This window comes from Carnobacterium iners, assembly GCF_900177385.1.
Lineage (GTDB): Bacteria > Bacillota > Bacilli > Lactobacillales > Carnobacteriaceae > Carnobacterium_A > Carnobacterium_A iners.
Window position 1 is genome coordinate 846,029 of the sequence record NZ_FXBJ01000002.1, and the last position, 115,343, is coordinate 961,371.

Annotated in this window: 93 protein-coding genes, 6 pseudogenes and 1 CRISPR repeat array (2 of these 100 running past the window's edge); of the genes and pseudogenes, 75 read left to right on the top strand and 24 right to left on the bottom strand. The window is 33.1% G+C overall.

What is annotated here, in order from left to right:
- On the top strand, positions 1 to 354 hold the 3' end of the coding sequence (gtfA, locus tag B9Y54_RS04285) for a sucrose phosphorylase (RefSeq protein WP_085559116.1). 1,092 nt of this gene lie to the left of the window's left edge; only the last 354 of its 1,446 coding nucleotides appear in the window; its start codon lies beyond the left edge, outside the window; it ends in the stop codon at positions 352 to 354.
- Positions 355 to 1,129: 775 nt separating this feature from the next.
- On the opposite strand, the gene B9Y54_RS04290 is transcribed toward gtfA, so the two are convergent.
- A complete protein-coding gene (locus B9Y54_RS04290) occupies positions 1,130 to 1,885 on the bottom strand; it encodes a MurR/RpiR family transcriptional regulator (protein ID WP_085559117.1) in 756 nt (251 codons plus the stop codon).
- A 175-nt stretch (positions 1,886 to 2,060) separates the two neighbouring features.
- Between B9Y54_RS04290 and B9Y54_RS04295 the strand changes: the two genes are divergently transcribed.
- Genes B9Y54_RS04295 through B9Y54_RS04305 form a run of 3 tightly spaced genes read left to right on the top strand, consistent with a single transcriptional unit; the run spans position 2,061 to position 5,424 of the window.
- On the top strand, positions 2,061 to 3,383 hold the full coding sequence (locus B9Y54_RS04295; protein ID WP_085559118.1) for a 6-phospho-beta-glucosidase: 1,323 nt from the start codon (positions 2,061 to 2,063) through the stop codon (positions 3,381 to 3,383).
- 15 nt (positions 3,384 to 3,398) lie between these two features.
- Entirely contained in the window at positions 3,399 to 4,130 is a 732-nt protein-coding gene (locus B9Y54_RS04300) for a glucosamine-6-phosphate deaminase (RefSeq protein WP_085559119.1), read from the top strand.
- 34 nt (positions 4,131 to 4,164) lie between these two features.
- Entirely contained in the window at positions 4,165 to 5,424 is a 1,260-nt protein-coding gene (locus tag B9Y54_RS04305) for a PTS sugar transporter subunit IIC (RefSeq protein WP_085559120.1), read from the top strand.
- Between the two features lie 536 nt (positions 5,425 to 5,960).
- On the opposite strand, the gene B9Y54_RS04310 is transcribed toward B9Y54_RS04305, so the two are convergent.
- Positions 5,961 to 6,485 carry a hypothetical protein gene (locus B9Y54_RS04310; RefSeq protein ID WP_085559121.1) on the bottom strand — a complete coding sequence of 175 codons (525 nt, stop codon included), beginning with the start codon at positions 6,483 to 6,485 and terminating at the stop codon, positions 5,961 to 5,963.
- Positions 6,486 to 6,767: 282 nt separating this feature from the next.
- On the opposite strand from B9Y54_RS04310, the gene B9Y54_RS04315 reads away from it, so the two are divergent.
- From B9Y54_RS04315 to B9Y54_RS04345, 8 genes are all read left to right on the top strand, one after another.
- Positions 6,768 to 7,349 carry a fasciclin domain-containing protein gene (locus tag B9Y54_RS04315; RefSeq protein ID WP_200805355.1) on the top strand — a complete coding sequence of 194 codons (582 nt, stop codon included), beginning with the start codon at positions 6,768 to 6,770 and terminating at the stop codon, positions 7,347 to 7,349.
- Positions 7,350 to 7,769: 420 nt separating this feature from the next.
- On the top strand, positions 7,770 to 8,474 hold the full coding sequence (locus B9Y54_RS04320; RefSeq protein ID WP_200805373.1) for a response regulator transcription factor: 705 nt from the start codon (positions 7,770 to 7,772) through the stop codon (positions 8,472 to 8,474).
- Complete coding sequence (locus B9Y54_RS04325) at positions 8,458 to 9,825, top strand: sensor histidine kinase (protein WP_085559123.1); 1,368 nt, start codon at positions 8,458 to 8,460, stop codon at positions 9,823 to 9,825. Before B9Y54_RS04320 ends, B9Y54_RS04325 begins: the two co-directional genes overlap by 17 nt.
- A 316-nt stretch (positions 9,826 to 10,141) precedes the next feature.
- Entirely contained in the window at positions 10,142 to 10,312 is a 171-nt protein-coding gene (locus B9Y54_RS12160; protein ID WP_143062479.1) for an SHOCT domain-containing protein, read from the top strand.
- A gap of 42 nt (positions 10,313 to 10,354) precedes the next feature.
- Positions 10,355 to 10,738 (top strand): hypothetical protein, encoded by a 384-nt coding sequence (locus B9Y54_RS04330; protein ID WP_085559124.1) that lies wholly within the window; start codon positions 10,355 to 10,357, stop codon positions 10,736 to 10,738.
- Position 10,739: 1 nt separating this feature from the next.
- Positions 10,740 to 11,033: an SHOCT domain-containing protein gene (locus B9Y54_RS04335; protein ID WP_085559125.1), complete on the top strand. Its 294-nt coding sequence runs from the start codon at positions 10,740 to 10,742 to the stop codon at positions 11,031 to 11,033.
- Positions 11,034 to 11,125: 92 nt separating this feature from the next.
- The gene (locus tag B9Y54_RS04340; RefSeq protein WP_085559126.1) at positions 11,126 to 11,752 is read left to right on the top strand and encodes a class I SAM-dependent methyltransferase; all 627 of its coding nucleotides are present in this window, start codon (positions 11,126 to 11,128) and stop codon (positions 11,750 to 11,752) included.
- A gap of 431 nt (positions 11,753 to 12,183) precedes the next feature.
- Positions 12,184 to 12,525 (top strand): zinc ribbon domain-containing protein YjdM, encoded by a 342-nt coding sequence (locus B9Y54_RS04345; RefSeq protein ID WP_085559127.1) that lies wholly within the window; start codon positions 12,184 to 12,186, stop codon positions 12,523 to 12,525.
- Between the two features lie 287 nt (positions 12,526 to 12,812).
- Here the strand turns inward: B9Y54_RS04345 and B9Y54_RS13040 are convergent.
- Positions 12,813 to 13,913: pseudogene (locus B9Y54_RS13040) on the bottom strand (IS4 family transposase).
- 619 nt (positions 13,914 to 14,532) lie between these two features.
- Here B9Y54_RS13040 and B9Y54_RS04355 point away from each other — a divergent pair.
- Complete coding sequence (locus tag B9Y54_RS04355; protein ID WP_085559128.1) at positions 14,533 to 14,733, top strand: hypothetical protein; 201 nt, start codon at positions 14,533 to 14,535, stop codon at positions 14,731 to 14,733.
- A 917-nt stretch (positions 14,734 to 15,650) separates the two neighbouring features.
- Here B9Y54_RS04355 and B9Y54_RS04360 read toward each other — a convergent pair.
- Entirely contained in the window at positions 15,651 to 16,928 is a 1,278-nt protein-coding gene (locus tag B9Y54_RS04360; protein WP_085559129.1) for a DEAD/DEAH box helicase, read from the bottom strand.
- A 383-nt stretch (positions 16,929 to 17,311) separates the two neighbouring features.
- Here B9Y54_RS04360 and B9Y54_RS04365 point away from each other — a divergent pair.
- Positions 17,312 to 18,628, top strand: a pseudogene (locus tag B9Y54_RS04365) (IS1380 family transposase).
- Between the two features lie 414 nt (positions 18,629 to 19,042).
- On the opposite strand, the gene B9Y54_RS12295 reads toward B9Y54_RS04365, so the two are convergent.
- Positions 19,043 to 19,210, bottom strand: a complete 168-nt coding sequence (locus tag B9Y54_RS12295; RefSeq protein ID WP_159446051.1) for a hypothetical protein — start codon at positions 19,208 to 19,210, stop codon at positions 19,043 to 19,045.
- A 398-nt stretch (positions 19,211 to 19,608) separates the two neighbouring features.
- Here B9Y54_RS12295 and licT point away from each other — a divergent pair, with 398 nt between their 5' ends.
- The 16 genes and pseudogenes from licT (at position 19,609) to B9Y54_RS12505 (ending at position 32,243) form a co-directional block, all read left to right on the top strand.
- Complete coding sequence (licT, locus tag B9Y54_RS04370) at positions 19,609 to 20,454, top strand: BglG family transcription antiterminator LicT (RefSeq protein WP_085559130.1); 846 nt, start codon at positions 19,609 to 19,611, stop codon at positions 20,452 to 20,454.
- Positions 20,455 to 20,591: 137 nt separating this feature from the next.
- A complete protein-coding gene (locus tag B9Y54_RS04375) occupies positions 20,592 to 22,508 on the top strand; it encodes a beta-glucoside-specific PTS transporter subunit IIABC (protein ID WP_085559131.1) in 1,917 nt (638 codons plus the stop codon).
- 14 nt (positions 22,509 to 22,522) lie between these two features.
- The gene (locus tag B9Y54_RS04380; RefSeq protein ID WP_085559132.1) at positions 22,523 to 23,983 is read left to right on the top strand and encodes a glycoside hydrolase family 1 protein; all 1,461 of its coding nucleotides are present in this window, start codon (positions 22,523 to 22,525) and stop codon (positions 23,981 to 23,983) included.
- A gap of 35 nt (positions 23,984 to 24,018) precedes the next feature.
- On the top strand, positions 24,019 to 25,452 hold the full coding sequence (locus B9Y54_RS04385; protein ID WP_085559133.1) for a 6-phospho-beta-glucosidase: 1,434 nt from the start codon (positions 24,019 to 24,021) through the stop codon (positions 25,450 to 25,452).
- A gap of 176 nt (positions 25,453 to 25,628) precedes the next feature.
- Positions 25,629 to 25,958 (top strand): annotated as a pseudogene (locus B9Y54_RS12720) (recombinase family protein).
- Positions 25,959 to 26,099: 141 nt separating this feature from the next.
- Positions 26,100 to 26,339, top strand: coding sequence for a helix-turn-helix domain-containing protein (locus B9Y54_RS12725; protein WP_234987808.1), 240 nt, complete (start codon positions 26,100 to 26,102; stop codon positions 26,337 to 26,339).
- Positions 26,340 to 26,772: 433 nt separating this feature from the next.
- Complete coding sequence (locus tag B9Y54_RS04395; RefSeq protein WP_143062502.1) at positions 26,773 to 27,024, top strand: hypothetical protein; 252 nt, start codon at positions 26,773 to 26,775, stop codon at positions 27,022 to 27,024.
- Positions 27,025 to 27,655: 631 nt separating this feature from the next.
- A complete protein-coding gene (locus B9Y54_RS12490; RefSeq protein WP_177173747.1) occupies positions 27,656 to 27,892 on the top strand; it encodes a hypothetical protein in 237 nt (78 codons plus the stop codon).
- A 65-nt stretch (positions 27,893 to 27,957) separates the two neighbouring features.
- A complete protein-coding gene (locus B9Y54_RS12495; RefSeq protein WP_177173748.1) occupies positions 27,958 to 28,152 on the top strand; it encodes a hypothetical protein in 195 nt (64 codons plus the stop codon).
- A complete protein-coding gene (locus B9Y54_RS04405; protein WP_085559135.1) occupies positions 28,149 to 29,324 on the top strand; it encodes a glycosyltransferase family 4 protein in 1,176 nt (391 codons plus the stop codon). Before B9Y54_RS12495 ends, B9Y54_RS04405 begins: the two co-directional genes overlap by 4 nt.
- Before the next feature lie 400 nt (positions 29,325 to 29,724).
- Positions 29,725 to 30,084: a YfhO family protein gene (locus B9Y54_RS13135; RefSeq protein WP_143062503.1), complete on the top strand. Its 360-nt coding sequence runs from the start codon at positions 29,725 to 29,727 to the stop codon at positions 30,082 to 30,084.
- 175 nt (positions 30,085 to 30,259) lie between these two features.
- Positions 30,260 to 30,553 carry a hypothetical protein gene (locus tag B9Y54_RS13140; protein ID WP_090005132.1) on the top strand — a complete coding sequence of 98 codons (294 nt, stop codon included), beginning with the start codon at positions 30,260 to 30,262 and terminating at the stop codon, positions 30,551 to 30,553.
- A 219-nt stretch (positions 30,554 to 30,772) separates the two neighbouring features.
- Entirely contained in the window at positions 30,773 to 30,934 is a 162-nt protein-coding gene (locus B9Y54_RS13145) for a hypothetical protein (protein WP_159446052.1), read from the top strand.
- A 42-nt stretch (positions 30,935 to 30,976) separates the two neighbouring features.
- Positions 30,977 to 31,207: pseudogene (locus B9Y54_RS13150) on the top strand (transposase); the annotation flags it as partial.
- A 14-nt stretch (positions 31,208 to 31,221) separates the two neighbouring features.
- Positions 31,222 to 31,656 carry a glycosyltransferase gene (locus tag B9Y54_RS12500; protein ID WP_200805356.1) on the top strand — a complete coding sequence of 145 codons (435 nt, stop codon included), beginning with the start codon at positions 31,222 to 31,224 and terminating at the stop codon, positions 31,654 to 31,656.
- Between the two features lie 2 nt (positions 31,657 to 31,658).
- On the top strand, positions 31,659 to 32,243 hold the full coding sequence (locus B9Y54_RS12505; RefSeq protein ID WP_200805357.1) for a glycosyltransferase family 4 protein: 585 nt from the start codon (positions 31,659 to 31,661) through the stop codon (positions 32,241 to 32,243).
- Positions 32,244 to 32,787: 544 nt separating this feature from the next.
- Here B9Y54_RS12505 and B9Y54_RS04425 read toward each other — a convergent pair.
- Positions 32,788 to 33,204, bottom strand: a pseudogene (locus B9Y54_RS04425) (4Fe-4S cluster-binding domain-containing protein); the annotation flags it as partial.
- 185 nt (positions 33,205 to 33,389) lie between these two features.
- On the bottom strand, positions 33,390 to 35,561 hold the full coding sequence (gene nrdD / locus B9Y54_RS04430; protein WP_159446053.1) for an anaerobic ribonucleoside-triphosphate reductase: 2,172 nt from the start codon (positions 35,559 to 35,561) through the stop codon (positions 33,390 to 33,392).
- 909 nt (positions 35,562 to 36,470) lie between these two features.
- On the opposite strand from nrdD, the gene rpsN reads away from it, so the two are divergent.
- From rpsN to B9Y54_RS04440, 3 genes are all read left to right on the top strand, one after another.
- Positions 36,471 to 36,740 (top strand): 30S ribosomal protein S14, encoded by a 270-nt coding sequence (gene rpsN, locus B9Y54_RS04435; protein ID WP_085559139.1) that lies wholly within the window; start codon positions 36,471 to 36,473, stop codon positions 36,738 to 36,740.
- 1,051 nt (positions 36,741 to 37,791) lie between these two features.
- A complete protein-coding gene (locus B9Y54_RS12305) occupies positions 37,792 to 37,914 on the top strand; it encodes a putative metal homeostasis protein (RefSeq protein WP_159446054.1) in 123 nt (40 codons plus the stop codon).
- Positions 37,915 to 38,539: 625 nt separating this feature from the next.
- Positions 38,540 to 39,520 carry a metal ABC transporter substrate-binding protein gene (locus B9Y54_RS04440; RefSeq protein ID WP_085559140.1) on the top strand — a complete coding sequence of 327 codons (981 nt, stop codon included), beginning with the start codon at positions 38,540 to 38,542 and terminating at the stop codon, positions 39,518 to 39,520.
- A 131-nt stretch (positions 39,521 to 39,651) separates the two neighbouring features.
- Here B9Y54_RS04440 and B9Y54_RS13155 read toward each other — a convergent pair.
- A pseudogene (locus B9Y54_RS13155) lies at positions 39,652 to 39,780 on the bottom strand (transposase); the annotation flags it as partial.
- 297 nt (positions 39,781 to 40,077) lie between these two features.
- On the opposite strand from B9Y54_RS13155, the gene B9Y54_RS04445 reads away from it, so the two are divergent.
- Positions 40,078 to 41,184, top strand: a complete 1,107-nt coding sequence (locus tag B9Y54_RS04445) for a putative manganese transporter (protein ID WP_085559141.1) — start codon at positions 40,078 to 40,080, stop codon at positions 41,182 to 41,184.
- Positions 41,185 to 42,071: 887 nt separating this feature from the next.
- Here the strand turns inward: B9Y54_RS04445 and B9Y54_RS04450 are convergent.
- On the bottom strand, positions 42,072 to 43,010 hold the full coding sequence (locus tag B9Y54_RS04450) for an FAD:protein FMN transferase (protein WP_234987809.1): 939 nt from the start codon (positions 43,008 to 43,010) through the stop codon (positions 42,072 to 42,074).
- A 206-nt stretch (positions 43,011 to 43,216) separates the two neighbouring features.
- On the opposite strand from B9Y54_RS04450, the gene B9Y54_RS04455 reads away from it, so the two are divergent.
- The 3 genes from B9Y54_RS04455 to B9Y54_RS04465 are packed head-to-tail and all read left to right on the top strand — an operon-like array spanning position 43,217 to position 46,258.
- Complete coding sequence (locus tag B9Y54_RS04455) at positions 43,217 to 44,302, top strand: FMN-binding protein (RefSeq protein WP_085559142.1); 1,086 nt, start codon at positions 43,217 to 43,219, stop codon at positions 44,300 to 44,302.
- A 54-nt stretch (positions 44,303 to 44,356) separates the two neighbouring features.
- Positions 44,357 to 44,758 (top strand): YbaN family protein, encoded by a 402-nt coding sequence (locus tag B9Y54_RS04460; RefSeq protein ID WP_085559143.1) that lies wholly within the window; start codon positions 44,357 to 44,359, stop codon positions 44,756 to 44,758.
- A 21-nt stretch (positions 44,759 to 44,779) separates the two neighbouring features.
- Positions 44,780 to 46,258, top strand: coding sequence for an oxidoreductase (locus tag B9Y54_RS04465; protein WP_085559144.1), 1,479 nt, complete (start codon positions 44,780 to 44,782; stop codon positions 46,256 to 46,258).
- 235 nt (positions 46,259 to 46,493) lie between these two features.
- Here the strand turns inward: B9Y54_RS04465 and B9Y54_RS04470 are convergent, their stop codons facing one another.
- Positions 46,494 to 46,871: a pyridoxamine 5'-phosphate oxidase family protein gene (locus B9Y54_RS04470; RefSeq protein ID WP_085559145.1), complete on the bottom strand. Its 378-nt coding sequence runs from the start codon at positions 46,869 to 46,871 to the stop codon at positions 46,494 to 46,496.
- Positions 46,872 to 47,588: 717 nt separating this feature from the next.
- Here B9Y54_RS04470 and B9Y54_RS13160 point away from each other — a divergent pair.
- Positions 47,589 to 47,690, top strand: a complete 102-nt coding sequence (locus B9Y54_RS13160; RefSeq protein ID WP_420836104.1) for a DUF6440 family protein — start codon at positions 47,589 to 47,591, stop codon at positions 47,688 to 47,690.
- A gap of 393 nt (positions 47,691 to 48,083) precedes the next feature.
- Positions 48,084 to 48,833, top strand: a complete 750-nt coding sequence (locus B9Y54_RS04475; protein ID WP_085559146.1) for a sulfite exporter TauE/SafE family protein — start codon at positions 48,084 to 48,086, stop codon at positions 48,831 to 48,833.
- On the opposite strand, the gene B9Y54_RS04480 is transcribed toward B9Y54_RS04475, so the two are convergent.
- Entirely contained in the window at positions 48,830 to 49,261 is a 432-nt protein-coding gene (locus tag B9Y54_RS04480; RefSeq protein ID WP_085559147.1) for a transposase, read from the bottom strand. The two genes, B9Y54_RS04475 and B9Y54_RS04480, sit on opposite strands and share 4 nt — an antisense overlap.
- A gap of 440 nt (positions 49,262 to 49,701) precedes the next feature.
- Between B9Y54_RS04480 and nth the strand changes: the two genes are divergently transcribed.
- A complete protein-coding gene (gene nth / locus B9Y54_RS04485) occupies positions 49,702 to 50,304 on the top strand; it encodes an endonuclease III (protein ID WP_085559148.1) in 603 nt (200 codons plus the stop codon).
- Between the two features lie 327 nt (positions 50,305 to 50,631).
- Positions 50,632 to 51,285, top strand: a complete 654-nt coding sequence (locus B9Y54_RS04490) for a group II intron maturase-specific domain-containing protein (protein WP_200805358.1) — start codon at positions 50,632 to 50,634, stop codon at positions 51,283 to 51,285.
- Here the strand turns inward: B9Y54_RS04490 and B9Y54_RS04495 are convergent.
- Positions 51,244 to 52,329 carry a transposase gene (locus B9Y54_RS04495; RefSeq protein ID WP_159446055.1) on the bottom strand — a complete coding sequence of 362 codons (1,086 nt, stop codon included), beginning with the start codon at positions 52,327 to 52,329 and terminating at the stop codon, positions 51,244 to 51,246. The two genes, B9Y54_RS04490 and B9Y54_RS04495, sit on opposite strands and share 42 nt — an antisense overlap.
- Before the next feature lie 134 nt (positions 52,330 to 52,463).
- The gene (locus B9Y54_RS04500; protein WP_085559150.1) at positions 52,464 to 53,720 is read right to left on the bottom strand and encodes an HlyC/CorC family transporter; all 1,257 of its coding nucleotides are present in this window, start codon (positions 53,718 to 53,720) and stop codon (positions 52,464 to 52,466) included.
- 587 nt (positions 53,721 to 54,307) lie between these two features.
- Here B9Y54_RS04500 and B9Y54_RS04505 point away from each other — a divergent pair.
- Positions 54,308 to 55,738, top strand: a complete 1,431-nt coding sequence (locus B9Y54_RS04505; protein WP_085559151.1) for an NAD-dependent succinate-semialdehyde dehydrogenase — start codon at positions 54,308 to 54,310, stop codon at positions 55,736 to 55,738.
- A 239-nt stretch (positions 55,739 to 55,977) separates the two neighbouring features.
- Here B9Y54_RS04505 and B9Y54_RS04510 read toward each other — a convergent pair whose 3' ends face one another.
- Positions 55,978 to 56,715 (bottom strand): chloride channel protein, encoded by a 738-nt coding sequence (locus tag B9Y54_RS04510; protein ID WP_234987813.1) that lies wholly within the window; start codon positions 56,713 to 56,715, stop codon positions 55,978 to 55,980.
- A gap of 432 nt (positions 56,716 to 57,147) precedes the next feature.
- Between B9Y54_RS04510 and B9Y54_RS04515 the strand changes: the two genes are divergently transcribed.
- A complete protein-coding gene (locus tag B9Y54_RS04515; protein ID WP_085558730.1) occupies positions 57,148 to 58,467 on the top strand; it encodes an IS1380 family transposase in 1,320 nt (439 codons plus the stop codon).
- 438 nt (positions 58,468 to 58,905) lie between these two features.
- Here B9Y54_RS04515 and B9Y54_RS04520 read toward each other — a convergent pair whose 3' ends face one another.
- Both B9Y54_RS04520 and arcD read right to left on the bottom strand, forming a co-directional pair.
- The gene (locus tag B9Y54_RS04520) at positions 58,906 to 60,027 is read right to left on the bottom strand and encodes an aminotransferase (protein ID WP_085559152.1); all 1,122 of its coding nucleotides are present in this window, start codon (positions 60,025 to 60,027) and stop codon (positions 58,906 to 58,908) included.
- A gap of 13 nt (positions 60,028 to 60,040) precedes the next feature.
- On the bottom strand, positions 60,041 to 61,462 hold the full coding sequence (gene arcD, locus B9Y54_RS04525) for an arginine-ornithine antiporter (protein ID WP_085559153.1): 1,422 nt from the start codon (positions 61,460 to 61,462) through the stop codon (positions 60,041 to 60,043).
- Positions 61,463 to 62,357: 895 nt separating this feature from the next.
- Here arcD and B9Y54_RS04535 point away from each other — a divergent pair.
- The 13 genes from B9Y54_RS04535 (at position 62,358) to B9Y54_RS04600 (ending at position 73,440) form a co-directional block, all read left to right on the top strand.
- On the top strand, positions 62,358 to 62,702 hold the full coding sequence (locus tag B9Y54_RS04535) for a hypothetical protein (protein ID WP_085559154.1): 345 nt from the start codon (positions 62,358 to 62,360) through the stop codon (positions 62,700 to 62,702).
- Positions 62,703 to 63,044: 342 nt separating this feature from the next.
- Positions 63,045 to 63,836, top strand: a complete 792-nt coding sequence (locus B9Y54_RS04545) for a TspO/MBR family protein (protein WP_085559156.1) — start codon at positions 63,045 to 63,047, stop codon at positions 63,834 to 63,836.
- Between the two features lie 290 nt (positions 63,837 to 64,126).
- Positions 64,127 to 65,029: an N-acetylmuramic acid 6-phosphate etherase gene (gene murQ / locus B9Y54_RS04550; protein WP_085559157.1), complete on the top strand. Its 903-nt coding sequence runs from the start codon at positions 64,127 to 64,129 to the stop codon at positions 65,027 to 65,029.
- 102 nt (positions 65,030 to 65,131) lie between these two features.
- A complete protein-coding gene (locus B9Y54_RS04555) occupies positions 65,132 to 65,440 on the top strand; it encodes a PTS sugar transporter subunit IIB (protein WP_085559158.1) in 309 nt (102 codons plus the stop codon).
- Positions 65,441 to 65,545: 105 nt separating this feature from the next.
- On the top strand, positions 65,546 to 66,850 hold the full coding sequence (locus tag B9Y54_RS04560) for a PTS sugar transporter subunit IIC (RefSeq protein ID WP_085559159.1): 1,305 nt from the start codon (positions 65,546 to 65,548) through the stop codon (positions 66,848 to 66,850).
- Positions 66,851 to 66,937: 87 nt separating this feature from the next.
- Entirely contained in the window at positions 66,938 to 67,243 is a 306-nt protein-coding gene (locus B9Y54_RS04565; RefSeq protein WP_085559160.1) for a hypothetical protein, read from the top strand.
- Positions 67,244 to 67,247: 4 nt separating this feature from the next.
- On the top strand, positions 67,248 to 68,156 hold the full coding sequence (locus tag B9Y54_RS04570) for a BadF/BadG/BcrA/BcrD ATPase family protein (protein ID WP_085559161.1): 909 nt from the start codon (positions 67,248 to 67,250) through the stop codon (positions 68,154 to 68,156).
- Between the two features lies 1 nt (position 68,157).
- A complete protein-coding gene (locus tag B9Y54_RS04575; protein ID WP_085559162.1) occupies positions 68,158 to 69,246 on the top strand; it encodes a DUF871 domain-containing protein in 1,089 nt (362 codons plus the stop codon).
- A gap of 24 nt (positions 69,247 to 69,270) precedes the next feature.
- The gene (locus B9Y54_RS04580) at positions 69,271 to 69,582 is read left to right on the top strand and encodes a PTS lactose/cellobiose transporter subunit IIA (protein ID WP_085559163.1); all 312 of its coding nucleotides are present in this window, start codon (positions 69,271 to 69,273) and stop codon (positions 69,580 to 69,582) included.
- 16 nt (positions 69,583 to 69,598) lie between these two features.
- Entirely contained in the window at positions 69,599 to 70,729 is a 1,131-nt protein-coding gene (gene anmK, locus B9Y54_RS04585; RefSeq protein WP_085559164.1) for an anhydro-N-acetylmuramic acid kinase AnmK, read from the top strand.
- 96 nt (positions 70,730 to 70,825) lie between these two features.
- The gene (locus tag B9Y54_RS04590; RefSeq protein WP_085559165.1) at positions 70,826 to 71,677 is read left to right on the top strand and encodes a MurR/RpiR family transcriptional regulator; all 852 of its coding nucleotides are present in this window, start codon (positions 70,826 to 70,828) and stop codon (positions 71,675 to 71,677) included.
- Positions 71,678 to 71,754: 77 nt separating this feature from the next.
- Positions 71,755 to 72,348 carry an HAD-IA family hydrolase gene (locus B9Y54_RS04595; RefSeq protein WP_085559166.1) on the top strand — a complete coding sequence of 198 codons (594 nt, stop codon included), beginning with the start codon at positions 71,755 to 71,757 and terminating at the stop codon, positions 72,346 to 72,348.
- 153 nt (positions 72,349 to 72,501) lie between these two features.
- On the top strand, positions 72,502 to 73,440 hold the full coding sequence (locus B9Y54_RS04600; RefSeq protein ID WP_085559167.1) for an alpha/beta hydrolase: 939 nt from the start codon (positions 72,502 to 72,504) through the stop codon (positions 73,438 to 73,440).
- 134 nt (positions 73,441 to 73,574) lie between these two features.
- Here B9Y54_RS04600 and B9Y54_RS04605 read toward each other — a convergent pair whose 3' ends face one another.
- Positions 73,575 to 75,353: a DUF2207 domain-containing protein gene (locus B9Y54_RS04605; RefSeq protein WP_085559168.1), complete on the bottom strand. Its 1,779-nt coding sequence runs from the start codon at positions 75,351 to 75,353 to the stop codon at positions 73,575 to 73,577.
- Between the two features lie 431 nt (positions 75,354 to 75,784).
- Here B9Y54_RS04605 and B9Y54_RS04610 point away from each other — a divergent pair, with 431 nt between their 5' ends.
- Complete coding sequence (locus B9Y54_RS04610) at positions 75,785 to 76,891, top strand: IS4 family transposase (RefSeq protein ID WP_085559169.1); 1,107 nt, start codon at positions 75,785 to 75,787, stop codon at positions 76,889 to 76,891.
- Positions 76,892 to 76,964: 73 nt separating this feature from the next.
- Complete coding sequence (locus tag B9Y54_RS04615) at positions 76,965 to 77,231, top strand: hypothetical protein (RefSeq protein WP_234987815.1); 267 nt, start codon at positions 76,965 to 76,967, stop codon at positions 77,229 to 77,231.
- 96 nt (positions 77,232 to 77,327) lie between these two features.
- On the opposite strand, the gene B9Y54_RS04620 is transcribed toward B9Y54_RS04615, so the two are convergent.
- A complete protein-coding gene (locus B9Y54_RS04620; RefSeq protein ID WP_085559171.1) occupies positions 77,328 to 78,710 on the bottom strand; it encodes an aldehyde dehydrogenase in 1,383 nt (460 codons plus the stop codon).
- Between the two features lie 47 nt (positions 78,711 to 78,757).
- Complete coding sequence (msrA, locus tag B9Y54_RS04625; RefSeq protein WP_085559172.1) at positions 78,758 to 79,588, bottom strand: peptide-methionine (S)-S-oxide reductase MsrA; 831 nt, start codon at positions 79,586 to 79,588, stop codon at positions 78,758 to 78,760.
- Between the two features lie 261 nt (positions 79,589 to 79,849).
- Between msrA and B9Y54_RS04630 the strand changes: the two genes are divergently transcribed.
- A complete protein-coding gene (locus tag B9Y54_RS04630) occupies positions 79,850 to 82,132 on the top strand; it encodes a hypothetical protein (protein ID WP_085559173.1) in 2,283 nt (760 codons plus the stop codon).
- Positions 82,133 to 82,290: 158 nt separating this feature from the next.
- Positions 82,291 to 83,610 (top strand): IS1380 family transposase, encoded by a 1,320-nt coding sequence (locus tag B9Y54_RS04635; protein ID WP_085559174.1) that lies wholly within the window; start codon positions 82,291 to 82,293, stop codon positions 83,608 to 83,610.
- 344 nt (positions 83,611 to 83,954) lie between these two features.
- On the opposite strand, the gene B9Y54_RS04640 is transcribed toward B9Y54_RS04635, so the two are convergent.
- From B9Y54_RS04640 to B9Y54_RS04650, 3 genes are all read right to left on the bottom strand, one after another.
- On the bottom strand, positions 83,955 to 84,956 hold the full coding sequence (locus B9Y54_RS04640) for a nucleoid-associated protein (RefSeq protein ID WP_085559175.1): 1,002 nt from the start codon (positions 84,954 to 84,956) through the stop codon (positions 83,955 to 83,957).
- A gap of 163 nt (positions 84,957 to 85,119) precedes the next feature.
- On the bottom strand, positions 85,120 to 85,395 hold the full coding sequence (locus B9Y54_RS04645; protein ID WP_085559176.1) for a metal-sensitive transcriptional regulator: 276 nt from the start codon (positions 85,393 to 85,395) through the stop codon (positions 85,120 to 85,122).
- Between the two features lie 64 nt (positions 85,396 to 85,459).
- Positions 85,460 to 87,907, bottom strand: a complete 2,448-nt coding sequence (locus B9Y54_RS04650) for an FAD-dependent oxidoreductase (RefSeq protein WP_085559177.1) — start codon at positions 87,905 to 87,907, stop codon at positions 85,460 to 85,462.
- A 322-nt stretch (positions 87,908 to 88,229) separates the two neighbouring features.
- Between B9Y54_RS04650 and dapF the strand changes: the two genes are divergently transcribed.
- Both dapF and B9Y54_RS04660 read left to right on the top strand, forming a co-directional pair.
- Complete coding sequence (gene dapF, locus B9Y54_RS04655; RefSeq protein WP_085559178.1) at positions 88,230 to 89,078, top strand: diaminopimelate epimerase; 849 nt, start codon at positions 88,230 to 88,232, stop codon at positions 89,076 to 89,078.
- A complete protein-coding gene (locus tag B9Y54_RS04660) occupies positions 89,079 to 90,290 on the top strand; it encodes an LL-diaminopimelate aminotransferase (RefSeq protein WP_085559179.1) in 1,212 nt (403 codons plus the stop codon).
- A gap of 286 nt (positions 90,291 to 90,576) precedes the next feature.
- On the opposite strand, the gene B9Y54_RS04665 is transcribed toward B9Y54_RS04660, so the two are convergent.
- Positions 90,577 to 91,017: a GNAT family N-acetyltransferase gene (locus B9Y54_RS04665; protein WP_085559180.1), complete on the bottom strand. Its 441-nt coding sequence runs from the start codon at positions 91,015 to 91,017 to the stop codon at positions 90,577 to 90,579.
- Positions 91,018 to 91,411: 394 nt separating this feature from the next.
- On the opposite strand from B9Y54_RS04665, the gene B9Y54_RS04670 reads away from it, so the two are divergent.
- The 4 genes from B9Y54_RS04670 to B9Y54_RS04680 all read left to right on the top strand — a co-directional run bounded on the left by B9Y54_RS04670 (position 91,412) and on the right by B9Y54_RS04680 (position 94,737).
- The gene (locus B9Y54_RS04670; protein ID WP_085559181.1) at positions 91,412 to 91,657 is read left to right on the top strand and encodes a FeoA family protein; all 246 of its coding nucleotides are present in this window, start codon (positions 91,412 to 91,414) and stop codon (positions 91,655 to 91,657) included.
- Positions 91,647 to 92,174 carry a FeoB small GTPase domain-containing protein gene (locus B9Y54_RS12730; protein ID WP_218140968.1) on the top strand — a complete coding sequence of 176 codons (528 nt, stop codon included), beginning with the start codon at positions 91,647 to 91,649 and terminating at the stop codon, positions 92,172 to 92,174. The genes B9Y54_RS04670 and B9Y54_RS12730 overlap by 11 nt, the downstream gene beginning before the upstream one ends.
- An 18-nt stretch (positions 92,175 to 92,192) precedes the next feature.
- Positions 92,193 to 93,545, top strand: a complete 1,353-nt coding sequence (locus B9Y54_RS04675) for a nucleoside recognition domain-containing protein (protein WP_218140967.1) — start codon at positions 92,193 to 92,195, stop codon at positions 93,543 to 93,545.
- A 64-nt stretch (positions 93,546 to 93,609) separates the two neighbouring features.
- Positions 93,610 to 94,737, top strand: a complete 1,128-nt coding sequence (locus B9Y54_RS04680) for a glycerate kinase (RefSeq protein WP_085559182.1) — start codon at positions 93,610 to 93,612, stop codon at positions 94,735 to 94,737.
- 275 nt (positions 94,738 to 95,012) lie between these two features.
- On the opposite strand, the gene B9Y54_RS12310 is transcribed toward B9Y54_RS04680, so the two are convergent.
- Positions 95,013 to 95,156 carry a hypothetical protein gene (locus B9Y54_RS12310; protein ID WP_156954938.1) on the bottom strand — a complete coding sequence of 48 codons (144 nt, stop codon included), beginning with the start codon at positions 95,154 to 95,156 and terminating at the stop codon, positions 95,013 to 95,015.
- Positions 95,157 to 95,519: 363 nt separating this feature from the next.
- On the opposite strand from B9Y54_RS12310, the gene B9Y54_RS04685 reads away from it, so the two are divergent.
- The 9 genes from B9Y54_RS04685 to cas2 all read left to right on the top strand — a co-directional run bounded on the left by B9Y54_RS04685 (position 95,520) and on the right by cas2 (position 112,177).
- A complete protein-coding gene (locus B9Y54_RS04685) occupies positions 95,520 to 96,131 on the top strand; it encodes a DUF1819 family protein (RefSeq protein ID WP_085559183.1) in 612 nt (203 codons plus the stop codon).
- A complete protein-coding gene (locus tag B9Y54_RS04690; protein ID WP_085559184.1) occupies positions 96,128 to 96,709 on the top strand; it encodes a DUF1788 domain-containing protein in 582 nt (193 codons plus the stop codon). Before B9Y54_RS04685 ends, B9Y54_RS04690 begins: the two co-directional genes overlap by 4 nt.
- A gap of 11 nt (positions 96,710 to 96,720) precedes the next feature.
- Positions 96,721 to 100,332: a BREX system P-loop protein BrxC gene (gene brxC, locus B9Y54_RS04695; protein WP_085559185.1), complete on the top strand. Its 3,612-nt coding sequence runs from the start codon at positions 96,721 to 96,723 to the stop codon at positions 100,330 to 100,332.
- Positions 100,333 to 100,387: 55 nt separating this feature from the next.
- Positions 100,388 to 103,915 carry a BREX-1 system adenine-specific DNA-methyltransferase PglX gene (gene pglX / locus B9Y54_RS04700; protein WP_085559186.1) on the top strand — a complete coding sequence of 1,176 codons (3,528 nt, stop codon included), beginning with the start codon at positions 100,388 to 100,390 and terminating at the stop codon, positions 103,913 to 103,915.
- A gap of 347 nt (positions 103,916 to 104,262) precedes the next feature.
- Entirely contained in the window at positions 104,263 to 104,628 is a 366-nt protein-coding gene (locus B9Y54_RS04710) for a type II toxin-antitoxin system PemK/MazF family toxin (protein WP_085559187.1), read from the top strand.
- A gap of 275 nt (positions 104,629 to 104,903) precedes the next feature.
- Positions 104,904 to 107,423 (top strand): BREX-1 system phosphatase PglZ type A, encoded by a 2,520-nt coding sequence (gene pglZ / locus B9Y54_RS04715; RefSeq protein ID WP_159446056.1) that lies wholly within the window; start codon positions 104,904 to 104,906, stop codon positions 107,421 to 107,423.
- Between the two features lie 230 nt (positions 107,424 to 107,653).
- Positions 107,654 to 110,959: a type II CRISPR RNA-guided endonuclease Cas9 gene (gene cas9 / locus B9Y54_RS04720; RefSeq protein ID WP_085559189.1), complete on the top strand. Its 3,306-nt coding sequence runs from the start codon at positions 107,654 to 107,656 to the stop codon at positions 110,957 to 110,959.
- A gap of 2 nt (positions 110,960 to 110,961) precedes the next feature.
- Positions 110,962 to 111,864, top strand: a complete 903-nt coding sequence (cas1, locus tag B9Y54_RS04725) for a type II CRISPR-associated endonuclease Cas1 (RefSeq protein WP_085559190.1) — start codon at positions 110,962 to 110,964, stop codon at positions 111,862 to 111,864.
- 4 nt (positions 111,865 to 111,868) lie between these two features.
- Positions 111,869 to 112,177 (top strand): CRISPR-associated endonuclease Cas2, encoded by a 309-nt coding sequence (cas2, locus tag B9Y54_RS04730; protein ID WP_034551891.1) that lies wholly within the window; start codon positions 111,869 to 111,871, stop codon positions 112,175 to 112,177.
- 53 nt (positions 112,178 to 112,230) lie between these two features.
- Positions 112,231 to 115,343: direct repeats of the CRISPR family, unit length 36 nt; unit sequence ATTTTATTTTAGCCGATTTTGTAAGGAACGTATAGC; it runs 749 nt beyond the window's last position.

Consider the following 115,343-nt stretch of genomic DNA (forward strand, 5'->3'; position numbering starts at 1 on the left):
CCAGGAATCCCACAAATTTATTATGTAGGTTTACTAGCAGGAAAAAATGATATTGAGCTGTTGGAAAAAACTAAAGAAGGCCGAAATATTAACAGACATTATTATACAATAGAAGAAATAGATAAACAGGTTCAAAGACCAGTCGTCAGTAAGTTATTCCGTTTGTTAGCTTTCAGAAATACCTCAGATGCATTTGATTTAGAAGGAAGTATTGAAATCGAAACACCTTCAGATTCAGAAATTATTATTTATAGAAAAAGTCGAGATAAAACTGTTGTAGCAGTATTTACAGCTGATTTAAAAACAAAAGAATTTTCTGTTTACGAGAATGATAACCAGATACTTTCTCAATAATACTTTCTGAGCGTAGTTGCTACTTTAACTATTAATACCTAAAATAAAGACCGTAAGGTAAATAAAAAGTCACTCATGAAATATGGAGTGACTTTTTATTTATCTTATAAATTAAGAGATAATACAATGAATTATAAGAAAATCACTATTATTTCTAATTTGTAAGTCTTTATAGTTAGTGGTGTGTAGTTCCAAAATAGATTTGATTGAAGCAACAGAACATTTTCCAAGATGATAATACAGAACTAATTAGATTTAACGAGGGTATATTATGATTAAGCTATAGTTCTATATGTTTAAAATTCAAGCTTGATGAAAGTCTTTTGATTTCAGACTCTTTAGGTGGGGAATCTAACTCCTACAATATTGCTCTGCAAGATAGTATACTAAATTGGTATGGCGATTAATTATACGAAACGAAATATTCGCTAAGCAGGTTATGCACCCAACTTTGAGGTGCTTATTACTTATCACGGTATTTCTATTGCGTAACAAGAAAAATCTAGTAGATTTTTCTTCAGTTGATACAAATAATGATGAAATCGTTGAAAAATAAAAAGATCTATAGACTAGACTTTTTTTAATAAATAGAGATTATTATAATGAAAAAAATAGAAATATCTTTATAGGCAGACCTTATCTAATTGCCAAGGGACAAAAAGATTTTTATTATATATATATAGTTTGAGAGTATTATTTTGTATATTACAAGGTTATCAAAAAAGTGTTAATAATTTTTCTAATACAAGCACCATAAATGATAAAAGTTATTATTTTAATTATTCATTATTTTACTGTGAGTCTTCCTAACTTCTTTGGCTAAATATTCGATAGTATATAATGCTGGAATTTGAGAGGTAATATCTGCGTGCTTGGTATATTCCTTAGAAATATAATATGGGATATTTACATCAGAAAGCTGAGCAATTGTAGACTTAGAACTATTTGTAATTGAGATAATAGAACTATTAGTAAAATTCAGATGATTTAAACAATTTATAATTTCGCTAGTTTCTCCAGAAACAGATAAAGCAATGATACAAATTTTTTCAGACAACTCTTTTGACAAGTAGTCAATTGGCAGGTTCATAGGATCTTCAATCCTTAAAGCGATATTAAAAATAGAAGAAAAATATAGAGAACCGTATGCAGCTATGATATTTGAAGAACCTAATCCTAAAAATAGAATCAATTCTTTATCCTGTAATAATTCAACAGCCTTTTTTATTCTCTCTTGATATAAAGGTTGGGTTGTTCTGTTAATGAAGTCAATCATAGCCATTTCATCTATTCCTTCAATAGGGACTTCTTTTTCACTTTTCAAATAGATATTTAATTTAATACGAAACTCTGAAAAACCTTCACATTCAAACTTTCTACAAAAACGTAAGACACTAGTAGGACTGGTGTGTGTATTATTAGCTAAATCGCGTATTCTCATGTATGTGACCTTTTCTAAATTTGCAGAGATATACCGATAAATGTCTCTATCAAGGGAAGTTAGTTCAGGAGTATAGTCTAAAAATAACAATTTATTCAGTCCTTTCATTTTTTTATAATCTATCAGTGGAACACCCTGTTACTTTAATGTAACAACTTCCAAAAGTCAAGATGACATCCTAAATAGCCAACAATTGAATTAACAATGATTTTTTGTAATATAATAAATATGTACAAATGAAAGCGTTACAATTCAGGGAGGTTATATTATGAAAGGGTTAAAAATCGTTACTATTGGTGGAGGATCTAGTTATACTCCGGAATTAATTGAAGGATTCATCAATCGCTATGATGAATTACCAATTGATGAGATTTGGTTAGTGGATATTGAAGAAGGACGTGGAAAATTAGAAATTATTGGGGAACTTTCTAAAAGGATGATTGAAAAAGCAAATGTTCCTATTAAAGTTTATCTAACTCTTGATAGAGAAGAAGCGTTGAAAGATGCTGACTTTGTTACCACTCAATTTCGCGTAGGTCAATTAGAAGCTAGAGCCAAAGACGAAAAAATACCTCTAAAATATAATACTATTGGACAAGAAACTAACGGTCCAGGAGGATTATTTAAAGGGCTAAGAACTGTTCCTGTTATTTTAGAAATTTGTTCTGATATAGAGCGACTTTGTCCTAATGCATGGCTAATTAACTTTACTAATCCTGCAGGGATGATTACAGAAGCGGTATTGAGATATAGTAATATAAAAAAAGTTGTAGGGTTATGCAATGGACCTATTGGGATTGAAAAGGGAATAGCTGAATTATTAAATGTTTCTCGAAGAAATATTTATGTTGAATTCACTGGGTTAAATCATATGTTATTCGCAAAAAATATATATTTGAATGGACAAAATGTAACTAAAGAAGTTATGGAAAAAATGATAGATCAAGAAGATTCTATAGGATTGAAGAATATTGAAGAAATTGGCTGGGAGCCTAGCTTTATAAAAAGACTTGGAATGGTACCCATTGGCTATTTAAGATATTATTATCAGACATCAAGGATGTTAGAAGAACAAAAGAAATCTTTTGAAAATGAGGGAACTCGAGCAGAGGTAGTAAAAAAAGTAGAAAAAGAATTATTTGAGCTATATAAAAACCCGAATTTAACTAACAAGCCTAAAGAATTAGAACAAAGAGGAGGGGCCTATTATAGTGAAGCAGCATGTAATTTGATAAATTCTATTTACAATGATAAAAGAGATATTCAAACAGTCAATACTCGAAATAATGGAGCTATTTTAGATGTTGATCCTGATTCAGCTGTAGAAGTAAATTGTGTCATAACAAACCATGGACCGATTCCTTTAACTACTGGAGAACTACCTATTGCGATTAAAGGTTTAGTACAACAAATCAAATCATTCGAAAGAACAGCTATTGAAGCTTCTGTGACAGGAAATTACGATACAGCTTTGCTTGCTATGACAATTAACCCACTAGTTTCAAGCGATAGGGACGCAAAAAAAATGTTGGATGATTTGTTAGAAGCTCATAAAGAGTTTTTACCACAGTTTAAATTGAAACAATAAAAAAGGAGAATGTGTATGCAACCGTTCAATTTAATTAATACCGAAAATTATGAAGAATTAAGTAAAGTAGCAAGCGAGAAAATCATTGAAGTTATGAAATTACATCCTAGCTCTTTGTTCTGTTTTGCGGGTGGAGACACACCTGTAAGAACACTAGAGTTGCTTGTACAAGCCCATCGTGAAAAAAGAATTAATTTATGTGAAGCATATTATATTGGGTTAGATGAATGGGTTGGACTTGATGAGCTTCATAAAGGTAGCTGTTTAGCATATATGAAAACAAACTTATTTGATCCTGTAAATGTGCCCAAAGAACAAATTCACTTCTTCAATGCTAAATCTTCAGATTTAGAAAAGGAATGTGAGTTATCAAATAATTATATTAAAAACCACCAAGGAATAACACTCTCTTTGTTGGGAGTTGGAGTAAATGGGCATTTAGGATTTAATGAACCAGGTACTAGTTTTGAAAGTCTTGCTCATGTCGTAGACTTAAACGAGATAACCAAAAAAGTAGGAGAAAAATATTTTGAAAACGATGTGAATTTAAGTAAAGGAATTACATTAGGAATCAAACAACTGTTAGAATCCGACTATCTGATTCTTGAAGCAAGCGGAGAAACAAAAAGAGATTCTATAAAGAAACTAATGGAAAATAACGTAACTTCAGAATGGCCTATAACAGCCTTAAGGCTTCATAAAAATTGTGCGGTAATAGTAACCGAGATATTAGAGACTGAGATTTAAATTTTATAATCAATAATCAAGGGGGAGAAACTATATGTCAAAAATATTTGAAAATAAAATTATTCCTGTATTATTTAAAATTGGTCAAAACAAGCGATTAATTGCTATTCGTAATGGGCTCTCAATTACTGTTCCTTTTACAATTATTGGTAGTTTTTTCTTAATTATTGGTAATCTTCCAGTACAAGCCTGGATGGATTTTATTTCTCCTTATTCTGAAATATTAAATGCACCGGTAAATGTAACTTTTGGTATGCTAGGGTTAATTTCAGCAATTGGAATTGGTTATTATATGGGGAAAGAATTAGAGGTAGAACCAATTTCTAATGCACTAATTACATTAGTAGCGTTTTTGTTAGCTACTCTCTCAGAAGAAAATACGCTTAATATTGAATCCTTAGGCGCGGTAGGGATGTTTACAGCTATAATTGTTTCTTTATTCACTGTAGAAGTGTATCGGTTTTTCATACGAAATAATATTACTATAAAAATGCCAGACGGTGTTCCACCAGCTGTTGCTCAATCTTTTATCAGTTTGATTCCAGCATTTGTGATAATCACTGCCATATGGATTATTAGAGTAATTCTAGGTGTTGATTTGAATGCGGTTATTCAGATAGTTTTCCAACCATTAGTATTTGGGATAGACAGTTTACCAGGTCTAATTATTACTTCCTTGATAGTATGTTTATTATGGTCAGCCGGAATTCACGGCGATCACGCTTTAGCAGGAATTGTTACTCCGATTGTTTTAAGTAATTTAGCTGCTAATATGGCTGCTTTCCAGGCCGGAACTCCTTTACCCCATATTGTCGTTGAGGGTTTTGGACTTGTATTTATGTCCATCGGAGGTACTGGAGCAACCATCGGTTTAGTTTTAAATATGATGAGATCAAAAGTAAAATCTTATAAATCGTTGGGTAGATTGTCTTTACCGTCAGCTGTATTTAATATAAACGAACCTGTCATTTTCGGGTTCCCAATAGTAATGAATCCTATCATGATGATACCTTTTATTATAACTCCTGTGATAATAGGCTCTTTTGCATACGTATTAACAAAATTAGAAATTATTGGTGCCGTTGTCTTTCTAGTTCCTTGGACCACCCCACCAGTTATCGGGGCTTATCTAGCTACAAACGGAAATATACCTGCGGCTATTTTTTCAGCATTATCTGTCGTAGCATCTTATTTTATCTATTTACCATTTTTCAAGGTAGCAGAGAAAAAACAATTGTTGTTGGAGCAAGGTGAAACTGAAGAAGAAGTAATAGCAGAAGTAAGTAATATCTAATTTCAATATAAAAAATTAGTTCATTCCTAATTTATTAGTGGCGCGTAGACGTAATTGAAAGTAAGCTTTCATATAAAGAAAGAGACCGTTTAGCAACTTTATATGCTATCTTTTGTATTGCAAATGGCGGAGTTGCTGTTCCAGCGTTTGATGATCCTAGTGACAAAAAATCTGTTGAACACTTTAGCAGGTAGTTCCTGGTCGTAAGGTAGTAAGTGTATATGCCAAAAAAATTCTTTTAGTTGGAAGAAATACCCATTGAGTTATACAATAGCAACCTAACTTATCACAAAGATAATCTGGACTTGCTAGTAACACAATAGGACAAAGCATTGATTACTAGTTAAGAATAAGAAAAAGATTGTATTTATCAGGAGGTGTATTGAACCCCCGAAAGTTAGAGTTTATATTAAGCAGCTAATTGGCTTGTGTGGATACGGTGTTGAACCGGACCCATGCCTGCCAATTATTGCTTTATGGGTTCAGTGTTATGATGAAAAATATAATTTTCGATTTTATTTTTTAGTTTTTCAAACTTAAGTTCTATTTCTCTCCATAGAACAGAGTTTTAAGTGAAGCTTAACTCCTGACTTTATTTTACAAAAATCATTCCATTGATAAAGATTTTGGTTAAGTGAAAACGTCGAAGAATCAATTAGATAGAGACTATTTCCTTTCGTTACGGACCTTTTATTTTTAGTCTGACTGACCAACTGACTAAAAATAGCCAAAAGAATCTCTGAATCTATTTTTGAGAGAGTTCTAGAGAGTTGGGAATAACTGATACTAGTCATGCCCATTTCTTTTTGACGTTCTTTCGAAACAAAGGCCTCATCCATCTCTCTAAGACTTTCTTTTTCGTCATTGATTCCATGAAGAAAAAGTTGAAGGGATTGAAAGAAACTAAGTTTCTTATGGTATTTATCAAAGGCAACAATCTTTTTTTTAATAGAACTTGGTAAACAATCTAACTTAATGAAAGAAAACCATTTATTAAAAGCAGAATTTGTTTTATACTTGTCGATGAGTTTGGTCCTTTTTATTGGTCTTGGATGAGTCATCTGAGTTCAGTATAAAGAATTTTTTTGTCTATTGGAATAATATAAACAAATTCAGGAAACATATAATGTTTCATGCAACACTAGTGTAAAATATACTATTTCTACGTATCGTCTTGATAGCGTCAACTTATTTTTTCCCAACAATAAGTTGACACTACCTTTTGATACCTATTAATTGACTTATAATATTCTTTCAATTAGAGTAGATTTATAGAGAGAGAGTAAGCTTATTCTCTATTGTTTGAGAGTTCTTTTTATACTATAGGAGAGGGTGAATTTATTATGAATAAAGCATTATTGAAGAAGTTACGATTGGGCCTAATTTCGTTTGCAGCCATTGGATTATTAGCAGCATGTGGAACAGATGATAACATGGACCAGAATTCAATGAGTGAAGATTCAGCTGTAGAAGAATCCGTCAAAGTTAAAGAAGATGTTGTCGGTATTGCACAAGGTAATCCTGATTTCAGTATTTTAGTATCTGCTCTTCAAGAAGCTGAACTTGTTGAAACTCTTCAAGGTGAAGGTCCTTTTACAGTATTTGCACCAACTAACGCTGCATTTGAAAAACTGTTAGGTGAATTAGACATTACAGCTGAAGAATTACTTGCACAACCTGATTTAGATAAAGTTCTTACGTATCATGTTGTTCCTGGAAAAGTTTTAGCTGCTGATTTAACAGACGGAATGAAAGCAGAAACAGTTAATGGAGAAGAATTAACATTTGATTTAATGGGAGATCCTATGGTAAATGAATCAGCAATAAGCACAACGGATATTGAAGCAACAAACGGCGTTGTGCATGTGATTGATACCGTTTTAGTTCCTGCTGATTTTGAATTACAAGAAGTAGCTGCAAAGTAATTAACTCTAAATTTTTTTAAGTTTGATAAAATCAGATTATACCAATAAAAAGGCTCTCAAACAGTTGAAAAAAATAAAATAGTACGAAATTAGTTGAAAAAAAACCACTAATTAAGTTGTAGATATCCGTGTTCGTTAATATAGCGTATTTTAAAAAAACTAGAGTTAAAGATAATAATATATAGCAAATTGAGTGGTTTACTTCCGGTAATTAACTGGAGATAAGCCACTCAATTTTTATGTTTTCTTTTTTGAAATTTTGAAAATATGCGTCTCTTTCCTTTAATTCCTACTTATTTTTGGAATAAACGCTGTTTAATTAATTTTCCATAATTTTATAGTATAGTTATGTAGAAATTATGGGGATTCCCCTTTTTGATGAATAAAATGATAAAATAAGTCATACGAGGTGAGTTTTTGATAAAAGTTCTTATTATTGATGATGAAAAGGTAATATGCGAAGTATTAGAAGCGTATTTTATAAAAGAAGACTGGAAAGTTCTCATTGCTTCGAATGGAGTAGAAGGACTTAAAAAAGCAAAAGATCAAAGTCCTGATCTGATTGTGTTAGATTTAATGTTGCCTGATATATCTGGTGAAGAAGTCTGTAGATTAGTAAGAAAGGACAGCAACATACCGATATTAATGCTAACGGCTAAATCTGCAGAGGATGATTTAATTAACGGACTTGTAATCGGTGCGGATGACTATGTAACAAAACCGTTTAGTCCAAGAGAGATTGTCATGAGAGTAAAAGCTCTGATAAGAAGAACGCAACAAACAATAAATGAGAGCAAGCTAAGTTTCAATAATGACAAGTTAATTATTGATTTCGTAAAAAAAGAAGTAAAACTAGATAATGGCATCCTTACTTTGACTCCAAATGAGTATAAACTTTTAACAGCGATAGCCAGTTATCCTGGAAAAGTATACAGTAGAGCAGATTTACTAGAAAAATTACAGGAAAATGATAGTTATTTTGAAGGGTACGAAAGAAATATTGATACACATATAAAAAATTTACGTAAAAAAATAGAAGCTGATACGCGTCATCCTATTTTTATCATTACGGTATTTGGTATGGGTTACAAATTTGGAGGAATTAAAGATGAATCTGACACTTAGGTCAAGAGTTCTGTTATACCTTTTGGTAGTCTCTTTAAGTGGTATTTTAATTGCTAGCATTACTATTTTTTCTGGCGTTGAAAATCAATTCACGGATTATGTTACTACAAATAGAGTGAAAAGTATCGAAACGATTAAAGAGGAAGCAATTCAACAATACAATGATACGGGTCAGTTAACTAACGAACAATTGAAAAATATGGTGCATCAGCAGGCGATGGCAGAGAGTTTATATTATAAAATTCACACTAATAACGGGGACTTAGTAGTTGATTCAACATCAATGGGATCGATGATGAAAATGATGAATGGGCATCAATCTTCACTAAATTCCAACGAGTACCAATCAGAGTCTTATCCATTAAAGAGTGGAAATAAAGTCATTGGAAACCTAACTGTTTACTATTCAGGGCAATTAATTGGTGATGAATTTGCCTTTTTGAAATCAATTAAACGCAACATCATACTTGCCGTATTGTTTACGGTTATTTTATCAATAGTAGCTAGTTTGTTATTTTCAAAACGCTTAACGTCAGGAGTTGATAAACTCGTAATAGGAGTTGCAGAGTTACGTAATCATCAATGGAAAACTCAAATCCCACTTAACGATTTGACAGGAGAGATGAAGCCATTAGGTGAGTCATTTAATCAGCTTGCAGATTCCTTAGTAAAAGAAGAGATATTAAGAAAACAGTTTACAGCTGATTTTGCACATGAGCTTAGAACGCCACTTGCAACTTTAAGAAGTCAGATTGAGGCTTTTCAAGATGGCATATGGGAACCTAATGAAATGAGACTAGAACAATTTCATGCAGAACTCATGCGTCTAGTTAGATTAGTAAATGATTTAGAAAAACTAATTGCAGCCGAAAATCCTCAAATCAAATTAAATAAAAAAAAATTAGAAACAGGGGAAATATTGTCTTTTGTAGAAGATCAGTTTAGTCCGTTATTTATTGAAAAAGGTGTAGCGTTAGAGATACAAGGTAAAAAAGAATCTCCATGGTTTTTAGGTGATCAGGATAAAATCATCCAGATTTTAATAAACGTTGTGAACAATGCTTTACAATATACACCAGCAGGAAGCAAAGTTTCTATTTGTGTAGAAGAGAAAGATAATCAAATTATTTTTATCGTAAAAGACGAAGGTGTAGGAATAAGCGAAGATGATCTGCCTTTATTGTTTCAAAGATTTTACAGAGGCGATAAATCACGTGATAGAAAAACAGGTGGTGTTGGAATAGGATTATCTATTGTAAAAGCATTTGTAGAAGCACATCGAGGAGAAATAAAAATCCGGAGTCAATTAAATGTTGGGACAATAATAGAATTATACTTCCCTAAAAAGTAGAAATAAAGCGACTAAACTAACTTTATTTTAATGCGGCTATTTTATAAGCTTACTCACAAAGATTAAGTTAGCAACTTGTCCTTAGCGGGGATTAGGTTGCTTTTTAATGTATCAATATGAATAAAGGGGGATAGTAAAATAGAAGTTCTAGATGATAAAGTATGGAAATCGACAAGTAATCGTTAGGTTGGTGCTATCCACACAAATTCCCCATAGCTTGCCCATACCATCTCCATGAGTAAGATGTAGTATTAAGAATAACAACAGACGGCAAACTAGACCAAAATTAATAGATGAATTAGGAGGTGAATGAGTTATGATGCTATTACCATTTGTACTCATTGGATATTTAGTTTATGTAGGAATAAACCGTAAGCATTCAGTTGAGCATTCAAAACCATTAGAGATAGCGAAGGTTAGACTTGCAAAAGGTGAACTATCCTTTGAAGAGTTCGAACAAATCAAGAAAAATATACTAGAAGAATAACGGCTATTGCATAAAAAACAATTAAAAGGAGATTGAATCAATATGACTATAATTAATGGACTGTTAGTTGCAACTATGGCTCTTGTAAGTGGAATCGGATTATCTTTTCATTCGGGGATGGAGACATTGAATCAAAAACCGATCAATCAAGAGCAAGAAATTAGAGGTAACAATGCGACCACTATGATGGAAACAAATGATTTAGAACGGATGGAAATAGTTATGGAAAATGAGGGCATTAAATTCAACGAGATGCAGAAGTTCATGGAAGAAGATAACTCAAATTTTGAACAGATCAAATCGTATATGAATGAAATGCACGCCAACTTAACAAATTCAGAACGGAAAGAATTTTACAAGGGAATGCATGAAACAGATGATTTATCTCGAAATAGTCATTTTAGGATGAGAGAAGGGAGAAATTAAGATGATGAACGGAGGGCACATGGGGAACTTTTCGTACGGTAGATATGGCGGGCTACAACAAGAATTTCATTCGCTTAATACGATGTTTGGTAATAATCTCAAACAGGTGATTATTGTTGGACTTATTGTATTAGTCATTTATCTATTTTTTAAGAGGCAAAAAAGACAAGGATCAGAACAAACTAAAGAGACGTCTGCAGTTACTACGGCTAAAGAAGCAGCGAAACTACGTTATGCTTGTGGCGAAATTACCTATGAAGAATTTCAGTCTATATTGAAGGCAATAGAAGTATAATGAGATAAAGAAGAGGCAGTGAAAAGTATTCCTTAACTAGTTGGTGCTTCGTTTTATGTATACTATACCTTTTGATAAAGGGGGAAATCTAAATGAGCAATGAAACTAAAAAAATTAAAAATCGTTACAATTGTATTTCTAAAATTTACGATGTTTTAGAAGGACCGATGGAAGCTATGACAAAAAGTGCCTGGAATGAAAAATTAATTGATGCCATTGAAGGAAAGAAAGTTTTAGAAGTCGGAGTTGGTACCGGGAAAAACTTGCTTTTTTATCCAGATAACGTGGAAATAATTGGGATAGATTTTAGTGAACAGATGTTAAAAAAAGCCATTCAAAAGACAAAAGGAAAAGAAACAATCACATTAATTGAAATGGATGCTCAAAAAATGAGCTTTGCTGATGACACATTTGATACAGTTGTGACTTCTTGTGTATTTTGCTCAGTACCGGATCCTGTAGAAGGACTCAAAGAAATAAGAAGAGTCTGTAAACCCAACGGAAAAATTGTGATGCTAGAGCATATGAGAAGCCAACATCGTCTAGTTGGTAAAGTTATGGATGCGGTAAATTTTATTCCCTTACATACTTGGGGAGCCAATATTAATAGAAAGACACTTGAAAATATAGTGAAAGCTGGATTTAAAGAAGAGCAAATAGAGACTCAAGATTTATGGAGCGATATTGTAAAGTTAATAGAAATAAGAAATAAGAAATAAGAAATAAAAAGTAACTATGTAGAGTTTATTGTGAAATTACTGGATATATAACTTAAAAATGAATGGCGGACTAAAGTTAGTTTAAATTATGATATTAGATACAAGAAAATAGAAAATAGATTAAATAAGAATACGTAATAGCAAAAAAATAGAAAAAATCTAAAATAGTTTATTAATCCCATTGAAGTTCAGCAGATATCCTACGTCCGAAAATGAATGCGAAGAGATATAAACCTAGATGATTCATATAATACTAGTGAATGATTATAACGAATAGATTGCTTTGTATCTTCTTGGGATATAGTTAAATTTTATTAAAAAATGAATGAGAATTTATTTAAATAGGCGTGATTTGTGAAAAAATATGCATTGCCAATCCAGCAGGAGTATGCCATTATGTAACTAACAATAGTCATTGGAGGAAATAACGCATGTCTAACTTACCAAATTGTCCAAAATGTCATTCAGAATATACTTATGAAGATGGCAGCCTGTTCGTTTGCCCAGAATGTGGTCATGAATGGGGAATCGATTCAATTATTGAAACAGATAAAAGCAAAAAAGAGTTCAAAGATGCACATGGAAATAAATTAAACGATGGAGATTCAGTGATTGTTATTAAAAATCTAAAGGTAAAAGGGACTTCCCTTGTTGTAAAAAAAGGAACTAAAGTAAAAAATATTCATTTGGTTGACGGTGACCACGATATTGATTGTAAAATCGAAGGTATTGGTGCTATGCAATTAAAAACAGAATTCGTAAAAAAAGCTTAGTGTCCGTGAAGCAAAATAAACTAAGGCCGTTTTACTTAACTTAAATGGCTTTTTTTTAAAAAAATTTAATAAGGATTTTAAAATACTAGTGATTTTTTTGTAATATGAGAAAAATTTCTTTTTACTTTAACTCACTAATGTTGCGTAAACATCGTTTGATTGACCTAATTTCTTATTTTTCTGGATAAAGGCAAAAAAGGGAGTGCTTACGCAAAAGATGATTATTTCCAGAAAATTTTGCTTGTTCAACGGATTCTATTGCTGACTGACACCCTTACTTCAAGGATCTAAGTCGGTATCAAAAGGGTAAACCATTCTTCTGCTGGTTGGAATAACAAATCACGAAAAAGTCGTTTGATTTGAAAAATAGACTGTTTACTTTTTGTTTTTAACTTAATTAAATAGGTTAATAAACTGGCAATCATGGCTAAAATTAATTGACAACATCTTTTTCACTTCTCGAAAAAAACTTTTTGATGGTCATATGTTGCTTAATAGGCTTGAAGAACAGCTCTATTTGCCAACGTGTTTGATACATTTCTGCACTGTCAGTAGAGGAGCAGTCAAAACGATTTGTAATAAATTGAAGCGTTCTTCCATTTTCATCTTGAACGGTTACTAAACGAAATCTGGACGTTAGAGAGTTCTGAGCACCTAATGCGACCATTTGGTCGCTGAGAATAGACTCGCTTTTGCAAGCTACTACTGTTTCTAAAATACGAACTTGTGTATTCTTTTTGATACTTGCCACAAAGAAGTAGCCCTGCCAGTGCATCGTGTCTAACCGTTTAAAATCAAGGTATCCACGATTAAATACATCAGTCGCTTCAGGTTGATTAGCCAATACTTCTAATTGATTTGTATCGTGTTCGACGTCGTTAGTCAGCGTAAACTCATCTGGATAAAGATGCTTATTGTCCATAACAGAGTTTTAAGTGAAGCTTAACTCCTGATTTTGTTTTACGAAAATCAGCCCATTGATAAAGGTTTTGGTTAAGTGAAAACGTCGAAGAATCAATTAGGTAGAGACTATTTCGTTTCGTTACGGGCCTTTTATTTTTAGCCTGACTAACTAGCTGACTAAAAATGGCTAAAAGAATCTCTGAATCTATTTTTGAGAGAGTTCTAGAGAGCTGAGAATAACTGATACTAGTCATACCCATTTCTTTTTGAAGTTCTTTCGAAACAAAAGCCGCATCCATCTCTCTAAGACTTTCTTTTTCGTCATTGATTCCATGAAGAAAAAGTTGAAGAGCTTGGAAGAAACTAAGTTTCTTATGGTATTTATCAAAGTCAACAATCTTTTTTTGAATAGGGCTTGGTAAAAGATTTAGCTTAATGGAAGAAAACCATTTATTAAAAGCAGAATTTGTTTTATACTTATCCATGTGTTGGGTCCTTTTTATTGGTCTTGGATGAGTCATCTGAGTTCAGTATAAAGGACTTTTTTGCATATTGGAATAATATAAACAAATTTGTGAAACACATAATGTTTCATGCAACACTAGTGATGATACATGAAACGTTATAGAATCAAGTATCTGAAATCCTTTAATAAGAGATTCTTTTTTGTCTAAAATATTTAGTGTATTTATTTTGTTAATTTAATAAACGATGGGGATGTACAGGGAGTCCTCCTGATCGTGTTACTTTTTTTACGTTTATGGAGATAAATTTACTAAGTCCAATACATGAAATTAGAAAAAAATGGCCGTAAAGAAAGAATAATTTTAAAGAGGTTTTCTTTCTTTACTAGCCTTGCAGCCTTGAAAAAATGTCAAGAGATACCGTATTTATTTTTTAGAAGGTATTTAAAAATAAAAAAGCAGAAAAGATAAGAAAATCTAATAACTTAAATGGATTTTGTAATCCGAATTATAAAAAATAGTATTTCTGCACTTTAAAAGAAAAGTAGGACGGTAATGAAATCTGTGTTTTTATTATTAATATTGTTACACTAGTAGTGTAGAAGAATCTTACTGTCCACTAGGAAGAGGTGTTCAGGAAATGAAAGATAACTTTCAAGAATATAAAGCTGATTTTTCAGCTATCATGGAATCTAAAAAAATGTCTGAGTACCAGAAGTTATATTTACTTGAAGGTCTGTTAAAAGATACAAAGTATATTTTTCAATATACGGTTAAGACTAAGAATTGCAGTGATAAAAAGCTGTTTTACAGGATAGATCGTTACCCGCTAATGGGTTAGTTCCGGAAAGCTTATCTAAGAATCCATCAACTGACGAAGATTACCGTAAAGAAAATAGAAGGTAAATAATAAACAGGTATGAAATCAAAGATATTGGGACAGAATTACCTGTGAATAAAAAAAGAAACCTTTATTCCCAGACGTATGTGGATAATACTTCTTTTTTCATGATAAAATAAAATAAACAAAAAGGATACCATTTATTTTATTTTGGTTACTGTAACAAAATCTATACATAAATTTTTTCTTTCCGCATATTTTTATCGTAATGAATTAAGTCATAAGAGTCTTCTTCGTTATTCAGAATTTTCTGTTTTTTGAAACATTAAAATATTATCTGTTTAGAGTGTACCTAAAATCGACATAACAGATTGATTGATTTTTCAACGTTTGTATTGTTGATTATAAGAATCTAATAAATGGATCAGGTATAAGAGAAAAAATGAAGGGAGGTAATGTATATGTATCGACTATGATCAAAAACTAGACCGACAACTTGAATGGATTATCTACACTAAATTATACAACATTTATATGGTCTGCAATCGGAAGTTCAACGGAATTTTGTATCCAAGGGTTCTGTGAATCTTAAATTAATTGAAACAGTTGATATCATCATGAAGTTCTACTGTCAGGTGATCAAGACTCATAAAGTATTTTTGATAAATGAATGCTATCTGGATTATTTTAAAGGTATCTTCCAAATAACTTTACAAGACCGTAATTTTATTCTCCAACTTCTTCAACTATTAAAATTATGCATATAATAATTTGAAAATAGGAAGAGATCAATTTATTTTTAAGAATAAATTGATCTCCCTATTAAGTGAAGTTATGTTCTTTGATTGTAAATCGATGATTTTCTCTACTTTACCTAAGTCATTACCGATGTAAAAGCGGGTGACTTTGTTAACCGGTTACTTTACGTATTTTTTCGTTTGTACACGAGGTCTTTGTGCGGATTTTTGACCGCCTCTTCGACCTTGCTTCTTTTTTGATTGCGTTCCATTATTGCGCGTGGAAACTGTTTTTTTCGCCTTCTGTGAGGGTGCTTGAGTGCCTTCTTTTAACAGATAAGGTTGATCTTTTATGACTGGAACTTTCCTCTGAATAAGTTTTTCAATGTCACGCAACAAGTCTGATTCTGTTTCATCACAGAAAGAGATGGCTTTTCCGCCTAGCCCTGCACGTCCTGTACGGCCGATACGGTGAATGTAGGTTTCTGGAACTTCAGGCAAGTCGTATAGGATAACTTGCGAAAGCTCAGGTACATCAATACCACGGGCTGCGATATCTGTCGCAACGAGAACGCTAATTTTCATGGTCTTGAAGTTTTCTAAAGCTCGCTGACGCGCATTCTGGGACTTGTTGCCGTGAATCGCCTCGGCTGAAAGACCCGCTTGCAGAAGTTTTTTGACGATTTTGTTGGCGCCATGCTTGGTTCTGGAGAAGACTAGGGAGCGCTCAACCCGCTTATTCTTCAAGAGATAGATAAGTAGGTTAGTTTTGTCGGTCTTGGCTACGGGATAAATGCTTTGGTTGATAACTTCAACAGTTGATGAAACTGGATTGACTACCACTTTTATCGGGTTTGATAAAATGGTTCCCGCAAGTTTCTCGATTTCATTCGGCATCGTTGCTGAAAAGAACATGCTTTGACGTTTCTTCGGCAATTCGCGGATAATATGGCGTACATCACGTAGCATCCCCATGTCCAACATCATATCGGCTTCGTCCAAGACGAAGAAATCAACTTGGTTCAGTTTGACAAATCCTTGTCTGATAAGGTCCAATAGTCTGCCTGGCGTCGCGACTAGGATATCAGTTCCGCGTTTCAGCTCGGCTGTCTGAGGATTCTGGGAAACGCCGCCAAAAATTACTTGGATATTCAATGGAAGGTATTTAGCGTATGTTTGGAAGCTTTCACTGATTTGTATGGCAAGTTCACGGGTAGGAGCAAGGATTAAGGCTTTGATGGCACCTTTTCCAACTGTTCTTTCTTCCATAATATTTTGAAGGATGGGTAAGGCAAAGGCAGCTGTCTTACCAGTACCAGTCTGGGCACAACCCAATAAGTCCTTATTGTTCATCAGATGCGGAATGGCATCCTCTTGGATAGGCGTTGCTTTCCTATAGCCTGCCTCTTTCAGTGCGTGCAATAGGTGTTGGTTCAAATCTAATTCATTAAATAACAAGTGGTTCTCCCTCGGCATGTTATACATGCATTTGATTTTTGTGAATGTGTTTCGGATTAGGTTGGTTTAGCATACAAGAGTCTGATAATCTTTCAAAAATCGACCTGCTCTGAACAGGTATATAGTTTTTCTGAGAAATAGCATGACTGGTCTATTGTATCAGAAATGGAAGTTAGAGTCATATTATTTTATTTTTGAGAAAGAATATGAGATATCCGATATATACAAGTCCTGAATAATTCATAGATTTTTTCAAAAGCTACTTAATGTGTGTTGCAGCGCCAATTTTTATTTGATTTTCTTGCACCCTTTGAGTGTGAAAAAAGAACCCCAATCTATTATGGTTAAAGCGCCTAAACTAAACCATGAAAGGGGTTCTCTCAATGACTACATTGCACGAAAATCACTTGCTTTTCAATTCTAAAATGTCAATTTCACATAATGTTGGGAATCTTTCAACCGATTCTGGATTAATATTGGCTAAAGAGTTTATGCACAAAATCAATTTCACAAAAATTTTGAAAGAAAAACTCACTATCAAAGATAGTCGCCTGTATTATAAGCACGACAACTATTCAATTATCGAATAATGACTATTCCAGTTAATTGCAGGATATAAGACAGATTCTTCAGCTGATATTTTATCGAAAGATCCAATCTTCCAAAGTATTTTAGGCAAAGAAAGACTCGCTTCTCAGCCTTCAATATCTCGTTTGTGGGATCGATTAAGCCAAGAAAATATTAATCAATTACAAGAAGTAAACCAAGTTTTAATTGATAAAGTTCGAACAACTCGGAATACAAATGAACTAATTTTCGATTTAGACTCAACACATTCAGATACATTTGGTTATCAAGAAAACACAAATTATAATACACACTATCAAACGAATGGTTATCATCCGCTGGTTGCTTTGGATGGCTTAACAGGAGATTTTTTGAAAGCAGAACTGCGTTCTGATAATATTTATACCTCTAACGGTGTGGGAGGTTTTGTTCGTCCACTTTTCGAACATTATCAAGAAACAACACCTGTAAATACAATTCTAGTTCGAGCAGATAGTGGTTTTGCAACTCCTGATCTTTATGAAATATGTGAAGAATTCCAAAGTTTCTATGTTATTCGTTGAAAATCAAATCGTAACTTAGGAAATATTGCTCAGCAATTTGTATTCATAGATGGTAACCATGACTGGACTAAAAAAGAAGTTCGTTATATTTCTACAATCTATCAAGCAAAGAGTTGGAAAAAACCAAGAAGGCTTTGTATCAAATCGACACGTGAAACTAATGAACTGATCGCTCGACATGAGTTCGTCCTAACTAATCTATCAGAAAATACCTCTGCAGAAATAGTCTTTGGAACTTACTCTAAAAGAGGAATGATGGAGAACTATATCAAGGAAGCTAAGAATGGATTCTATTTCGACAAAACGGATAGTCCAAGATTTTTAGAAAATCATGCCCGTATGATGATAAGCTTACTAGCTTATACTATTATTAATTTCATGGGAACACTCTGTTTTACAAAAGAAACCAAAGGTTTCCAAGTTTCAACTATTCGGTTGTTCTTGTTTAAAATAGCAGGCAAATTTGTTCGTTCAGGAAGAAAAACAATCATAAAGTTTAGTTCGTATCATGTTTACCAAGAACTCTTCTATAAAATTCTACAGAACATTCACTATTTAAGGTGGCGATGATAGTCAAACTAGTAAAATTTTTAAATACAGAAAAATTTCACGGGATCAGTCTGTCCAAAAAGCTACAATTTTCAGTTAAAAGATAATGATTTATAAAAAAAGAAGTAAAGAACAAAAAATAGCAAGATAATTTCGAAAGAAATAACAAAGCACGAAATATACTAAGCTTTTGAAAAGTATGAATCATTTAGGCTAATATTGAAGATTTAAATATTGCCAATTAAAGGTATTCAACTAATCGATTATATTTTAATTACAATTACCTATCAATAGAAGGATTTTATCCTCCTAAAAATTGAAGATTAGTCTTCGAATGTGTTCTTATAAAAAGAAGTCTTCCATTATACCAGAAGATATTTATCTCCATTCACCAAATATGGCCACAATTTTAAAATTTGAAGCTACCACCAGACATCAAAATCCATCTGGATCATGTTCCCAAGGTGTTTTTACGATTATATCAATCGGTTGGTTTATCTTAACACTTATAAGCTCTAATATTTCAACGATTAAATCTGTGATATTAGTTTCCCATTCCATTGCACATTTACTATCTTCTTGTTTAGAAATAAGTCTAGTCATGTTAATCATCTACTGATTAGTGATAGTCATATAAAAAGCGTTATTTTTTAGTTGTAATGTAAGTGCCCTTTATCTTCTTAATAAATTAATTCTTCAAGTAAATCACCTACTCTAACAAATATAGATTCAGATGATAGTGGTATTTTATTTTTTAACCATTAGTCTAAAATTGACGTTATCTAAGGAGGTCAAATATATTTTATAGGTGGAAATATATATAAAAACGCTTGCACTCATTTCAGCGCTATGTTATATTAGTCGTAACAAAAGGATTGTTACTGCTTAGGCAGGCAAAACCTAAATTGATTCGAATTGTTCTATTGAAGATAAATAGAGCCTTTGGGATGAGTTTAGGTTTTTTATTTTCTATAGATGAAAGTAGGTGAACTAAGCGATAAATGAGAATAGAGAAAGTGTTGAATAATAATGTCATTATTACTTTGACCGATAAGAATGAAGAGATGGTAGTAATGGGACGAGGTATTGCGTTTCAACGTAAAGTCGGAGAAAAAATAGAAATAGAGAAAATAGAAAAAACGTTTGTTCCCGAGAGCGGAGAAAGTATTGAAACAATCTCTACTTTATTTAAAAAAATTGAACCAGAAATTATTGAAATTTCGGTAAATATTATTAAATACGCTCATGATATTTTAAAAACTAAATTAAGTAATAATATTTATTTAACGTTAACAGATCATCTTAATTATGCAATACAAAGAACTCAAGAAGGAATTGAAATGAAAAACCCTTTAACTTGGGAAATCAAAAAATTTTATAAAAAAGAATATGGAATTGGTTTAAAAGCACTAGAGAGTATTAAAACTAAACTCGGTATTATAATGAATGAAGATGAAGCAGCATCTATTGCATTGCATATAGTGAATGCCGAACAAGATGGTCAAGAACTTGGAACAACAATCAAAATGACTGAGATTGTTCAAGATATTTTAACTATTGTCAGGTTGCAATTTGGAACTGTTTTTGATGAAGACTCCTTTAACTACACGCGTTTTATCACTCATTTGCAGTATTTTGTACGTAGGATGTTAGAATATGTAGAAGCATCCCCCAGTGATGATTTCTTATTTGATCAGGTAAAGATAAAATATCCAAAAGCTTTTGAATGTACAAATAGAATAAATGACTATTTGGTAAGTAAGTATCAAACGACATTATCAACAGATGAACAAGTTTACTTAACTATTCATATTCAGCGAGTAACAAGTGAACAGAAAACTAAATAAATCATCAATGATGGATTGTTACTGGATAAACAGGCAAAACCTAAATTGATAGCTAGTGTATTTCCTATTTGGGAGAGAACTGTGCTATTGATTTGGGTTTTTCTTTTTTTAAAAACTAATTGGAAGAAGGACTTAGGATGAAATACGAAGCATTAGCTAAATCAATAATTGAAAATGTAGGTGGAACAAAAAATATAAATGATGTAACTCATTGTGTAACAAGATTACGGTTTAAGTTAAAAGATGACAGTAAAGCGAATACAAATTTTCTGAAAAAGATGGACGGTATCGTGACCGTTATCAAGAGTGGTGGGCAATACCAAGTCGTTATTGGAAACCATGTTCCAGACGTATACGATGAGATTGTCAAAATAGGTAACTTTCAGACATCTAATCAAGAATTAGATAACGATACGAATATATTTAATAAATTTATTGATTTAATTTCAGGAATTTTTGCTCCAACTTTAGGTACGTTAGCAGCAACAGGAATGATTAAAGGATTTAACGCATTATTTGTAGCATTAGGTCTTTTAACAATAGAATCAGGAACCTATCAATTATTGAATGCTATTGGAGACTCACTATTTTACTTTTTCCCAATCTTTTTAGCTCTTACTGCTAGTAAAAAAATGAAAGTAAATCAGTTTACGGCAATGGCGATTGGAGCTTCATTAGTTTATCCAACATTATCCGGGCTAACAGCTGGAGAACCACTTTATACGTTGTTTGTAGGAACGATTATTGAATCACCTGTGTTTATTGAGTTTTTAGGTGTGCCAGTCATCTTAATGTCTTATGCGTCATCAGTTATTCCAATTATTTTATCCATTTTATTTGCCTCAAAAGTAGAAAAAGGTTTGAAAAAATTGATTCCTGATGTAGTTAAAACTTTCCTTATTCCTTTCTTTACTTTATTAGTCGTTGTGCCTTTAACATTTATTATCATTGGACCAGTTGCAATATGGGCAGGGAATTTAGTAGGAGCAGGTACTTTAGTTATCTATAATCTAAGCCCAGTTCTTGCTGGGTTAATTATTGGTGGATATTGGCAAGTGTTTGTTATATTTGGTCTACATTGGGGCTTAGTTCCAATTGCCCTTAATAACTTAGCACTTTATGGATTCGATCCAGTATTAGCCATGTCTTTTGCAGCTTCGTTTGCACAAACAGGTGCAGTGATTGCAGTATTTATGAAAACTAAAGAGAAAAAACTTAAATCATTAAGTATTCCCTCTATTATCTCTGGTCTATTCGGAGTAACAGAACCAGCAATTTATGGGATAACTTTACCGTTAAAAAAACCATTTATTATGAGTTGTGTTGCTGGTGGGATTGGTGGAGCTGCAATTGGCTTAATTGGCGGAAAATTCTATATGGTTGGTGGGTTAGGGATTTTTGGTATCACAAACTTTTTAAATCCAGTTGGTGGTAATAATGCGACAGTTTTAGGTATAGCTACCATTGTTACAGGTTCATTGATTCTAGGATTTATCTTAACGTATCTTGTAGGATTTGGAAAATTGTATGAAGATGAAACAATTATTGCAAAATCAATTAATGAAGGAATTGTTGGATTGGGCGATGAAGTATACATTGTTAAAGATACCATTGAAAGTCCTTTGAAAGGCTCTGTTGTAACTTTATCGGATGTTCAAGATGAGGCTTTTTCTTCAGGCGCTATGGGAAAAGGAATCGCAATCGATCCTGTTGAAGGGAAACTTGTATCACCAGTTAGTGGAGAAATTACCATGATTTTTCCTACTTCACATGCAGTGGGAATTACTTCAGATGAAGGAACAGAAATATTGATACACATAGGAATGGATACGGTTAAAATGAATGAAGAAGGCTTTATACCACATGTTAAGCAAGGAGATCGTGTTATTAAAGGACAACTTTTAATTGAGTTTGATATCTTTAAAATTCAAGATGCGGGTTATAGTGTAATTACACCAATAGTAATTACAAATTCAAAAGATTACCTTGATGTAATCACAACTGATAAAGAATTAATTGACCCAAAAGATCAACTGATGACAATCGTTATATAAAAAGGAGGATAAACATGAAAAAAATTGAAGGGTTTCCAGAAGGATTCTTATGGGGTGGCGCAACTGCCGCTAACCAATTTGAAGGTGCGTACAATCTTGGAGGAAAAGGTTTGTCTACGGCAGATATGGTTAAATTTGTTCCTAAAAAAGAACGAGGAGAAGGTTTTTCATTAGATGTTTCGCGCACTGAAATCGAAGTTATTCTGAATGGAAAAGTAGAGGCTGTTTTCCCTAAGCGTTTTGGTGTTGATTTTTATCATCATTATAAAGAAGATATTGCTTTGTTAGCAGAAATGGGATTTAAAATCTTTCGTTTATCGATTAACTGGGCTCGTATCTTTCCCAATGGAGATGATGCAAAACCGAATGAAGAAGGATTAGTATTTTATGATAAAGTTTTTGATGAATGCCTAAAATATGATATGGAACCTTTGGTAACCTTGTCTCACTATGAAACACCACTTAATTTGACAATGAAATACAATGGTTGGGCTGATCGTCGAGTGATTGATTTCTTTATTAACTATGCCGACACTGTCTTCAGACGTTATAAAAATAAGGTCAAATACTGGCTTACATTTAATGAAATCAATATTATAACGCTAAGTCCTTATACAGGGGGTGGAGTGTTAGTAGAAGATGCAGAAAATCCATTAGAGTTATCTTATCAAGCTGGACACCATCAATTTGTAGCCAGTTCACTAGTAACAAAACTCGGACATGAAATTAATCCTGAATTCAAAATAGGATGTATGTTAGCGCGTATGACAACTTATCCAGAAACAAATAATCCTGAAGATGTATTAAAAGCGCAAAAAGAAAATCAAATAAACTTATTCTTTACGGATGTACAAGCTCGTGGTGAGTACCCTTCATATATGAATCGCTATTTTTATGAAAATAATATTACTATTCAAAAAGAACGGGGTGATGAAGAAATTTTGAAAACTTATCCAGTTGACTTTATTTCTTTTAGTTACTATATGACCGCTACAGCCAGCTCAAAATCGTCTGATAATCAAGTTAACGGAAACTTTATAAGTGGAATGAAAAATACCTATCTAGAAACATCTGACTGGGGTTGGCAAATTGATCCAATTGGTTTGAGATGGACCTTAAAAGATTTTTATGATCGTTATCAATTACCGCTATTTATTGTTGAAAATGGATTAGGAGCTTATGATAAAGTAGAAGAAGATGGCAGTATTCATGATGCTTATCGAATTGATTACTTACAAAAACATATTGAGCAAATGAAAGAAGCCGTTATAGATGGTGTGGATTTAATGGGCTATACTAGTTGGGGTTGTATTGATTTAGTTAGTGCCTCCACTTCTGAAATGTCTAAACGATATGGATATATCTACGTTGATCAAGATGATGAAGGAAACGGTACGTTGAAACGATTAAAAAAGGATTCTTTTTATTGGTATAAAAAAGTTATCAGTACAAATGGTAATGAATTGAGTAAATAAAAAATATGAGAAATAATAATTTAGGGGAGAAAAAAATGGGCTTTAAAAAAGGGTTTCTATGGGGTGGAGCTACAGCTGCTAATCAAGTCGAAGGTGGGTATAATACAGCTGGACGTGGATTAGCTAATGTAGATGTAGTTCCTATAGGAGTAGATCGATTTCCAATTATAACTGGACAAATGAAGCACTTCAATTTTGATAGTCAACATTTCTATCCAGCGAAAGAAGCAATTGATATGTATCATCGTTATAAAGAAGATATTGCATTATTTGCTGAAATGGGTTTTACAACTTACCGATTATCTATTGCTTGGAGTCGTATTTTTCCAATGGGAGATGAGAAAGAACCAAATGAAGAAGGGTTACAATATTATGAAGATCTATTCAAAGAATGCCATAAATATGGAATTGAACCTTTAGTTACCATTACACATTTTGATTGTCCAATGCATTTAGTTGAAAAATATGGGGCATGGCGTAGTCGTGAAATGATCGGTTTCTATGAAAAATTTTGTGATGTTATCTTTCGCCGGTATAAAGGGCTAGTTAAATATTGGTTAACATTTAACGAAATTAACATGATTTTGCATGCACCATTTATGGGAGCAGGATTGTTTTTTGAAGAATGGGAAAATCAAGAGCAAGTAAAATACCAAGCGGCTCATCATGAACTAATAGCGAGTGCGGTTGCTACAAGGATCGCTCATAAAGTTGATCCGGAAAATCAAATAGGTTGCATGTTGGCTGCAGGACAGTATTATGCTTATACATGTAAACCCGAAGATGTTTTCAAAGCATTAGAAGCTGATCGTGAGAACTATTTCTTTATTGATGTTCAATCACGTGGAGAGTATCCCGCTTATGCTTTGAAAAAATTAGAGCGTGAGGGTGTTACAATTCAAATGGAAGATAGTGATTTAGAGTTATTGAAAGAACATACAGTAGATTTTATCTCTTTTTCTTATTATTCTTCACGTGTTGCTTCATCTGATTCTAAAATAAATGAAACTACAGCTGAAAACATTTTTGCTTCGGTAAAAAATCCTTATTTAGAAGAAAGTGAATGGGGATGGCAAATTGATCCATTGGGACTAAGAATTACGATGAATTCATTGAATGATCGCTATCAAAAGCCCTTGTTCATTGTTGAAAATGGACTAGGAGCCATTGATGAACCAGATGAGAATGGTTATGTAGTTGATGACTACCGCATTGAGTATTTATCAGCCCATCTAAAAGCAATGAAAGATGCTGTTAATTTAGATGGAGTTGATTTAATGGGTTACACAAGTTGGGGTTGTATTGATTTGGTTAGTGCAGGAACAGGAGAAATGACTAAGCGGTATGGTTTTATATATGTGGATAGAGATGATCAAGGAAATGGGACATTAACTCGTTCTAAGAAAAAATCCTTTAACTGGTATAAAAAAGTAATTAAAACAAATGGAGAAGACTTAACTAATAAATAAATAAGTAAAAGAGGTTAGGATTTTTTATCCTAACCTCTTTTACTTATTTCAAAGAAATCTGTTGTATTGTCTGATTTGAGTGTGCCTATAAGCGCCATATACTAGGTGTTGATTTCATTGAGTTTACAGTGTCGATTGTAAAGTGTTTATTAAATGATTTGGGAACGAGGGATACTATGAAGGTTGGTTATGCACGTGTGTCTATAATGGAACAAAATTTAAACCGACAATTAGAAGCATTAGAAAACGCTGGAGCAGAAAAAATATTGGGGAAAAATACAAATGATTGAGTAGAGCTAAAAGAAGCTCTGTAATTTCTGCGAGAACAAGATATACTAATAGTAGAGTCATTGGATCGTTTAGGACGAAACTATGATCATATTATTCAAATTGTTCAAGAACTTGATCAAAAAGAAATAGGACTAATGGTTTTAAACCTCCCTATTTTAAATCAAGAATTGGGGAATCCTAATTTACAAAAGTTGATTCGCGACATGATTGTTTAATTACTTTCTTGGACAGCTGAAAATAAACAAGAAGAAATTAAACATAAATAACAACAAGGGATCGAAATTGCAAGGAAAAAAGGATATTATAAAGGGAGGCCTTTATAATATTCCGAGAACACAAGTAGTCCTAAAGATCGAATGACTTATCAAGTGATTGTAAGTAAATTAAAGCTTGAAGGGCCTGTTAAAAAGATTGCTGAAGAAACTGGAGTAACAAGAGATACTGTTTATAGAATAAAAAAAGAAAAAAGAAATCGATACCTGTATCAAGGACTTAAAAAGAACAAATCCAAAACTTGCGGAGTGAAGGAGCAACTATGGAACGATATTAAAAATGAGTCGGAGATCTACCGAGGCAAACAAGTTTCTAGTTTATGACTTAGGACTAGTAATAAATCAATACAAAAATCTGCTATTTAATTAAGGAACTACTGAAGATCGAAGGACAAAAAGATTAGTAACAATGAAATGAAAGTTAAAAAACACATGCTTTTATTTTTAATTGCCTATACTCCATTGCTAGGAGCGTGAAGTCCCTCAGCAGATGAGAATAGAGTAACGGAAAATTATTTAGGTGCAGAAACAACAGCAGAGAGTGCTCACACGATTGAGAGTACAGAATTTAAAGATCAAGATAGTTCTAAAGTATCCTCTTCAAACCAAACTGAAGATACAAAAGAATAAACAGATGAGGTTAGTCAGTCTGAAGAAGTAGAATCAGAGAAACTGATAGTTGGGTACAAAAAACTTATTGTTGACGTGGGTAGTCTGTCTGGACATAGAAAACCTAACGTACATGTAAATATTGGTTTTGGAAATCGAGTATGGGAAATTTACTAATGAATATGAACAACTTGTTCGTGTCACAGCAGACGTTATTATCTTTCAAGATGATATGATGGAACCCATTAAATCTAATCGAAGATATTATCATGATGAAGCGAAAATTTCAGGTGTTGAGCATTCAAACCTTGATAAAGTTCATGTGATTGTAGACTCTTTAGGTGGGGTATCTAACGCCTACAATATTACTCTGCAAGATAGCAGACTAAGCCGACTATAGGCACTAAGAAATATTTTTTTAAAGAGTTTCAAAATAGACGATTATTTTGTAAAAGGTTAGACTGAGCGTAACCCTAATAAGTTAATGGGTTCCATTATAGAGATGAAAGATTGGAAGATATAAAAGCTATTACAGTATCAACTCCTCCCTATAATAAGGAGGCTGTTATTGGGCAGCTGCACAAAAAACTGGATTTAGTTTGTGGAAAACTTACCAAGTAGGAATTTGTTTTTTCATTTGTTAATGATGGAAGTACAGATGAGACTCTTGAAAAGATTAAGAAACTGAGAAAGTCTGATTTGCGCATTCACTAAATTGATTTATCTAGAAATTTTGGAAAAGTAATTGCAATGTTAGCAGGTTTCGATAATGCAGTCGACGATGCAACAGTTATAACCGATGCGTATTTACAGCAGCCCCTTGGGTTAATTTAAGAAATGTTAAAATGGTGGGAATTGGGATATGATGATGTTTATACTATTCAAAAAGATTGTGATGGTAAATATTGGTTTAAAAAAAGCTGTTAAAATGGTATTATCAACTATTGTAAAAATTAGCTAAAGAAAAAGTTTATCCACTAGCTGGAAATTTTCAGTTACTAGATAAAAAATGCATATATGTCTTAGCAAAAATGCGTGAAAAAGAGCGATACACAAAAGGCATGTACGGATGGATTGGCTTCAAAAAGAAAGGAATTACTTACATCGCTGAAACACAATTAGCTGGGGAAACCAAATGGAAATTTTCATTATTAGTAAAATTAGGTTTAAATGATATTACTTCTTATAGTACGATTCCATTAAAAGTTTGGTCCGCTGTTGGTTTTGTTATTTCTTTTTTTCTTTTTCATATTTACTGGTCGCATTAGCTAAAAAGCTAATGCATGGAAAAGACGTTCCAGGTTATGCTTCCACTATTGCGGGGGGGTTATTTATGGGAGATATCCAGTCAATTTCTTTAGGCGTTATAGGAGAGTATCTAAGTCGAGTATTCATTAAAATCAAAAATCGGCCAATATATTTTATTCAAGAACATTCAGAGAAAGAGCAGGCAAAAGAGCTGCTGAATAATCAAGACGAAGTGTTGCATAGGTCTATGTATAAACAAAAAAGGAGCGAAAACGAATGAGAGTTGGAATATTTACTGATACTTACTTTCCTCAAATAAGCGGAGTCGCAAGTTCGATAGAAACGCTAAAAAGAGAACTTGAACGACAGGGGCATACTGTTGTAATTTTCACTACTACAGATCCTAAAGTAAAAGATAATGAAAAAGGGATTATTCGGTTACCAAGTCTACCTTTCTTTTCATTTAAAGATCGTCGAATTGCTATCAAAGGTATGCATAGGGCGGTGAAGGTAGCTAAAGAACAATGCTTAGATATCATTCATACCCAAACAGAATTCAGTCTAGGATTAACAGGTAAATATATTGCATACCAATTAAAAATTCCTTGTGTACATACTTATCACACGATGTATGAGGATTACCTTCACTACATTGGAAAAGGAAAAATTCTCCGTCCAAATCACGTTAAAATAGTCTCAAAGTTATTTTGTAATAAATCTGCTGGTATTATAGCTCCAAGTGAAAAAGCTAAACTTCAATTATTAAATTATGGTATTACTTCAAAGATAGTGGTTATTCCTACTGGTATTGTGCTAAATAATTTTTTTAAAAGAACAGCACGAAATATACGTGTAGAGTTAGCTATAAAAAACGAAACACCTTTGCTTTTATCTTTAGGTAGAGTGGCTAAAGAAAAAAGTATTGATGTCCTTATTAATTCTATGACTGATATTATATCTAAAGAACCCGAAACGAAACTTCTCATTGCTGGAGATGGTCCGGAAAGAGTAGAATTAGAAAATTTAGTGAAATTTTTGAATTTGACGAAGTCAATTTTCTTCGTAGGAGAAGTAGAAAGATCACAAGTACAAGCCTATTACCAAGCTGCTGATTTATTCGTAAGCGCTTCTGATTCAGAGTCACAGGGGTTAACTTATATTGAGTCAATTGCATCCGGAACAAATATTGTAGCAAGGCATAATGACTATACGGAGATGCTGATATGTAAAGGGGAATTTGGAGCAACATTCATAAAAGATGAACAGCTAGCTAGCATAATTTACAATTGTTTGATAAGAAAAAAACAGGATTTAGATACACAAAATACAATAAGAAATCAGAAAGAGTTGCTTGATTTATTATCATCAGAATTATTTGGAGAAAGAGTTCTGCAATTTTACGAAGAAATAATTAAGCAATATAATAATGAAAAACTAGTCGTTTCCGATTAATTCCAACTAACTTTAGTATACTCAAGATGTGTGGTCTAATCTCTCTAGGTTAGTAATGCAAAAAAATAGTTGCATTGTTAAATTATTTTTTTAGTAGTGGTTTATTTTTAACTAGAAAAGAATGGATTTAATGATTATGACATAAAAAGGACTTAGTTCACCATATTTATAGTTATACTTTTTTGTATATTTCTATGGTGTTAGTTATTTATAGTTCCTTTTTTTGAATCATCAGTCTTTCATTTGGGAAAGCGACGGATTTAGTCAATATTACTTAGTTTTTAAAGAATTTTTAGGGATTATTCGTCAATTTTCACACCAGCCTTCTTTAGGGATAGACCAGGGGGATTGGAATATAAGTCTTGGGGCAGATGTGATAGCTTAGTATGAGTATTATGTTATTGGAGATCCATTTGCTTATTTAGGTTTACTATTCCCTGCAAGTAAAAAAGAGTTAGCCTTTCACATTATAATTTTAGTGCGAATGTTTTCAATTGGTGCTTCTTTTATACTATTTTGTTGGGAAATGAAAATAGATTTGCCTAGTTCTTTAATAGGATCCTTAATTTATCTGTTTACTTATTTTGTTATTTTAAACGCTACTTGTCATCCCTTCTTCCTATTGCCAATGATTATTTTTTTATTAATGTGTATAGAAATAGAGTGTATCTTACGAAATAAGTCGCCTATCTTTTTTATAGGAAGTGTTTTTTTTGGTGCGGTCAGCAATTTTTTATTTTTTTACATACTGACTTACTAGTGTTGCATGAAATATTATATGCTTTATAAATTTATTTATATTATTTCAATAGACAAAAAAGTCCTTTATACTGAACTCAGATGACTCATCCAAGACCAATAAAAAGGACCTAACACATGGATAAGTATAAAATAAATTCTGTTTTTAATAAATGGTTTTCTTCCATTAAGTTAGCTTGTTTATTAAGCCCTATTCAAAAAAGATTTTTGCCTTTGATAAATACCATCAGAAACTTAGTTTCTTTCAAGCTCTTCAACTTTTTCTTCATGGAATCAATAATGAAAAAGAAAGCCTCGAAGAGATGGATGCGGCCTTCGTTTCGAGAGAACGTCAAAAAGAAATAGGCAGGACTAGTATCCGTTATTCCCAGCTCTCTAAAACTCTCTTAAAAATAGATTCAGAGATTCTTTTAGCTATTTTTAGTCAGCTGGTCAATCAGATTAAAAATAAAAGGCCTGTAACGAGATAAAATAGCCTTTACCTAATGGATTCTTCGACGTTTTCACTTAACCAAAATCTTTATCGATAGGCTGATTTTCGTAAAACAACATCAGGAGTTAAGCTTCACTTAAAACTCTGCTTTATGGATAATGAGCATCTTTATCCAGATGAGTTTACGTTGACTAATGTCGTCTAGCACGATACAAATCAGTTAGAAGTATTGGTTAACTAACCCGAAGCGACTGATGTGCTTGATCGTGAATACCTTGATTTTAAACGGTCAGACACGATGTACTGGCAGGGCTACTTCTTTGTGAAAAGAATCAAAAAGCATACAAAAGTTCGTGTTTTAGAAACAGTAGTGGCTTCTAAATGTGATTCCATTCTCAGCGCCCAAATGGTCGCATGAAGTGCTCAGAACTATCTAACGTCCAGATTTCGTTTAGTAACCGTTCAAGATAAAAATGGAAGAACGCTTCAATTTATTACAAATCGTTTTGACTGCTCCTCTACTGACATCGCAGAAATGTACAAAGCACGTTGGCAAATAGAGCTGTTCTTCAAGCATATTAAACAACATATGACGATTAAAAAGTTTTTTTCGAGAAGTGAAAAAGGGGTTGTCAATCAATTGTTTTTAGCCATGATTGCCAGTTTATTACCTTATTTGATTAAAAAATAAATTAGGAGGTTACCATGAAAATATTACTCTATAAAGGATTCTTTCGAATAGTTTCAAAAAGTGGTATAGGCGAGGCAATACGACATCAAGAAAAATTATTTAAACTACTAAATCTCACATATACTAAAAAAGTAAATGATTCATTCGATATTCTTCAATTAAATACCGTTTTTCCCGATTCATTAATAATAAGTCGGTGGTCAAAATGGAAAAAGAAAAAAATAATTTATTATGCTCATTCAACTATGGAAGATTTTAAGAATTCTTTTCGTGGTTCAAATTGGTTAGCACCATTATTTAAAAAATGGATTATCCATTGTTATAACAGCGGAGATATTATTATTACTCCAACAGACTATTCAAAAAAAATATTGAAATCCTATGGTTTAAAAAACCCGTTTTTAGTTTATCTAATGGCATTGATACAGACTTCTTTTGTCCAGATATAAAAATGGGCCAATCGTTTCGGATTAAGTATCAGATTGATCCATCGCAAAAAGTTATTATATCTGTTGGCCATTATATTGAAAGAAAAGGTATATTAGATTTTATAACATTAGCTAAAAGAATGCCCAATTATCAATTTTTATGGTTTGGTTACACTAATTTGAATATTGTACCTAATAATATTAAAAAGTCTATCCAGTCTGCAAGTACTAATCTTCGATTTCCTGGTTATATTGATAGAGATGAATTAAAGTCAGCTTATAGTGGTGCAGACTTATTTCTATTTGTGACTTATGAAGAAACAGAAGGCATTGTTTTGTTAGAAGCATTATCTTCAAAAATACCCGTTCTTATAAGAGATATCTCTATTTATAGAAATTTGTTAACAGAAGGAAGAAATGTCTATAAGGCTCAAAATCTTACTGAGTTTAAGGATAAAATTGAAAAAATCTTAAATAATCAACTACCTAATTTAACTTCTGCAGCACATGAAATTGCTGCAGAAAGAGATTTAAATGAGGTTAGTAAACAGCTCTTAAATATATATACTAGTCAATTCAATAATGAAAATATGCAGGAGACAGATTAATAGTAATTATCTAAAGATCTATGTAAAGCTAAATTGTTGAGGATAAAGAATATTAAATATACAGGCTATAGTAAACAAATTTATTTGAAAATATTTATAAAATAGAATTAAAAATTTAACTCTTATTGGATGCTTTTAATTTATTAAACTATCATATTAATCTAAGGATTTCAACAAATAAATTAAATTTTTCTGTTCTACATTTGCTACAATATTATTATCTGATAGTAAAATATATAATTTTAAAAAAATAATTTTCGATACACTACAAAATATAGAAATACTTCCTATTTTTGAATATATTTATATTGGTTCGATGTACGATTTATTTAGCTTTTAACTCAACTAAACTATTGAAACAAGGTTTAGTGGCACGTTAAAAATATTTTTTATAGAACTAGAATTTATTCAATCTAAGACATCAAGTTCTTGATTATTCTACTTTCTACAAAAAAAGGTTCCCAAAAACAACTGTTTTTGGGAACGAGTAAATAAAAATTGTTTTTTTTAAGATTTAAAAACTAAACAGATACTATTTACTTGATTATTCACCTTTATAATTTTCTGGTGCCAGTATTTTCTCGCCTGATTCTAAACTTTTTTGTACATCAATAACCAATTGATTAGAGCTACCAAATTTGTGACCTTCAATATGAAGGTCTTTTTCGTATTTCCCATCAATTAAAATATCCATATAGGGTAGAGCGGATCCTAGTAACTTATTGTTGACTAATTGTTCCCACTTATAGCCCGTCCAGCAAAGGACTCGTGTTTTAGGTCTTGCTTCTTTCACGCCTACTAGTATTTCGACAAGATCTTTTATATTGAAGGGTGAAAGGGGATCGCCACCGAGAAGCGTTAAGTCCTTTTCCATTCCAAATTCATCAAGCGCAAAAAGAACTTCTTCGATAATCTCTTGATTAGGTCTTTCTAATGCTTCATCTTTGCCCCACGTTTCTGCATTCCAGCAGCCTAGTTAAAGGCAATGATGAGGACAGTGATTGAACCATAAAGATGTTGAAATACCCCAATAACAGTTATCCAAATCTATGTGCTTTAAATCGTGTAATCTCGCCATTGCTAAAAATCGCCTCCTATAGTTAAAAGGAGTACCCAGATTAAAGACCTAAGTACTGATTTCACTACTTATTTACTTGTTAATTCTTTATTTTTTTCTGCTAGTGCTTCGCCGTAACCAACGGTATGTTTCACACGGTCACGAATCTCAGCTTGTTTGCCTAAATTATAGCGGCTATCACCTTTTACTTTACCAAAGGATAAGTAGCCACAAACACGGGTAACACTCGTAATATCTTCACTATCACACTTAGGACAGTAATCGTCAAAATCGCCATGATGTAAACATTTATTACAAGTAGCAGATACAACGTTTACGCCATAATACATGCCTTTACTCATAGCAAAATCAATTGCGTGTTTCAATACATTGCTGTCTACACCATAGGCAAACTCACAATAAGAAATACGTCCGCCGGTAGCAATAGCATGGAAGGGTGCTTCAAAGTTAATTTTTTCAGGGACCGAAACATCTTCCGTAACATGCAAATGGAACGAATTTGTAGCGTAGTCTCTAGAAGTAACGTTTTCAATCAGACCGTATTGTTCGCGATTGATTTCGTTAAATCGATAAATCAAACTTTCAGCAGGTGAGCTGTATAAGGCAAAAAGATAGCCTGTTTCTTCTCTTGCGTCATCAACCAATTTTTTCAAAAAAGAAACAATCTCTAAAGCAAACTCTTGTTGATGTATTAAGCTTCCTCCAAATAAAGATTGGCAAACTTCTTCTAAACCAACGTAGCCCAGTGATGCTGTTGATGCTTTTAATATTGGTGCGATAGGTTCATCATAGCCAACAGACATCCATGATCCGCCTTCGCAAAAATTTAGTGGATTACTAGAGCCTTTTATTTTACCAGCTCTTTCATAATAATCTTCATGAATGGCAAAAACCATCTCGCTATATTCAGCGATTAAATCGGTAAATTTTTTAACATTGCCAGCAGCTTCAATCGCCATTTTAGGCAAATTCAAGGTTACAGCTCCAACGTTGTTTCTCCCCACATAAACTTCTTCACCTGTATCTGGTTTATAAAAAGGACTCAAATAGGCTCTACAGCCCATAGGTGAGACTGGTTTGCCACAACGTTCGTAGACTTCACCTAGATTGCCAGCGTCTAAAGATAAATAATCGGGATACAATCTCGTCCGGCTGCATTCAATAGCAGCTAAATATAAATCATAGTTAGGTGAATGTGGTGCGCCGTTGACATCTTTTCTTGAAAGAAAAACTAATTTAGGAAAGATAGCCGTTAATCCGTTTTCTCCCATCCCGTTTTCCCTTATTTTAAGAATCGTTTTAGAAATCTTTTTAGCCCAGAAATCTGTTTTTAATCCAAACGTTACTGTAACAAAGGGGACTTGCGCTAAACTATTTGAAATCGTATTTAATTTCGTTTCAAATCCTTGATAGCCTTGTTCGATTTCGCGCATGGTATTTTTATAAGCCATTTCTTCTATAGTAGAATGAGGAACATCAAAATCTTTTAATTGTTCACTAATGGTTTCTATCTGTTTATTGTATGTCTTTTCTGCGTAAGGAGCTAAGATACCGTCAATTTCTGCAAGTGTGAATCCACCATATTGATTACTAGAAGCGCTTAACGTAACATCACCAGCAACGGCCCAAGCAGCTTGAACACTTTTTGGCTCGATGTAACGAGAACCATTTAATTCAAATCCACCAGCTAAAACATTTCCCATATCGAATAAACAACAGTTGGTTTGTGAGCTGTACCGTTGTGCTAGATCATGAATGTGTATCCAGCCTTCTTGATGAGCTTTCGCCCATTCAGGTTCTAGTTCAAATTTGAGCATGAGCTCTCTCATCAATCCTTCTGCGATTAAAGTTTGTTTAGTAGAGTTAAGGGTTGAATCGCGGTTAGCGTTTTCTTTATCGCCGTTATAAACGACTTTTTCTGCAAAATCTTTTGCGCTGTCAAAAGCTTCAATATATTTCTCTTTATATTTACGATAAGCTTTGTATTCCATATAAACAGCTAGATTAACTTTTTGCAAAGCATCTAGAACTAAATCATGGATTTCTAAAGTAGAGATAACTTCTCTGTTAGGTAAACGATCTACCTCTTTATCGATAAAATAAATCAAGTCTTCTGTTTGAGTGTCTGTTAAGCGATTGTTCTTATCTGAAACTCTCCTACTGGCTTTATTGGCTGCTGCAATAATTCTTTCTTGAGACCAAGGCACTTGTTCGCCGTTTTTTTTGCTAACTGTTAACAAATCGTTTCCTCCTAACATTAAATTAATTTGAACCATTAAAATAGATAGAGCTTATTTAGCTGTTTATAACTAATAGAATACAAAATAGGAGCTACCAATAGATAAAACATAAAGTTTCTAAATATATATAGTAGATTGTAAAGGATACTAGAAAAATAACTAATAAAAAAAAGAGCTCTATCTACTAATTTATATTGATTTACTTGTCATTTCTAGTATAAACTTATCTACTTTTTCACGTCCATATTTTCTTTTACTATTATGTATTTGTATGGTCGATTCTAATTACGTAGATTTTCATAATAACCTCCTGATTTGTTTCACATTACACCATATATTGTATCATATTATGAGGGAGACACAATATATAGTTTTTATTTTTTTCATTAAGCTTATTAAACTAGCTATTTACTACAAGAATTATGTAGAAATAGCTGATTTATTTATAATAAGCTATATGTTTATATTAAATAACTGAATATAAGAAATCAAAAGTGCTTAAAATAGAATATGCTAGAAAGAAAAGTTTTCCAGATTTATTGAGTTTACAATCTGGTTTAATGGGCTACGTCCATTGCTATAAATAAAATAATTCGCATACACGGAACTCTCGGTTATCTAAAACCGTATGATTATAAAACTAGACACCTTATAAAACTGTCTAATAAAGTGTTGCCAATCTATATTTTAAAAAGCAAGCATATTTTTCTTCTGTTGACGTTTACTTTTATTTTCACTACCAGTTTGTGCTGAAAGAAGCTCAAGCTTTATTTAACTATAAGACTTATTGGTATCAATTTTTTTCTCAAAAATAAATTGACAAGTTTCAAAATTGGTGTTAAGTTAAATAAGCTTTATCGCAAAACGTAATCGTTACGTTTTAATAAGTATGAAATGAGGAATTTAATTATGGCAAAAAAAAGTAAAATTGAAAAACATAAACGCCAACAAGCAACTGTTGCGAAATATGCTGCTGTTCGAAAAGAACTAAAAGAAGCTGGTGATTATGCTGCTTTACGAAAACTGCCTCGTGATGCTTCTCCAACCCGTTTACATCATCGTGATGTTATAGATGGGCGACCAAGAGGATATATGCGTAAGTTTGGTGTGTCAAGAATTACATTTAGAAATTTAGCTCATGCCGGACTTATTCCTGGTGTAAAAAAAGCTAGTTGGTAAGTTGTTAATTTTTTTAGGAAGTTATTAAATAAATACGAAAGATCTAGTAGCCACTATTACTGAATTTTTAGGTACAGTAAAACGATTATCATGAACAGCCTTTTACACAAACAATACAATGAAAATATTCCTATTTTTATCAATTAATTTGGGGATATAAGTATGGACTATAAATTTATTTCGGGCATAAAAGAAGAAATATTCCAGATGAATAACGATTTTTTGCGTTGTAGTATGGGGACTGATTTAGCTGATAGGTTGCATGAAATTTTAATCGTAAAGTAGGAACATAATCTTGCTGTTGATAGAACTGTTATTAAAATAATCGGTTTAGCCAATACTACTTCTATTGCTGAAAGTTTTACACCAATTTCTTTTTATAAGAGTATTTTTATTTAAATAGTATACTCTCGATGGTCGGTAGTAAAAATACTTTACATCAACTCTCATAATATGAAGAAGCATTAGGTCAAGTAACTCTGTCAGATAAATTACCAGTTTCTAAAACTAAATTAGTTGATGAAATACTTTTAAATAATTTGAAAAAAACTCGATATATTGAATCTCTCTTTGCATTTAATGTATTAATCTAGCAAATCTTAAATTAACGAATATATTTAATTAAAACTTGTTTAATCATATTAACAATGAAAACATCGGATTTCTTTAAGAAAATAGAGATAAGTACCGCTACTATTTAAAGGAAACAACTATGTTCATCTTATCAGAAATTGAGCCTCTTGATAAAGTGAAATTAGACTTAGAAAATAGATTTATCGAGCTATAAAGGAATCCTTCCAATATCTGTGGAGTTGAAAAGCAAGTTATCTTTCAAGTTGTGTGTATAGCTTTAAAAACTATACTTAATTCACCCTAGGATGATAAACAAAAAAGTTCTGCTTTAGTCTTTATTGGTAAGCATTCACCTGATAAAACTTTAATTGATTCATTCAAAGGATGTATTACCTCATAAGAACTATCAGAAAAATGATTATTAAGTTATTCAAAATGGTAGCTAATAAAATTAAGAATAAGATTAGGAGGATATATGATGGCTGAAAAGCAAGATTTATCAAGCGCTAGACGAAGGATGAAAAGTCCAAATATAAAAACAAAAAAACGTGCTTTAAAATTTATTTTAGATGTAAAAAGAAGAAAAAAAGGAATCAGATAAAGAGTTCACACTAAACTAAAAAATGCTGAACAAAATTGAATGCTATCAATTTTATTCCTACTAACTACTTAGAGCAATTGGAAAATAATTTTTAAAAGGTAATAAAAATTTTTTGAAAAATAAAAAAAGATGAATTAAAGAATAAACGGTTTCGCTGGATTGTAGAATGAAGTTAGCCGTTGCTAACTAAAAAAAGTGCCACTTGAAATTCATGTTCTATTGAAGTTACCACTAACTCTCAATAGATAAGGATGAATATACATGGCGCAAACCAAAAATAACATAAATCCACATAAGGGAAAATATCTTTCATGCGCAGAATGCTGCCAAATTACTACTTTAAAAAAGAAAAGTACTCTAACCGTCAGAGTGCCAACATTCTAAATTGAGTCCCACAAACGATTATTCAATTAAAACACCAGATAAAGAATGGGAAATATACAATCAATGTATTTCAGTTTATGAAGCAGATAATGGTCAGACTTTCTATGGAAAACAGCGAATGAACTGTGGGAGCCGGTCAAAATGAAAAGAGACAGATGTTTTTATTGAATGGGCTGACGAATAAAATTTTTCTATGTTTTATTAAAATCTATATATAAAAAACTAGGAGTTGAAGAATACGATGAAAAAAAGTAAACGATTATTCTTACCGGTATTAGGAATAGTAATGTTCCTTTTACTAAGCGCTTGTGGAAATACAGATTCTGAAGTAGAAGAAAATAATAGTAATGAAGAAAAAACAAAATTAAAAGTTGTGACAACTTTCTATCCAATGTATGATTTTACAAAAAACATTGTAAAAGATAATGCAGAAGTTTCGATGTTAATCCCAGCGGGGACAGAACCGCATGGTTTTGAACCGAGTGCAAAAATTGTCGCTGCTATTCAAGAAGCAGATGTTTTTATTTATAATAGTGAAGAAATGGAAACCTGGGTACCTGATACACTTGAAGCGATTGATACAACTAAAGTAACAGTCATAAATGCAAGTGAAGGAATAGAATTTATCGAAAAAACAGAAATTGAAGGACACGAACATGCTGAAGAAGGACACGAACATGCTGAAGAAGGACACGAGCATGCTATCGATCCTCATGTATGGTTGGATCCGGTCTTAGCGCAAGCTGAAGTAGACAATATCCAATCAGGATTGGCAAAAGCAGATAAAGAGAATGCCGACATCTACAAAGAAAATGCTTCAAAGTATAATCAAAAATTAATGAAGCTAGATCAAGAGTTTAAAGCAACCTTTGAAAATGCTGAAAATAGAACGTTTATTACACAACATGCTGCTTTTGCTTATTTGGCTGAACGGTATAATTTAACTCAAATATCAATATCTGGTTTATCGCCTGAGTTAGAGCCAAGTCCAGCTAAATTAGCTGAATTATCAAAATATGCTGAAAAAAATAACGTTCGCTACATTTATTTTGAAAATAATGCTTCTTCAAAAATAGCAGAAACGTTAGCAAGAGAAGCCAACCTAGAGTTAGCCGTTTTAAATCCAATCGAAGGGGTCACACAAAAAGAACAAGATGCTGGAGTTGACTATATTCAAGTGATGAAAAATAATCTTGAATCATTGAAAAAAAGTATCCAATAGAATTGGAATTTAGCCTTTTTCTTCTGTGGGTTGAAATAACAGATAATGAAAAAATCGTTTGATTTAGAAAATAGACTGTTTACTTTTTATTTTCAACTTAATCAAATAGGGTAATAACTTAGTAATCATGGCTAAAATAAATTGATTGACAATCCTTTTTTCACTTCTTGAAAAAATTTTTTGAGGGTCATATGTTGTTTAATAGGCTTAAAGAACCGTTCTATTTGCCAACGTGCTTGATATATTTCTGCACTGTCAGTAGAGGAGCAGTCAAAAAAATTGTACTAAACTGGGGAGTTTTCCCTTTTTATCTTGAATGGTTACTAAACGAAATCTGGACAAATGAAAGAAAGCCATTTATTAAAAGCTGAATTTGTTTTATACTTATTCTATGAATTAGGTCCTTTTTATTGGTTTTGGATGAGTTATCTGAGCTCAGTATGAAGGACTTTTTTGCTTATTGGAATAATATAAATAAATTTGTAAAACATAATGATGTTTCATGCAACACTAGTGAAAATAGTTAGCGACTGAAAAATGAAAGGAAGAGACATTTTATGGATTTTAATTTATGGAGCTTCGTACTGGATAATCTTGAAGCTACCGGTGTTATAGGTGGGTATGTCTCCATCTCAATTATCGGCGTTTACCTAATTACGTATGCATCAAGAGGCAAACTCTCAGGAAATAATCAAATAGGACCGAGTTGGTCTCACCCTATCATAGGAGCATTATTGGGGATAATACCTGGATGCGGCGCGACAATTGTGGTTTCATCAATGTATAAAAATCGGAAAATATCATTTGGGGGGCTATTTGCTGCATTTATAGCAACATTAGGAGAAGGATCATTTGTGTTATTGGGGGCTTCTGACGAGGCGAGTGTTGCTGCAAATCTAAAAGCATTTTTAATAGTCAATTTAGTAGGCGCTATTGTCGCTATTATTTTTGGTTATCTAGTTGATATGATTGGAATAAATATCAACTCGCATGAGATTCCAGAAAAAATAGTAGAACAAAGCTACCACTCAAGTAAAGTAACAAAAATACCATATGTAATTGTTGAGTACGTCGGATTTTATCTTATTCTAACTTTTAGTGCTTTTTTGCTACCTGGATCAATAATGGCTTTATGGGGTGGTGGTATTACAGGTTATGATGACTTATCCGTTTGGGCAGCCATTTTATTTACAATTTTTTCGATTATTTTTTATCTCGTGTATAAATTTAATTACAAAGGACACGACTGTTCTTACGACAACAATATGAGGACAACTTTATTACATGCCGTATTCGATATTTCTACTGTCATTGTTTATGTATTTGCTGGACTATTAATTGCTAATTACAGTATTGATATTTTAGTAGGACCAGAGACTTTTGATGCGTGGATGACTTCATCAGCTTTTGTTGTGGTAGTCATTGCTGCCATCATAGGAGCAACACCGGGTTGTGGCGGGATGATTTCTGTTGCGGTTGCCTTTATAACTATTCCAAATTTCCCGATAGCGGCTTTAATTGCAGCTGGTATCGCAACTAGCGGAGATGGAATTTTCCCATTACTAGTATCTAACAAAAAAGCTGCGTTAATCGTTACAGTATTTGGCTTTATAATTGCCTTGATGGTGGGATATACTGTCTTACTCTTAGGTATTGAAATCTAAAGCTATATTTTCTTGTGAAGTTCTTGTAAGTTTAGCTAACTAAAGAAGAACAACAGACTTCTTTTTAAATATTGAGATGGCTGCGGTCGGTTTAATTTGAACCATATACGTATTTTATGAAACGATTCGAGCCAGATTAAGTGTAGTCCTCTCAAATCGTTGTGGATAAAACCGAATAATATTAAATTTTTCTAGAAAAAATCATCCTCTGTGCTAACAATTAACTTTTTGTAAAATTTAAGAAAGAAACTTGTGATTAAATTAACAAATTGTAAATCTGCCTCTATTATTTTTTATGCAACACTAGTGAGTTATTGGATAAATCATTTTTTAAAGTTATTATGCATTTTCGATAATATCTTGCCGAGTAGCCTGAATTTGTAATTTAAACTGTAGATAATTTTGAATCTATTTAACCACAAATAGAATAACATTATCAATTGGAATCTCTACATCTATCGGCAACATATTTTTCATGATAATGCGACCGTACGATTGGAAAAATAAAAAGTATTACCTTAATTCAGAAAAAACAGAAGAATAGTATCTCAAAAAGCGAATAGTTATATAGAGGGTAAAGTACTCTATAATAACTATTCGCTTTATCTATGTAGAGAGTAGGAGTAAAAATAGAAATAATTTTAGAAATCAATACAATAAAGAAAATTCGTCTTAAAAAAGTAGCTGGAAAACTATAATGCGAATATAAAACTAAATGAGGGAGGGTAGTCAAGTTTTATGCCTTTTGGGAAATAAATAAGATAAAAGAATTTTAGCAGCAACATTTCCTAACAAATAGATCTTGTTTTATATTCTCAACTAGCTATCCAAGCCTCGTTTCCTACAATTTGTCAAGTGACTTGTTTTAGCTTTGTCATGATACTTTCTTAAAGTAAGATAACATATGGTGAAAGACCACTCGTCATTTTTATATCATTGTCTTTCGTGATAACAAAAGCTTCGATACCTGCGATGTTTTCAGCATGTTGGATGACAGCGGTGGGACTAAGCCCAAACGCCATAGTGGTCCACAATTCTCCATCAATTGAGTTATTCGAAACTATAGTTATACTGGTTAATTCGTTTTCAATTGGGTAGCCTGTTTTTGAATCGAAAATATGATGGTAATCTTTTCCATTTACCTTGAGCGATCGTTCATAAATACCAGATGTTACGACTGACTTATCTTTAACTAATATAGCTCCCACTAAAGCTCCACGTACCGGTGAAGGTTTTTGGATTCCTACGCGCCAGTAGCCGTCTTCATGTTTTGAATTCTCACCTATAGTCAGCACATTTCCACCTAAATCTACTAAACCACTTTGCACCCCTTCTTTTTGGAAAAAACTTTTAAGTTGATCGGCAAAATATCCTTTTGCTAAGGCGCCAAGATCTATTTCCATTCCTTTTTTTATTAAGTACACAGTTCCTTTCTCAGCATCCATTTCAATATCTGCTGGATCAATCAGCTTTAACCGTTCTTCAATTTCTCTTTTTTCAGGCACATGAGCGCCAGTAAATCCAATTTTCCATAACTTGATTAGCGGTCCAATTGTGATATTAAGTGCAAGTCTAGAAGACAAACTATATTCCTTACCAATTTGGATTAATTCATACAAATCTGGATCAACACAAACGGGCTTCAGTCCTGCTTGCTGATTCACTGCCATTAAATCGCTTTCAAGATTGTTCGCGCTGAACCGCGCTTCGTAGTCTGCCAACATGTGATCAGCTTCTTCCAACAATTTTTCCGCCTCCGGATGTACTATAGAAAGACTGATTCGTGTACCCATTCGCTCAATAATTTTTTGTTTGATTTTCCTCATCCACCTGTCTACAACTTCAAAAAGTTACTGCATCATTTACATTTGAATTTTAGCATACTCTAATAACTATTTGAATAACTATTTGAGATTCTTTCTATAAATTTAAAAAATTGATTTAAATCAATTTTTTAAATTCTTTTTTTGTTTATACTAAATACGCAAACAAAATATATTGTGAAATTGATAACAATAAATAGGAGGCCAATATGAATAATCTTAAACCAGGAACGTATAAAGGAAGATCAACGGGGTATCATGACTATATTACCGTTGACGTAAAAGTCGATGAGGAAAAGATTTTAGAAATCAACTACTCTGAGAATGAAACACCTAACAAAGGTGGATTAGCGGTAGCAAAAATGGTAGAAGAAATTATTAAACAACAATCGATAGAAATCGATACGGTTTCTGGCGCGACATATGCTTCAGAAGGCACTTTGCGGGCTGTCGCTTATGCATTAGGCGTAGCACGTGGTGAAAGAGCACCTATTGATGGTGAATTTAATGAAGAAACAGGGAGAATCGAACATAATTTCACACCTGGAACATACAGCGGAAACGGTGATGGGTATAAAGGTGAAATCAATCTGAATGTAACAGTAAGTGAAAAAAAAATTGAAAAAATTGAATACCAGGGAAAAGAAACGCCTGATATTGGTGGCAAAGCGATAGAGGAAATTATTGCAGGTGTTTTACGTAAACAATCTTCTCAAATTGACACGATTTCGGGAGCAACTTTTTCTTCTCGTGGATCACAAGAAGCGTTGGATTATGCTTTAGGTATAGCTACAGGTGAAATCGATCCAGATGCTGAACCACAGTTAGAAGACTTAGAGCCGCGTATCCAATTTAAAGGTGGATCACTGACAATTGAACAAATTGAGGCTGTTTTAAATGCGTTACCAGTTGAAATTACGTTTGTTGGACCAGACCTACGCTTTCAATATTTTAATGAAGAGCACCATGAGTTTCACCGCTCTCAAGCAAGTCTAGGGAGTCACTTTATTGATTGCCACCCACCTCATGTGCGTGAGTTTGTAGGTAAACTAGCTGGAGAACTGGCAGATGGCACACGTAAGAGCGAAACGCATTGGTTCACACGAAAAAGTGGAGATCGTAAAATTTTCGTTTCCTATGTTCCTCTTTTCAATCGCAAAGGTAAAAGTGTCGGATTCATGGAATATGTACAAAACGGAACACCATTTATTGAGTCAATCAGTGAACCGAACCGTCGCGGTGAATTAAGTGATCCAAATGAACCAAATCCGTTTGCCCGCGAAAAATGGGATTGAAATCATAGATATAAGAATTTATTAATAGTTATATAAAGAAGGGGAATAATACAGATGAAACACCATTTTTTAGTTAGTATTGGAGTTTTTTCATTTCTTTTGGGTTCAGTAGGTGTAATTCTGCCCATCTTGCCGACTACACCATTTCTATTGTTATCTGGGTATTGTTTTGCACACAGTTCCAGTAAGTTTAATGATTGGCTAAAAAATACCAAGGTTTATCAAATATATGTATCAGATTATGCTGAAACAAAATCTATTCCGAAAAACAAAAAATGGAAAATACTGATAAATATTTACATTCTGATGGGTATTTCAATTTTACTTGCCCCGTTTCAACCGGTTAAAATACTGTTGGTGTTGCTGACAATCGGTTTATCTGTTGGAGTATTATTCGTTATCCCAAATCGTAAAGACCATCTTGAAAAAAAAGAAAAAAAAACAGAGATACATTAATTGTTGGGAAGGAATACACACATGTCAAATAAACTATTCGAAGAAATAAAACTAGAATCAGGATCAATACTTAAAAACCGCATTATGATGGCTCCAATGACTATTCAAGCAGCATATTTTGATGGTACTGTTACACAAAAGATGATCGATTATTATGCCCATCGTTCTGGAGAAGCGGGTGCAATCATTGTGGAGAGTTCATTTGTGGAAGATAAAGGCCGAGGATTTGCTGGGGCTTTAGGTAATACGAAAGACTCTCAAGTGAAAGAATTACGAAAATTGGCTAGTGCAATTAAAGAAAAAGGCTCCAAAGCAATCTTACAAATTTATCACGCTGGGAGAATGGCGGCTCCAGAGTTCAATGGCGGAGCTGCGCCAATCTCGGCTAGTCCTGTGGCAGCGTTGCGACCAGATGCTGTTACACCGCGTCAAATGATGCCAGTGGACATTGATAATATGATTCAATGTTTTACAGATGCTACTCGTCGTGCGATTGAAGCTGGATTTGACGGAGTTGAAATCCATGGAGCTAATACGTACTTGATTCAGCAGTTTTTCTCTCCTCATTCGAACCGTCGCGAAGATAAATGGGGCGGCAACCTCGAAGCACGCGCTAAATTTCCGGAAGCAGTTATGAGAGCTGTACAGGAGGAAGCAAAGAAACAGCAAGCAGAGCAATTTATTGTGGGTTACCGATTCTCTCCAGAAGAAATTGAAGAACCGGGTATCACCTTTGAAGATACGATGTACTTATTGAACCGCTTAGCTAAATTAAAGCCGGATTACTTCCATATTTCAATGGGTAACTGGAATCGAACATCGATCAGAGATAAAGAAGATAGTCAGACTTTGCTCAAGAAGTACACCGAACAGCAATCGGAAGAGTTAGCTCAGATTGCTCTTATCGGTGTAGGGGGAATTGGTCAGCGTAGCGATGCAGAAGCTGCGCTTGAAGCAGGGTATGATTTAGTCGCTGTCGGGAAAGCATTTTTGGTCGAACCGAATTGGGTTGGAAAAGCAGCGGCGGGCAAAGAAATTAAAAATTTTGCAGATATCAACGAGCAAGACCTGCTACATGTTCCTGAACCATTATGGGATGTGATGGATTTTATGATTAGAGATGTACAAGCAGACGAAGAAAAATACGAATATTTGAAAGCATTGCAAAACGTAAAAATCACTTTCAATCCTGGAACCTATGAAGCTTCTGCTGAAGGTCATGACGGAAGCGATATCCCAATAAAAGTGACTTTCTCGGATACTAAAATTGTAGCAATAGAATTGGACAAGCAAGAGCAAACAGATGCTGTTGCGACTTCAGTTTTCAAGCGGTTACCAGAGGAAATTATTGATGGGCAGACATTGCAAGTGGATATCATCTCAGGTGCAACGGTGACCTCAAGAAGCCTTATTGATGGCGTGGCAGATGCAGTTGAAAAAGCAGGTGGAAACTCTGATGCCTTACGCGTACGTCCAAAAGCTGCTGTTCAGTGGAGTTAGTAAGTAAGAGAGATATTTTTTCATTAAGTAATTAAAAAAAAGCCAAGGGGTGGTACCCGACCTTGGCTTTTTTTGCTTTTTGCGCTGATAAGAAAAAAGCTACTAAATAGTATGAAAAGTGATGTTACTAAAAGTTATCCGTCACATTTTTTCTATAAGTAAGTAATTAATTATGATAAGACGTTATATCAGTTACGATACAGTAATCCATAATAATCAAACTAGCAATAAGAAATTAAAGCAATTGTCTTTGAGATTCCACGGTAACTTCAAGTAGTTTATTCATAAAGGAATAACGCTCTTTCATTTGTCCAAACTCTTCGCCGGCATCAAGGAAACGTGCCTGTCCTTCAATTAAGAATCCTGTTCCTTGATAGCCGTTGAAACCTTCAATTTCTCGACTACCTAGAGTTAAGATAACTTTATCATTCTTTATCACATCTTTTTGAACGCTTGTGAATCCAGCTATTGGCACTAAGATACGTTCATCTTCAGTTATACGTAAAAATGAGTTCCATGTACAACGAACATTTGGAGACTCACCACTTCCCCAGGACGTAATAGAAACGACACCTTCGTGTTTGATAACTTCAAAAAATTTTTTACTTAACATATTTACCCTCCTACATTAAATTATTATGTTTCGTAATGATTGTAACACTTGACGAACATATGTTCAAACGAGTTTAATTTAATTTATAGCCCTATTTTTATAAGGGGATTTTAAAAAACTTACATCAAACATTATGCTTAATGTGAGATGAAAGATATTTCTAACTAGGAGGATCTAAACCAAGAACCATACAAGATATTGTAGTTGTATGCTAATAACTAGCTGTTATCTTCAATAGTTGAATAGATATCCATTGTCATTTCATAGATCATAGATTTTTTTATCTTGTATCTTCAATGAATTCGTCCAACTATTTATTGAAATGTTAATTAAACTTGTTCTTATCCTATTAACTAAGAACTCTTTTATAAAATTCTACAGAATAGTCATTATTAAGGTGGTGATAATGCTGAAATTAGTCTAAAATAGTAACCTTTTGCATGAGCACTACTTTTTTAAAGTTTTTTCCAGAAAAATAAAAAATTAGACTAGCCAACTATATTTATGTAACGTTAGTGATATTAAATAGTTAACAATAGAAATATCCTTTTGTTGTTTCTGTTGTTTTGATGGGTAACCTAATTACCCTTATAGTTAAAAGGACCTGTTTGAATATTTTATAAAATAAGTACATGTTTGAAACTAGATTATTAAAATTTAGGGAGAGTGAAATGATGAGTAACGAACGTTTTACAGTTATTGAAAAAGTAAGGGAAGATAGAGACTTTTAAAGTGATTCGCGATAATCAAACGGGTGTTTTGTATATGGCCCATACTCTAGGTGCTGGTACAGGCTTAGCAGCTCTAATTGATCAATAAGGAAAGCCTTTAGTAGACGAAGATTATTCAAATTCTAATCTTACTAAGAAATAAAATTGGTTGAAACAGAAGGGTAGCATATTCTGTTTTTTTTGGACTTCCAAGAAGTACACATATTTTACAAATTATAATTTGATTTTAGTTCTTTATGCATAAGTGTGTGAGTACAAAAGACTAAAAAAGAACCCTATTTTGATAGTACTCTCGATACATACTTTTATGTCATTTTATATATCTCTATTTTCTTCTGCGCGTATTCAGTCGTTTCGTCTTAATCAGAGATAGGTATAAAAATTCTATCATCATAAAACTAGATCAGATGAAATATGATAAGCTAGAAGAGATAATTAGGAAATTAACCTATTTAATTTCACTCTAAGAAAGAAGGATTTTATGGAGAAAGAACTTATTTTATTAGTAGTAGCTATTGTATTTATAGGCTCGCTGATGCGAACAGTTTTTGGTTTTGGGGATTCCATTGTCAGTATGCCTTTATTAGCTTTATTGCCAATAGATTTATCGACTTCGATTGCCTTAATTGGCTTAGGTGGCTTCACAGTTGCTCTGTTAACAATTCTTTCTGGATGGCGAGAGGTTAACCGTCCAGTTTTGAAGTATCTTTCTATTGGAACATTTATTGGAATTCCGGCCGGTCTGCTATTGGTTAAATTTGCATCTAATACGTTAATTACCTTTATTTTAGGAGTTTTTCTCATTATTTACGGTATTTATTCTTTAGTAAAACCTAAAAAAGGGAAATCTAAATCACTATTATGGCTAAATAAGCCTAGTTGGTCATTACCTTTTGGTTTTGCAGCTGGAATGTTCGGTAGTGCGTATAACATGAATGGAGTTCCTATTGTAATTTATGGCACAATGCGCGAATGGAGACCAAAGGTTTTTAGAGAGACACTACAAGCACATTTTATGATTTCTAGTTCTTTAATTATTATCGGTCAATTTATGGGTGGCTTTTGGTCTAAAGAATTGTTTATTTTATATGGCTTTTCACTACCAGCAATCGGAATAGCGAATTTACTGGGTAAGCTTATCTATGGACGAATTCCAACTTATAATTTTGAACGTTATGTTTTCGTTCTTGTTATTTTATTAGGCATTATGTTACTAATCAATAATACTTAAAAAAAGACGTTATCATCTACGAATATAAATCGCTTAGTAATTTTCCCTAAGTTACGATTTGATTTTAAAGGATTAACATAAAGGCTTTGAAAATCTTCACATACGCTATAAAGCTTATGAGTTGTAAAACCACTGTCTGCTCGGACCAGAATGGCATTTACAGGTATTGTTTCTTGATAATGTTCGAAAAGTGGACGAACAAAATCTCCCACACCATTAGAGGTATAAACATTACCATAACGCAGTTCTGCTTTTAAAAAATCTCTTGCTAAGCTGTCAAAAGCAACCAATGGATGATAACCATTCGTTTGATAGTGCGCAGTATAATTTGCGTTTTCTTGGCTTAGTCGGTCCCATAAACGAGATAGTGAAGGTTGAGGAGCTAGTCTTTCTTTCCCTAAAATACTTTTGGGATTGGATTTTTTGATAAGATATCAGCTGGAGAATCTGTCTTATGCCCTGCAAACAAATGGAATAGTCATTATTCGATAATTGACTAATTGTTATGCTTATAATACAGGCGACTATCTTTGATAGTGAGTTTTTCTTCCCATACTTTCGTAACAGTCATTTTGTGCATAAACTCTTTAGTCAATATTAATCCAGAATCAGTTGAAATGGATACGTTAGAATTGAAAAGCAAGCGATTTTCGTGTAATGTTCCTATTGAGAGAACCCCTTTCATGGTTTAGTTTCGTCGCTTTAACCATAACAGATTAGGGTTCTTTTTTCACACCCAAAGGATACAAGGATCAAATGAAAAGTAATGTTGCGACACATATGAAGTAGCTTTTGAAAAAATCTATGAATTATTTAAGTTAATAAAATAAGATAGACTTTAAAAATTAGATAAAAGAAAGGAATATCTATGTTAACAAAAGAGGCCGCTCAACACGTTATCTATGAAATCATGAAACTTTATCCTAATTCCGTTCTGACAATGCGTTATCAAAATCCCTTCCAATTGATGTTGGCTGTTATATTAAGTGCACAGGCAACAGATGAATCAGTCGCTAAGGTAAGCCGCCAGTTATTCGAACGCTATCCAAATCCTCAAGCTGTCATTGAGTCTTCACCCGAAGAAATCGAATCGTACATAAGAACAGTTGGACTCTTCCGGAATAAGGCGAAGTATATTTATAAAAGTAGCTATCAATTACTTGAAGAATTTGAAGGGCAAGTTCCCAGCACACGTAAAGAACTACAATCATTAACCGGAATTGGACCTAAATCAGCTAATATTTTATTGAGTGTTGCCTTTAATCAAGACGCCTTTGCAGTAGACACGCATGTTACACGAGTCTGTAAACACCACAAAATAGTAGAAGAAAATGCTACCCCTAAACAAATCGAAGAACGTATAACAGAAATTATTCCAGCAAAATATTGGGGAAGAGTACATCAATCTATGTTCTCATTTGGAAAAGAAATATGTACACCTAGAAATCCGAAGTGTCATGAGTATCTATAGTTTGATGAGAATTTAGAAGTAGTAAATCTAGTTGCTAGTGCGGACTAATTGTTGGAGACACTTAAAAAGTAAGAACACTTTACGAAATTATCAAAAATAATGAAATAATAAATTTGGATAGGACTGCAAAACGAGAAAAGTATTTTAAATAAGATTTGTGATGGAGTAGGAACACAAGAATTTTATCTGAAAAGTAGTACTAACTTTATTAATCATTTAGCTACCAACGTACAAGAAATAGATAAAAATAGTTCTATTAAAACTCACGTTAAAGAAATAAAAAGTAAAGAGCAACAGATTTAGTATGAAAACTAGAACTGTTGTTTTTTGCTTACTATCAAAAATATAAGATTAATAGAGCAGTATTCTAAAATTATTTCAAAACAAATGGTTAAGAGTGAAATGTCAGCGAGAAGAGTGATGCGTTCCGTTACAAAATTTATCGAAGAAAAGTTAGGATTGATTGTCAATAGTACAAAATCTAAGATTACGAAGCCAAATAATCCAGAAATGAAATTTTTAGGATTCGGTTTTTACCGAGATTTTAATAAGAAAACCTATCAAGCGAAACCACATAAAATCTCAGTAGAAAACTTTCGATATAAACTTAAAGTACTTACACGTAAGAATTGGAGTATTGATGCGAAATATCAAGTGGAACGACTGAATCAAGTGATTCGAGGGTGGATAAACTACTATAAAATAGGTTCAATGAAAAGCATTTTAAAGAAAATTGACTCTCATTTGAGAGTCCGTCTTAGAATGTGTATTTGGCATAAATGGAAAACAGCTAAGAATCGGCGAAAGAACTTAATAAAATTAGGGATGGACAAATACAGTGCCTATAAAAATAGTCACACTAGTAAGGGTGTCGTACGTATTGCCTATTCTTGGATTTTAACAACGACTATCACAAACAAGAGACTTGCCCAATTTGGCTTAGTCTCTTGTGTAGAGCATTACAATAAAATACATGTTTAGTATAAAATGGAACCGCCGTATACCGAACGGTACGTACGGTGGTGTGAGAGGTCGGAGCCGTGAGGCTCCTCCTACTCGATTCAATCTTGAATAGTTAATGTTTTCTTTTCCCGAGTATGCAATATCACCGATGATAGCTTCAACTTTCATTCCATTTGCAACTGATTGTTCATACAATTTTTTAAAGTATACACCATTAGATTTCTCTCCAGTTGTAATAAGTGCTGCTGTAATAATGCGTTCGTCACTCATAGCGATATGTGTTTTGTATCCTAAAAAGGCACTGTCTGAAGATTTATGCCCAATAGTTGCCTCGTCATTCCCAAAGGAATGCAACTGGTTCAAATCGTCTTCAATTGTTTCTTTTAGTAAATTCACTTTTTCTTTTACCTTTGGATAGAGCATAACTTTATTTGCTGACTCCACACAATTAATCAATGATTCGCAATAAGAAAGTTCTTTATTGAGATCATCTTCATCATTTCTTTCGGGAAAGGTTTCTTTTATTGTTTCATCAATTTGATAAATAGTTTTTCGTAGCTGTTTAACACGAGCATGTAAGACCTCTTGGGGTTTACGAGCACTAAATTTTGAACGGGTATGAGTAGCATCTACAATTAAGTCATGAGTCTTAATAACGTTATTTTTCAGCGCAATTTCAACTGTTTTAGAAATAAGTAAATCTAGTAATTGGCCATCCCTAAGGCGTAATGTTCTAAATTTTGTAAGTGTGTTTGGGTTAATAACTTTAGATTCTGGAGCTATCCCTAGAAAGTACTTAAATGATAAATCAAATTTTGCACGCTCAACCAAGTCACGATCTGAAAGATTATAGATAGACTTCAATAAGAGATACTTGAGTAGTTGGATAGGGTCTATTGCCATGCGACCATTATCTAAGCAATATTTTGATGCTAATTCTTCATGAACAAAACTGAAATCAACTAATTCATTCATTTCTCGTAAAAAATGATCCTTAGGGATCAACTGATCATATAAACTCAAATATGGACTGACAGTAAGTGATTCCTGAAAGTTAAGCATACCCATTCCTCCATGGCTTTATTTTATTTGTTATACCAAAAAAAGCAGACATAATACCGAATAACGGTAACATGTCTACTTTTTCAGCAGCCTCCAAAAAGTGCTCTAACCTCTCTTAAATTATTTTGGTTAAATTAATTTATTTTTTCTACTATTATTTCTAGTACTCTGATATTTTTTATTTTAACTACTTTAAGTAACATATTTTTATAAATTACTTTATCGCCTTCTTTAGGAAAATGACCTAAAATTTCTGAAACAAATCCACTGATTGTACTTGAAAAAAACTTTTCACTATTTTGAAGTTGGAATAAGGCAAAAACTTTTTCAAGGCTAGCCTCACCACGGACTAAATATTTATCTTCGGAAATGAATGTAATTTCTTCTTCGATATAATCAGTTTCATCCCATATTTCTCCAACGAGTTCTTCTAAGGCATCTTCCATTGTCACAATCCCTATCGTTCCACCGTATTCATCAACAACCACAGCCATGTGCACTTTACTTTGTTGCATGATCTTCAGCAATCTAGATAATTTCATCATAGCTGGAATATGAAGGACTTCTTTCATCATTTCAGTGAGTGATAAGGTTTCTTCGCCTTTTGCTTTTCTACGTATGTAGTAGTTAAAGTCTCTCTCATGTAAAACACCCCGGACTTCATCAATGGAATCGTCATATAATAAAATACGTGAGTAGACATGTTCGTCAAATATTTTTTGTATTTCCTCATCGCTATCTTGTAAATCTGCTGCGACCACATCAACACGTGGTGTAAGAATAGTATCTACTTCTAAATCATGAAACTTGATAGCTGATCGAATCAACTGATGTTCATCAACTTCCAATGAGCCTCCGATTTCTGCTTCATCAATAATGGATAAGAGTTCCTCTTCACTGATGCTAGTTTCTTCAGAGCGTAGACGTTTAGCTAACGAATTGTTCCACTTTGCAAACATCCAATTAATAGGCATTAAAAATTTCATTAATATGCTTAAAAATGGTGTAGCAAACATGGCAACTTTTTCTGGTCGATCTTTTGCGATAGCTTTTGGAGTGATTTCACCAAAAATTAGTACAAGTATCGTCATGACGATTGTGGAAATCGTTACTCCGTATTGTGGAAAGTGCTTAATAAAAAGGATGGTGGCTAAGGAAGAAGACGCAATATTAACAATATTATTCCCTACCAATATTGTAGAAAGAACATTATTGTAATCTTCTGCTAGTCTTAATGTCCATTCTGCACGTTTATCTCCTTTTTTTGCACTATTTCTCAAACGGATTTGATTAATAGATGTAAAAGCCGTTTCCGAGGAAGAAAAATACCCCGATAATAAAATTAATCCTAATAAAATCACAATCGTCATTACATTACTATCACTGTCCATTAGACAGAATTCCCCCTTATGATAAACACATATTTATATAATTATACAACAAGCGAGGGGCAATAAGATAGGGATTAATGAGTATTTATAATTGGTTTATTTAAATACTCATGAAATTCGATTTAATGCAATAATAATTTGGACAAGCATATCATTTTATGGGATAGACGGTTAGTGTTATGATTTAGGAAGATGGGATTAGGTAAGATAAGAAATGAGATGATTTTTAGTCGCAGTAAAAGTGACTATCTTTTTATTAATCAAAAATGACCGGATACTATACGACAGCATAGTGGTAATTCATAGACGTTTTACTGTGCCAGAAACAACTATCAATCCCATAGTTAGGTGGCGCGTCACGAGTAACGGCCTGTTACTTAATAAAGCGATTGAGTTAGGAGGAGAGAGAATAAATGACGAAATAAAAGTGACTAAATTAGTAGGGTAAATTGATTTGAGTTTATCTGTCGCACACTATTTTGTAAGGGCTTTCTTTAACGCTTGATTTTTTATTAAACAGAAATGAGACAATTCATTTTATTGAACTGAAGATAATCGGAAGCTAAAAATTTGAGGAGGTTTTTTGAATGGCATATAAAACAATTAATCCATATACAAATGAACTGGTAAAAGAATATCCAGGGGCAACAGGCCAACAGGTAGAGGATGCATTACAAAGAGGCCATGAGTTGTATCATACTTTTAAAACACAAGCGATTAAAGAACGAGCAAAGTTATTGCATCAAGTAGCTGCAAAAATACGTGAACGATCAGATGAATTAGCACGTACGTGTACAATTGATATGGGGAAATTACTAGCTGAAGCAAAAAGCGAGGTTGAGTTATGTGCAATTATCGTCGACTATTTTGCAGATCATGCAGAAGAGATGCTCAAGCCGGAAGAAATTGAAACAATGGCAAACGGTAAGGCGCAAATTCATCATCAAGCTACAGGCGTTATTATGATGGTTGAACCCTGGAACTTCCCTTACTATCAAATCATCCGGGTTTTCGCACCTAACTTTATGGTAGGCAATCCAATGATCTTAAAACACGCATCGAATACACCCTCTTCTGCCCAATTAATGGCAGATGTCATAGAGGATGCAGGTGTCCCTAAAGGTTCTTTAACGAATTTATTCTTAAATTACGATCAGGTATCAGAAATTATCGCTGATCCTAGAGTTCAAGGAGTGGCATTAACCGGTTCTGAGCGTGGTGGCGCATCAGTTGCGAAAATGGCAGGAGAGCACTTAAAGAAAACGACACTAGAACTTGGTGGAATGGATCCGTTTATTGTTATGGAGGATGCAAATATGGACGAAGTTACAGAGATTGCTTGGCGTTCACGTCTTTATAATGCGGGGCAAGAATGTACTTCATCTAAACGCTTTATTGTGATGGAGAAAGTCTATGATGAGTTTGTAGAAAAGTTGAAGGATAATTTTAGTAAAGTAAAACCAGGTGATCCATTAGACTCTGAGACAACAATTGCTCCAATGAATAGTAAGAAAGCGAAAGAAGAATTGCAAAAACAAGTCGATGATGCAATTAGCGCAGGTGCTAAAGTTGTGTATGGAAATAAACCAATCAATTTACCAGGACAGTTCTTTATGCCGACTATTTTAACGGATATAGACCGAGATAACCCAGCTCATACAGCCGAAATGTTCGGGCCAGTTGCAGTTGTCTACAAAGTATCAACAGAAGAAGAAGCCATTGATTTAGCGAATGATTCATCTTATGGTTTAGGTGGGATAGTATTTGCTGGTGATGGCGACCACGGTACAGAAATTGCTGCTAAAATAGAAACAGGAATGGTCTTTGTTAATAATTTCCGTTATTCTTTACCTGAATTGCCATTTGGTGGCGTTAAACGCTCAGGTTATGGTAGAGAGATGAGTCATATCGGACTAATGGCTTTTGTTAATGACAAATTGATTCTCAAAGCAGATAAACCAGATATGGATAATCTTGCAAGTGGATTAGTTGCATCAACAACTCTTGCTAAAAAATAAAAATTAATTAAAGAAGCAGTAAGTGTTAAAAATTCTTAATTTAGATCTTATAGAGCGAACTCTAAAAAGAGACTTCTCTATGAGGTCTTTTTATTTTATTCAAAAATAGATATGGTTTATTAGTAAGCTAAATGAAAGTTCCTTCAATTACTTAGCCTTAGCTTATCATTTAGTTATTAAGTCACTTTTTTTATATCCAATCAATTTCTTTTTGTCCACCATAGATATTCTGGTTGCCATTAAAAACATGGGCTATAATAACGACTATAAAGAAAAACGCCAGGTATTAGCAACCAAAAACTTCTGCTCCGATAAATAATGGTCTCATAAAGGTATATGTAGCAACATTTTAATACCCAGTCATAATTGTAAATCGTTCCTGTTTCAAAGCTTTTACCAATTAAACTCGTTCCTAAACCTGAGTAACGCCCAGTATGTAAAAGCAATGATAAAAGACTAGTAGCAGTTCTAATAAAAAAGATACGTTTATAAGGATCTGGAAAACGAAAAGCAGCTAATTGTTTTGCCTTTTTAAGACCAAAAGCAAAAATACCATCAACAATTCCAAAAGCTAAGCCAAGTGGAATGATTTTCCGTGCAGAAGAGAAAACAAAGGCTCCTGGACTATCAATTTTAGCAGTGAATTTTTCTAACCCCAATAAATGAGAAGTTGTACTAGCACTAAAAGCAGCAATAGCAGTAGGAATAACTGCACGGCTTTTAATTTCCCTAATCATTAATACTTCCATGGCAAAAAAGATACCAGCTATTGGAGTTTGAAATAATCCACCGAATCCAGCAGCCATACTAGCAACTAAAAGGATTTTACCGGCTTCTTTATAAGGTAACTTTCGGCTGACAGAATGCCCAACTACAGCTCCTATTTGAACGGCAACATCTTCACGACTAGCGCTTCCACCAAATAAATGGGTCAGCCAAGTACCGAAGATAACTAAAGGAATCATGCGTTTAGACATACCTTTTTCTTCGTTATTTCCAACTGAAAAGACCAGCCCTGTGACTTTAGCTGTATTTTTTCCATGTTTTTAATAGCTATAAACAATGATTAACCCAATAAAAGCTAAAAAGGGTAGTAGGTAAAAAGTATGCATTTTCTCTATAATTAGTAATAGCATTTAAAACATGTCCAAATAGCGCTGTACTAGCACCAACAACTAATCCAATCACAACAGCTGAGGCTGAAAAGACTAATAATTTTGTATAGTAATCTTTTCCTTTAAAATATTATTTGTACCTGAATAATTCATAGCTTTTCTAAAAATACTAATCGATGTTGATTTTACAGCGTTTAAACTAATTTGCTTTATCACCCATTAGGTGATGAAAAAAGAACCCCTTTCTGCTATGGTTATATCATCACAACCAACCAATAGAAAGGGGTTCTCTCAATGATTACTTTACAAGAAAAAGCAATGAAATTCAATAACCATTTATATGTCTCTCATACAGGTGGTCGTTTATCGAGTGATTCAGGATTAATTTTAGTTGATGAATTAATGGATACTTTTCATTTTGAAGAATTGTCAAAAAAACTCACTTCATATAATGAAAATCGTCGTTATTGGAAACACACTAACCATAAAATTTTAAAACAACTAATTCTTCAACTAATTGCTGGCTATAAAGCTGATTCGTCTGCGACTATCTTACAGTATGATCCAGTATTACAAACTCTGTCACAAGAAGAGTGTTTGGCTTCTCAACCGACTATCTCTCGGTTTCTTGATCGCATTACAGACCAAACGATTAATGATTTACAAACCTTTAATCAAACATTAATTGACCAAGCGAGATTTGTTCGCAATGATATGAATATGATTATTGATTTGGATTCTACACACTCTGATACCTTCGGTATTCAGGAACAAACAGATTATAATGCCCACTATCGAACAAACGGTTATCATCCATTAGTCGCATTCGATGGATTAACGGGCGATTTTTTAAAAGCTAAACTTCGTTCAGGAAATCAATACACGTCTAAAGGAGTTAAAGAGTTTCTTGAACCGTTATTAGATCATTATAATCAAGCAGTCCCTACGACAGATATTTTAGTGCGTGGAGATAGTGGATTTGCAACACCTGATATTTATGAGTTATGCGAAGAATATGGGTCAAACTTTGTCATTCGCCTAAAACATAATAATAATTTATACCGATTAGCAGAAGAGTTTGTGTATTACGACGATAATTATCCTTGGAATGAAAAAGAAGAATACTATTATTCCGTTTCCTATCAAGCAGCGTCTTGGTCTAAACCGCGTAGAGTATGCATTCAATCCATTCGAGAAATGGGTGAATTACTTTTCAAGCATACGTTTATTGTCACAAATTTTTCAGAAAATATTTCATCAAAACAAGTTTTTAAGACGTATAAAAAGCGTGGTGCTATGGAAAACTACATTAAAGAAGCAAAAAATGGTTTCTATTTTGATAAGACAGATAGCCCTAAATTTATTGAAAATCATGCACGTATGATGATAAGTGTCCTTGCATACAACCTAATCAATTTTTTGCGTACAACTTGTTTTGATAAAAATTATAAAGGACTTCAAATTAATACGATTCGTCTTCGCTTATTCAAAGTAGCTGGCAAACTAGTGAGTACTGCGAGAGAAATGTATCTAAAAATTTCTAGTTCGCATGTTTATCAAGCGGAGTTTTATGCCGTCTTTAATCGAATCCAAAGGATTCGGCATTACATTTAAAAACTCCTTAATTTTTTTAAAAAAAACCAATCAAAACCAAGGACCAACTATGCCCAAAATTCGTACTTTCTTAATGAGAAACCAATAAATAAATGAATTAAGTACCAAAAAGTAAAACTATTAAACGTTAATTTGAAAAAAATTTAAAAAAAGTGTGTTAATTGATTAAAAACAACAAAAAATTAAAGGTATGAATTATTCAGGTTGTATTTAGTTTAAACTGTCGAAAGATAGATTATAACATTTTGAGCTAGTATGAATAGATAATTAGATTTAAAGCTATACGAATTCTTACTTAATTTAAAACATAAATTTAAAATGGCTTTACTAGCACATAAAGTAAAATTATTTCTAAAAAAATGGTACCCTCCATAAGTAGGGTACCAAAGAATATTTTTACTAATTATCATCATAATTGATAGAGTTTAGCCTATCGATTTACTTATCAAATTTTCTTAAAAAACCCGAAAGCAATTCCAGTGCTTTTGTTAAGGTTTCTTGCTTGCAACAATAGCCTAAACGAGCATATCTTGGAAAATCAAAAGCTGTTCCGGGAACAAGTAGTACGCCAGTTTCTTCTAATAAATCAATACAGAATGCCTCATCTTCTTGAGAAATATCTAATTTAATAAAGGCTGTCGATACGTAGTTAGGAGGAACTAAACTTACGAGTGGTTCTTTTTCAACCCATTGATTTAAAATGAATAGGTTTTCTTTAATGATTTTACGATTTCGCTCTATAATTTTATCTTTACTTTTTAAAGCATGAACAGCTAATTCATCTGAAAGGACGCCGCCACAAATCATGGTATAGTCACGGTATTTTCTGAAAATATCTGCTATTTCTTTACTGGATGCTGTCCATCCGATTCTCACACCGGGAAGAGAATAAGTTTTTGATAATGAGTTAGTCGCAATGTCTTTTTCGTATAAATCGACAATGGACATAAATTCCCCTTTTCCTGTTAAAGGAGCGTAGACCTCATCTATAAGAATATAAGCGTCTACTTTTCTTGCCATTTCTACAATGGCTTTTAAAGTAGGTATGTCAAGAAGAGTTCCAGTAGGATTGTTGGCACTATTAAGGCAAATCATTTTTGTTTTAGCCGTTAATTTCGACTGTAAGGCATCTAAATCTAATTGCCAATGGTCTTTTTCTTTTAACTCAACAAAGTCTACTGCCGCTCCCAAAGATAAAGGGATATCATAAAGTGGCTGGTAGGTAGGGAGCATTGAAACAACATGATCTCCTGGTTCAATCAATGCATATAGAACTAAAAAGTTTGCTCCTGTTGCATCGTTTGTTTGTAAAATAGTATTGGGTTCGACATGTTTGTAAAGTGAAGCGACTAATGATTTGAACTCATCCGAACCTTCAATCCAGCCATAATCTAACGATTCTTTGCTTAGGTTTTCGAAAAAGTCTGCAACAGTTGTTCCGTCTAATCCAATTAATTCTTCTAGTGTTAATGCTTCAATTGAGCTTTGTGAGATATCGTAAGTTGCTTTCTTTTCCCATTTATTCAACCATTCTTCGACACCAAAATGTGCAATATCCATTTGATCCTCTCCTTTATACTTGAATCGAACCTGTTGCAATCAATCCAATGGCTAAAACAGCTACTGAACTGATAATGCTCATTGTTATTTTTTCTTTTATACTGATAGTATGTCCATTTTCTTTGCGCGCCTTCATGTAAAAATAAAAACCAGGTATATAGGCAATACTACACATTAAAACATAAGAAAAACCGGCTAAGATAATAGCGGCTAATTGGAAAATAGTCGCAATAGACCCAATAATGAATTGCTTCGTATCTTTTTGTTCATACGAATATTTCATTTGATAAATCCCAACAAGCAAATAGCAGATCAAAATAGCTGCAGTAGCAAGAGAATAAGCAAGTTGATAGGCATAATCTGTCACTAAAAGAGTTAACAAGAAAATATTTGCTAGGGCAGCTGTAAGGACTAAGGAATAAATGGGCGCTTTTTTAGCATTCAAGTTTCCCCAGTGTTTTGGCAATAATCCGTCACGGGCCATTAAAAGAACCGTTTCTGCGGGTAACATCGTCCAAGAAAGCCAACTACCGAGAATAGAAATAATTAGTCCGATATTAATAAATGCGGCTCCCCAATTGCCTACAATAGACTTTAAGACATTTGCCATAGCTGGTTGAGAGAGATTAGCTAGTTCACTTTGAGAAAGAACGCCATATGGCAGTAATGAAGCGAAGATATAGATAAATAATAATCCAACTAATCCTATAATAGTTGCTTGTTGAGCATCTGAACGCTTTTCAGCACGGTTAGCTAGAACACTAGCACCTTCTATGCCTACGAATACCCACATCATAACAATTAGACACCCTTTTATTTGTTCCATAATATTGGCGGTGTTAGAAGTGTTCTGTAAAAGATTAGTAGAGATATTGCCCCAAAAGTTTGCTGTAAATATTCCAGCTTTAAATGAAACGCCGGTAATAATCAAGAATAAAAACAGAGGAACAAGTTTACAAATAGTAACAACAATATTGATGAAACTGGCACTTTCCATCCCGTTACTTACTAAGAGCGTTAATGTCCAGATAACGATACTCCCCATAATAATAGAAGGGATATTTTGTCCTCCTTCAAAAATTGGGAAAAAGCTTCCAAGTGCAATCATTAAGATTGTAGCAAAAGCGACATTTCCTAACCAAGCACCTAACCAGTATCCCCAGCCACTAATAAATCCTCCTAACTTCCCAAATGTAGCTTCTGCATAACCAAATATTCCACTATCTAGATCAGCACGCTTAGCTCCAAGATTATTCAATGATAAAACGAGTGTTAGTATTCCAATACCGACGATAATCCAGGCTAGTATTGCTGGCCCAGGAGCTGAGGCACGAGATAAATCACTTGTAATACCAAATATGCCACCACCAATAGACGAACTGATAACTAAAGCAATTAAACCGATTTTACTAATTCCTTTTTGCTGTTTTTCCATGTTCTTTTCCTCAATTCTAGGTGTGTGAAAGTCAGATATTTTTATTTCAATGACACCTTTTTCAGATTTGTACTAATACTAATCAAATAGTTATTTCCTAGTATAAAATTGGTCTAACTTGATACTTTGAATTCAAAAGTTCGATATTTATTTTAAATGTAAATAATAATATTGTATAACGTAAACATAGATATGTAAACGTTCTATTTAATGTTTATTGTGACTGTTTAAAACTATTTTTGTACATAAGCGCTTTAGCCAATGGTTAATCCAGGATAAGTTAGAAAATTTTTATCAACAGTTAAAATTAAAGAATATCAATAGTTGAAATTGAAAGATTAGAATTGAAAAGCAAGTAATTTCCGTGTAATGTAGTTAATGTAGTTATTGAGATAACTCTTTCCATGGTTTAGTTTCGTCACTTCAACCGTAATAGGATTGGGGTCTTTTTTTATGCCAAAAGGGTACAGGGAAACAAAATGAAAAGTAGTGCTATAATACAGGTAGAGTAGTTTTTGAAAAATCGATAAATGATTCAGACTAGAAGTTAAAAAATGATTTTTGAAAAAAGGAGTGTTAAAATGATAAAAATATTTGGGAAAAAATACACATTAAATAATTTACTTTATTTTTATATTTTTCTATGTAGTATAGTCATTATTTTTTTGAATGGCCTGTATTTCATTTTATTTAAGGAAAGTCTTATAAATTGGAATATGGTATGGGTATTATCTTATTTATTTCTTCGGCAACGCGTTTATTCTTTAAAAAAGGCTAGAATAAAAATCAATAAAGTGACTTTCTATTAAGTAGAAAAGTTTTTTAGTATAGGCTAATCTTGAAATAAGGTTTAATTTAGTAGCTATTTTATTGCATATTTGAAAGGAGATTTTTTATGAGAAATGATATAGCTACTATTATTTTATCAATCATTATATTGGGAAAATCAATTGGTATAATCAATATCTTGTTGGGTAAATATACCTCTAATTTCGTAAGTTATTTTACAGTAGCACCGATAGATTCATACCAACTCAAGGATTTATCTAAAGAAGAACAGAAGAAATTCAACTATTTAGCTAGTTTGAGTAGTGTAATAGATATAATAATCTCTTTCGTTATTATTATTTTTTTATCAAAGGTAACAATAGAAGTAATCTTATTTTTATCTTTTCTTTTATACGCTAACTCTTTATTCTTTAGCAAGTATATGAGTAAGGTATTCAAACTAATTTACTAAAAAAGCTAGGAGGATTGGAATGAACAAAAAAACTTTTTGGATACTAACTATTACATATGCGGCACTAACTTTTCTTTTTCATACGATTTTGCAAACAGCTTTTGGTGCATTCTTGATGACTTTGAGTTATTTTGCGTTAGTTTTTGCGTTTATATTTATTTTATATAGTTCTATCAAATTCTCAATAAGATTATTTTTTTATAAGCAAAAGAACGATAGCTGAAAATCCATCGTTGCTTTAATTTGAAAATAATCGTTCTATTAGACCTTTTTTATCTTTATCTTTATACTTTGGATGAGGTGAAGTGAGGTTGTATTAAATGATAAGAAGGAGGATGTACGATGAGTATGTCAAAAAAAGCTTGGATAAATGGTTTATTTTTTATTGTAACGTTAGTAGTTAATGCATTAGGAGCCTTTGGGTTTATCAATGGTTTATCACAGAATGAAATTTCAGATAAGTACCAAACTTTAATTACACCAGATCCGTCCGCATTTAGTATATGGAGTGCCATCTATATTTTACTAGGGATTTCTATTATTACTATGATTGTAAAAAAAGATGATTCTTATTATCAAAAGGCGCTAAATAAAATTTCACTAGTATTTGTTTTTTCATCACTATTAAATATCGCTTGGATTATTGCTTTTTCATATTTGCAACTGGTCTTGTCAACCGTTTTCATCCTAGCATTTTCAGTAACATTAGCTTTAATCTGTATAAAATTACTCGAAATTAATGATGGGAGACATTTTCTCTTACCGTTATCTTTTGGACTTTATGCAGGTTGGTTGTTTATCGCTTCGGTTGTTAATGTAGCCGCTACGCTTGTAAAAGCGAATTGGGATGGTTTTGGAATTGAACTTGAAATTTTAGCATCTGGGACACTTATTGTAGCTGTATTGTTGGTTTTCATCGTTATGCTAAAGATACAAAATGTCATATTTCCACTACCTATTGCCTGGGCTTATTTTGGTATACACAAGTTTTTGACTTCTCCAGAGGGATTCAACGGAGATTTTACAACTCTTCAAACAGTATCACTTGTGGGTTTAGTTGCATTGGTATTAATAAGCGTGTTCCAACTATATAAAAACCATTTCGTGTTGATTCCAAGAAAAGGAAATGTATAAATATAAAAAATAGCTATCGTTAAATCAAAGATCAGTGAGGATAATTCACTGATTTTTTTTTGTATCTTAATTGGAATCTTACAAAGTTTTAATTAAACTAATTCATTAAGCGTAATCTAATCCGCTGACCATCTGAAGTTAAATAAAGAGGTTAATTTGATTGAAATTTAAATTGAATTATAGATTAAATGAACTTATATTTCATTTATTTCATATTTAACTTGAAATAAAATTTCATTAGGGCTATAATAAATTTTGTAAGTGCTTCCAAAAAAAGGGGGGATAAAAATATGTTAGAAGCTTTAACTACCGAAAAAAGAAACACTAGTACTACAGAGCTTGATACGTTTTCGGTTGAAGAAATTATAAAAAAAATGAACCAAGAAGATGAAAAGGTAGCTAAAATAGTTAAAGAAGAAATAGAGAATATTGCTAAATTGGTTGAAGCTGTCATTACATCCCTAAAAAAAGGCGGACGATTATTTTATATTGGAGCTGGAACAAGTGGGAGACTAGGTGTTTTAGATGCTGCTGAATGTATTCCAACATTCAATACGTCACCAGAGATGGTACAAGGAGTTATTGCTGGAGGGATGAAAGCAATGACTGTAGCTGTTGAAGGTGCAGAAGATTCGTTGGAATTATGTGAAGCAGATTTACGAGAACGTGGTTTAAATAAAAATGATTTTATTCTGGGTATTGCTGCTAGTGGTCGAACGCCTTATGTTATTGGTGGATTGAAATATGCTAATAAGATAGGAGCTACAACAGGTGCCTTATCGTGTAATAAAGCATCGGCTATTAGCCAATATGCAGATTTTCCAATTGAGGTCGATGTAGGTCCAGAAATTTTAACCGGTTCAACGAGGTTAAAATCTGGAACAGCTCAAAAATTTATATTAAATATGGTTTCAACAACAGCAATGATTCGTCTTGGTAAAGTTTATCAAAATTTAATGGTTGATGTTCAACCAACAAATGAAAAATTAGTTGAGCGATCTAAGCGAATTATTATGGATGCAACCGGTTGTACTTATGAAGATGCTAGTTTTTATTTTAATGATTCAAACAAGCAGCCAAAGTTAGCGATTGTTCGATTATTGACAGGTATAAATAAAGAAAAAGCTCAAAAACTATTAACAGAGAACGCTGGATTTGTTAGGAAAGCAGTTGAAGCAAGTAAAAAAAACTAGCTAAGTAATTATAATAAATTACAGATATCTTTTTAGGATTATTTATGTTTTAGTTGGTTCTATAAATATAATTTCAAGTACTAATAAAAGGAGGAAATAAAAATGAAAGTTGTAATGGTTTGTTCAGGTGGAATGTCAAGTGCAATAGTCGTAAAATCTATTTTAAAAGAGGCTGATAAGCAAAATTTTGATTTAGAAATGATTGCAGTGGGATCAGGAGAGATTGAAGATATTCTAAAAACTAGCGAGTATGATTTACTTTTAGTTGCACCTCAAGTGAAGCATCAATTTGCTACGTTTGAAGGATATGCGAATGAGGCTGGTGTACCAATTGATAAAGTCGAACCAATGGGATACACACCATTAGGAGCACCAAAAACGTTGTTGCAAATAAAAAAATACATTAAATAGTAACTATTTGATTTTCGTTTTATTTATATAGAAATACTTCTTCTAGAGACAGAATAGATTATTCATTTTAGATATGACAATACAGTTTAAAAAGGAGAAAGAAAAATGACGAAATTTTTAGTTTGGATTGAAACAAAATTTATGCCTCCTATGGCTAGGCTAGCTGAACAAAAACATTTAAAAGCAATCCGTGACGGAGTTATTTCTACGCTATCATTAATTCTTGTTGGAAGTTTCTTTTTAATTATTGCTAATCCTCCAATTGTATCATGGGCAGAAGCCATCGCACCGTATACAGCGGATATTGTTATTCCTTTCAGAATTACTATGGGATTAATGAGTATCTATGCTTCTTACGGAATGGGATATAGTTTAGCTAAATCTTATAAATTAGATGGTATTACTGGTGGTGTTTTATCGCTAGCAACTTTCTTGATGTTGACAGTGCCTGTAAACGTAGATGCTTTATTACCAGAAGGTCAAGGTATTGGTTGGGTTTTACCAATGGGAAACCTTGGTGGGGCTGGAATGTTCTCAGCAATTTTAGCAATGATTTTTGCAGTTGAATCATTACGATTCTTCAAAAATAGAAACCTAATGATAAAAATGCCAGAACAAGTACCAGATTCAGTTGCAAGAAGTTTTGAAGCGCTGATCCCAGGAGCATTTGTTATTACGATTGTTTGGATTATTCGCGTATTACTTGATTTTGACTTAAATAATTTTATTCTTTCTATTTTTACTCCGATTAATGATATATTAGGAAATAATTTAATCGGTGTTTTAGTACCGGTTATCTTTATTACTCTATTATGGGCAGCAGGTGTCCATGGTATGAGCGTAATCGGCTCAGTTGCGCGCCCAATGTGGTTAGTTATGTTGGATGCGAATGGTCAAGCATTAGCAGATGGAGCAGCTCCTAATCAATTACCTTATATCGCACCGGAACAGTTTTACCAGTGGACAGTTTGGATTGGTGGCGCTGGTTCGACACTAGCCCTATGTATCTTACTATTATTTGCAAAATCCGTTTACTTAAAACAAGTAGGCCGTTTCTCAATTATCCCTTCACTTTTTAATATTAATGAGCCATTAATATTTGGAGTGCCTTTAGTTATGAATCCAATTTTAGCAATTCCCTTCATTTTAGCACCAGTTGTTACAACAACGATTAGTTATTTCGCCGTTAAATTTGGTATAATTAATGGTTTTGTTAGTAATGTTCCATGGACTTTGCCAGCTCCAATAGGTGCCTTTCTATCGGCCAGTAACGATTGGAAAGCAGCAGTATTGGTACTAATTAATATTGCTATTGCCGGTGCTATTTACTATCCATTCTTTAAAGTTTACGATAAAAAATTACGTGAAGAAGAGTTGGGTCAAGTAAGTGAAGAACATACTATTCTATAAAATTTGAAATGTATAAAGTACAAGAAGGGAAGGGTATGATATTCTCTTCTTGTTACCATTTAAAAATAAGAAAGGACTGAGAGTGAAATGTTACGAATTGTTGTGTTAATAGTTTTCTTTGTTGCGTTAATTTTAGCTAGTGTATCTTTAGTCCACGGATTACATAAAAAAAATATGTATATTAATCGGTGGTATTTTGGTTTTGGAGCTTTTTTCATTATTCTGATTCCTAATTTTTTGTTTCAAAACATTCCACTAATTCTTACAAATATTTTTTATTTAATTTCAGCTATTTTTACAATCATGTACTTTGAAACAACCCGTTTAAAATTAGAAAAAAATCAATTTAGAGGCATTGTTAGAAGTGAACAATACCCTAGTAAAAAGGATTAAAAAGATGGAATATATGATTGGAATGGATAGTGGAGGGACAAAGACAGAGGCTATTGCTTATACCTTAAAAGGAAAAGAACTAGCACGCTGCCAGACCGGTTTTGGAAATCTACTAATGGATAAGGAGAAAGGTTTATCTAATATTGAAGAAGCGATAACAATTCTATTTGATCGATTAGGTGAAAGGAACTGTCAATCTGTTGTTATTGGTTTAGCAGGTTTAGATAGTGGAAATTTTAAAAAAGAATTGGATACCTATTTTAGTCGTTATCAGCCATTAATTGTTTTTATAAACGATGCTTGGTTATCTTATTATGCCTTAGTTAAAGAAAAAGACGGATGCCTCGTCATTTCAGGTACGGGCTCCATTTTTATTGGAAAGTATCATGAAGAAACTGCTCGAGTAGGTGGGTGGGGCAACATTTTAGGTGATGAAGGTTCAGGTTATTGGATTGCGAAAAGGATGATTCATCATTTACTGTTACAAGAAGATACTAACAAAAATTACTGTTATTTATCAAAAAAACTAATAAATACCTTGCAGGCTAAAACTGTTTTTGATGTGGTTCATTATTTCTATACACATGAAAAGGATGAAATTGCTGAGTTAGCAAAGATTGTTGCCGAAAGTGCAAATTTAGGTGATGAAGTTTCTATCGAAATACTGAAAGAAGCAGGTTACGTTTTAGCTAAACAAGCAAAATTATTAATCTCAAAGCTAGGATTTAATAAAGAAGTAACAATTGGAATAACGGGTAGTGTTTTGAAGAAAAACTCGATAGTGTATCATGCTTTTTTTGAAAATCTAGTTCAACACCCTCTAAAAATCACATTTATAAAAGATTTAGAATCAAATACTATTGGTGGGTACTATTATTATAAAAACAATATACTGAGAAATGAGGAATGTTAAGGTGAGAAGATTAGGAATTTCAGTCTATCCAAATCATAGTAAATTAGAGGAAATCAAAGAATACATTGCATTAGCGGCAAAATATAAATTTAAGCGTATTTTTACATGCTTATTATCTGTTGAAGAAGGAAAAGAAAAAATAGTTGCTGAATTTACAGAAGTTATTAAATGTGCTAAAGAAAACGGTATGGAAGTTATAGCAGATGTTAGTCCAAAAGTTTTCGGTGAATTAGGAATTAGTTACAAAGATTTATCTTTTTTCAAGGAAATTGGCGCTGATGGAATTCGTTTAGATATGGGATTTACAGGCAATGAAGAATCAATTATGACATTTAATCCTCAAGACTTAAAAATAGAGTTAAACATTAGCAGTGGGACAAAGTATTTAGAAAATATTTTGAGCTATCAAGCTAATGCAGATAAATTATTAGGGTGTCACAATTTTTACCCTCATCGCTATACTGGATTGAGTTTCAATCATTTTATTGAAACAACAAAACAATATAAGGATAAAGGATTAATAACAGCAGCCTTTATTAGTTCACCAACGGCTAATGTAGGACCGTGGCCGGTAAATGAAGGTCTATGTACTCTTGAAATGCACCGAGAGTTGCCAATTGTTGTTCAAGCTAAGCATCTGTGGGCAACCGAACTAATCGACGATGTCATCATTGCGAACTCATTTGCATCGCAAGAAGAATTGAAAGCTTTAAGTGAAATTGATCCCTATCAGTTAACATTAAATTGTGAATTAGTAGAGTCAATTCCAGAAATAGAAAAGAAAATTGTTTTGGAAGAGTTTCATTTTAATCGAGGAGATGTATCGGATTATGTTATTCGTTCCACTCAAAGTAGAGTGAAATACAAAGGACATGAATTTCCGCCATTCCATACGCCAAATATGAATCGTGGAGATATTATTGTGGAAACCTCTCTTTATGCTCATTACGCTGGAGAATTACAACTGGCTCTTTTAGCAATGGAGAATTCAGGTAAGACGAATGTTGTAGGACATGTTGTTGAAGAAGAATGGTTATTGCTTGATTATATTAAGCCTTGGCAAAAATTCAAATTTAATCAAGTGAAATAAACTAACTAGGTGGGGTGTTTAAGCATGGAAGAACGTATTTTTGAAATTATTATACATGGTGGAAATGCTCGTGGAATGGCTTATGAGGCATTAGAAAAAGCGCGAGCAGGAGAATATGATGAAATGGAGCGCTTGCTAGGTGAGTGTAAAGCTGAAATGACGTTAGCGCATAATACACAAACAAAATTAGTTCAAGATGAGATTCGTGGAGATGAGATTAAAATTAGTCTTTTATTAGTTCATGCTCAGGACCAATTAATGACTGCAATGGCAGAACAGACATTAATATTGCAAATGATTGAAATGCAAAAAGAAATAAATAGTTTAAAAAAATAAGTAAGGGATTGGTTGTATGAGCTACGCGGTTGGACTAATGTCAGGGACATCGCTAGATGGAATAGATGCCGCTTTAGTAGAAATTTCAGGCGAGGATGAAGAAACAAATGTTCAATTACTTGCATTTGAGACTTATCCAATTCAAGAAGAAACAATTAAACGAATTAAGAAAGTGCTATCGATTGAAGAATCTAATGTAGCATTGATTTGCAGCTTAAATGTTGAGTTAGGATACGCATTTGCTGAGGCCGTGAAAGATATTTGTGAAAAAAAAGGCATTCAAGTAGAGCAACTAGATTTTGTTGCAAGCCATGGGCAAACCGTTTATCATTTGCCAATTCCAAAATCGAATCAATTTTCTTCTACTTTACAAATCGGTGAATCAGCTATTATTTGTGAAGAGACTAAGACGACTGTAGTATCAAATTTTAGAGAAAGAGATATGGCTCTCGGCGGTCAAGGTGCACCAATTGTTCCTTATTCAGAATATATCCTATATAAGGATAAAAAAAGAACGAGATTGCTACAAAATATTGGTGGAATTGGAAATGTAACGGTTATTCCTAAAAATGCAGATCTCAATCAGTTAGTAGCTTTCGATACAGGTCCGGGGAATATGATTATTGATGAATTGTGTCGTCATTTTTATCAAGTACAATATGATAAAGGTGGAGCATATGCAGCAGCTGGAAAAGTAAACCAAGAATTATTCATTCAGCTAATGACTCATCCCTTTATTGCTAAGAGTTACCCAAAAACAACGGGACGAGAAGAATTCGGGGAAGACTTCACACAGCGACTTGTTGAAGAATGGCCAATAAAACCAAATGATTTAATTGCTACTGCAACCCAATTTACAGCCTCATCAATCGCTGAAAATCTGAAACAATTTATCGATGAGAATACCGATTTGATTGTAGCAGGAGGGGGCAGTTACAACGAGACTTTAATTAAGATGCTTAAAGCACAGTTGCCGACGGTCAATGTTCAAATACAAGAAGAAATAGGGCATTCTTCAGAAGCTAAAGAAGCAATAGCGATGACTATTTTAGGAAATCAAACCCTTCACCATAAACCAAGTAATGTTCCTAGTGCAACTGGAGCAAGTAGCAGGGCTATTCTAGGTAAAATTACGTATTATAGTTAAATTAAAGGTAATCAATCATCTTTAAAAGGATGATTGTTTTTTTATTTCATGAGATAATAAAAAAGCAATAGCAGTTAGGGCTAAGGAGGTAAAAAAATGATTGGTGAAAATATACAAGGACGAATTCGAAGTATTATTAATGAATTATCAAATTCTGAAAAGAAAATTGGTGAGCTGATTTTAAAAATACCGTCTGAAGCAATTAATATGACAGCGTTAGAACTGGCTACTCGCGCAGGCACGAGCCCAGCAACAGTTATACGTTTTTGCAAAAGTATTGATATACCGAGTTTTACTCAATTAAAAGTAAAATTATCTTCAGAAATTGAAAGTCCAACTTTTGAAGGGTACTTTGATATCAAAGCAAATGAGCCTGTTCATGAAATAAAAGCTAAGTTACTAGGCAATGCCTATCAATCAATGAAAGAAACCATTGAGCAGCTAAATGATCAAAGAATTGATGAGGTCGTAGATGTACTTTTACATGCACCAATTATTTATGTGTATGGTATAGGAGCTTCTCATCTAGTAGCTGAAAATATATCGCAAAAATGGAATCGGATAGGAAAGCCGACTACATGCGCGACGGATCCGCATATACTAATATCTATTTTAGTTACCGCACCTAAAGAAGCAATTTTTATAGGAATATCTAATTCTGGTGAAACAAAAGAAGTTATAAGACTGGTAGAAATTGCAAAAAGTTACAAAATTAGAACAATTGGTTTGACTCAATTTGGTGCCAATTCTGTAGCCGGAAAAGTTGATTATTCCATTCAGACTGTTCGATCAAAAGAGGCAGAGTTGAGAAGTGCTGCGACGAGTTCGTTACATGCACAATTTATTGCAGTAGATGCGCTGTTTTACACGTATGCATCTAAACAATATGACTCAAGCATCTCGATGATACGTAATTCAAAAGAAGAAATAAAAAAATATATGCGATAAATTTTATGCATATAAGAATGGATAAATTGGAAAGAGGTTAATAAAAGTGATATACGAGGCAATCATATATGATTTAGATGGAACCCGTTGTCAATGCTTTTGATATGACTATTTATCCTTTAATGCAAATTATAAAAGAAGAGATGGATAGTCAAGTGACTTATGATGAATTAAGGCATTATAGGTTATTTTCTGGTCTTAAAGTTTTAGAACTTTTAGGTATAAAAGATGTTCCTGTTGTTTATGAACGGTGGGTTAGATACGTAAATGAATACGAGACTAAAGCAAGTATTTATTATAACTTTGAGGACATTATTCGCAGTTTTGATAATAAAGTTATCCAAACGGTTGTTTCTTCTAAGAATAGAGAGCAATATGCGATTGATAAAGAATACAAAAAAATACATGACTGTTTTTCTGAGGTGGTCTTGCTTGAAGATACCCAAAAACATAAATCAAACGCCCAACCGCTTTTACAATGTACAACTCTATTGGGTATTGATCCTAAAAAGTGTTTGTACATTGGAGATTCTTTATCTGATTTTGAATCAGCTAAAAATGCGGAAATGAATTTTGCTGTTGCATCATGGGGAAGTCTAAAGGTAGTACAATTTAAGAATCCAACCTATATTCTTAAATATCCTAAGAATTTATTAGCGATTATTTCGTAGCATAATTTTTTTGGAAAAAGAAAAATAATAAATAGGCAGATAACTATGATAAAAAAAGCATCTTATTTTATTCGAATAACCTGAATATTTTATAGGTCAAAAAATAAAAGCAAAAGAAATCTAATTGGTAAAATGATAATTGGAGTGAGGATGATGACTAATTCAATAAGTGAGAACTTTACATTTCTATCTAGCGACAAAACTGGAATAATGGTATATAAATGGATACCAGTTGATCAAGAACCAAAAGGAGTAGTCCAAATTTCTCATGGGATGGCTGAAACAGCAGCGAGGTATGAAAGATTTGCTAAAGTGTTAAATGGAAAAGGCTTTATTGTTTATGCCAATGATCACAGAGGACATGGTAAAACAGCTGCAAGTATCGATGAGTTAGGTTACTTAGGAGAAAAAGGTAGCTTTAAGTTATTAGTAGAGGATCTAGCAACAGTATCAGATAGGATAAAAAAAGAAAATCCAGGTTTACCTATCTACTTATTTAGCCATAGTATGGGCTCGTTTGCTGCTCAACGCTATATCATGAACTACCCAGATAAAATTAATGGACTTATTCTTTCTGGTTCTAACGGGGAACAAGGTTTGCCTTTAAAGGCAGGGAAATGGTTAGTCAAGTTAGCGATGTTAGTCAAAGGTAGAAAGGCTAAATCTGAATTTGTAGACTCTTTAATTTTCGGTGGTTTTAATAAGAAATTCTATCCTAAGAAAACGGGGTATGAATGGTTAACAAGAGATGCAGATGAATTAGCTAAGTATGTTAATGATCTGTACTGTGGAACATTATTTCCAATCAGTTTCTACGACGAGTTGATAGAGAACTTAGAGCATATTGAAGATAAAGAAACTAACAAAAAGATACCCCAAAATTTACCAATAGTTATTCTGTCAGGAGCACAAGATCCGGTTGGTGATTTTGGTGAAGGTGTAAAAAAACTGTATAAGAGATATGAAGTATGTGGGGTTAAAGATTTAGAGATGAAACTATACGAAGGAGCTAGACACGAGATTTTGAATGAAACGAATAGAGATGAGGTTATGAAAGACATTATTGAGTGGTTAGAAAAGAGAATAGGTTAAAGCAAAAAAGTTCTACTATAACTATTATTTCTTATCTTTAATAAAAAAATTTTAAAATTGAAAATCAAAAACACACACAAACTAGTTTTATCTAGTTCGTGTGTGTTTTTCTACTACCAGTTAAAAAGATTAGATTAGCGAGCTCCTCCGCCGCCACCTCCACCAGCACCGCCACCGCCGCCAGATGAAGTCGAACCGCCCATTCCAGCTGCAGCAGATGAAGCGGTTGAATGGAATCCACCACTTTCTAATCCACTAGACCAGTCATTTCTGAAGCCGGTCATGCCGTGCCAATACAATGGTTGATACATATAATTACTGTCATCGTAGTCATAATATTGACCGGGAGTAATTCCTTTGAACTCTTTTGTTATTTCTTCACTCCTAAAGTATAAGATATTCCAGAATAAAAGCTCTCTGAAAGTGAACGGAGTATGTTTACCTTTAAATTCTTTTAGTTTAATTTTTTCTAAATAATTGTCAAATTGGATTAAACGATCAACTAACTTATCCCCCTCAGAACTAACAACAGCTACTTCATGAGTGGTACTCCAGACGCTAATTTCTTTAAATGAAAGGAGTCCTTCTTTTTCTAAATACATTTTCGAATACTCAATTAAATAATTAGCTAGTTTTTCTACTTCCTTAGCGTGTTTTTTTGCCCAAGTAGTCATATCCTTATCTTTGATGAAGCCATCACGATTAGCCGCATCGACTAACATTAACCATAGACCAGTCTCATAAGATTCGCCAGAGCCACTTTCTAATTCATTAATAAAATGACCAAAAGACTGAGGGTAACGAGCAAGTTCTTCTTCATAGTGGAAGATTTCTATTTCTGTATTAAACGTATCACCAAAAAAGGAGTTTTTTTGGTCTACGTGAATGGCAATCTTTTCTTGTGCAGACCATTCTAATAGATACGCTGAGAAGTAATCTTCAAAATAACCTTTATTAAAATCTTGCAACAAATAAGCAAGTCCAGCAAAATCTTTGCCTTTATATGGAATCTCTTTTAAAATAATACCTTTACTAGCTTTTATTCTTTGTGCTCCAGAACGCATTTCTCCGATTTCTTTTTTAGCTTTTTTCATCTTTTTATAATAGATTATACTTAAAATAATTCCTCCAAGAATAACGGTTAGTATTAATAGCGAAACGATAAAAAATACTGTATCCGAAGTCGTCTCGTCATTGTAAGCAGAGCCTTCAGTCGCCATTTCTAACTGCTCTTCTAACGTTTGATCGACAGTAACTTGCGTATTAAACTGTTTTTGTGGGAATTGAAGCAAAACCGTTACTTTGTTACTGCTATCAACATCTTCATCTGCCCGCCAAACAACAGTCTGACCTCTTAGTTGGAGATTGCCTTCAAAGCCAAAGCCCCATAAGCGCACCGACTCCTTTGTAAAAGGTTCAAATCCAGTAAGTTTAACCGTTAAATTTTCTGCTGGAATATCAGAAAAAGTATCAAAATTCCATAATAAGGCTTGTCCGTCTTCCAGTTCACGAACCAAGTTTGATAAGGTATAAGAGATGATATAATCATTTTTACCGTATTCACCAATACCCCAAATGAGTTCTAATCCAGTACCCGTTTCTACAGTCCCATAGCGGTTAGCTTTTTCTGCTAATGAGGCATCGCCATCCCATGTTTTCGACTCTTGAAAGCCGGCTACTGAAAAATCAAGCATGGCTGAGTTCTGTAAATCATCTAACACAATATAGAGTTCTGTACCCTCATCCATTATCATTGTCCGATATTCTGTAACCTTAGCAGATCCATCTTTTTGCAACTCAATTTCAATCGTGATATCTGAAAGTTTATTTTCTGCAAAAACGGTTTCACCAAAAGTCAGACTAAATAAAAAAGCTGCTCCAATAATCATGATTCTTCTTATTGTTCTATTCATGTTTTTATCCCCGCTCTCTTTTTATTTAGTAGAAAGTATTAGAAAAGGTTTGTTCTGTTGCTCTTTCTTTTATTATAACACTAAGCATTTTTATAAGGATACTATATAATGAGAGCATTTTTTTAATAGTTCTATAAAAAAGTGCTTCAAACTGTAGCTAATCTAGCTGCAGGGGAAAGTAGTCATCTGTTTAATTGTATCTACTCATGTTACAATAAGGAGTTGATAAGAGAAGATTTCATCAGCTGATAAATATGGAGGAATAAAAGAATGAATAAACAATGGACAATAGGTAAAATTAAAGAATATCACTAGTGTTGCATGAAACATTATGTGTTTCACAAATTTGTTTATATTATTCCAATATGCAAAAAAGTCCTTTATACTGAACTCAGATGACTCATCCAAGACCAATAAAAAGGACCTAACACATGGATAAGTATAAAACAAATTCTGCTTTTAATAAATGGTTTTCTTCCATTAAGCTAAATCTTTTACCAAGCTCTATTCAAAAAAAGATTGTTGACTTTGATAAATACCATAAGAAACTTAGTTTCTTCCAAGCTCTTCAACTTTTTCTTCATGGAATCAATGACGAAAAAGAAAGTCTTAGAGAGATGGATGCGGCTTTTGTTTCGAAAGAACTTCAAAAAGAAATGTGTATGACTAGTATCAGTTATTCTCAGCTCTCTAGAACTCTCTCAAAAATAGATTCAGAGATTCTTTTAGCCATTTTTAGTCAGCTAGTTAGTCAGGCTAAAAATAAAAGGCCCGTAACGAAACGAAATAGTCTCTACCTAATTGATTCTTCGACGTTTTCACTTAACCAAAACCTTTATCAATGGGCTGATTTTCGTAAAACAAAATCAGGAGTTAAGCTTCACTTAAAACTTTGCTTTATGGATAATGAACATCTTTACCCAGATGAATTCACACTGACTAACGCCGTCGAGCACGATACAAATCAGTTAGAAGTATTGGTTAATCAACCTGAAGCGACTTATGTGTTTGATCGCGGTTACCTTGATTTTGAACGATTAGATACGATGCACTCGCAGGGCTACTTCTTTGTGACAAGAATCAAAAAGAATACAAAAGTTCATGTTTTAGAACCATTAGTAGCTTCCAAGAGTGAGTCCGTTATCAGCGACCAAATGGTCGCATTAGGTGCTCAGAACCATCTAACGTCCAGATTTCGTTTAGTAACCGTTCAAGACAAAAAGGGGAAAACTCTCCAGTTTATTACCAATCGTTTTGACTGCTCCTCTACTGACATTGCAGAAATGTACAAAGCACGTTGGCAAATAGAGCTGTTCTTCAAGCATATTAAACAACATATGACGATTAAAAAGTTTTTTTCGAGAAGTGAAAAAGGGGTTGTCAATCAGCTGATTTTAGCCATGATTGCCAGTTTATTAACCTATTTGATTAAGTTAAAAACAAAAAGTAAACAGTCTGTTTTCCAAATCAAACGATTTTTTCGTTATCTGTTATTTCAACCGGCAGAAGAATGGTTTAATCTTTTGATACCGACTTAGACCCTTAAAGAAAGGGTGTCCGTTGGTAATGGAATCAGTTGAATAAGCAAAATTTTCTGGAAATAGTCATCTTTTGCGTAAGCACTCCCTTTTTTTGCCTTTTTTCAGAAAAACAAGAAATGAGGTCAAATTAAGCTATGTTTATGCAACACTAGTGAAAGAATATGTTGAAAAAAATTCAGATAGTAAGCTGTTAACGACAGAATACCATGGTTTTTCTCAAAAATTATTGTTTAAATGTACTTGTGGCGCTAACTTTGAAAAAACATTTACTAAGTTCAAAAATAAAAACCAACGCAAATGTGAAGTTTGCCAACCGTTAAAAGAGTCGATTGAATAAAGATAGTAAAAAAGGGGTACTGATTTTTCTCTAAGAAAAATCGGCATCCCTTTTTTGTGTGAAAAATAGTTAATAGGCAGTTGTAAATACAATTAGTTAGTTTAAAAAACGACGAATCCATTTTAACTTGTTATCAGAGTAAGGTGGAAAGATAAATGGCGCCTCTACTTTTTTAGAAGATAAGATGCTTCGTTCATGTGAAAAAGTCATGAAACTATATTTCCCGTGATAAGAGCCCATACCAGAATGACCAACTCCACCAAAAGGTAGATTAGGAGAAACTAGATGGAAAATGGTGTTATTAATGGTCACACCACCTGAACTTGTTTCATGGATAATTTTATTTTGGGTGTTTTTATCGTTAGAAAAAATATAAAGAGCTAAAGGTTTAGACCGCTTATTTATTTGTACGATTGTTTCATCTAAGTCATCGAAGCTAATAATGGGTAATAGTGGACCAAAAAGTTCTTCTTTCATAGCAGGAGAGGTCCAATTAGATTCAAGCAAAGTCGGTTCAACGTAACGCTCAGTTAAATCGACATGCCCACCGAACAAAATTTCGTCTTTAGATTCTTCTAGAATACTCATTAAGCGAGTCGTGTGTCTTTCGTTAACAATTCTTGGAAAGTCAGGACTATTTTGTACAATAGGTCCATAAAACTGTTGAATAACTTTTCGACATTCCTCAATAAAAGATTGTTTGAGATCTTTGTGGATGAGGACATAATCTGGTGCAACACAAGTCTGTCCTGCATTAAGTAGTTTCCCATAAAGAATTCTTTTAGCAGCTTGTTGGATATCAGCATCTTTTAAGATAAGTGCAGGACTTTTTCCACCCAGTTCAAGTGTTACCGGAGTTAAGTGCTCAGCAGCAGCTTTCATAATTTCTTTTCCAACCGTTGTACTTCCTGTAAAAAAGATGTAATCAAATGGGTGCTTTAATAGCTCAATATTTGCTTCAATACCACCTTCAATAACAGAAATATAATCAGCGTTAAATGTATCAGCAATCATTTCTTGAATAACTGTTGAAACAGTGGGTACCATTTCGGATGGTTTCAAAACAATGGTATTTCCTGCAGAAATAGCACCAATTAACGGTTCAATTAGCAATTGAAAAGGATAATTAAAAGGACCAATAATAAGCACAGTTCCATATGGTTCATGGTGTTTTTTACTTTTTGAAGGGAAGAGAAAAAGAGGGGTTGAGACAGTCTGATCTTTCGCCCATTTAGGTAGTTTTTTCTTTGCTTCTTTAATACTAGTTAAGACAAACCCTATTTCTGTTGCGTAACTTTCTGTAGGACTTTTTCCCAAATCTTTTTTTAAAGCTTCATTAATCTGTGACTCGTATTTTAAAATAGCCGCGTATAATTTTTCTAATTGAGTAATACGAAAAGAAACCTCTTTAGTACGATTTGTATTAAAAAAGGCATGGTGTTGATTTAGCAGTGTTGGTATGTTTAGTAGGTTTTCCATGATCTATCCTCCATCATTTTTATTGGAAATTAAGTTGATTTAAAAAACTAGTTAAACCAGCTGGATTTAGCTTGTATTTTATTGTGTAACTGTTGATAAACCATTAACTGTTTTCGAGCTCGTTCAATTTTTTTGTATTTACTTGGATTCTTTTTATAAAATTGTTGATGAAAATTTTCAGCCGGCCAAAATATGGTGGTTGGTCGGATAAGCGTAACAATCGGTTGCTTGTACTTACCAGAGTCGACTAGCTGTTGCTTTGATTTTTCAGCAAGCGCACGTTGGTTATCATTTCTAACAAAAATGATGGGACGGTATTGGTTGCCACGATCTTGAAATTGACCAAATGCATCTGTTGGATCAGTGAGTTGCCAATAAAGAGTTAACAACTCTTCGTAATGGGTGATTCTCGTATCAAAGATAATCTCCACAGCTTCAACATGTCCAGTAGATTGATTGATTACTTGATCATAAGTCGGATGAGCTATTTCTCCTCCAGTATAACCCGATAAGACAGAAACAATCCCATTGAGAGTTTCAAAAGGTTCGACCATACACCAAAAACAGCCTCCTGCAAAAATAGCTGAGTCTTGATGGACTACATTATTTGTGTAATGTTTCGTTAAATCAAAGGATGGACTCGTAGCAGAATTACCAGTTAGCTTATTATAAAAATCTGTTACATCAGGAGTTAATGTCCCTCTTAAGGCAAGTGGACGCAATTGGGCTTCTAATTTTGCAAGGAGAGTATCAAAATTAGCCTTTTCTTCCAAGCTGTTTTTAGCAATCGTTAATAAAGAGCGTTCCCATTCGCGAGTTCCAGGATTGAGAACAAGGTTATATAAATCATTGAGCGTCTCTTCACGATTTAGTCTGATTTTAATGCCCTCCTTTTTGTTTTGTCTCTTTTAAAAGATTCGGTGCAAGTATTCCGTTAACAACCTTTTTTCTATTATACATCAGGAAGGAGAGAGGAAGAACTATTTGACTCGATCAATATCAACAGAATGGAAAAAAGTATTTTTTATTATTTTGCTATAATGGATACTTTTTTTAAAAAATAAGTACAATAATACATTAATTCGTTATAATGTAGCTTAGAACTTATAAAAAAATCTGACTATTCTGAAGGTGAATGAATGAAACAGTTACAAGATAAGATTGATAACTTAATAAAAAAAGATGAAGAGCTTTCAATTGAAAATAAAAAAAGACTTTTGGGCTTTCTAAACATAAAAGAAGATATGTACAAAGAAATACAGTTAGAAGCACAGCAAATAGTGAAATATCCTAGCAGTAATAGCTATAAATATACTTATAGTGAGAGGGCTACCATTGTAACAATGGCTGCCATTCTTTTTTGTATGTATGAAGTTAGTGGAAGTCGATTTTGGGAAGAATTAAGTGAAAAATATCAGATGGAAGAACTATTATTGCAATATGAAATTAAAGACTACATATCTTCGTTTATTTCAACTAATTCTTTACCTTATTATAAAGGGACTACTAGAAATGAATATGTAGAAACCATTCAAATGCAAAGTGTCATCCCTTATAATTATAGTTCAAGGCTCATAAGAATAATATATTTTATGTATTCAGAAGATTTAGGTATGGATATATCAGCCGAGAATGTAGATGCACTATTAAACTATCTAAAAATTGTTTTTAAAAGCCAATTGAATAAAGATAGAGATATTAAAGAAATAAGACCAACATTAATAACTAAACAATTACAATCAATACCCAAATCATTTATGCAAGCATATTTAACAAATAATACTCGAGTCAAACATATAATAAAAAAATATTTTTCATATTTTGACAAGATCAGTAAAAATCAAATACCTAATTATGATTCAAAAAATAGACTTGATGTTTTATTTGAGAAAGCATTAAAAAGTCAAATATATTTTGGGATAAAAGATAAAGTAAGAAAATCAAAACTGAATACTATTCAAAAACCTATAATTAAAGTGAAAATAAAAAATCAAGCTAATCCCTTATTTTATATTCAAACGCCTCACTATTTTATTAATCCAGAAAAAATAAAACAATCAAAAGCAATCGTTAAGTTCTATGATAATCAAAGATTATTAAGCGAAAAGGAAATAGAGTTAAGCGAAGGAGGAGTTAGCTATAAAATAGATTCTACTGATAACGAATGCACCTTATTTTCAAATAAAATAAGGTATGCAATTACACAAGATAAAATGGTATTAATTGATTCAAAGAAGGACTTATATAGACAATATTTATTTTTTGATGACAAAGAAATTGCTGATGAAGTTAAAGTCACTGAGATAGAAATTGGACGTTATTTTTATTTACTAATAGATAATAGTAGTACTGCTTCTTTTGAAAATTGTTCAGTTACTCAAAGAGATTTAACATACGGTACTCTTTACTACTTTAAAATGAAAGAACAAATAAAAATAATAGTAAATGACCAAGTATTAGTAGATACTGTAATCAAAAAAGCTATAGTTCCTAAAATAGTAAGACCAGTAGAGAATGAATGTCATCACAATAATGATATTTATTTAAATATGATTAATGCATACGAATATCCTGAAAAAAAGAAAAAAATAGCTAACCACTTGGTTGATTACTATAAAAATTCTCAAGAATATTATTTAGACCTATTTAGAGTATTTGAAACTCTTATTTCAGAAGAAAAAGAAATGAAAATGGGAAATTCAAGAAATTTAAAATTTGTCTTAGAACTACTTTATAAACAAAATAGCATCGATTTGTTAAAAATAGCTTTAGAAAAAGTAGATAATTTTATTAAAAATAATAATGAGTCAAAATATAATCAAGAAAGAGTAGAACTGATAAAGATATGTCAATTCTATGCTAAAGAAAATAAACTTGATGGAATACTTTCTTTTTCTTTAACTCAAGAAAAGAAAGTAGGCGAAGATATATTATCTGAAAAGTATCTTGAATTAAATGAGATAAAAAAAGTAAAGAAATCTGTAATGAAAGATACTCTATATTTCTCAATACCGACTAAAGATATTTCTAAAGGTTTTCAAAATATGCTGGATGCGTACTTTGAAAGCATAGATTCAAAAGGGAAAAGTCTGAATTTATTAAATAGATTTATGAAAGAATATGAAGGAGTCAAAGTTGGAGATACTATGTCTTTGCCTTTAATTGATAAAGGGATCATCATAAACAATATAGCCTTTATACCGTATAAAGATAAGCAAAAAAAAATATTAGGTAGTTTAAATGGTGATATTTATTATTGGCTCTACACAATCAATGCGAAAGAAATTACTGAGTTATCTTTAAATGAAGAAAAACAATATCAGATCATTATAACAGGTGGAGATTCTTACGAGTATTCTTTTGATAGCAAACAGATGGAAAAAAAAGAAAATAACTACTTATTAAAATTAAAAAATCTATAATAACCTGAATAATTCATAGCTTTTCTAAAAATACTAATCGATGTTGATTTTACAGCGTTTAAACTAATTTGCTTTATCACCCATTAGGTGATGAAAAAAGAACCCCTTTCTGCTATGGTTATATCATCACAACCAACCAATAGAAAGGGGTTCTCTCAATGATTACTTTACAAGAAAAAGCAATGAAATTCAATAACCATTTATATGTCTCTCATACAGGTGGTCGTTTATCGAGTGATTCAGGATTAATTTTAGTTGATGAATTAATGGATACTTTTCATTTTGAAGAATTGTCAAAAAAACTCATTTCATATAATGAAAATCGTCGTTATTGGAAACACACTAACCATAAAATTTTAAAACAACTAATTCTTCAACTAATTGCTGGCTATAAAGCTGATTCGTCTGCGACTATCTTACAGTATGATCCAGTATTACAAACTCTGTCACAAGAAGAGTGTTTGGCTTCTCAACCGACTATCTCTCGGTTTCTTGATCGCATTACAGACCAAACGATTAATGATTTACAAACCTTTAATCAAACATTAATTGACCAAGCGAGATTTGTTCGCAATGATATGAATATGATTATTGATTTGGATTCTACACACTCTGATACCTTCGGTATTCAGGAACAAACAGATTATAATGCCCACTATCGAACAAACGGTTATCATCCATTAGTCGCATTCGATGGATTAACGGGCGATTTTTTAAAAGCTAAACTTCGTTCAGGAAATCAATACACGTCTAAAGGAGTTAAAGAGTTTCTTGAACCGTTATTAGATCATTATAATCAAGCAGTCCCTACGACAGATATTTTAGTGCGTGGAGATAGTGGATTTGCAACACCTGATATTTATGAGTTATGCGAAGAATATGGGTCAAACTTTGTCATTCGCCTAAAACATAATAATAATTTATACCGATTAGCAGAAGAGTTTGTGTATTACGACGATAATTATCCTTGGAATGAAAAAGAAGAATACTATTATTCCGTTTCCTATCAAGCAGCGTCTTGGTCTAAACCGCGTAGAGTATGCATTCAATCCATTCGAGAAATGGGTGAATTACTTTTCAAGCATACGTTTATTGTCACAAATTTTTCAGAAAATATTTCATCAAAACAAGTTTTTAAGACGTATAAAAAGCGTGGTGCTATGGAAAACTACATTAAAGAAGCAAAAAATGGTTTCTATTTTGATAAGACAGATAGCCCTAAATTTATTGAAAATCATGCACGTATGATGATAAGTGTCCTTGCATACAACCTAATCAATTTTTTGCGTACAACTTGTTTTGATAAAAATTATAAAGGACTTCAAATTAATACGATTCGTCTTCGCTTATTCAAAGTAGCTGGCAAACTAGTGAGTACTGCGAGAGAAATGTATCTAAAAATTTCTAGTTCGCATGTTTATCAAGCGGAGTTTTATGCCGTCTTTAATCGAATCCAAAGGATTCGGCATTATATTTAAAAACTCCTTAATTTTTTTAAAAAAAACCAATCAAAACCAAGGACCAACTATGCCCAAAATTCGTACTTTCTTAATGAGAAACCAATAAATAAATGAATTAAGTACCAAAAAGTAAAACTATTAAACGTTAATTTGAAAAAAATTTGAAAAAAGTGTGTTAATTGATTAAAAACAACAAAAAATTAAAGGTATGAATTATTCAGGAATAAGTAATTAAATTATCTATATCAGAAAAGAAAAATAAAAAAAATTTTTGAATTTAATACTAGAAATAAAATAAATAGCGTCCTAATAGAAAACTAGTTTTCTATTAGGACGCTATTTATCATTAGATAATTTTTTTATTAAAACAAGTTTTTTATTTTCTCAATATTCTTGATGATTACTGAAGTCGTTCCATCAGGATTGTTAATAAACTCAACAACTTCTGGATCTCGATAGAGTTCAATTGGAATGCTAATTTCTATCCCATTATCTAAACGGAATTTTTGTTTAGTATATTTTGGTCCAACCACAGCGACTTCCGCAGGCGCTTTATCTACGTATCCTAATTCCTTTATTTCTTCAAAAAACTTTTCTTTTTTCTCTTGATTATTCCCATAAAGAGTCTCAGCAATGACTTTATTATCTATGACATTTTCTTCAGTCATACTATGAACTAAGGCGTCTTTTGTATCTGCTAGTACTTGAAACTCTTCATCATTGAAAGCTTTACTTGTTTTTTGAACAGCTTTTTTAATCATAGAAATATTTTCTTTGAGACTTGGTTGAGGTTTATCTTCTAAGAATAGTTCAGTGAAATAGAACATTTTCTCTGCTAGTTCAGTAATCAAATGTTTCTTCTCAATCACGTGGTATTCTAGATTGCTTAACTGTAAGACCATTCCTTCTTGAATGGCTTGGCGTGCATTAGGCAAGATTGAACGATTGACAATCAATTGATTGGTTAATGTTTCTTCTTCATATGAAATATAATGTGTGATGCTATCGGAATAGTTTAGTTTGAATAGCCCCAAACAAGGGACCTCATCTAACGTAAAATAAACAAATAATAAATCAGCTGGTGGTATTTCTGGATTGAGTTTTGTAATCGAAAAAAACTTTTCAGTCAGAGTCTTTGTTGTTTCAGTAAAGTCATCTTGAATCGCATTGAACGATTGAACCAAGGAATTGTCTTCTGACAGTATTCCCGTTTTCATATTATCAGAGCCCTCTACTTTTTCTATCATAGCGTGAAGATAATCAAACGTAAATTTTTCTGTCAAATCTAGTCCAGCAAAAGAAAAAATCGGTTCATTGCTGTTCAAATCGAAAATGTGTAAAATTGCTTCTTTAATATAAATCATCCTTGTTCCCTCCATTTTCAGTCACGCTTACGAGTATCTCACAAATGAGACGAGCAAAAAAGAGCTTTTAAAGAAATATAAGTACGATCTTCTAGAAAGAGTTGTTTTTTTAAAAATAAAGCAAGCTGACTCCATTAGTAATGAAGTCAGCTCGCTTAGTTTTTTATTTTTTAACAATCATCTTAATAGCTTGATCAATTTTTTTGGCTTGATCTTGTAAATCGTTAGTTGGATTCTCAAAACAATTTTTCAAGTTTTCAGCAACGATGATACCCATCACACGGTCAATACTGGCACGAGTTGCACTTAGTTGTGTGATGACATCAATGCATTCTTTATCTTCGTCAATCATTTTTTGAATACCACGGACTTGGCCTTCTGTTCGTTTTAAGCGATTGAGGATTTTCTTTTTTTGCTCTTGTTTTTGTTCTTTGTCCATTGTATCCCTTCTTTCTAAAAGTCGGTTATAGTATACCCTTTTATATAAGAATGGTAAATTTTTATTAAATAAATAGGTTTAAATTAGACTCTTCACTATCGCCAAGGTAAGCCGCGACACCACCGTATTCAACAAAATCAAATAGTTCTTCTTTGTCGATTCCCATGATGTCCATGCTCATTGTACAAGCAATAAATTTAACCCCTAAGTTGCTTGCTTTTTCAATCATAACAGGCAATGGATCAACATTTTTTTGTTTCATCACAGTCTTCATCATTTTAGCACCAGCACCGCCCATATTCATTGACGAAATAGGCAAGCTATCGGCATTATTAGGCAGCATAATATCAAATAATTTTGCCATGCCACGCTTTTTCATTTTCTGTTTTTTCAAGACACTTAGTCCCCAGAAAGTAAAGAAGATAGTAACATTTTTACCCATAGCAGCTGCGCCTGAAGCGATAATCATAGAAGCTAAAGCTTTATCCATATCGCCACTAAAAACAACCATTGTTGCGCCCTCTTTTGTTTCTTTCATCACGCCATCTTGAGGAAGAGAAGCTGTATTTTGTAAAAGATTTCCTTTTGACAATGTAGCGACAACTTTATCGCCTTTAATTTCATTTTTTAAGACTGTATTACCTGTACTTTTAGCCCAAGCTTCGATGTCAGCACTGAAGCCAAAATCACTTGCTTTAACAATCATTTGTTGTCCGTTAGACATTTGGTCCATTTGTTCTTTTACTTTCAAAATAGGGCCAGGACATTGCAAACCACAAGCATCCACTTCAATCGTCGTTAAAGGACAAGTTTGAGTAGCTTCAATGGGTTGTTCTTTGCTTACTTTTTTGAAAGGTTTATTTTTCAAAGCATACGTTGCAATTTTGTAAGTTTTGTAGCCACCATCAAGATTTTTCACATCAAATCCATGATGCATTAAAATTCTTGCAGCGTTATAACCACGTTGTCCAACTTGACAATAAACATAAATAGTCTTGTCTTTTGGCAATTCAGCTAATCTATTTCTCAATTGGTTTAATGGGATGAAGGTCCCTTTTGGTAATGAACCTGTTGCCCGTTCAAAATCTTCTCTAATATCTAAAAAGAAAGCACCTTGATCTAATAACGCATCCACTTCATGCCATTGAAAGGTTCTGATTTTATCATTCATCATGTTATCAGCTGTATAGCCTAACATATTCACTGGATCTTTTGCACTAGAATAAGGCGGGGCATAAGCCAATTCAATCTCAGCTAGTTGATCTGCTGTTGCGCCGAATTTCATAGCGGTAGCAATTACGTCAATACGCTTGTCTACCCCTTTTGTTCCTACACCTTGTGCACCTAGAATTTTTCCGTCATTTCCGAAAAGTAATTTTAAATGAATCGGGCTAGCACCAGGGTAATAACCAGCGTGTGAATTGGGGTGAACATGAATGACTTGGAAGTCGATGCCTTTATTTTTCAACATGCGCTCGCTATTTCCAGTTGAAGCAGCAGTCAGTTCAAAAATTTTCGCAACAGATGTTCCTTGCGTACCTGGATAGTGTGCTGGAATGCCGTTGATAATATCTGCTACTAAGCGTCCTTGACGGTTCGCTGGCCATGCAAGCGGAATATTAGTAGGTGAGCCGTCAACAACATCTTTCACCTCAATAACATCACCAATAGCGAAGATAGCCGGGTAGTTTGTTTGAAGTTGCTCGTTTACTTTAATGGCATTTTTGAAGCCAAGCTCGATACCGGATTCTTTAGCAAGCGTATTTTCCGGGGTAACTCCGATAGATAAAATAGTCATATCTGTATCCAATACGGTGCCGCTTGTTAAAAGTAATTTCTTGCCGTTTTCTTTAAATTCTTTTAAACCATCATTTAATAATAAATTGACCCCATGCATATTGATTTGAGTATGCAATTGTTGCGCCATTTCAACATCAATATTTGGCATGACTTGAGGCGCCATTTCAACTAGCTGAACATCTAAATCCAACTCTTTAAGATTCTCCATCATTTCTAAGCCAATAAATCCACCACCAATGACCGTTACGGTTTGAATCGCATGTTTTGTGATGTATTCTTTGATTAGATCCATATCAGGAATATTGCGCAATGAAAAGACGTTTTCAGCTGTTTCAATTCCCGGGATAGCTGGTGTGATAGCTTTAGCACCAGTTGATATAATTAGTTTATCAAAGGTTTCTGTATAGGTTTCACCTGTTTGATGATTTAAAACAGAAAGGATATTATTTATCGGATCAATGGTTGTTACTTCAGAAAAATTACGAATATCTAATGCATATTGTTGCTCCATACCTTCAACAGTTTGAAGAAGTAAGCTATCACGTTCTTTAATTTCCCCACCAATATGATACGGAAGGCCGCAGTTAGCGAATGAAATGTATTCGCCTTTTTCAAAAAGGATAATGTTGTCATCTTCGTTTAAACGACGAAGTCTAGTAGCTGCTGTAGCACCACCAGCTACACCGCCGATAATAAGTATTTTTTGAGCCATGAGGAAGTCTCCTTTAAATTTGATTGTTTTTTCACAATATAAACATACCCTACAGGGGTATGTTAGTCAAGTATTTTTGTGAACAAGATAAAAATGTTGCTGGATATAGATAATCGTAAATTAATTAGAAGTTTAATTCGTGTACCTTTAGGGGTATGTTTTTTATTAACTTTTGAAAGAAAAATACTTAGAAAATGAATGGAAAAATAAGGTGTCACTTTTTATTTTTTATCAATTTAACTAAAAATCTTCGCTTAAATAAATAAATTATTTTATAATTAACTATCTGATCAATAATTAATAAATTTGAAGAGGTGTCGAAATGGATTTTATAAAGATGCATGGTATTGGTAATGACTATGTTTATGTCAATGATTTAGATGAAAGGATAACAAATCCAGAAGCTGTTTCTTTATTTGTGAGTGACCGACATTTTGGTATCGGATCGGATGGATTAATTTTAATTCGGCCGTCTAATAGAGCTGATTTTATGATGAGAATGTACAATGCAGACGGTTCACAAGGAGCCATGTGTGGAAACGGAATCCGTTGTTTTTCGAAATTTGTTTATGATGAAGGCTTAACTATTAAAGAGACACTAACGGTTGAGACAAAAAGTGGCATCAAAACTATCGAATTAAAAAAAGTGGATGATGAAGTTACTGGAGCTCGTGTAGCGATGGAAAAGCCTATTTTAAAGACGAAAGACATTCCTATGGTTTGGGCTGAGGAAGAATGCATCAACCAATCCTTGCAAGTAGACGGAAAAATCTACCAAATTACGGCCGTTTCAATGGGCAATCCTCACGTTGTGGTATTTGTGAAAAATACCAAAGAAATTGAAATTGAAAAAATAGGTCCATCCTTTGAACACCATGAGGTATTTCCGAAGCAAGTTAACACAGAATTTATCCGAATTATCGATAATAAGACAATTGAGATGCGTGTCTGGGAAAGAGGGTCTGGTGAAACATTGGCTTGTGGGACCGGCGCTTGCGCTGCTGTAGTAGCTGCGTATCTAAATGGACATACAGGTAGGAAAGTAACAGTAAAACTTCTAGGCGGAGATTTATCGATTGAATGGGATGAAAAAACAGGAGTCATTTATATGTCTGGTTCGGCTACAACAGTATACAAAGGAACGATAGACCTTAAAGGAGTGGAAGTGTAAATGGTTACAGTAAATCACGATTATCTAGACTTAAAAGGAAGTTATTTATTTTCTACAATTGCAAAAAAAGTGGCTACTTATCAAACAAACTATCCTGAAGCTAAAATTATTCGAATGGGAATTGGGGATGTTACGCAACCGTTAGTACCTGCTGTTGTGGAGGCGCTGCATAAAGCAGTCGATGAACAAGCCAATATGGATACATTTCATGGTTACGCACCCGATTTAGGATATACATTTTTACGCGAAAAAATCGTTGAACACGACTACGAAGCAAGAGGCGCGCATGTCGAAATAGATGAAGTATTTATTTCAGATGGAGCCAAGGGTGACGTGGCAAATATACAAGAAATATTTGGACGAGATAATAAGGTTGCTGTCGGTGATCCAGTTTATCCGGTTTACGTGGATAGTAATGTGATGAGTGGACGTACGGGGACATATAATGCTGAAACAGAAATGTGGAGCGACTTGACGTATCTTTCAGCAACAAGTGAAAATAATTTTACTCCTTCATTGCCAACAAGCCATGTTGATTTGATTTACTTGTGCTATCCGAATAACCCAACAGGGACTACTTTAACAAAGGAAGCTTTAAAAGAGTGGGTTGATTATGCAAATAAAGAAGAAGCTATCATTATTTATGATTCAGCTTATGAAGCTTTCATTACCGATTCAGCTATTCCACGCTCTATTTATGAAATTGAAGGAGCTAGAACGTGTGCTATCGAAGTTAGAAGTTTTTCAAAAACAGCCGGTTTTACCGGATTGCGCTTAGGCTATACGGTCGTTCCTAAAGAATTGGTTCGTGAAGGAGTTGCTTTGCGCAGTCTGTGGGCAAGAAGACATTCAACAAAATTTAATGGTGCGCCATACATTGTTTCGCGTGCAGGAGAAGCAGTGTATTCTAAAGAAGGTAAAAAACAGATCAAAAAGCAAATTGCTTATTACTTACGCAATGCAAAAATGATTCGTGAGTATTTGATGGAAGCTGGTTATGAAGTGTTTGGAGGTACAAACGCTCCTTATGTTTGGGTTAAAACGCCAGCAGGAATGACATCGTGGGCATTTTTTGATTTCCTACTAGAAAAAAAACAAATTATTGTGACGCCAGGTTCAGGATTTGGCCCGAGTGGTGAAGGCTACGTTCGTTTTTCGGCATTTGGAGAGTACGAATCAGTTCAAGATGCAATGCAACGCATCACACAATAGATTATTTAGGCTTGAAGAGTGTCAGGTACTAGTGCCGTACACATTCAAGTCTTTTTTACTTTCTAAATAGAGAATGAAAAGAGCGATTTACCTTTTCTCTTAAAGATACTTCTGTATAAGCAGAAAGGGTCATAAAAAATTAGATAGATAAAAAAGTCCAAAGATAAATTTATCTTTGGACTTTTTTGTATGACGATTCAAAACGATATAAGATATCTAAACAAAAAAATAGTAAAAGATTTAATAAAGTATAGCTGAGTCGTTAACTTATTTTCTCTTTAGTTGGTTAGGCGATAAGGCTAATTTTTACCATATCAATATGTGGAATATTGTCTTCCAAGTATATTTCTGAAATAGACTGGAAACCGAATGCAGCATAATAATTTTGCAGATAGGCTTGTGCTTGGATGTTTACTGGAAGTCCAGGGTAATGTTGATCGGTGTAGGATAAAATAACGGTTAATAACTCTTGCCCAAATCCGTTTTTTCTTTGCTCTTTTGGAACTAATACACGACCAATCCGAGTGCTGTTAGGTTCTATAATTAAACGGGCATAGGCCATAAAGACGTTATCAGTTTGTTTGAAGAAATGAATACTTGTGAGGTCACTGTCATCGACTTCTTGATAGGCGCAGTCTTGTTCAACAATAAAGACAGATGTCCGTTCTTTATAGATACGATGAAGTTCATTGTTCGTAAGTTCTTCAAATGTTTTGATTGTCCACATACTTCATCCTCCTCATATAAAATAGTGTGTGCTATTCAGTGTAGTTTTATTATAGCAAAATAGGAACAAATAAAAAATAGATGAATTTTCAAAAATTAAATTAGCCGTAAACAAAATTAGCGTAAATAAAATTAAAATCAAAAGCAAGATAAGGGATATAAAAAATTAATAAGACAGATTCTGTACTAGATAGTACTGGAACTAGATTTCGCATTTCATTTAGTTACTAAAAAGATTTTTTAGTAGGTATAATGATTATATTTTTGAAACGACAAATTTAAATTTAAAATAGATAATTTCTACGAAATCAGCTAAAAAAAGATTGAAACCTTCGTGCTTAAAGCGTGGAATCAAATAGAGTTAGGTGCACCTTAAAAATAAAAGGAGTCTTGTAATGGAGTTATCAAAATTAACTAGCGATCATTCAGTGGTCGTAACTAAAGTAGCTCATCCTGATGCTCAAATGCAGCAACGTATAATGGATTTAGGCTTTTATCCTGGAGGAGTAGTCAAATTAGTCTTGGTCAGCCCCAAGAAAGATCCAAAAGCTTTCGAAGTGAGGGGAACGGTTATTGCAATCCGTAATGAAGATGCTAAATACATACAAGTAGAATTAAAGGAGAAAAACGATGTCAGATGAGTTTATCTTAAAAAATGAAAAAAATGGCCATGTTATTTCTTTAGCAGGTAATCCTAATGTTGGAAAAAGCACTGTTTTCAACCAATTAACCGGTTTAAAACAACACACAGGTAATTGGCCCGGGAAAACAGTTGGTATTGCAGAAGGAACGAGCCAACACCAAAATAATTATTACTGTTTAGTTGATTTTCCGGGTACGTATTCTTTATCCTCAAATTCAGAAGAAGAAGAAGTAGCACAAGACTTTATTCAATCGGATTTATCTGAAGCAACGATCTGTGTCTGTGATGCAACTTCGCTAGAACGTAATCTAAACTTATTCTTACAGATTATGCAACTATCAGATAAGGTAGTAGTTTGCGTGAACTTAATGGATGAAGCGCATAAAAAAGGCATAGAAATTAATATTGAAAAATTGCAATCGTTATTAGGAGTTCCTGTCATTGCTACAGCAGCACGTCAAAATAAAGGCTTAGATAACTTGATGACTGCTTTAGATAAAGTAGTCTCTGAATAACTTAAAATGAATCCTTACATGAAAAAAGCGTTAGATGGTTTAAAAGAAAATCAAGAAGAGAATACAAAAACCTTATTAGATCGAGCTACAGTCATAGTTAACGATGTGATTATTTTCACAAAAGAAGATCGCAATCGCCGTGACCGTATGCTAGACAAGATATTGACACAAAAACTAACGGGTATTCCCATTATGATTTTATTATTAGTGGTTGTTTTTTGGTTGACCATACAAGGTGCAAATGCTCCATCTAATGCTTTAGCGAGTATGTTTGGTACAATAGGGGCTTACTTGAATCAATTTGCGGCATTTATTAATAGGCCTGAGTGGCTACGAGGTGCATTAATTGATGGGATTTACACTGTCTTATCGACTGTTATTTCCGTGATGCTGCCATCAATGGCCATTTTCTTTCCACTCTTTACTTTACTAGAAGATTTCGGCTATTTACCACGTGTCGCATTCAATTTAGATAAGTACTTTGCTAATGCAGGGGCTTGTGGCAAACAAGCACTGACAATGTGTATGGGATTTGGTTGCAATGCGGCTGGCGTAACAGGAACACGAATCATCAATTCACCTAGAGAAAAATTAATTGCGATTGTAACAAATAATTTTGTGCCATGTAATGGACGTTTTCCTATTTTAATTTCAATTATCACGATGTTTTTTGTGGGCAGTTCAGTAAGTTTAGGAAGCAGTTTACTTTCAGCTATTCTTCTTGCAGGGACGGTTATTTTAGGAATCTTAACTACTTTTTGGATTTCTCAATTGCTTTCTAAAACGATTTTAAAAGGCGTTCCCTCTTCATTCACGTTGGAATTACCGCCTTATCGTAACCCGCAAGTTGGATCAGTTATTGTTCGATCTATTTTTGATAGAGCGCTATTTGTTTTATGGCGTGCAATTATTGTTGCTGCGCCAGCTGGATTAGTCATTTGGATAATGGCTAATGTTAGGATTGGTGACGCTAGCATATTGACCTGGATTACAACTGCAATTGATCCGTTTGCTCGTCTAATGGGCTTAGATGGAACCATTTTAATGGCTTTCATTCTTGGATTACCTGCAAATGAAATTGTTATTCCAATTATGGTTATGGGCTACTTGAGTAAATCAATGCTCTTCGAATTCGATTCATTAGATCAATTTAAAACACTTTTGCTAGATAATGGATGGACGTGGTTAACAGCAGTGAATACCATTTTATTTACGATTTACCACTGGCCATGTTCTACAACGTTAATGACGATATACAAAGAAACGAAAAGTGCCAAATGGACATGGATATCCTTCCTAGTACCAACAGTAATGGGAATGGTAACAACGATGATCGTTACCTTTTTAGCACATCTCTTTCATTTAGTATAAAAGGAAAAAGCTGTTACAATGACTAGTATCGTATACCAACTGACCTTAACAGGAGGTGAATCCAGTGAAAATAATTTCTGCTATGGACTCAATGAAGGGTTCTTTAACAAGTATTGAAGCCAATCGTATCATAAAAGAAGTTTTCCAAGATGAACAAATAGAGGTTGTAGAAATAGCCATTGCAGACGGAGGAGAAGGGACTGTTGAAGTTTTTGTAGAGAATGGACAGGGTGTCTATGAAACGGTGGCTGTTCATAATCTAAAAGGAGAGGCTATAGAGACAGTTTTTGGCTGGCTAGCAGAATCAAAAACAGCGATTATCGAAGCAGCTGCAGCTGCCGGTATCCAATTTTTAGATTTTAAAGAAGCCACACATCCTAAAAATACCAGTTCAATCGGTGTTGGCGAAACAATCCTAAAAGCATTAGATAAACAGGCTGAAACGATTATTATTGGACTAGGTGGCTCAGGAACGGTTGATGGTGGCATAGGAGCACTAGCAGCTTTAGGAGTAAGATTTTATGATAATCAAGGAGCAGAGTTGACTCCTGTTGGAAAGAATCTAGCGAATATTTCAAGCATAAACGAGGACAAATTAGATTCGCGTGTAAAAGAAACAACATTCATCGTTGCAGCTGATGTAGCGAGTACGTTAACAGGACCAGATGGGGCAGTCTATATGTTTGGTTTGCAAAAAGGGATTTTAGAAGAAGAGCTGTCAGCATATGAAAGGGCAATGGAACAGTTTAAGAGTATCCTTTTAGAAAATGAAGTAGATCACTTTGGCGACGGTGCAGCGGGTGGACTAGGTGCAGCATTTAGAAAAGTGTTAAGTGCTGAAGTTGTTTCTAGGCTAGAATTAATTGCAAAACAAGTCCAGCTAGAGACACTACTGAAGGATACCGACTTAGTAGTGACTGGTGAAGGGAAGCTGGATAATCAAACGCTGCAAGGAAAAGTACCTGTTGGAATCAGTCGCTTAAGCAAACAACGCGGGATTCCAACGATTGCTTTTGTTGGTGCGTTTACGGGTGACAGTGAAGCGTTTAAAAAAGTGGGTATCCATGCTGTAATACCCATCGTAGATCGAATTACTACATTAGAAGAAGCGATGGGAAATGCTGGAGAGAATTTAAAAAGAGCGGCTCAACGAACCAAGGAACTGCTATTTCTTTTAAACTCAATCGATTAAAAATAGCAAAAACCTCTCAGAAAAAATTCTGAGAGGTTTTATGTTTGAAAGAATCGTTCTATTCTACTTTTATTTCATAGTGATGGTAGCACGTAGTTGTATTTTATTGCATTGACAGAAGTACTCAAAACAGTGGCGGGTTTACTAGTGTTAACGATTACTCTTGTATACACGTTTCTAACGTTTCCTTGATAAATTGGATAACATGCTATTCTTTTACTACTAAAAACAGATATTGTTTCTGCTGGATTAATGTATAAATCTTCAGTTTGAAGTTAAGACATAACAGCCACAAGCATACCAGGTTTCAAGACGTTTTCAGCTGTTTTTCTGTTTAGTTCTTCATACATAGATTTCACTTGCTCATAGTTAACGACAGGAACTTGTGTTGTTTCTGTTTGTTCTAATGCATCGACCAACGTTTGATAAAAATCTTGAGATTCTATGTTTAGTGATGCAACAGCATATATTAGTTTTTGATAGTATCAAAAGAAACCTTGTGTTACGTTAAAAAAATTGTCAGCGGATGAGTTAGCTAAATGAATATTTATTGATAAAGGATAATGATGAGAACGAAAAAGAATAGCCAAAGAGTGTGGACATAAAAGTTGTTCAAAAAATTAAATAGAATAGAACTAAATGAAATAAAATACTTGAAAGGCATTAATAAAGTAAAAGCGAACACGAGTAAAGTAGGATGATACTACAATGTACTTACTTATCTATTTTTCTTATAGTCCTTATGTTAAAATATAGGTAAAAAGCTTTATGTGAGGAAGATTATGGAAAAAAAGAATCAATATCGTACAACTATAAAAATTTGCCCCCTATTTTATCAAGAGACTAAACGAATCAACCAACTTTTATTAAATAATATAACGAAAGAAGAAATTATTAAAAAGTTGAATGACCAAAATCATTTACAGTTAACGTCTGCTGCTCAAATAAAATCAGTTGGCAGCGAATTGTTGTATAGGCTGTCTTTACTCGATAAGAAAATACAAGAGATGATTCAAAAAGAAGATAACCAAACGTCTAAAACATTGGTCGTTTACAGTATTATTTGTGCAGATCGGCTATTCCAAGAATTTACTAGAGAATTATATTTAGATAAATTATTGACGTTGTACACAGAAATTTCTAAACAAGAAGTTATTCGATTTATTGAGCGTAAAGCAGAAACGAATGAAACAGTTGCTAAGTGGCAAGAATATACTTACAATCGATTAGCACGTTCTTTTTTGCAAGTATTAAAAGAAGCAGGCTGGATTCACGAAATGAGAAAAAGTCACTATAAAATAGAGCGGCCATTCATTTCAATTGAAGCCAGAAATTACTTAAAAGAAGCAGGCTATGGCCCAGCGGTAGAAGTAGTGTTAGGAGAGTTATTATGAGAACGACTCAAGAAAGATTGAATAGTTTACAAGAAAAGTTAATGAGTCCTGACTTTTTAGAGAAACAAGGACTAGGTAATGAAATGAGTTATTATATATTTGATTATGATCCGAAAGATGAACTTTTAATACGCAAAGCTATTCCGGAGATGACAACATATATCACTAAGCATACTGGGGATAGACATTTTCAAGAATTTAATCTTTACGATATCATCATTCATTTTTTTGAAGAGCGAAATTATATGCAAAAGAACTTTAGAGCTGAAGAAAAACTAGGTAGCGAACGAGTGATTGAAAAAATGCAACAGGGATTAAAAATTGCAACTGAACGGGATGTGATTGTTAATTCTATTAAAGAGCAACTGGATGAAGAGGCCATTATTTTGATTAGTGGAGTTGGAAAGGCGTACCCGATTATCCGGTCACATGTCATTTTAAATAATTTACAATCAATCGTCACACATAGACCATTGATCATGTTTTATCCAGGTAGATTCGAAAATAACACGTTAAAGCTATTTGATATCTTTCATGATGATAATTATTATCGTGCATTTCAAATAATACCCAGATAGGAGGAGTTAACTTGAAAATAAACGAGTTGTTTTATAAAGATATTGAGCGAGAAATCCAAGGTGTAGTTGTCGTTGATGAAAAAGAAGAAGAAAAAGCGGAACAAGAGTTAGAAGAATTTGTTGTAACGGAAGAAATGGAAAAACATTTAGATACTTTTTTTGAGGCATATAATAAAGCCTATAAACAACCCACGGATAGGATTGGAGTCTGGATATCAGGATTCTTTGGTTCAGGGAAGTCACATTTTTTAAAAATATTATCGTATTTATTAGATAGCAACAAAACTGTCTCAGGAAGAAAACCAGTTGATTATTTTGACGAAAAAATTCAAAATCCGTTAGTCTTACAAAAGATGAAAGATGCGATTAGCTACCAAACGGGTGTTGTCCTGTTCAATATTGATTCTAAAGCTGGAGCAAATACGAAGCAAAGAAAATTAGCAGTTGTCAAAGTCTTTAATAAAGTGTTTGATGAGCACCGTGGATACAGCCCCTCTATACCTTGGATTGCTCATTTAGAAGAAACATTAGAGGACAAAGGACAATATGAAGTGTTCAAAAAGTCATTTGAAGAAAAAGCTGGTCTTATTTGGGAAGAGGGACGAGATGAAGTTTTCTACAATGAAGATGAGATGATAGAAGCTCTTATGGAAGCAACAGATATGAGCGAAGAAAGTGCACGTCACTGGATTACAACGGGTGAGGAAAATTATGATGTTAGTGTTGATTCGTTTGCCAGACGGGTGAAAAAATATGTAGATCAAAAAGATTCTAATTACCGCCTAGTGTTTATGGCTGATGAAATGGGCCAATATATTTCTGATAATAAGGATTTAATGGTTGAATTGCAGACTGTAGCAGAAGATATCGGTCGTTATACAAAAGGGCAAGTTTGGGTAATGGTCACAAGTCAACAGGATATTGATAATTTAGAAAATGATCTTTCTTCTTCAAATGATTTTTCAAAAATTCAAGGTCGCTTTCCGACTCGTTTAAGCTTAAGCTCTGCAAATGCTGATGAAGTTATCAAAAAGCGCTTATTAGCCAAAAATGACACGGCAAAACAAACGTTACAAATTACATACGATGAACGAATGCAAGCGGCTTTACGGAATAAGATTTCTTTTTCAACGGATACGGCTACCTTAAAAGTATACAACACAATGAAAGATTTTGTTGATTTTTATCCTTTTGTTCCTTATCAAATTACATTATTACAAAAAGTACTAGAAGAAATTCGTAGACATGGACTCGCTGGTTCAAGTGTCTCCACAGGAGAACGAAATTTATTAGGAACGATTCAATTAGCTGTTTTACAGTACAAAGATAATCCTGTGGGTTCTTTAATTCCGTTTCAATCGTTTTTTGCGAATCTAGACTCTAGTTTAGATTATAGTATACGATCAACGATTATAAAGGCACAACAAAATGCTAGTTTAAATAAATTTGACGTCGAAGTATTAAAATTATTATTCTTAATTCGGTATATTCAAGAAATCCCAGCTAATATTGAAAATGTCGCGACTTTAATGATTAATCAATTAGATGAGGATAAATTAGAAGCAAGTAAACAAGTTGAAGAATCTTTAAGAAGATTAGTGAAAGAGTACTTAGTTCAGCGTAATGGATCTGAGTTTATCTTTTTAACTAATGAAGAACAAGATATCAACCGCGAAATTCAAAATATGGAAGTACCTACAGCCAACTTACTGAATCAAATTGGGGAAGTAATCTATAGTGATATACTCGACTTGAAAAAATACACACATTATTCGGTTTTGAATAAGAAAAGCGTCAGTTACAACTTTGATGTAGCTCGTTGGATAGACGATCGTGTTATTGGTAATGCTAACGCTGAAATAGGTGTCCGAATGATTACTCCTTACTCGGATAGTTATCAAAATTCAGAAAGTATCTTGCAACTGTCTTCAAGAGAAAATCAAGTAATTGTGGAATTGGATTCTACAGGAACGTTTTATGAAGATATGTTAAATATTATGAAAATTGATCAGTATTTACGTGTGAATTCTTCTCGTAAACGGACAGACTTAGAACAGGATATTTTAAACCGTAAAGCTCGTGAACGAAATGAGTTAACAGCCACTATTCAAGTTCAATTGCGGAATGCTTTAGAGCATGCACATATCTATATTTATGGTTCAGAAGTAGAAGTTAGTGGAACAAATGCTCCTTCAATTATTAGTGCTGGTTTACATCAATTGGTAACAAACATCTATCGTCATCTCAATTATATCCAAAAATTTTATGAACGGAGTGATTTTGATTCAGTTATTCATCAAGATGATATCGAATTACTAGAGATAGACGGTAATGATGAAAATCACTTAGCTACGGAGACTATCCAACAGTATATTCAACGACAATCTGAAAGAAAAATTACGTTTACATTGTTTAACTTGATTCAAGAATTTCAAATAAAACCGTATGGCTGGCGTGTAGAGGATATTCTAGTCTCTATCATTCGTTTAGTTAAGGCAGAAAAAATCATTCTAAAAACAAATCATCAAACCATTGAGTTGCACGATCCAATGCTAGAACGACAACTGATGAACCGCAATTCTCAAGAAAAAATGCTTATTCAAAAACGAAAAGTGATTGACGAACGAATCCTCCGTGAGGTCAAGCAACTCCATAAAGATTTATTTGGAGTTCGTTTAACAGAAGATAAAGAAGATAGAATAGCCGAAGAATTTCGTGCGAGATTAGAACGGAAACAAAAAGAATTACACGCACTATTAGAAAAATATCGAGAACATTTTTATCCAGGGCAAGAAGAGATTAATCAGTATTTGAAAGATATTACCCAAGTAGTTCATGTACAAGATACATTAGAATTCATTCAAACTTTACATCGGGCAGCCATAGACCTGTATGATGATGCGGATGAAATGATAGAAATACAGACATTCTTTAAGTATAGTCAAGTAGTTTATGATGAAGCTTACAAAATACGCAATCGGTTTAAAGATGATCAATCCATGATTCAACTTGAAGAAACTTTAAGCGTGGGAAATGAAATACAAAATATTATAAAAATGGTACGTCCATATAAACGGTTGAGCGACTTACCAAAATTAGTCAAACACTATAAACAATCATTAACCGAAGAAATGAATAGAGAAATTGGACCGCTGATGGATAACGTAACAAACAAAGAAAAAATATTACTCGATTCTATTCAAACGGACAAAGAAGTAAATCAGCACTTTGCTCATAGTATTCGCAGTCGCTTTGAGGTATTAAAACAAAAGGTTGATAACTCTGGCACGTTGAAAGATTTAAGTGCTGCTAAATCTGAAGTCGAGTTTATTACAGATCAACTATCTAGTCAAATTAATAGATACCAGCATGAACTAGCTGAAGAACGGCGAATAGCATTAAAAGCAAAACAAAATATACAAAAAGAAAAATCTTATCCTGAAAAAGAAGAAGTTGAACCCATCATACATGAACCACAAGCAGTATTGGTACATGTCAGTCAATTGATACCTTCTAGTAGCTATACTATCCGAAATGAAGCAGAGTTAGCTAAGTTGATGGAAGAAGTGAAACAAAGACTTCAAAAAGAGTTAACAGAAAATAAATACATTCAATTTATCTAATAAAAGAAAGAGCTAAATCATTTTAGCTCTTTTTTAAAATGAAAGAAGTGTGAGTATGGATAAAACAAATTTGAAGACATTTGCTAGAGAAGCTCGAAAAAAATTAATTATTAGTGTCAAACAAAGAGCAGCTTATTTTAAGATTACTTCTTCTGGTATTGATGAACTACAAGTACTAGAAGGCATAAAATTAGTCAATGGACAACCAGTTAATAAAAAAACAAGCGACTATTATACTGATTTAGTAAATAAAATAAAACTATTAGAACGAGAAACAAATTACAAACAGGCATATGAGGAAGTAATGGAAGAGGTAGCCTATACATGGTTTAATCGATTAATTACTTTTCGATTTATGGAAGTTCATGATTATCTACCCATCAGAATGTTGTTACTCTCATCTTTAGTAAATGGAAAAGAAGAGCCAGATGCATTAACGGATATAGGGCTGCTTATAGATGAGTTAAATCTAGAAGAAAAGTTAATATGGAGTTTACAGGATGACCATAACCAAAATGAACTTTTTAAATATTTATTGATTCAACAAAGTCACCAACTAGGGAATCTTATCCCAACAGCTTTTGAACCAATCGGTGGTTCAGAAGAACTTTTACTTCCAGATAATTTATTGAGTACTGGTAGTGTAGTTCAGGATTTAGTTCGTGCTGTTGAGATATCGAACTGGCAAGAAGTGGAAGTGATAGGCTGGCTGTATCAATATTATCAATCAGAAATAAAAGAACAAGTGGGGGGACTTAAAAATTATACCGTTTCAAAATATAACCTTGCTACCGTAACGCAACTCTTTACGCCTAAATGGATTGTTCGATATATGTTACAAAATTCATTGGGGAAATTATACAATGAACGGTATCCAAGTAATGAACTAACAGATAGATTTGATTATTTTTTAAAATATAATAAAGAAGAACCTTTATTACCAACTACTTTTCAAAATTTAGAAGACATAAGATTAGTAGATCCTGCTTGTGGCAGTGGGAATATTCTTATAGAAGCATTTGATTTATTATACGATATGTACCTAGAGCAAGGCTATTCTCCAAAAGAAGTTCCACAATATATCATTGGGAAAAATCTTTATGGGTTTGAAATTGATAAACGCTCTACTCAAATCAGTCACATATCTCTATTTCTGAAAGCTGTTGAAAAAAATCCTAGAATCATTCGACATCAACAAAAATTTGACTTCCATATTTATGAATATATTGATGCGGTGGTAGAAGTATCCGAAGAGATGCTGGAAATAGTTTTTGAAGAAGAAGAGATAGAGCGCTATCGTACAGCTGAAAGTAAGCAAGAAAATGGCAAACAATTTGGAACGTTAATCACCTTCCCAGAATCGTATGATGATTTACTTATTAAGTTAAACAACTTTTTAGAGGAAAAAACGGAAGATTTATATATTCAGGCGGTAAAATCAGAATTAAGAAAAAAAGTACTACCCATATTAAATATTTCACATTTTTTAACGATAAAATATGATGTGGTTTGTACAAATCCACCTTATCATAATAAGTTTAATCCAATATTGAAGAAATTTATGCAACAAAATTATCCGAGTACAAAATCAGATATGTACTCAGCCTTTATTGAAAAAACGTTTAGTATGACTAAAAAAAATGGATATGCAGCTTTAATGACACCATACACATGGATGTTTATATCAAGTCATGAAAAATTAAGGAAGTATATTATAGAAAACGGCGCAATCAGTAGTTTAGTTCAATTAGAATACTCAGCCTTTGAAGATGCTACAGTTCCACTATGTACACTTGTATTGCAAAATCAGCATGAACACACTGTGGGAGCATATGTTAGACTTACTGAATTTAAAGGTGGAATGAATATTCAGGATAAAAAAATAAAAGAAGCATCTACTAATAAGAATTGCTTCTATTTATTTGAAGTTAATCAAATGAATTACAAAAAAATACCAGGAAATCCAATTTCATATTGGATACCTATTGAAAAAGTATCCAGGATTTATAACAATAATGAGACTCTAGAAAAATTTGTTGAGATAAAAAAAGGTCTAGCAACTGGAAAGGTTTCTTTATTTATTAAGTATTGGCATGAGATTTCTTTAAATAACTTCTCAATAATGATTAAGAATGCTAAATGGTATCCTTGTCATAAAGGAGGAGACTATAATAAGTGGTATGGAAATTTTGAGAAGATAATAAATTGGGAAAATAATGGAGAAGAAATAAAAAATTATAGAGATAATAATGGTAAACTATTATCTAGACCCCAAAATTTAGATTATATGCAAAAAAGAGGAATAGTTTTTTCTAAAATAACTTCAGGAGGAGTTAGTTGTCGAATTATGACAGGAGAAGAATTCTTTGATGATGCAGTGCAAGGTATGTTTTTAAAAGATGAAAAATTATATAATTATATACTGGCACTTTTAAATTCAAAACTTAGCGGATATTTTTTGAGTTTTTTAAATCCAACATTAAACAAACAAATTTATGATTTAAAAAGAATACCTGTTATTATTTCTGAGAATTTAGAGATTAATAAATATACTGTAAAAGCAGTCTTACTATCCAAAAAGGATTGGGATTCGTTTGAAACGTCTTGGGATTTTGAACAGCACCCCTTCATTACCTATCAAGAAGACTTTAGAATTATTAATGATATATTTCAGAAATGGTCTAATGTAGCTAAACAAAGATTTGATCAATTAAAAGAAAATGAAGAAGAATTAAATCGACTATTTATTGACATATATGGACTACAAGATGAACTAACGCCCAAAATAGAAGATGAGGATGTTACAGTAAGAAAAACAGACTTAAGTCGTGATGTTAAAAGCTTTTTATCTTATCTAGTAGGAGTCATTTTCGGTCGTTATTCCTTGGACAAGCCAGGCTTAATATATGGTGGTGGTGACTTTGAATTAGAGCAGTATCAGACATATAAACCAGATAAAGATAATGTTATTCCGATAACAGATGAACATTATTTTGAAGACGATATTGTGTCTCGGATAATAGAATTAGTAACGATTATTTTTGGAGAACAAACGGTTGAAGAAAATCTACAGTTTATCGCAGAAGCTCTAGGAATGAAAACGAATGAAAATTCAAGAGAGGCTCTTCGCCGGTATTTTATGAAAGATTTCTTTAAGGATCATAAAAAGATATATCAAAAAAGACCTATTTATTGGCAGATGACAAGTGGAAAAGAAGACGCATTTAAAGGGTTAATTTACTTGCATCGCTATGAAACAAATACTTTAGCTCGTGTTCGTACAGATTACGTATTGCCATTAACGAATACTATTTCTGAATTAATGCGCCAAGCACAGCTTGTTAGTGATGGCAGTGATTCTTCAAAGGAAGTTGCTAAAGCTCAAAAGACTAAAGAAAAATTTCAAAAGCAATTACAAGAATTAAGGGATTATGACTTAATATTGAAGAATTTAGCGGATCAAGAAATTGAGTTAGATTTAGACGACGGTGTAAAAGTTAATTACGAGAAGTTTCAAAATATCCCTGTAACAGGAACAGAGAATCATAGGGTGACTCAAATGAATTTGTTAGAAAAAATATAAGGAAAGATACTTCCTAGATAGTAAGTTTATCTGGGAAGTTTTTTTATGGAAATCTAGAATAGAAAAAACACTCTTTTTGTAAAGGGTTGTAATGACATGTTACAATGATAAAAAAAGGAGGCGTTTCTATGAATACGATTAAGGCTAGAAAACAAGGGAATTCAATTATGGTTACCATACCTAGTTCTTTTGGTGTTAAAGAAGGAGAAGAATTTTTTTCATCAAAAAAGATAATGGAGCTATCGTAATGATTCCTAAAATTGACAATCCTTTTGAGATTGCTGAAGATGGCGAATTCTATACTCCAGATTTAAACGTCGGTTTTGTCCCTGTTAAAGGAGAATTAGATGAGCTATAAACCTAAACAAAGAGATATAGTCATTATTGATTTTGCACCGTCAAAAGGCTATGAAATCGATAAAAGACGTCTTGCGTTAGTGGTAAGCAGTGATAACTATAACCGTGCAACGAATCTTGTGATTGTTTGTCCAATTACAACGACAGAAAAAGAAAAAGTTTTTCTTATTCCAATTGAATCAGACAAATTACGAGCTAACGGAATGGCTACCAGCAAGGTAAATACAAACCAAGTTTTTTCATTAGATTATACAGAAAAAGCGACTAGGAATATTCAATTTTTAGATAAAATAGAAGAAGAAACGTTTTATCAAATTGCTCAAATGTTTATGCATAATTTTTCGTTTAAAATTTAAAAGACTAAAGAGAATTAATAAATAAAAAAATAAGCACACTTCACTTTGACGTTATAGTGGAATGTGCTTCTTTTAAATTAAAATGAATGCTAAACATAGTAGTAAATAGTGTATCTTATTGTTAAAATAGGTGTAGTTTACTTTGGATTATTTATTAAAAGAGTAATAAAGAGAAATAGACTAGCCTATCTGATAGCCAATATGATTTATAGTGAACGAAAGTTGCAAGATAGAATAATAATAAACAACTAATGATAAGAAAGTATGGTGAAGTAGTGTTTGAAGCTGAAGTAAAATTAAAAGAACGTTTTAAACAACCCTTACGAGATGAGCAAATAAGAAAAATTATCTTTTGGTACGATGAAACACAAAGTTACTTATCCGAAGTGGATGAGTATAGCTTAGAAGACGTTCATACCATTAAAGTTAATGAGAATAACTTAATTTATACAAAATATCTGATTGAAAAAGAATTTCCAAATGATTCTTTTTTGTTGTATTTTGGTCAAGCAAGGCCCCTTGAAAAACAGAATAATCCTTTATTGGATATCTATTTTTATTCAGAAGAATTTAAACTGGATGCGATAGCAGCTATCATGGATGAATTAGGATTAGAAGATAATGAAAGTGATTATTTTTTCCAATCTCATGCATCTTTTTTTCAAAATAAGAAGCGACAAAAAGATTTTCGTGATTTATTAATAGGAGATAGCGACAAATCTATCGAAAAATTAACGCTAGGAATCATGTGTGTGTTGGTTAAAGCAAAAGAGTTCAGTTTTTCAGTTGTTTGTGAGAAATTATTTGCAGAATTAGCTCAAGATTCTAGCCTATCTTGGGAACAAATAGAGAAGTTTGGTAAACTAAGTGAGTTTTGGGAGTTTGCAGAGAGCAAATTTCATTACCATAAAGAGAAGCCTAGCTTAAAAGATTTTCTTATTAGTATTTTTGTATCTAAGTTATCAATAGACTATAATGAAAAAATTCCTGCTAATTGGGACAATTATCTAATAACACCTGAAAATAACAGCGTTGTTTTTTTAAACCGTTGGATGAATCAAGTTAACGGGAAGATAGAATACAAGAAAGTAGCTATACTTGTTGCAGACGAATTAAAATTCCAAAAGTTCTTAAAAAAGAAATCAAGTGAATTCTTGTCTCAATCGGATACTTTTTCTGGAATAGAAGACTATTTAGTTGAATCAACCATTGATGCACTTCTTATACCTGTTGTTAGGCACAACCAGATAGAGCAACTCATCTTAAATCGACGAAATAGTTTTTGGTATTCGAACTATAGCAAGCAATATAAAGCCTTATTAGCTGCAAGTCGGCTGCTATTTAAAATTAATGAAATCGAACAGAACGGTATGGAATCAGGAACAGAAAAATTATGGCATGCTTATCAAGAAAATTACTATCAAATTGATACGTATTACCGTCATTTTAATGTTTCATTTGCTCAATTAGAAAATCCTTCAGATAATTTTTACCAGTTACAAGAAAAAGTTGAGAATTTCTATACAAATGGCTTTCTACAGATTTTTGCAGAAAAATGGACAGCAAACCTTAATCAAATGGAGACCTTTGAAATCGAGGGAATAGCCAAACAAACGAACTTTTATCAAGATGATATAAAAGGATACGTAGATAAAGATACTCGTGTATTCGTCATTATTTCTGACGCATTACGCTATGAAATAGGTGTGGAGTTAGCTGAAGAACTAGAAAATAGTCACTACTATCAAGTAAATGTAAAAAATATGCAAGGTGTTTTACCTAGCTATACAGGGTTGGGAATGGCTAGTTTGTTGCCTCATCAAGAGCTTGAAATAGGAAGAAATCAGATAATAGTAGACGGAATGAGCAGTCAAGGTCTAGATAATCGGAATAAAATTATGGGGAAAAATATAGGAATAAATAAAGGCAGAGCTTTCAGGGCTAAAGATATCCTAAATGCTACTAAAACAGAGTTAAGAGAACAATTCAGTGGTGGATTAGTTTACTATATTTATCATAACACTATTGATGCCACTGGTGACCATGCTGCTAGTGAGGATAAAGTATTCCAAGCTGTGGAAACCGCAAAATCAGAATTGATACGACTATCAGATAAACTAGTAAATAATCTTAGTGCAACACATCTCTATATTACAGCGGATCATGGATTTATGTATACTAAAAATCCGTTAGCTAATGTGGATAAAGTATCTATGCCCGTCAATCAATCTATTGAAAGCAATCGTCGATTTTATATTGATTCAATAAAAGAAGCGTCAAGTTCTTTTCATACATTTAAACTAGAACTAGCTAATCAGGGGGAAAACTTTGTCCATATTCCAAAAGGCCTAATGAGAATCGCGGTCCAAGGAGCGGGTTCAAATTATGTTCATGGAGGATCTATGCCCCAAGAGTGTTTGATTCCTCTATTAGAGATTAAAGCAACAAGTGGGCGTGATACTCGTAAACGAGTAGGTATTCAACTGGTTAGTGAGCAAAATCGAATTACGAATGTAGTGACTTATTTGACTTTCTTACAATTACAACGGGTAACCAAAGAAAATAAGAGCCAAACTGTGGGAGCTTATTTTGAAGACAAAGATAAAAATAAACTATCAAATGAAATCATTCTATTAGCGGATTCAATTAGTGAATCTCCAGAAGACCGAATTACAACTGGAAAATTTACTTTTATTCAACGTCTATATAGTTTGAAAGAAAGTTATTTTTTCGTACTAGAAGACCATCAGAGTGATGAAGAATTAGATAGACGCCATTTTACAATTGATTTATAAAAACAAATTAAATAACTTGTAATATAAAAAAACATAGTATATAATTTAGAAGTAAAGTTTTAGCCGACTTTGCAAGGAACGTATAGTAAAGGGAGTGTTCTGCACTCTCCTGTAAAGCACTAACCCCATCTTCTTTTGAAGATGGGGTTATCTTTTTTTTTAGAGTATCGAAAACAGTTTCTTTGTATTATAATAAGAATATAAAACACGTGATATTTAGGAGGGATAGTATGGGTTATAGAATTGGTTTAGATATCGGAATTACTTCTATTGGTTATTCTATTTTAAAAACAGATGAGAATGGAAACCCGAAAAAGATTGAGTTTTTAAACTCAGTCATTTTTCCAATAGCTGAAAATCCAAAAGATGGTAGTTCATTAGCAGCTCCAAGAAGAGAAAAGAGAGGATTACGCAGAAGGAACAGACGAAAGAATTTCAGAAAATATCGTACGAAGAGACTATTTATAGAGAGTGAATTATTAACTGAAAAAGATAGTCAAACTATCTTTGAAAAGAATGCCGATAAAAGTATTTATCAGTTGCGATACGAAGCGCTAAATGAACGATTAACAAATGAAGAACTATTTCGTATTTTTTATTTCTTTTCAGGACACCGTGGATTTAAATCTAATCGAAAAGCAGAACTGAAAGAGAGTGAGAATGGTCCAGTACTGACAGCTATTAATGAGACGAAAGAAGCTTTATCTACTAGTGGTTATCGTACGTTGGGAGAATATTATTATAAAGATGATAAATTTAATGCACACAAGAGAAATAAAGATTATAACTATTTAACGACACCCGAGCGTAGTTTACTAGTTGAAGAAATTAAAGAGATTATCTCTAAACAACGAGAATACGGCAATAAAAAGCTAACAGACAAATTCGAAGAAGCTTTTATTGGAAATCAACTTGAAAAAGGAATTTTTAATCAGCAACGTGATTTTGATGAAGGTCCTGGTGGCAATAGTCCTTATGCTGGTGATCAAATTGAGAAAATGGTCGGTTGGTGTACTTTTGAAAAAGAAGAAAAAAGAGCAGCAAAAGCTAGTTATACCTTTCAGTATTTCGACTTATTATCAATAGTAAATAATCTTCGGGTACAAGAATATGCTGGTGAATTATATAGACCTCTGACTAGTGAAGAAAGACAGCTAATTATTGATAAAGCTTTTGAGAAAGAAAAGATTACTTACAAAGATGTAAAAAAACTATTAACCTTAGATGAATACGCAAAATTTAATTTACTTAATTATGGAAGTAAAGTCGAACCTGAGGTAACAGAAAAAAAGACAACGTTCGTTTCTTTAAAGTCGTATAATAAATTAAAAAAAGCAGTTGGTAAAGAACAACTTAGTGAGTTGTCACCAGCGGTCATAGATGAAGTAGGATATATTTTAACTGCTTTTTCAAGTGATACTAGTCGAATACGTGAATTTAAGAATCGATTAGATTTCTCAAATGAGTTAGTAGAAAAGTTATTGCCTATAACCTTTTCGAAATTTGGGAATCTTTCAATAAAAGCAATGAAAAAAGTTATTCCTTATTTAGAATTAGGAGATACGTATGATAAAGCCTGTAGTGGAGCAGGATATGACTTCAGACAAAACCATGTTGACGAAAAATATATTAAAGAAAATGTAATGAATCCAGTAGTTAAAAGAGCTACAAGTAAAACAATCAAAGTTGTAAAACAAATTATCAGGAAATATGGACCTCCGGATGCAATTAACATTGAATTAGCTCGTGAATTAGGTAAAAGTAATGAAGAAAGAAATAAAATAAAAAAACGTCAGGATGAGAATCGCTCTTACAATGAAAGAGTTGCCTCTCAAATTTCAGAACTGGGATTTGCTGTAAACGGTGAGAGTATTATCCGTTTAAAACTTTGGTTTGAACAAAAGAACTTAGATCCATACACGGGGCTATCTATTCCTTTGGATGATGTATTTTCATATAAGTATGATGTAGATCATATTATTCCTTATAGTAAGTCTTTTGACGATCAATTTACTAATAAGGTATTAACGAGTACTGCTTGCAACCGAGAAAAAGGAAATCGTATTCCAATGGAGTATTTAGGAAATAACCCAATCCGTGTAAAATCTTTGGAAGCAGTAGCTAACCAAATTAAGAATATAAAAAAACGTGAAAAATTATTAAAACAAACGTTTAGTAAAGAAGATACAGATGGATTTAAAGAACGAAATTTAAAAGATACCCAGTATATTTCGAAATTATTAAAGAGTTATTTTGAACAAAATATAATTTTTTCTGAAAGTTTAGAACAAAAACAAAAAGTATTCGTAGGTAATGGCGTTGTCACAGCAAGGTTGCGTGCAAGATGGGGACTAAATAAAGTGAGAGATGACGGAGATAAACACCATGCTATGGATGCAACAGTTGTAGCTTGCATGACACCTACATTAATCCGTATGTTAACGTTATATAGTAGGAGACAAGAGGTTAGAGCAAACCTTGATTTATGGCAAACATATGATGAAAAAGAGGATCCAGATTTTCTGAAATTATCAAAAATTAAAAGAGAACAGTATGAAAGTTTATTTTCTAAGAGATTTCCAGAACCCTGGCCAGGATTTAGAGATGAGCTTTTAATTAGAATGTCAGAAGATCCGAAATCGTTAATAAAGAATTATCCAACAGTTAAAGCTAACTATTCTGAACAAGAAATAATGGATTTAAAACCGATGTTTGTTGTTAGATTAGCAAATCATAAGATAACAGGTCCTGCCCATCAAGAAACAATTAGAAGCGCTAAGCTATTAGACAAAGGCAAGACAGTTAGCCGTATGTCAGTTGATAAGTTGAAATTAGACAAAAATGGTGAAATAAAGACAGCTAAATGGGAATTTTATAAGCCAAGTGATAATGGATGGAAAATAGTATACGAAGCAATACGACGTGAACTTGAAAAGAATAATGGAGAAGGAACAAAAGCTTTTCCGAAAAAAGAGTTTACGTACGAATACAATGGACACTCACATACCGTTAGAAAAGTACAAGTAGTTCAAAAAACTACTTTATCTGTTCAATTAAATGATGGAGAACAAGTAGCAGATAATGGATCAATGGTAAGAATTGATGTATTTAAAACGCCTAAAAAACATGTGTTTGTCCCCATTTATGTTAGCGATACAATTAAAAATGAGTTACCGAAGAAGTGTTCTGCTCAAGGGAAAAAATATTTAGATTGGCCGGAAGTCGATGAAGCTGAATTTCAATTTTCTTTATATCCGCGAGATATGCTTCATATCAAGCATAAAACAGGATTTACGGCTTTTTATAATGGAGAAAACAAAGGACCTGTAAAAATAACTGATTTTTATGGGTATTTTACCTCAGCTGATATCGCTAATGCACAAATAAATATTGTTTCTCATGATAACAGCTTTTTAGGTAAAAGTATTGGTATTGCAGGACTAGAAAAGTTTGAAAAATATAGAGTAGATTATTTCGGTAATTACCATAAGGTAAATGAAAAAGTTAGGCAAACATTCCAACGAAAGAAGGGATAATTATGGCATTTCGAAATATTTATATAGAAAACCCTGCTAGGCTAAGTATAAAAGATAAACAATTAGTTGTCAGTCAAAGTAAGGACTATACAATACCAGTTTCAGATATTCAGAGTTTAGTCATTGATAATCTGCAAACAATTCTAACTGCTCCGGCTTTATCTTTTCTTGCTGAAAATCAAGTAGCTGTATTTATCTGTGATCAAAGACATATGCCTTGTGCTGTTCTTACACCGTTAGGGAATTACTCTAGAAAACTACAGGCCTTAAATTATCAGTTGAGTACTACGAAACGATTTAAAGATAGGATTTGGCAAAAAATTATAAAACAAAAGATTGCCAATCAAGCTACTTGTTTAAAAATAAATGATAAACCGAAAGTACCAGAACTTGAACATTTATCTAAACAAGTAATTGAGGGTGATCGTGCTTATTGTGAGTCTGCTGCAGCTAGGCTTTATTTTATTAATTTGTATGGTGAAGGGTTTAGCCGAAGAGTAGATAATGTGCAAAATGCGGCTATGAACTATGGATATGCAATAATTAGAGGTGTAATAGCAAGAGATATCTGTTCATATGGTTATGAACCTTCATTAGGAGTTTTTCATAGCAATGAGCTAAATGCATTTAATCTTGCAGATGATCTTATTGAACCTTATCGTCCTTATGTAGATTTATGGGTATCTAAAAATATTTCAGAAGATGAGCGTTATTTCTTACCTAAACATCGAAGATCGCTAGTGTCGTTACTTTTTACAGAAGTAGAAATAGACGACGAGTATCGTTCATTGACAAACGCTATTCGGAAAACAGTTTCTTCGTTCTCAAGCTGTTGCCGAGTGAATTCTACAAAGTTTTTGAAATTACCAAAACTAATAACATTGAAACAACATGAGTATGAGTAGATTTATGAGAGTATTAGTCATGTTTGATTTACCAGTAGTAACTAAAAGAGAGCGAAGAACTGCGACAAAATTTCGGAAATATCTTTTAAATGAAGGCTATGTTATGTTGCAATATTCAATTTATTATCGAATCTGTAACGGATATGATATGGCAAAGAAATTTAGTTATCAAATAGAAAATCATGTCCCAGAAAAAGGTTCTGTACGCATGTTAACCTTGACAGAAAAACAATTTAGTGAAATGAGATTACTTGTAGGAGACCCTTTACCCAATGAGGAGAAGGTGAAATCTGATAATTTGACCGTTTTTTAGACACAACAAATAACCCTTAGGCCTATACTGCTTATGGGTTATTTGTTGTACCTATTTTATTTTAGCCGATTTTGTAAGGAACGTATAGCAACTTGTGCTGAAGTTAATCTCAATCCGATATTTTATTTTAGCCGATTTTGTAAGGAACGTATAGCTTACAGGTTATTTAGAATTAGCTACTTGGAATTTTATTTTAGCCGATTTTGTAAGGAACGTATAGCAACTGACGAAAAAATGATGTTCAATCTTAATTTTATTTTAGCCGATTTTGTAAGGAACGTATAGCTTGAGGGAATGACATTGAAAGATATAGCCAATTTTATTTTAGCCGATTTTGTAAGGAACGTATAGCATTCTTCTCCCTGTTCTGTAGCAGTCACGAATTTTATTTTAGCCGATTTTGTAAGGAACGTATAGCATGAGTTCGTTAAGCACCAAGAGAAAGACTATTTTATTTTAGCCGATTTTGTAAGGAACGTATAGCAAACCATAATGTCTTTAACAATCTTATTTTATTTTATTTTAGCCGATTTTGTAAGGAACGTATAGCAGTTTGCTCCTGTTAGTGTCCCGGTAGTAAATTTTATTTTAGCCGATTTTGTAAGGAACGTATAGCCTCACCATCTTCTTTTTCGATAATGGCGTAATTTTATTTTAGCCGATTTTGTAAGGAACGTATAGCACCACCAGTGTTCAATCCTTCAACAGGCAAATTTTATTTTAGCCGATTTTGTAAGGAACGTATAGCTACTTCTATTGTTTGTAGCTATTTTAATAAATTTTATTTTAGCCGATTTTGTAAGGAACGTATAGCCCATCGTGCAGCGCATAACTTCGGTAAGGTATTTTATTTTAGCCGATTTTGTAAGGAACGTATAGCCTCCAACGCCAGCACCAGCTCCAGTGAAGCATTTTATTTTAGCCGATTTTGTAAGGAACGTATAGCTCCTCGTTCGAAATCACAAGAACCTGCTATATTTTATTTTAGCCGATTTTGTAAGGAACGTATAGCTGGACAACCAGAAGCAGATTTTCTGCAATGATTTTATTTTAGCCGATTTTGTAAGGAACGTATAGCTTTAAGTGAGACAACTGTCACTTATAGCAGATTTTATTTTAGCCGATTTTGTAAGGAACGTATAGCTGAATCTAATGACTCCAATCTTATTGATGCATTTTATTTTAGCCGATTTTGTAAGGAACGTATAGCTAGAATAGCTGACAATAAAACGTCAGAGTTATTTTATTTTAGCCGATTTTGTAAGGAACGTATAGCTTCTTCTACTTCATAATCATCTGCAACAATATTTTATTTTAGCCGATTTTGTAAGGAACGTATAGCCAAATGGTGCAAGCGGAACACAATATATTGATTTTATTTTAGCCGATTTTGTAAGGAACGTATAGCGACCTCTTTATCTCCTAGCAAAACCAATACATTTTATTTTAGCCGATTTTGTAAGGAACGTATAGCTGATTGAATGTCACTAATAGACATTAAACTATTTTATTTTAGCCGATTTTGTAAGGAACGTATAGCTGCTTTGGGAGTGTACCTGCCGGATTCCCAATTTTATTTTAGCCGATTTTGTAAGGAACGTATAGCACGAAGCAATGAAGCGCAAACACTTTGATTATTTTATTTTAGCCGATTTTGTAAGGAACGTATAGCATGTTTCCAATAGTATTTTCCTTCTAACTTATTTTATTTTAGCCGATTTTGTAAGGAACGTATAGCTCTGGATTGGATTCCAAGTAGCTACGAACAATTTTATTTTAGCCGATTTTGTAAGGAACGTATAGCTAACAGGACTGATAAAAAAGAAGAAAAAGGATTTTATTTTAGCCGATTTTGTAAGGAACGTATAGCTAGACCATTTTGAGTAAATTCCATTTCAATATTTTATTTTAGCCGATTTTGTAAGGAACGTATAGCCATAGCGTGGTCATGTTCCTTAATAGGTTTATTTTATTTTAGCCGATTTTGTAAGGAACGTATAGCCACTCAAGAGCAGGCAGCAGAGTTTATTGATTTTATTTTAGCCGATTTTGTAAGGAACGTATAGCAGGAATTACTATCGCTAAAACAAATGGATAATTTTATTTTAGCCGATTTTGTAAGGAACGTATAGCTCTTAATTTATTTATAATTGTTCTTTCTTCATTTTATTTTAGCCGATTTTGTAAGGAACGTATAGCGGTTGAAGCGATGAAAAAAGGTGCGTATGTATTTTATTTTAGCCGATTTTGTAAGGAACGTATAGCCGAACGCTCCTGTGTCGCTTTTCATGCAGGATTTTATTTTAGCCGATTTTGTAAGGAACGTATAGCCCAGAAGCGTTTGTTGCGATTCCTGTTGTAATTTTATTTTAGCCGATTTTGTAAGGAACGTATAGCGTAACTGTATAAGTCATCTATGCTTTCAATATTTTATTTTAGCCGATTTTGTAAGGAACGTATAGCCGAAAAGTCAGATTTAACTTTAACTCCCATATTTTATTTTAGCCGATTTTGTAAGGAACGTATAGCGGTGTTTTGGTGTCTGGTGAGATGTCTTCTATTTTATTTTAGCCGATTTTGTAAGGAACGTATAGCTGCCAGACCTTACATGAAAGCAGTCAAGTAATTTTATTTTAGCCGATTTTGTAAGGAACGTATAGCGATAAGAATATGAATACAAATACAGCATTAATTTTATTTTAGCCGATTTTGTAAGGAACGTATAGCCGCTGTCTGAATTGGTAGTATTTTTTATTAATTTTATTTTAGCCGATTTTGTAAGGAACGTATAGCCAATAAATCAACCAGTGCGGTTCGTGATAGATTTTATTTTAGCCGATTTTGTAAGGAACGTATAGCCATGGTGCATCACATTAAAGAAGTGAAAGAATTTTATTTTAGCCGATTTTGTAAGGAACGTATAGCGGAGGATGACGAGTAATGAATAACAATAATATTTTATTTTAGCCGATTTTGTAAGGAACGTATAGCCAACGAATAGTTACTAATTTAAAAGGTGCGATTTTATTTTAGCCGATTTTGTAAGGAACGTATAGCGAAACGGACGCTTCATTGCTGATAAGTGTTGATTTTATTTTAGCCGATTTTGTAAGGAACGTATAGCTGGTTAACGTGATCTATACTACTCCAGATTATTTTATTTTAG

Bases quoted from the DNA above. Each gene is read 5' to 3' on its own strand.
- B9Y54_RS04300 (WP_085559119.1), top strand. From the start codon at position 3,399: ATGCAACCGTTCAATTTAATTAATACCGAAAATTATGAAGAATTAAGT.
- B9Y54_RS04305 (WP_085559120.1), top strand. From the start codon at position 4,165: ATGTCAAAAATATTTGAAAATAAAATTATTCCTGTATTATTTAAAATT.
- B9Y54_RS04310 (WP_085559121.1), bottom strand. From the start codon at position 6,485: ATGACTCATCCAAGACCAATAAAAAGGACCAAACTCATCGACAAGTAT.
- B9Y54_RS04315 (WP_200805355.1), top strand. From the start codon at position 6,768: ATGAATAAAGCATTATTGAAGAAGTTACGATTGGGCCTAATTTCGTTT.
- B9Y54_RS04325 (WP_085559123.1), top strand. From the start codon at position 8,458: ATGAATCTGACACTTAGGTCAAGAGTTCTGTTATACCTTTTGGTAGTC.
- B9Y54_RS12160 (WP_143062479.1), top strand. From the start codon at position 10,142: ATGATGCTATTACCATTTGTACTCATTGGATATTTAGTTTATGTAGGA.
- B9Y54_RS04330 (WP_085559124.1), top strand. From the start codon at position 10,355: ATGACTATAATTAATGGACTGTTAGTTGCAACTATGGCTCTTGTAAGT.
- B9Y54_RS04335 (WP_085559125.1), top strand. From the start codon at position 10,740: ATGATGAACGGAGGGCACATGGGGAACTTTTCGTACGGTAGATATGGC.
- B9Y54_RS04340 (WP_085559126.1), top strand. From the start codon at position 11,126: ATGAGCAATGAAACTAAAAAAATTAAAAATCGTTACAATTGTATTTCT.
- B9Y54_RS04345 (WP_085559127.1), top strand. From the start codon at position 12,184: ATGTCTAACTTACCAAATTGTCCAAAATGTCATTCAGAATATACTTAT.
- B9Y54_RS04355 (WP_085559128.1), top strand. From the start codon at position 14,533: ATGAAAGATAACTTTCAAGAATATAAAGCTGATTTTTCAGCTATCATG.
- B9Y54_RS12295 (WP_159446051.1), bottom strand. From the start codon at position 19,210: ATGACTAGACTTATTTCTAAACAAGAAGATAGTAAATGTGCAATGGAA.
- licT (WP_085559130.1), top strand. From the start codon at position 19,609: ATGAGAATAGAGAAAGTGTTGAATAATAATGTCATTATTACTTTGACC.
- B9Y54_RS04375 (WP_085559131.1), top strand. From the start codon at position 20,592: ATGAAATACGAAGCATTAGCTAAATCAATAATTGAAAATGTAGGTGGA.
- B9Y54_RS04380 (WP_085559132.1), top strand. From the start codon at position 22,523: ATGAAAAAAATTGAAGGGTTTCCAGAAGGATTCTTATGGGGTGGCGCA.
- B9Y54_RS04385 (WP_085559133.1), top strand. From the start codon at position 24,019: ATGGGCTTTAAAAAAGGGTTTCTATGGGGTGGAGCTACAGCTGCTAAT.
- B9Y54_RS12725 (WP_234987808.1), top strand. From the start codon at position 26,100: ATGACTTATCAAGTGATTGTAAGTAAATTAAAGCTTGAAGGGCCTGTT.
- B9Y54_RS12490 (WP_177173747.1), top strand. From the start codon at position 27,656: ATGCGTGAAAAAGAGCGATACACAAAAGGCATGTACGGATGGATTGGC.
- B9Y54_RS12495 (WP_177173748.1), top strand. From the start codon at position 27,958: ATGGGAGATATCCAGTCAATTTCTTTAGGCGTTATAGGAGAGTATCTA.
- B9Y54_RS04405 (WP_085559135.1), top strand. From the start codon at position 28,149: ATGAGAGTTGGAATATTTACTGATACTTACTTTCCTCAAATAAGCGGA.
- B9Y54_RS12500 (WP_200805356.1), top strand. From the start codon at position 31,222: ATGAAAATATTACTCTATAAAGGATTCTTTCGAATAGTTTCAAAAAGT.
- B9Y54_RS12505 (WP_200805357.1), top strand. From the start codon at position 31,659: ATGGGCCAATCGTTTCGGATTAAGTATCAGATTGATCCATCGCAAAAA.
- rpsN (WP_085559139.1), top strand. From the start codon at position 36,471: ATGGCAAAAAAAAGTAAAATTGAAAAACATAAACGCCAACAAGCAACT.
- B9Y54_RS12305 (WP_159446054.1), top strand. From the start codon at position 37,792: ATGGCTGAAAAGCAAGATTTATCAAGCGCTAGACGAAGGATGAAAAGT.
- B9Y54_RS04440 (WP_085559140.1), top strand. From the start codon at position 38,540: ATGAAAAAAAGTAAACGATTATTCTTACCGGTATTAGGAATAGTAATG.
- B9Y54_RS04445 (WP_085559141.1), top strand. From the start codon at position 40,078: ATGGATTTTAATTTATGGAGCTTCGTACTGGATAATCTTGAAGCTACC.
- B9Y54_RS04450 (WP_234987809.1), bottom strand. From the start codon at position 43,010: ATGAGGAAAATCAAACAAAAAATTATTGAGCGAATGGGTACACGAATC.
- B9Y54_RS04455 (WP_085559142.1), top strand. From the start codon at position 43,217: ATGAATAATCTTAAACCAGGAACGTATAAAGGAAGATCAACGGGGTAT.
- B9Y54_RS04460 (WP_085559143.1), top strand. From the start codon at position 44,357: ATGAAACACCATTTTTTAGTTAGTATTGGAGTTTTTTCATTTCTTTTG.
- B9Y54_RS04465 (WP_085559144.1), top strand. From the start codon at position 44,780: ATGTCAAATAAACTATTCGAAGAAATAAAACTAGAATCAGGATCAATA.
- B9Y54_RS04470 (WP_085559145.1), bottom strand. From the start codon at position 46,871: ATGTTAAGTAAAAAATTTTTTGAAGTTATCAAACACGAAGGTGTCGTT.
- B9Y54_RS04475 (WP_085559146.1), top strand. From the start codon at position 48,084: ATGGAGAAAGAACTTATTTTATTAGTAGTAGCTATTGTATTTATAGGC.
- nth (WP_085559148.1), top strand. From the start codon at position 49,702: ATGTTAACAAAAGAGGCCGCTCAACACGTTATCTATGAAATCATGAAA.
- B9Y54_RS04495 (WP_159446055.1), bottom strand. From the start codon at position 52,329: ATGCTTAACTTTCAGGAATCACTTACTGTCAGTCCATATTTGAGTTTA.
- B9Y54_RS04500 (WP_085559150.1), bottom strand. From the start codon at position 53,720: ATGGACAGTGATAGTAATGTAATGACGATTGTGATTTTATTAGGATTA.
- B9Y54_RS04505 (WP_085559151.1), top strand. From the start codon at position 54,308: ATGGCATATAAAACAATTAATCCATATACAAATGAACTGGTAAAAGAA.
- B9Y54_RS04510 (WP_234987813.1), bottom strand. From the start codon at position 56,715: ATGTCTAAACGCATGATTCCTTTAGTTATCTTCGGTACTTGGCTGACC.
- B9Y54_RS04515 (WP_085558730.1), top strand. From the start codon at position 57,148: ATGATTACTTTACAAGAAAAAGCAATGAAATTCAATAACCATTTATAT.
- B9Y54_RS04520 (WP_085559152.1), bottom strand. From the start codon at position 60,027: ATGGATATTGCACATTTTGGTGTCGAAGAATGGTTGAATAAATGGGAA.
- arcD (WP_085559153.1), bottom strand. From the start codon at position 61,462: ATGGAAAAACAGCAAAAAGGAATTAGTAAAATCGGTTTAATTGCTTTA.
- B9Y54_RS04535 (WP_085559154.1), top strand. From the start codon at position 62,358: ATGAGAAATGATATAGCTACTATTATTTTATCAATCATTATATTGGGA.
- B9Y54_RS04545 (WP_085559156.1), top strand. From the start codon at position 63,045: ATGAGTATGTCAAAAAAAGCTTGGATAAATGGTTTATTTTTTATTGTA.
- murQ (WP_085559157.1), top strand. From the start codon at position 64,127: ATGTTAGAAGCTTTAACTACCGAAAAAAGAAACACTAGTACTACAGAG.
- B9Y54_RS04555 (WP_085559158.1), top strand. From the start codon at position 65,132: ATGAAAGTTGTAATGGTTTGTTCAGGTGGAATGTCAAGTGCAATAGTC.
- B9Y54_RS04560 (WP_085559159.1), top strand. From the start codon at position 65,546: ATGACGAAATTTTTAGTTTGGATTGAAACAAAATTTATGCCTCCTATG.
- B9Y54_RS04565 (WP_085559160.1), top strand. From the start codon at position 66,938: ATGTTACGAATTGTTGTGTTAATAGTTTTCTTTGTTGCGTTAATTTTA.
- B9Y54_RS04570 (WP_085559161.1), top strand. From the start codon at position 67,248: ATGGAATATATGATTGGAATGGATAGTGGAGGGACAAAGACAGAGGCT.
- B9Y54_RS04580 (WP_085559163.1), top strand. From the start codon at position 69,271: ATGGAAGAACGTATTTTTGAAATTATTATACATGGTGGAAATGCTCGT.
- anmK (WP_085559164.1), top strand. From the start codon at position 69,599: ATGAGCTACGCGGTTGGACTAATGTCAGGGACATCGCTAGATGGAATA.
- B9Y54_RS04590 (WP_085559165.1), top strand. From the start codon at position 70,826: ATGATTGGTGAAAATATACAAGGACGAATTCGAAGTATTATTAATGAA.
- B9Y54_RS04595 (WP_085559166.1), top strand. From the start codon at position 71,755: ATGGAACCCGTTGTCAATGCTTTTGATATGACTATTTATCCTTTAATG.
- B9Y54_RS04600 (WP_085559167.1), top strand. From the start codon at position 72,502: ATGACTAATTCAATAAGTGAGAACTTTACATTTCTATCTAGCGACAAA.
- B9Y54_RS04605 (WP_085559168.1), bottom strand. From the start codon at position 75,353: ATGAATAGAACAATAAGAAGAATCATGATTATTGGAGCAGCTTTTTTA.
- B9Y54_RS04610 (WP_085559169.1), top strand. From the start codon at position 75,785: ATGGATAAGTATAAAACAAATTCTGCTTTTAATAAATGGTTTTCTTCC.
- B9Y54_RS04620 (WP_085559171.1), bottom strand. From the start codon at position 78,710: ATGGAAAACCTACTAAACATACCAACACTGCTAAATCAACACCATGCC.
- B9Y54_RS04630 (WP_085559173.1), top strand. From the start codon at position 79,850: ATGAAACAGTTACAAGATAAGATTGATAACTTAATAAAAAAAGATGAA.
- B9Y54_RS04635 (WP_085559174.1), top strand. From the start codon at position 82,291: ATGATTACTTTACAAGAAAAAGCAATGAAATTCAATAACCATTTATAT.
- B9Y54_RS04640 (WP_085559175.1), bottom strand. From the start codon at position 84,956: ATGATTTATATTAAAGAAGCAATTTTACACATTTTCGATTTGAACAGC.
- B9Y54_RS04645 (WP_085559176.1), bottom strand. From the start codon at position 85,395: ATGGACAAAGAACAAAAACAAGAGCAAAAAAAGAAAATCCTCAATCGC.
- B9Y54_RS04650 (WP_085559177.1), bottom strand. From the start codon at position 87,907: ATGGCTCAAAAAATACTTATTATCGGCGGTGTAGCTGGTGGTGCTACA.
- dapF (WP_085559178.1), top strand. From the start codon at position 88,230: ATGGATTTTATAAAGATGCATGGTATTGGTAATGACTATGTTTATGTC.
- B9Y54_RS04660 (WP_085559179.1), top strand. From the start codon at position 89,079: ATGGTTACAGTAAATCACGATTATCTAGACTTAAAAGGAAGTTATTTA.
- B9Y54_RS04665 (WP_085559180.1), bottom strand. From the start codon at position 91,017: ATGTGGACAATCAAAACATTTGAAGAACTTACGAACAATGAACTTCAT.
- B9Y54_RS04670 (WP_085559181.1), top strand. From the start codon at position 91,412: ATGGAGTTATCAAAATTAACTAGCGATCATTCAGTGGTCGTAACTAAA.
- B9Y54_RS12730 (WP_218140968.1), top strand. From the start codon at position 91,647: ATGTCAGATGAGTTTATCTTAAAAAATGAAAAAAATGGCCATGTTATT.
- B9Y54_RS04675 (WP_218140967.1), top strand. From the start codon at position 92,193: ATGAAAAAAGCGTTAGATGGTTTAAAAGAAAATCAAGAAGAGAATACA.
- B9Y54_RS04685 (WP_085559183.1), top strand. From the start codon at position 95,520: ATGGAAAAAAAGAATCAATATCGTACAACTATAAAAATTTGCCCCCTA.
- B9Y54_RS04690 (WP_085559184.1), top strand. From the start codon at position 96,128: ATGAGAACGACTCAAGAAAGATTGAATAGTTTACAAGAAAAGTTAATG.
- pglX (WP_085559186.1), top strand. From the start codon at position 100,388: ATGGATAAAACAAATTTGAAGACATTTGCTAGAGAAGCTCGAAAAAAA.
- B9Y54_RS04710 (WP_085559187.1), top strand. From the start codon at position 104,263: ATGAGCTATAAACCTAAACAAAGAGATATAGTCATTATTGATTTTGCA.
- cas9 (WP_085559189.1), top strand. From the start codon at position 107,654: ATGGGTTATAGAATTGGTTTAGATATCGGAATTACTTCTATTGGTTAT.
- cas1 (WP_085559190.1), top strand. From the start codon at position 110,962: ATGGCATTTCGAAATATTTATATAGAAAACCCTGCTAGGCTAAGTATA.
- cas2 (WP_034551891.1), top strand. From the start codon at position 111,869: ATGAGAGTATTAGTCATGTTTGATTTACCAGTAGTAACTAAAAGAGAG.